Source organism: Streptosporangium sp. NPDC049078, assembly GCF_040648855.1.
Taxonomy (GTDB): Bacteria; Actinomycetota; Actinomycetes; order Streptosporangiales; family Streptosporangiaceae; genus Streptosporangium.
In genome coordinates this window covers 51,474-162,708 of record NZ_JBEZEL010000020.1, presented here as the reverse complement: position 1 = coordinate 162,708, position 111,235 = coordinate 51,474, and the positions used below count along the sequence as shown (strand labels likewise).

General features: G+C 69.4%; 133 protein-coding genes, 2 tRNA genes and 2 pseudogenes (2 of these 137 only partly in view). 103 read left to right on the top strand and 34 right to left on the bottom strand.

All coding sequences use genetic code 11. The features are described from left to right. Nucleotides 1-214: the end of an inositol-3-phosphate synthase gene (locus tag AB0B90_RS31040; protein ID WP_350941841.1), read on the top strand. The gene continues 866 nt to the left of window position 1, outside the view; the window shows 214 of its 1,080 coding nt (coding positions 867-1,080); its start codon lies off the left edge, out of view; its stop codon occupies nt 212-214. A gap of 147 nt (nt 215-361) precedes the next feature. On the opposite strand, the gene idi is transcribed toward AB0B90_RS31040, so the two are convergent. Continuing rightward, nucleotides 362-943, bottom strand: coding sequence for an isopentenyl-diphosphate Delta-isomerase (gene idi, locus AB0B90_RS31035; RefSeq protein ID WP_362926053.1), 582 nt, complete (start codon nt 941-943; stop codon nt 362-364). Between the two features lie 135 nt (nt 944-1,078). On the opposite strand from idi, the gene AB0B90_RS31030 reads away from it, so the two are divergent. Further along, the gene (locus tag AB0B90_RS31030; RefSeq protein ID WP_362926052.1) at nt 1,079-2,380 is read left to right on the top strand and encodes an MFS transporter; all 1,302 of its coding nucleotides are present in this window, start codon (nt 1,079-1,081) and stop codon (nt 2,378-2,380) included. 104 nt (nt 2,381-2,484) lie between these two features. On the opposite strand, the gene AB0B90_RS31025 is transcribed toward AB0B90_RS31030, so the two are convergent. Beyond that, on the bottom strand, nt 2,485-3,699 hold the full coding sequence (locus AB0B90_RS31025) for an adenosylmethionine--8-amino-7-oxononanoate transaminase (protein WP_362926066.1): 1,215 nt from the start codon (nt 3,697-3,699) through the stop codon (nt 2,485-2,487). Nucleotides 3,700-3,805: 106 nt separating this feature from the next. Further along, nucleotides 3,806-5,242 carry a CCA tRNA nucleotidyltransferase gene (locus AB0B90_RS31020; RefSeq protein WP_362926051.1) on the bottom strand — a complete coding sequence of 479 codons (1,437 nt, stop codon included), beginning with the start codon at nt 5,240-5,242 and terminating at the stop codon, nt 3,806-3,808. Between the two features lie 156 nt (nt 5,243-5,398). Between AB0B90_RS31020 and AB0B90_RS31015 the strand changes: the two genes are divergently transcribed. From AB0B90_RS31015 to trxA, 8 genes are all read left to right on the top strand, one after another. Then, nucleotides 5,399-5,920 carry a YbaK/EbsC family protein gene (locus tag AB0B90_RS31015; protein WP_350941846.1) on the top strand — a complete coding sequence of 174 codons (522 nt, stop codon included), beginning with the start codon at nt 5,399-5,401 and terminating at the stop codon, nt 5,918-5,920. Between the two features lie 57 nt (nt 5,921-5,977). Further along, nucleotides 5,978-8,104, top strand: a complete 2,127-nt coding sequence (locus tag AB0B90_RS31010; RefSeq protein ID WP_362926050.1) for a DUF6049 family protein — start codon at nt 5,978-5,980, stop codon at nt 8,102-8,104. 37 nt (nt 8,105-8,141) lie between these two features. Further along, nucleotides 8,142-9,746 carry a murein biosynthesis integral membrane protein MurJ gene (gene murJ, locus AB0B90_RS31005; protein WP_362926049.1) on the top strand — a complete coding sequence of 535 codons (1,605 nt, stop codon included), beginning with the start codon at nt 8,142-8,144 and terminating at the stop codon, nt 9,744-9,746. Nucleotides 9,747-9,941: 195 nt separating this feature from the next. Continuing rightward, the gene (locus tag AB0B90_RS31000) at nt 9,942-11,471 is read left to right on the top strand and encodes a protein kinase family protein (protein WP_350941849.1); all 1,530 of its coding nucleotides are present in this window, start codon (nt 9,942-9,944) and stop codon (nt 11,469-11,471) included. Nucleotides 11,472-11,585: 114 nt separating this feature from the next. Continuing rightward, nucleotides 11,586-12,233: an RNA polymerase sigma factor SigM gene (sigM, locus tag AB0B90_RS30995; RefSeq protein ID WP_350941851.1), complete on the top strand. Its 648-nt coding sequence runs from the start codon at nt 11,586-11,588 to the stop codon at nt 12,231-12,233. Beyond that, complete coding sequence (locus AB0B90_RS30990; RefSeq protein WP_350941852.1) at nt 12,223-13,143, top strand: zf-HC2 domain-containing protein; 921 nt, start codon at nt 12,223-12,225, stop codon at nt 13,141-13,143. The genes sigM and AB0B90_RS30990 overlap by 11 nt, the downstream gene beginning before the upstream one ends. A gap of 258 nt (nt 13,144-13,401) precedes the next feature. Next, nucleotides 13,402-14,337 (top strand): thioredoxin-disulfide reductase, encoded by a 936-nt coding sequence (trxB, locus tag AB0B90_RS30985; protein WP_350943527.1) that lies wholly within the window; start codon nt 13,402-13,404, stop codon nt 14,335-14,337. 385 nt (nt 14,338-14,722) lie between these two features. Continuing rightward, nucleotides 14,723-15,046: a thioredoxin gene (gene trxA, locus AB0B90_RS30980; protein ID WP_350941853.1), complete on the top strand. Its 324-nt coding sequence runs from the start codon at nt 14,723-14,725 to the stop codon at nt 15,044-15,046. 308 nt (nt 15,047-15,354) lie between these two features. Here trxA and AB0B90_RS30975 read toward each other — a convergent pair whose 3' ends face one another. After that, nucleotides 15,355-15,975 carry a hypothetical protein gene (locus AB0B90_RS30975; RefSeq protein WP_030919650.1) on the bottom strand — a complete coding sequence of 207 codons (621 nt, stop codon included), beginning with the start codon at nt 15,973-15,975 and terminating at the stop codon, nt 15,355-15,357. A 301-nt stretch (nt 15,976-16,276) separates the two neighbouring features. Between AB0B90_RS30975 and AB0B90_RS30970 the strand changes: the two genes are divergently transcribed. The 3 genes from AB0B90_RS30970 (at nt 16,277) to AB0B90_RS30960 (ending at nt 20,029) form a co-directional block, all read left to right on the top strand. Next, complete coding sequence (locus AB0B90_RS30970; RefSeq protein WP_350943528.1) at nt 16,277-17,509, top strand: PLP-dependent aminotransferase family protein; 1,233 nt, start codon at nt 16,277-16,279, stop codon at nt 17,507-17,509. A 185-nt stretch (nt 17,510-17,694) separates the two neighbouring features. Further along, complete coding sequence (locus tag AB0B90_RS30965) at nt 17,695-18,648, top strand: D-alanine--D-alanine ligase (protein ID WP_350941854.1); 954 nt, start codon at nt 17,695-17,697, stop codon at nt 18,646-18,648. A gap of 310 nt (nt 18,649-18,958) precedes the next feature. Then, the gene (locus AB0B90_RS30960) at nt 18,959-20,029 is read left to right on the top strand and encodes a beta-eliminating lyase-related protein (protein ID WP_350941855.1); all 1,071 of its coding nucleotides are present in this window, start codon (nt 18,959-18,961) and stop codon (nt 20,027-20,029) included. Nucleotides 20,030-20,685: 656 nt separating this feature from the next. Here the strand turns inward: AB0B90_RS30960 and AB0B90_RS30955 are convergent. The 8 genes from AB0B90_RS30955 to rpmH all read right to left on the bottom strand — a co-directional run bounded on the left by AB0B90_RS30955 (nt 20,686) and on the right by rpmH (nt 26,254). After that, entirely contained in the window at nt 20,686-21,660 is a 975-nt protein-coding gene (locus AB0B90_RS30955) for a ParB/RepB/Spo0J family partition protein (RefSeq protein ID WP_350941857.1), read from the bottom strand. A gap of 72 nt (nt 21,661-21,732) precedes the next feature. Further along, nucleotides 21,733-22,659, bottom strand: coding sequence for a ParA family protein (locus AB0B90_RS30950; protein ID WP_350941859.1), 927 nt, complete (start codon nt 22,657-22,659; stop codon nt 21,733-21,735). Between the two features lie 196 nt (nt 22,660-22,855). Beyond that, complete coding sequence (gene rsmG, locus AB0B90_RS30945; RefSeq protein WP_362926048.1) at nt 22,856-23,551, bottom strand: 16S rRNA (guanine(527)-N(7))-methyltransferase RsmG; 696 nt, start codon at nt 23,549-23,551, stop codon at nt 22,856-22,858. A gap of 313 nt (nt 23,552-23,864) precedes the next feature. Further along, nucleotides 23,865-24,368, bottom strand: a complete 504-nt coding sequence (locus AB0B90_RS30940) for a R3H domain-containing nucleic acid-binding protein (protein WP_350941863.1) — start codon at nt 24,366-24,368, stop codon at nt 23,865-23,867. Between the two features lie 35 nt (nt 24,369-24,403). Further along, nucleotides 24,404-25,351: a membrane protein insertase YidC gene (yidC, locus tag AB0B90_RS30935; RefSeq protein WP_350941864.1), complete on the bottom strand. Its 948-nt coding sequence runs from the start codon at nt 25,349-25,351 to the stop codon at nt 24,404-24,406. A gap of 4 nt (nt 25,352-25,355) precedes the next feature. After that, on the bottom strand, nt 25,356-25,634 hold the full coding sequence (gene yidD / locus AB0B90_RS30930) for a membrane protein insertion efficiency factor YidD (protein WP_326646938.1): 279 nt from the start codon (nt 25,632-25,634) through the stop codon (nt 25,356-25,358). Beyond that, nucleotides 25,634-26,008: a ribonuclease P protein component gene (gene rnpA / locus AB0B90_RS30925; RefSeq protein ID WP_350941866.1), complete on the bottom strand. Its 375-nt coding sequence runs from the start codon at nt 26,006-26,008 to the stop codon at nt 25,634-25,636. The genes yidD and rnpA overlap by 1 nt, the downstream gene beginning before the upstream one ends. 108 nt (nt 26,009-26,116) lie before the next feature. Beyond that, a complete protein-coding gene (gene rpmH, locus AB0B90_RS30920; protein WP_329088117.1) occupies nt 26,117-26,254 on the bottom strand; it encodes a 50S ribosomal protein L34 in 138 nt (45 codons plus the stop codon). Between the two features lie 533 nt (nt 26,255-26,787). Between rpmH and dnaA the strand changes: the two genes are divergently transcribed. From dnaA to AB0B90_RS30870, 10 genes are all read left to right on the top strand, one after another. After that, on the top strand, nt 26,788-28,530 hold the full coding sequence (gene dnaA / locus AB0B90_RS30915) for a chromosomal replication initiator protein DnaA (RefSeq protein ID WP_350941867.1): 1,743 nt from the start codon (nt 26,788-26,790) through the stop codon (nt 28,528-28,530). A gap of 575 nt (nt 28,531-29,105) precedes the next feature. After that, nucleotides 29,106-30,245: a DNA polymerase III subunit beta gene (gene dnaN, locus AB0B90_RS30910; protein ID WP_350941869.1), complete on the top strand. Its 1,140-nt coding sequence runs from the start codon at nt 29,106-29,108 to the stop codon at nt 30,243-30,245. A gap of 136 nt (nt 30,246-30,381) precedes the next feature. Further along, the gene (locus tag AB0B90_RS30905) at nt 30,382-31,167 is read left to right on the top strand and encodes a 3-keto-5-aminohexanoate cleavage protein (protein ID WP_362926047.1); all 786 of its coding nucleotides are present in this window, start codon (nt 30,382-30,384) and stop codon (nt 31,165-31,167) included. 31 nt (nt 31,168-31,198) lie between these two features. After that, nucleotides 31,199-32,143, top strand: coding sequence for a phosphogluconate dehydrogenase (NAD(+)-dependent, decarboxylating) (gene gnd, locus AB0B90_RS30900; RefSeq protein WP_350941872.1), 945 nt, complete (start codon nt 31,199-31,201; stop codon nt 32,141-32,143). Between the two features lie 167 nt (nt 32,144-32,310). After that, nucleotides 32,311-33,486, top strand: a complete 1,176-nt coding sequence (gene recF, locus AB0B90_RS30895; RefSeq protein WP_362926046.1) for a DNA replication/repair protein RecF — start codon at nt 32,311-32,313, stop codon at nt 33,484-33,486. Next, nucleotides 33,476-34,222 carry a DciA family protein gene (locus tag AB0B90_RS30890; RefSeq protein ID WP_362926045.1) on the top strand — a complete coding sequence of 249 codons (747 nt, stop codon included), beginning with the start codon at nt 33,476-33,478 and terminating at the stop codon, nt 34,220-34,222. Before recF ends, AB0B90_RS30890 begins: the two co-directional genes overlap by 11 nt. Nucleotides 34,223-34,521: 299 nt before the next feature. Beyond that, nucleotides 34,522-36,474, top strand: coding sequence for a DNA topoisomerase (ATP-hydrolyzing) subunit B (gene gyrB / locus AB0B90_RS30885; protein ID WP_350941877.1), 1,953 nt, complete (start codon nt 34,522-34,524; stop codon nt 36,472-36,474). Nucleotides 36,475-36,505: 31 nt separating this feature from the next. Beyond that, nucleotides 36,506-39,055, top strand: coding sequence for a DNA gyrase subunit A (gyrA, locus tag AB0B90_RS30880; protein WP_350941879.1), 2,550 nt, complete (start codon nt 36,506-36,508; stop codon nt 39,053-39,055). Nucleotides 39,056-39,237: 182 nt separating this feature from the next. Then, nucleotides 39,238-39,972 (top strand): DUF3566 domain-containing protein, encoded by a 735-nt coding sequence (locus tag AB0B90_RS30875; RefSeq protein ID WP_350941881.1) that lies wholly within the window; start codon nt 39,238-39,240, stop codon nt 39,970-39,972. 151 nt (nt 39,973-40,123) lie between these two features. Beyond that, nucleotides 40,124-40,197 (top strand) — tRNA-Ile (locus AB0B90_RS30870). A 66-nt stretch (nt 40,198-40,263) separates the two neighbouring features. Here AB0B90_RS30870 and AB0B90_RS30865 read toward each other — a convergent pair. Next, a complete protein-coding gene (locus AB0B90_RS30865; RefSeq protein ID WP_362926044.1) occupies nt 40,264-40,608 on the bottom strand; it encodes a tyrosine-type recombinase/integrase in 345 nt (114 codons plus the stop codon). Between the two features lie 239 nt (nt 40,609-40,847). Between AB0B90_RS30865 and AB0B90_RS30860 the strand changes: the two genes are divergently transcribed. The 6 genes from AB0B90_RS30860 (at nt 40,848) to AB0B90_RS30835 (ending at nt 49,724) form a co-directional block, all read left to right on the top strand. After that, entirely contained in the window at nt 40,848-41,588 is a 741-nt protein-coding gene (locus AB0B90_RS30860) for an ankyrin repeat domain-containing protein (RefSeq protein ID WP_362926043.1), read from the top strand. 800 nt (nt 41,589-42,388) lie between these two features. Beyond that, nucleotides 42,389-42,895, top strand: coding sequence for a hypothetical protein (locus AB0B90_RS30855; protein WP_362926042.1), 507 nt, complete (start codon nt 42,389-42,391; stop codon nt 42,893-42,895). Between the two features lie 5 nt (nt 42,896-42,900). Then, the gene (locus tag AB0B90_RS30850; protein ID WP_350941903.1) at nt 42,901-43,827 is read left to right on the top strand and encodes a hypothetical protein; all 927 of its coding nucleotides are present in this window, start codon (nt 42,901-42,903) and stop codon (nt 43,825-43,827) included. 39 nt (nt 43,828-43,866) lie between these two features. Continuing rightward, nucleotides 43,867-45,201 carry a hypothetical protein gene (locus tag AB0B90_RS30845; protein ID WP_362926041.1) on the top strand — a complete coding sequence of 445 codons (1,335 nt, stop codon included), beginning with the start codon at nt 43,867-43,869 and terminating at the stop codon, nt 45,199-45,201. Between the two features lie 563 nt (nt 45,202-45,764). Beyond that, a complete protein-coding gene (locus AB0B90_RS30840) occupies nt 45,765-48,044 on the top strand; it encodes a catalase (protein ID WP_362926040.1) in 2,280 nt (759 codons plus the stop codon). 282 nt (nt 48,045-48,326) lie between these two features. Further along, nucleotides 48,327-49,724, top strand: a complete 1,398-nt coding sequence (locus AB0B90_RS30835; protein ID WP_350941907.1) for an SDR family oxidoreductase — start codon at nt 48,327-48,329, stop codon at nt 49,722-49,724. Between the two features lie 11 nt (nt 49,725-49,735). Here AB0B90_RS30835 and AB0B90_RS30830 read toward each other — a convergent pair whose 3' ends face one another. The 5 genes from AB0B90_RS30830 to AB0B90_RS30810 all read right to left on the bottom strand — a co-directional run bounded on the left by AB0B90_RS30830 (nt 49,736) and on the right by AB0B90_RS30810 (nt 57,972). After that, entirely contained in the window at nt 49,736-51,520 is a 1,785-nt protein-coding gene (locus AB0B90_RS30830; RefSeq protein ID WP_350941908.1) for a glycoside hydrolase family 15 protein, read from the bottom strand. Between the two features lie 129 nt (nt 51,521-51,649). After that, nucleotides 51,650-54,544: an FAD-binding and (Fe-S)-binding domain-containing protein gene (locus AB0B90_RS30825; protein ID WP_362926039.1), complete on the bottom strand. Its 2,895-nt coding sequence runs from the start codon at nt 54,542-54,544 to the stop codon at nt 51,650-51,652. Between the two features lie 150 nt (nt 54,545-54,694). Beyond that, nucleotides 54,695-55,798, bottom strand: a complete 1,104-nt coding sequence (locus AB0B90_RS30820) for an enolase C-terminal domain-like protein (RefSeq protein ID WP_350941911.1) — start codon at nt 55,796-55,798, stop codon at nt 54,695-54,697. A 7-nt stretch (nt 55,799-55,805) separates the two neighbouring features. After that, the gene (locus AB0B90_RS30815; protein WP_350941913.1) at nt 55,806-57,605 is read right to left on the bottom strand and encodes a thiamine pyrophosphate-requiring protein; all 1,800 of its coding nucleotides are present in this window, start codon (nt 57,603-57,605) and stop codon (nt 55,806-55,808) included. 148 nt (nt 57,606-57,753) lie between these two features. Next, nucleotides 57,754-57,972, bottom strand: a complete 219-nt coding sequence (locus AB0B90_RS30810; RefSeq protein WP_362926038.1) for a hypothetical protein — start codon at nt 57,970-57,972, stop codon at nt 57,754-57,756. Between the two features lie 304 nt (nt 57,973-58,276). On the opposite strand from AB0B90_RS30810, the gene AB0B90_RS30805 reads away from it, so the two are divergent. The 3 genes and pseudogenes from AB0B90_RS30805 to AB0B90_RS30795 form a co-directional block, all read left to right on the top strand. After that, nucleotides 58,277-58,597: a plasmid stabilization protein gene (locus AB0B90_RS30805; RefSeq protein WP_350941915.1), complete on the top strand. Its 321-nt coding sequence runs from the start codon at nt 58,277-58,279 to the stop codon at nt 58,595-58,597. Nucleotides 58,598-59,300: 703 nt separating this feature from the next. Then, the gene (locus AB0B90_RS30800) at nt 59,301-61,079 is read left to right on the top strand and encodes a protein kinase (RefSeq protein ID WP_362926037.1); all 1,779 of its coding nucleotides are present in this window, start codon (nt 59,301-59,303) and stop codon (nt 61,077-61,079) included. Between the two features lie 53 nt (nt 61,080-61,132). After that, nucleotides 61,133-61,327, top strand: a pseudogene (locus AB0B90_RS30795) (hypothetical protein); the annotation flags it as partial. Here the strand turns inward: AB0B90_RS30795 and AB0B90_RS30790 are convergent. The 5 genes from AB0B90_RS30790 to AB0B90_RS30770 form a co-directional block, all read right to left on the bottom strand. Further along, nucleotides 61,291-62,520 carry a glycosyltransferase family 2 protein gene (locus AB0B90_RS30790; protein WP_362926036.1) on the bottom strand — a complete coding sequence of 410 codons (1,230 nt, stop codon included), beginning with the start codon at nt 62,518-62,520 and terminating at the stop codon, nt 61,291-61,293. The pseudogene AB0B90_RS30795 and the gene AB0B90_RS30790 sit on opposite strands and share 37 nt — an antisense overlap. 29 nt (nt 62,521-62,549) lie before the next feature. After that, entirely contained in the window at nt 62,550-63,554 is a 1,005-nt protein-coding gene (locus tag AB0B90_RS30785; protein ID WP_350941920.1) for an iron-containing redox enzyme family protein, read from the bottom strand. A 358-nt stretch (nt 63,555-63,912) separates the two neighbouring features. Continuing rightward, nucleotides 63,913-64,077, bottom strand: coding sequence for a hypothetical protein (locus tag AB0B90_RS30780; protein WP_350941922.1), 165 nt, complete (start codon nt 64,075-64,077; stop codon nt 63,913-63,915). A 210-nt stretch (nt 64,078-64,287) separates the two neighbouring features. Then, nucleotides 64,288-64,854 carry a hemerythrin domain-containing protein gene (locus AB0B90_RS30775; RefSeq protein WP_350941924.1) on the bottom strand — a complete coding sequence of 189 codons (567 nt, stop codon included), beginning with the start codon at nt 64,852-64,854 and terminating at the stop codon, nt 64,288-64,290. 114 nt (nt 64,855-64,968) lie between these two features. Further along, nucleotides 64,969-65,310 (bottom strand): putative quinol monooxygenase, encoded by a 342-nt coding sequence (locus AB0B90_RS30770; protein ID WP_350941926.1) that lies wholly within the window; start codon nt 65,308-65,310, stop codon nt 64,969-64,971. A gap of 161 nt (nt 65,311-65,471) precedes the next feature. Between AB0B90_RS30770 and AB0B90_RS30765 the strand changes: the two genes are divergently transcribed. After that, nucleotides 65,472-66,188 carry a DUF2071 domain-containing protein gene (locus tag AB0B90_RS30765; RefSeq protein WP_350941928.1) on the top strand — a complete coding sequence of 239 codons (717 nt, stop codon included), beginning with the start codon at nt 65,472-65,474 and terminating at the stop codon, nt 66,186-66,188. Nucleotides 66,189-66,337: 149 nt separating this feature from the next. On the opposite strand, the gene AB0B90_RS30760 is transcribed toward AB0B90_RS30765, so the two are convergent. From AB0B90_RS30760 to AB0B90_RS30740, 5 genes are all read right to left on the bottom strand, one after another. Continuing rightward, nucleotides 66,338-67,558, bottom strand: a complete 1,221-nt coding sequence (locus tag AB0B90_RS30760) for a cytochrome P450 (RefSeq protein WP_350941929.1) — start codon at nt 67,556-67,558, stop codon at nt 66,338-66,340. 171 nt (nt 67,559-67,729) lie between these two features. Next, the gene (locus tag AB0B90_RS30755; RefSeq protein ID WP_362926035.1) at nt 67,730-69,121 is read right to left on the bottom strand and encodes an FAD/NAD(P)-binding oxidoreductase; all 1,392 of its coding nucleotides are present in this window, start codon (nt 69,119-69,121) and stop codon (nt 67,730-67,732) included. Then, entirely contained in the window at nt 69,118-69,372 is a 255-nt protein-coding gene (locus AB0B90_RS30750; protein WP_362926034.1) for a ferredoxin, read from the bottom strand. The genes AB0B90_RS30755 and AB0B90_RS30750 overlap by 4 nt, the downstream gene beginning before the upstream one ends. A 558-nt stretch (nt 69,373-69,930) precedes the next feature. After that, nucleotides 69,931-70,563, bottom strand: a complete 633-nt coding sequence (locus AB0B90_RS30745; RefSeq protein ID WP_362926033.1) for an ATP-binding protein — start codon at nt 70,561-70,563, stop codon at nt 69,931-69,933. A gap of 194 nt (nt 70,564-70,757) precedes the next feature. After that, complete coding sequence (locus AB0B90_RS30740; protein WP_350941935.1) at nt 70,758-71,129, bottom strand: STAS domain-containing protein; 372 nt, start codon at nt 71,127-71,129, stop codon at nt 70,758-70,760. Nucleotides 71,130-71,631: 502 nt separating this feature from the next. Here AB0B90_RS30740 and AB0B90_RS30735 point away from each other — a divergent pair. The 3 genes from AB0B90_RS30735 to AB0B90_RS30725 all read left to right on the top strand — a co-directional run bounded on the left by AB0B90_RS30735 (nt 71,632) and on the right by AB0B90_RS30725 (nt 73,211). After that, entirely contained in the window at nt 71,632-71,916 is a 285-nt protein-coding gene (locus AB0B90_RS30735; RefSeq protein WP_350941937.1) for a GNAT family N-acetyltransferase, read from the top strand. Between the two features lie 411 nt (nt 71,917-72,327). Beyond that, the gene (locus tag AB0B90_RS30730; protein WP_211264163.1) at nt 72,328-72,447 is read left to right on the top strand and encodes a DLW-39 family protein; all 120 of its coding nucleotides are present in this window, start codon (nt 72,328-72,330) and stop codon (nt 72,445-72,447) included. Nucleotides 72,448-72,476: 29 nt separating this feature from the next. Beyond that, nucleotides 72,477-73,211 (top strand): HAD-IA family hydrolase, encoded by a 735-nt coding sequence (locus AB0B90_RS30725; protein WP_350941939.1) that lies wholly within the window; start codon nt 72,477-72,479, stop codon nt 73,209-73,211. Between the two features lie 312 nt (nt 73,212-73,523). Here the strand turns inward: AB0B90_RS30725 and AB0B90_RS30720 are convergent, their stop codons facing one another. Further along, nucleotides 73,524-73,781: a GntR family transcriptional regulator gene (locus AB0B90_RS30720; protein WP_350941940.1), complete on the bottom strand. Its 258-nt coding sequence runs from the start codon at nt 73,779-73,781 to the stop codon at nt 73,524-73,526. Between the two features lie 797 nt (nt 73,782-74,578). On the opposite strand from AB0B90_RS30720, the gene AB0B90_RS30715 reads away from it, so the two are divergent. From AB0B90_RS30715 to AB0B90_RS30705, 3 genes are all read left to right on the top strand, one after another. After that, the gene (locus AB0B90_RS30715) at nt 74,579-74,872 is read left to right on the top strand and encodes a hypothetical protein (protein ID WP_362926032.1); all 294 of its coding nucleotides are present in this window, start codon (nt 74,579-74,581) and stop codon (nt 74,870-74,872) included. Then, nucleotides 74,869-75,186 (top strand): hypothetical protein, encoded by a 318-nt coding sequence (locus AB0B90_RS30710; RefSeq protein WP_350941942.1) that lies wholly within the window; start codon nt 74,869-74,871, stop codon nt 75,184-75,186. The genes AB0B90_RS30715 and AB0B90_RS30710 overlap by 4 nt, the downstream gene beginning before the upstream one ends. Nucleotides 75,187-75,461: 275 nt before the next feature. Continuing rightward, a tRNA-Ala gene (locus tag AB0B90_RS30705) sits at nt 75,462-75,534 on the top strand. A gap of 24 nt (nt 75,535-75,558) precedes the next feature. On the opposite strand, the gene AB0B90_RS30700 is transcribed toward AB0B90_RS30705, so the two are convergent. From AB0B90_RS30700 to AB0B90_RS30685, 4 genes are all read right to left on the bottom strand, one after another. Next, complete coding sequence (locus AB0B90_RS30700; RefSeq protein ID WP_362926031.1) at nt 75,559-76,953, bottom strand: site-specific integrase; 1,395 nt, start codon at nt 76,951-76,953, stop codon at nt 75,559-75,561. A gap of 45 nt (nt 76,954-76,998) precedes the next feature. Beyond that, nucleotides 76,999-77,523, bottom strand: coding sequence for a hypothetical protein (locus tag AB0B90_RS30695; protein WP_362926030.1), 525 nt, complete (start codon nt 77,521-77,523; stop codon nt 76,999-77,001). Further along, nucleotides 77,520-77,876, bottom strand: coding sequence for a hypothetical protein (locus AB0B90_RS30690; RefSeq protein ID WP_362926029.1), 357 nt, complete (start codon nt 77,874-77,876; stop codon nt 77,520-77,522). Before AB0B90_RS30690 ends, AB0B90_RS30695 begins: the two co-directional genes overlap by 4 nt. Before the next feature lie 173 nt (nt 77,877-78,049). After that, complete coding sequence (locus tag AB0B90_RS30685; protein ID WP_362926028.1) at nt 78,050-78,550, bottom strand: hypothetical protein; 501 nt, start codon at nt 78,548-78,550, stop codon at nt 78,050-78,052. Between the two features lie 160 nt (nt 78,551-78,710). Between AB0B90_RS30685 and AB0B90_RS30680 the strand changes: the two genes are divergently transcribed. The 41 genes and pseudogenes from AB0B90_RS30680 (at nt 78,711) to AB0B90_RS30480 (ending at nt 97,755) form a co-directional block, all read left to right on the top strand. After that, on the top strand, nt 78,711-78,956 hold the full coding sequence (locus AB0B90_RS30680) for a helix-turn-helix transcriptional regulator (protein ID WP_362926027.1): 246 nt from the start codon (nt 78,711-78,713) through the stop codon (nt 78,954-78,956). After that, nucleotides 78,953-79,093 carry a hypothetical protein gene (locus tag AB0B90_RS30675; protein ID WP_362926026.1) on the top strand — a complete coding sequence of 47 codons (141 nt, stop codon included), beginning with the start codon at nt 78,953-78,955 and terminating at the stop codon, nt 79,091-79,093. Before AB0B90_RS30680 ends, AB0B90_RS30675 begins: the two co-directional genes overlap by 4 nt. Beyond that, a complete protein-coding gene (locus AB0B90_RS30670; protein WP_362926025.1) occupies nt 79,090-79,419 on the top strand; it encodes a hypothetical protein in 330 nt (109 codons plus the stop codon). Before AB0B90_RS30675 ends, AB0B90_RS30670 begins: the two co-directional genes overlap by 4 nt. 79 nt (nt 79,420-79,498) lie before the next feature. Beyond that, nucleotides 79,499-79,825, top strand: coding sequence for a hypothetical protein (locus AB0B90_RS30665; RefSeq protein WP_362926024.1), 327 nt, complete (start codon nt 79,499-79,501; stop codon nt 79,823-79,825). After that, nucleotides 79,818-80,144: a hypothetical protein gene (locus AB0B90_RS30660; RefSeq protein WP_362926023.1), complete on the top strand. Its 327-nt coding sequence runs from the start codon at nt 79,818-79,820 to the stop codon at nt 80,142-80,144. Before AB0B90_RS30665 ends, AB0B90_RS30660 begins: the two co-directional genes overlap by 8 nt. Continuing rightward, nucleotides 80,141-80,371 carry a hypothetical protein gene (locus AB0B90_RS30655; RefSeq protein WP_362926022.1) on the top strand — a complete coding sequence of 77 codons (231 nt, stop codon included), beginning with the start codon at nt 80,141-80,143 and terminating at the stop codon, nt 80,369-80,371. The genes AB0B90_RS30660 and AB0B90_RS30655 overlap by 4 nt, the downstream gene beginning before the upstream one ends. 25 nt (nt 80,372-80,396) lie before the next feature. Further along, on the top strand, nt 80,397-80,777 hold the full coding sequence (locus AB0B90_RS30650; protein ID WP_362926021.1) for a hypothetical protein: 381 nt from the start codon (nt 80,397-80,399) through the stop codon (nt 80,775-80,777). Next, entirely contained in the window at nt 80,774-81,052 is a 279-nt protein-coding gene (locus AB0B90_RS30645) for a hypothetical protein (protein ID WP_362926020.1), read from the top strand. The genes AB0B90_RS30650 and AB0B90_RS30645 overlap by 4 nt, the downstream gene beginning before the upstream one ends. Continuing rightward, nucleotides 81,049-81,210: a hypothetical protein gene (locus AB0B90_RS30640; RefSeq protein WP_362926019.1), complete on the top strand. Its 162-nt coding sequence runs from the start codon at nt 81,049-81,051 to the stop codon at nt 81,208-81,210. Before AB0B90_RS30645 ends, AB0B90_RS30640 begins: the two co-directional genes overlap by 4 nt. 112 nt (nt 81,211-81,322) lie before the next feature. Beyond that, nucleotides 81,323-81,817, top strand: a complete 495-nt coding sequence (locus AB0B90_RS30635) for a hypothetical protein (protein WP_362926018.1) — start codon at nt 81,323-81,325, stop codon at nt 81,815-81,817. After that, nucleotides 81,814-82,689 (top strand): PD-(D/E)XK nuclease-like domain-containing protein, encoded by an 876-nt coding sequence (locus tag AB0B90_RS30630; RefSeq protein WP_362926017.1) that lies wholly within the window; start codon nt 81,814-81,816, stop codon nt 82,687-82,689. Before AB0B90_RS30635 ends, AB0B90_RS30630 begins: the two co-directional genes overlap by 4 nt. Then, entirely contained in the window at nt 82,686-83,765 is a 1,080-nt protein-coding gene (locus tag AB0B90_RS30625) for a hypothetical protein (protein WP_362926016.1), read from the top strand. The genes AB0B90_RS30630 and AB0B90_RS30625 overlap by 4 nt, the downstream gene beginning before the upstream one ends. Continuing rightward, nucleotides 83,765-84,154: a hypothetical protein gene (locus AB0B90_RS30620; protein ID WP_362926015.1), complete on the top strand. Its 390-nt coding sequence runs from the start codon at nt 83,765-83,767 to the stop codon at nt 84,152-84,154. The genes AB0B90_RS30625 and AB0B90_RS30620 overlap by 1 nt, the downstream gene beginning before the upstream one ends. Next, the gene (locus AB0B90_RS30615; RefSeq protein WP_362926014.1) at nt 84,151-84,672 is read left to right on the top strand and encodes a hypothetical protein; all 522 of its coding nucleotides are present in this window, start codon (nt 84,151-84,153) and stop codon (nt 84,670-84,672) included. The genes AB0B90_RS30620 and AB0B90_RS30615 overlap by 4 nt, the downstream gene beginning before the upstream one ends. Then, entirely contained in the window at nt 84,672-85,151 is a 480-nt protein-coding gene (locus AB0B90_RS30610) for a hypothetical protein (protein ID WP_362926013.1), read from the top strand. Before AB0B90_RS30615 ends, AB0B90_RS30610 begins: the two co-directional genes overlap by 1 nt. After that, nucleotides 85,151-85,972 (top strand): exonuclease domain-containing protein, encoded by an 822-nt coding sequence (locus AB0B90_RS30605; protein WP_362926012.1) that lies wholly within the window; start codon nt 85,151-85,153, stop codon nt 85,970-85,972. Before AB0B90_RS30610 ends, AB0B90_RS30605 begins: the two co-directional genes overlap by 1 nt. A 62-nt stretch (nt 85,973-86,034) precedes the next feature. Then, a complete protein-coding gene (locus AB0B90_RS30600) occupies nt 86,035-86,364 on the top strand; it encodes a hypothetical protein (protein WP_362926011.1) in 330 nt (109 codons plus the stop codon). After that, nucleotides 86,361-86,879 (top strand): hypothetical protein, encoded by a 519-nt coding sequence (locus AB0B90_RS30595; RefSeq protein WP_362926010.1) that lies wholly within the window; start codon nt 86,361-86,363, stop codon nt 86,877-86,879. Before AB0B90_RS30600 ends, AB0B90_RS30595 begins: the two co-directional genes overlap by 4 nt. Next, nucleotides 86,876-87,031: a hypothetical protein gene (locus AB0B90_RS30590; RefSeq protein WP_362926009.1), complete on the top strand. Its 156-nt coding sequence runs from the start codon at nt 86,876-86,878 to the stop codon at nt 87,029-87,031. Before AB0B90_RS30595 ends, AB0B90_RS30590 begins: the two co-directional genes overlap by 4 nt. Beyond that, nucleotides 87,028-87,228, top strand: a complete 201-nt coding sequence (locus AB0B90_RS30585) for a hypothetical protein (RefSeq protein WP_362926008.1) — start codon at nt 87,028-87,030, stop codon at nt 87,226-87,228. Before AB0B90_RS30590 ends, AB0B90_RS30585 begins: the two co-directional genes overlap by 4 nt. Further along, nucleotides 87,225-87,839 carry a hypothetical protein gene (locus tag AB0B90_RS30580; protein ID WP_362926007.1) on the top strand — a complete coding sequence of 205 codons (615 nt, stop codon included), beginning with the start codon at nt 87,225-87,227 and terminating at the stop codon, nt 87,837-87,839. The genes AB0B90_RS30585 and AB0B90_RS30580 overlap by 4 nt, the downstream gene beginning before the upstream one ends. Then, a complete protein-coding gene (locus AB0B90_RS30575; RefSeq protein ID WP_362926005.1) occupies nt 87,839-88,198 on the top strand; it encodes a hypothetical protein in 360 nt (119 codons plus the stop codon). The genes AB0B90_RS30580 and AB0B90_RS30575 overlap by 1 nt, the downstream gene beginning before the upstream one ends. Then, nucleotides 88,182-88,553 (top strand): VVA0879 family protein, encoded by a 372-nt coding sequence (locus tag AB0B90_RS30570; RefSeq protein ID WP_362926004.1) that lies wholly within the window; start codon nt 88,182-88,184, stop codon nt 88,551-88,553. The genes AB0B90_RS30575 and AB0B90_RS30570 overlap by 17 nt, the downstream gene beginning before the upstream one ends. A 62-nt stretch (nt 88,554-88,615) precedes the next feature. After that, nucleotides 88,616-89,590, top strand: coding sequence for a hypothetical protein (locus AB0B90_RS30565; protein WP_362926003.1), 975 nt, complete (start codon nt 88,616-88,618; stop codon nt 89,588-89,590). Continuing rightward, on the top strand, nt 89,583-89,744 hold the full coding sequence (locus AB0B90_RS30560) for a hypothetical protein (protein WP_362926002.1): 162 nt from the start codon (nt 89,583-89,585) through the stop codon (nt 89,742-89,744). Before AB0B90_RS30565 ends, AB0B90_RS30560 begins: the two co-directional genes overlap by 8 nt. Further along, nucleotides 89,744-89,959 carry a hypothetical protein gene (locus AB0B90_RS30555; protein ID WP_362926001.1) on the top strand — a complete coding sequence of 72 codons (216 nt, stop codon included), beginning with the start codon at nt 89,744-89,746 and terminating at the stop codon, nt 89,957-89,959. The genes AB0B90_RS30560 and AB0B90_RS30555 overlap by 1 nt, the downstream gene beginning before the upstream one ends. Next, nucleotides 89,956-90,156 (top strand): hypothetical protein, encoded by a 201-nt coding sequence (locus tag AB0B90_RS30550; protein ID WP_362925999.1) that lies wholly within the window; start codon nt 89,956-89,958, stop codon nt 90,154-90,156. Before AB0B90_RS30555 ends, AB0B90_RS30550 begins: the two co-directional genes overlap by 4 nt. Continuing rightward, nucleotides 90,153-90,764 carry a hypothetical protein gene (locus AB0B90_RS30545; RefSeq protein WP_362925998.1) on the top strand — a complete coding sequence of 204 codons (612 nt, stop codon included), beginning with the start codon at nt 90,153-90,155 and terminating at the stop codon, nt 90,762-90,764. The genes AB0B90_RS30550 and AB0B90_RS30545 overlap by 4 nt, the downstream gene beginning before the upstream one ends. Further along, complete coding sequence (locus AB0B90_RS30540) at nt 90,758-91,198, top strand: helix-turn-helix transcriptional regulator (protein WP_362925997.1); 441 nt, start codon at nt 90,758-90,760, stop codon at nt 91,196-91,198. The genes AB0B90_RS30545 and AB0B90_RS30540 overlap by 7 nt, the downstream gene beginning before the upstream one ends. Further along, the gene (locus AB0B90_RS30535; protein ID WP_362925996.1) at nt 91,195-92,040 is read left to right on the top strand and encodes a hypothetical protein; all 846 of its coding nucleotides are present in this window, start codon (nt 91,195-91,197) and stop codon (nt 92,038-92,040) included. Before AB0B90_RS30540 ends, AB0B90_RS30535 begins: the two co-directional genes overlap by 4 nt. Beyond that, entirely contained in the window at nt 92,037-92,321 is a 285-nt protein-coding gene (locus tag AB0B90_RS30530) for a hypothetical protein (protein ID WP_362925995.1), read from the top strand. Before AB0B90_RS30535 ends, AB0B90_RS30530 begins: the two co-directional genes overlap by 4 nt. Next, complete coding sequence (locus AB0B90_RS30525; RefSeq protein WP_362925994.1) at nt 92,318-92,683, top strand: hypothetical protein; 366 nt, start codon at nt 92,318-92,320, stop codon at nt 92,681-92,683. Before AB0B90_RS30530 ends, AB0B90_RS30525 begins: the two co-directional genes overlap by 4 nt. Continuing rightward, complete coding sequence (gene dnaN, locus AB0B90_RS30520) at nt 92,680-93,777, top strand: DNA polymerase III subunit beta (protein ID WP_362925993.1); 1,098 nt, start codon at nt 92,680-92,682, stop codon at nt 93,775-93,777. Before AB0B90_RS30525 ends, dnaN (AB0B90_RS30520) begins: the two co-directional genes overlap by 4 nt. 796 nt (nt 93,778-94,573) lie before the next feature. Continuing rightward, nucleotides 94,574-94,849: pseudogene (locus AB0B90_RS30515) on the top strand (DNA translocase FtsK); the annotation flags it as partial. Continuing rightward, a complete protein-coding gene (locus AB0B90_RS30510) occupies nt 94,849-95,394 on the top strand; it encodes a hypothetical protein (protein WP_362925992.1) in 546 nt (181 codons plus the stop codon). The pseudogene AB0B90_RS30515 and the gene AB0B90_RS30510, both read left to right, overlap by 1 nt. Beyond that, on the top strand, nt 95,387-95,671 hold the full coding sequence (locus AB0B90_RS30505; RefSeq protein ID WP_362925991.1) for a hypothetical protein: 285 nt from the start codon (nt 95,387-95,389) through the stop codon (nt 95,669-95,671). Before AB0B90_RS30510 ends, AB0B90_RS30505 begins: the two co-directional genes overlap by 8 nt. Next, on the top strand, nt 95,668-95,967 hold the full coding sequence (locus tag AB0B90_RS30500) for a hypothetical protein (RefSeq protein WP_362925990.1): 300 nt from the start codon (nt 95,668-95,670) through the stop codon (nt 95,965-95,967). Before AB0B90_RS30505 ends, AB0B90_RS30500 begins: the two co-directional genes overlap by 4 nt. Beyond that, the gene (locus tag AB0B90_RS30495; protein WP_362925989.1) at nt 95,960-96,532 is read left to right on the top strand and encodes a hypothetical protein; all 573 of its coding nucleotides are present in this window, start codon (nt 95,960-95,962) and stop codon (nt 96,530-96,532) included. The genes AB0B90_RS30500 and AB0B90_RS30495 overlap by 8 nt, the downstream gene beginning before the upstream one ends. Next, complete coding sequence (locus tag AB0B90_RS30490) at nt 96,525-96,737, top strand: hypothetical protein (RefSeq protein WP_362925988.1); 213 nt, start codon at nt 96,525-96,527, stop codon at nt 96,735-96,737. The genes AB0B90_RS30495 and AB0B90_RS30490 overlap by 8 nt, the downstream gene beginning before the upstream one ends. Then, nucleotides 96,730-97,515, top strand: coding sequence for an SLOG family protein (locus AB0B90_RS30485; RefSeq protein ID WP_362925987.1), 786 nt, complete (start codon nt 96,730-96,732; stop codon nt 97,513-97,515). Before AB0B90_RS30490 ends, AB0B90_RS30485 begins: the two co-directional genes overlap by 8 nt. Before the next feature lie 45 nt (nt 97,516-97,560). Continuing rightward, nucleotides 97,561-97,755 (top strand): hypothetical protein, encoded by a 195-nt coding sequence (locus AB0B90_RS30480; protein WP_362925986.1) that lies wholly within the window; start codon nt 97,561-97,563, stop codon nt 97,753-97,755. An 8-nt stretch (nt 97,756-97,763) separates the two neighbouring features. Here the strand turns inward: AB0B90_RS30480 and AB0B90_RS30475 are convergent, their stop codons facing one another. After that, nucleotides 97,764-98,252 carry a hypothetical protein gene (locus AB0B90_RS30475; protein WP_362925985.1) on the bottom strand — a complete coding sequence of 163 codons (489 nt, stop codon included), beginning with the start codon at nt 98,250-98,252 and terminating at the stop codon, nt 97,764-97,766. 213 nt (nt 98,253-98,465) lie between these two features. Between AB0B90_RS30475 and AB0B90_RS30470 the strand changes: the two genes are divergently transcribed. The 23 genes from AB0B90_RS30470 to AB0B90_RS30360 all read left to right on the top strand — a co-directional run. Then, nucleotides 98,466-99,959, top strand: coding sequence for an AAA family ATPase (locus AB0B90_RS30470; protein WP_362925984.1), 1,494 nt, complete (start codon nt 98,466-98,468; stop codon nt 99,957-99,959). Nucleotides 99,960-100,195: 236 nt separating this feature from the next. After that, nucleotides 100,196-100,870, top strand: coding sequence for a hypothetical protein (locus tag AB0B90_RS30465; RefSeq protein ID WP_362925983.1), 675 nt, complete (start codon nt 100,196-100,198; stop codon nt 100,868-100,870). Further along, nucleotides 100,867-101,094 carry a hypothetical protein gene (locus tag AB0B90_RS30460; protein ID WP_362925982.1) on the top strand — a complete coding sequence of 76 codons (228 nt, stop codon included), beginning with the start codon at nt 100,867-100,869 and terminating at the stop codon, nt 101,092-101,094. Before AB0B90_RS30465 ends, AB0B90_RS30460 begins: the two co-directional genes overlap by 4 nt. Beyond that, nucleotides 101,091-101,642, top strand: a complete 552-nt coding sequence (locus AB0B90_RS30455) for a hypothetical protein (protein ID WP_362925981.1) — start codon at nt 101,091-101,093, stop codon at nt 101,640-101,642. The genes AB0B90_RS30460 and AB0B90_RS30455 overlap by 4 nt, the downstream gene beginning before the upstream one ends. Next, the gene (locus AB0B90_RS30450; RefSeq protein WP_362925980.1) at nt 101,639-102,160 is read left to right on the top strand and encodes a hypothetical protein; all 522 of its coding nucleotides are present in this window, start codon (nt 101,639-101,641) and stop codon (nt 102,158-102,160) included. The genes AB0B90_RS30455 and AB0B90_RS30450 overlap by 4 nt, the downstream gene beginning before the upstream one ends. After that, nucleotides 102,157-103,662 (top strand): site-specific DNA-methyltransferase, encoded by a 1,506-nt coding sequence (locus AB0B90_RS30445; protein ID WP_362925979.1) that lies wholly within the window; start codon nt 102,157-102,159, stop codon nt 103,660-103,662. Before AB0B90_RS30450 ends, AB0B90_RS30445 begins: the two co-directional genes overlap by 4 nt. A gap of 4 nt (nt 103,663-103,666) precedes the next feature. Next, nucleotides 103,667-104,206, top strand: a complete 540-nt coding sequence (locus AB0B90_RS30440) for a hypothetical protein (RefSeq protein ID WP_362925978.1) — start codon at nt 103,667-103,669, stop codon at nt 104,204-104,206. Then, nucleotides 104,203-104,766: a hypothetical protein gene (locus AB0B90_RS30435; RefSeq protein WP_362925977.1), complete on the top strand. Its 564-nt coding sequence runs from the start codon at nt 104,203-104,205 to the stop codon at nt 104,764-104,766. Before AB0B90_RS30440 ends, AB0B90_RS30435 begins: the two co-directional genes overlap by 4 nt. Next, nucleotides 104,759-105,043 (top strand): hypothetical protein, encoded by a 285-nt coding sequence (locus AB0B90_RS30430; RefSeq protein WP_362925976.1) that lies wholly within the window; start codon nt 104,759-104,761, stop codon nt 105,041-105,043. The genes AB0B90_RS30435 and AB0B90_RS30430 overlap by 8 nt, the downstream gene beginning before the upstream one ends. Beyond that, nucleotides 105,036-105,344 carry a hypothetical protein gene (locus AB0B90_RS30425; protein WP_362925975.1) on the top strand — a complete coding sequence of 103 codons (309 nt, stop codon included), beginning with the start codon at nt 105,036-105,038 and terminating at the stop codon, nt 105,342-105,344. The genes AB0B90_RS30430 and AB0B90_RS30425 overlap by 8 nt, the downstream gene beginning before the upstream one ends. Further along, nucleotides 105,341-105,625: a hypothetical protein gene (locus AB0B90_RS30420; RefSeq protein ID WP_362925974.1), complete on the top strand. Its 285-nt coding sequence runs from the start codon at nt 105,341-105,343 to the stop codon at nt 105,623-105,625. Before AB0B90_RS30425 ends, AB0B90_RS30420 begins: the two co-directional genes overlap by 4 nt. Then, complete coding sequence (locus tag AB0B90_RS30415; protein WP_362925973.1) at nt 105,625-105,819, top strand: hypothetical protein; 195 nt, start codon at nt 105,625-105,627, stop codon at nt 105,817-105,819. Before AB0B90_RS30420 ends, AB0B90_RS30415 begins: the two co-directional genes overlap by 1 nt. A 28-nt stretch (nt 105,820-105,847) precedes the next feature. Beyond that, nucleotides 105,848-106,027 (top strand): hypothetical protein, encoded by a 180-nt coding sequence (locus AB0B90_RS30410; protein WP_362925972.1) that lies wholly within the window; start codon nt 105,848-105,850, stop codon nt 106,025-106,027. A 471-nt stretch (nt 106,028-106,498) separates the two neighbouring features. Continuing rightward, nucleotides 106,499-107,146 (top strand): hypothetical protein, encoded by a 648-nt coding sequence (locus AB0B90_RS30405; protein WP_362925971.1) that lies wholly within the window; start codon nt 106,499-106,501, stop codon nt 107,144-107,146. Next, the gene (locus AB0B90_RS30400; protein ID WP_362925970.1) at nt 107,143-107,454 is read left to right on the top strand and encodes a hypothetical protein; all 312 of its coding nucleotides are present in this window, start codon (nt 107,143-107,145) and stop codon (nt 107,452-107,454) included. The genes AB0B90_RS30405 and AB0B90_RS30400 overlap by 4 nt, the downstream gene beginning before the upstream one ends. 2 nt (nt 107,455-107,456) lie before the next feature. Continuing rightward, nucleotides 107,457-107,924 (top strand): hypothetical protein, encoded by a 468-nt coding sequence (locus AB0B90_RS30395; protein WP_362925969.1) that lies wholly within the window; start codon nt 107,457-107,459, stop codon nt 107,922-107,924. Beyond that, entirely contained in the window at nt 107,897-108,910 is a 1,014-nt protein-coding gene (locus AB0B90_RS30390; RefSeq protein WP_362925968.1) for a hypothetical protein, read from the top strand. Before AB0B90_RS30395 ends, AB0B90_RS30390 begins: the two co-directional genes overlap by 28 nt. After that, on the top strand, nt 108,907-109,212 hold the full coding sequence (locus AB0B90_RS30385; protein ID WP_362925967.1) for a hypothetical protein: 306 nt from the start codon (nt 108,907-108,909) through the stop codon (nt 109,210-109,212). The genes AB0B90_RS30390 and AB0B90_RS30385 overlap by 4 nt, the downstream gene beginning before the upstream one ends. A 40-nt stretch (nt 109,213-109,252) precedes the next feature. Next, a complete protein-coding gene (locus AB0B90_RS30380; protein WP_362925966.1) occupies nt 109,253-110,035 on the top strand; it encodes a hypothetical protein in 783 nt (260 codons plus the stop codon). A gap of 238 nt (nt 110,036-110,273) precedes the next feature. Next, complete coding sequence (locus tag AB0B90_RS30375; RefSeq protein WP_362925965.1) at nt 110,274-110,447, top strand: hypothetical protein; 174 nt, start codon at nt 110,274-110,276, stop codon at nt 110,445-110,447. Further along, nucleotides 110,444-110,695, top strand: a complete 252-nt coding sequence (locus AB0B90_RS30370) for a hypothetical protein (protein WP_362925964.1) — start codon at nt 110,444-110,446, stop codon at nt 110,693-110,695. Before AB0B90_RS30375 ends, AB0B90_RS30370 begins: the two co-directional genes overlap by 4 nt. Continuing rightward, nucleotides 110,682-111,197 (top strand): DUF6372 family protein, encoded by a 516-nt coding sequence (locus AB0B90_RS30365; protein ID WP_362925963.1) that lies wholly within the window; start codon nt 110,682-110,684, stop codon nt 111,195-111,197. Before AB0B90_RS30370 ends, AB0B90_RS30365 begins: the two co-directional genes overlap by 14 nt. Further along, nucleotides 111,190-111,235, top strand: partial view of a DUF6221 family protein gene (locus AB0B90_RS30360; RefSeq protein ID WP_362925961.1) — the 5' portion only. Its footprint extends 350 nt past the window's final position; the window shows 46 of its 396 coding nt (coding positions 1-46); its start codon is at nt 111,190-111,192; its stop codon lies beyond the right edge, outside the window. The genes AB0B90_RS30365 and AB0B90_RS30360 overlap by 8 nt, the downstream gene beginning before the upstream one ends.

The following is a 111,235-nucleotide window of genomic DNA, read 5'->3' as shown; positions in this document are numbered from 1 at the left end:
CCTGGAGTACAAGCTGGAGGTATGGGACTCCCCCAACTCCGCCGGCATCATCATCGACGCGGTACGCGCCGCCAAGATCGCTCTTGACCGGGGCATCGCCGGGCCGATCCTGTCCGCCTCCTCCTACTTCATGAAGTCGCCGCCGGAGCAGTACTCCGACGACGAGGCGCGCGAGTACGTGGAGAAGTTCATCCGCGGTGAGGTCGAGCGCTGACCTTCCCGAGCCTTCCGGCATCGAACGGCGAGAGCCCTCGGCCCATATGGGCCGAGGGCTCTCGCCGTTGGACGACCGCCGGTGTGAGAGGCACCCACACCGCCGGAACGGAAGGTCTCGGTGGGAGGCGGGTTGGAGGCCGGCGCGTCAGCGGGCGGCGGGCGGGAGGTCGGCGGGGTCCGCGGCCCCCCAGGCGAGCGGGTCGGCGCCGAGCTCGACCAGCTGGGGAACCTGTTCGCGGCACCAGGGGGAGATCGCCAGGCGGTCGCCGAGCACCCCGTCGGTGAACTCCTTCCACGGCATCCAGCGGACGTCGTCGACCTCGTCGGGGTTCGGCGCGGCCTCCGCGGTCACGAGCACCCGGTAGACCGGGCACAGCTCCCGTTCGACGATGCCGTTGTCCATGACCGCCCGGTAGGAGAAGCGCGGCAGGAGGAGGTCGACCCGGTCGGCCGCGAGGCCGAGCTCGTGGGAGAGCCTGCGGGTCACCGCCTCGGCGAGCGGCTCCCCGGGGAGGGGGTGGCCGCAGCAGCTGTTGGTCCACACCCCCGGCCAGGTCGTCTTGTGCAGGGCGCGGCGGGAGAGCAGGACCCGCCCCTGCTCGTCGAACACGTAACTGGAGAAGGCCAGATGGAGGGGAGTGTCGAGACCGTGCACCGTGGCCTTCGCCGCCGTGCCGATCGCGTTTCCCTCTGTGTCGACGAGCACAACGTGTTCATCAGGTGTCACTCGAACGAGGGTACGTGATCATGTTGGTTTACCGCGCCCCCTAAGTGATACGTAGGCAAAGGTGGTAAATGCCCGCTAACACAATCAGGGAGGTTCCCGATGCCCGTCCAGGCCGCCCACGCATAGGCTGAGCGCGTGTCATTTGCATCCGATCTACGCGTGGTCCTGGAAGGTCGGGACTTCCGGAGGCTGTACGCGACCCGCCTGGTCTCGCAGTTCTCCGACGGGATCTTCCAGTTCGCCGTGGCCGGATTCGCGTTCTTCAGCCCGGAGAAGAGCACGAGCGCGGTGGAGATCGCCGCGGGGCTCGCCGTGCTGCTGCTGCCGTACTCGATCCTGGGACCCTTCGTCGGGGTGTTCATCGACCGCTGGTCGCGGCGGCAGATCCTCGTCATCGCGCCGATGGTCCGCGGGGCGCTGCTGCTCGTGGCGGCGGCACTCGTCGCCGCGAACGCCCCGGACGGCATCTTCTACGTCGCCGCGCTCGGCGTCCTCGGGGTGAACCGCTTCTTCCTCGCCGCGCTGGGGGCCTCACTCCCGCACGTCGTGCCCGCCGACCGGCTGATGGTGGCCAACGCGGTCACCCCGACCTCGGGCACCGTGCTCACCTTCGTGGGCATAGGCGCCGGATACCTGCTCCGGGCGGTCTTCGGCTCCGACCACCCGGGTACGGCCGTGCTGCTCGTCGTCTCCGGTCTCGTCTTCGGGCTCAGCGCGCTCATCGCCATGACCATGGGGAGGCGTCTGCTCGGTCCCGCCGACGACCCCGACCGGCCGCAGGCCCGCGAGGCCGTACGCCACGTGCTGACCGGCCTGGCCGACGGCGCGAGGCACCTCGTCCGGCACCGGGCCGCCGCGGCGGCGATGGGCGCGATGGCCACCCACCGGTTCATGTACGGCATGTGCACCGCGATGCTCGTGCTGCTGTCGCGCTACTACTTCGCGGAGAACGCCGAGGACGCGCTGAACGCGGTCTCCGTCGTGGTCGCCACCTCGGGGGTCGGCTACTTCCTGGCCATCCTGGTCACGCCGTGGGCCACCGAGCGCTTCACCATCGAACGATGGGTCCCGGCCATGCTGATCACCTCCGGGGTGCTGACGCTCGCGTTCTGCGCGGCGTTCCAGCAGTGGGGGTTCGCGGCCGCGGGCTTCGTCCTCGGCATCGCCGGGCAGAGCATCAAGATCTGCGCCGACACCGCCGTCCAGCGGGATCTCCAGGACGCCTACCTCGGCCGGGCCTTCTCCATCTACGACATGCTCTTCAACGGCAGCTACGTGCTGGCCGCGGCACTGGCGGCGGCACTGCTGCCGCCGGACGGCAGGTCGCTGCTCGTGCTGGTGCTCATCGCCACCGGATACGTCGCGGGCGCGGTGACCTACCGGGTCGTCACACCGGCCCGGGTGGCCGAACCGCTGCCGTCGCAGCCCTCGCAGTGAACGGGCGTCGTCGCCCCCGTACCCTTCACGACGACCGCACCACCGCCACCGTCGCCGTCGGGCCCCTCACGACGACCGGGCGGCCGCCGTCGCCCTCACACCGGTCACAGTGAGCGGGCCGCCGCCGTCATCGCCGTCGTGACCCTCTCCAGGTCGTCGTCGCCGATCGAGTAGGGCGGCATGGCGTAGATCAGCCGCCCGAACGGGCGGAGCCAGACGCCGTGCCGCATGACGAGGTCCTGGACGGCGGGGACGTCGACGGGCTCACGGGCCTCGATCACCCCGATCGCGCCGAGGACCCGCACGTCCCTCACCCCGGCCGCCCCCGAGGCCCCCTTCAGGCCCGCGAGGAGACCGGTCTCGATCCGGCCGACCTCCTCGCGCCACGGGCGCTCCCGCAGGAGCTCCAGGGAGGCGCTCGCGACGGCCGCGGCCAGCGGGTTGCCCATGAAGGTCGGCCCGTGCATCAGCACCCCGACGCCCCTCGCCACCCGTTCGGTGCACAGCGTCGCGGCCAGCGACATGTAGCCGCCGGTCAGGGCCTTGCCCAGGCACATGATGTCGGGCCTGATCCCGGCGTGGTCGCAGCCGAACAGCTCCCCGGTCCTGCCGAACCCGGTGGCGATCTCGTCGGCGATCAGCAGGACGCCGTGCTCGTCGGCGAGCTCGCGGAGCAGCCGCAGGTAGGCCGGGTGGTAGAAGTGCATGCCGCCCGCCCCCTGGACGACCGGCTCCACGATGATCGCGGCCAGCTCGTGGGCGTGCCGGGCGACCAGGTCCGACAGTCGTGCCGCGTAACCCTCGTCGTACTCGCGCGGCGGCCGGTCGGCGAACACGTGCTCGGGCAGCACACCGGAGAACAGGTGGTGCATGCCGTTGACCGGGTCGCAGACCGACATCGCCCCGAAGGTGTCGCCGTGGTAGCCGCCCCTCACCGTGAGCAGCCGTCCCCTGCCGGTGAACTGGAACGCCATCTTGATCGCGACCTCGACGGCGACCGATCCGGAATCGGCGAGGAACACCCTCGGCAGCCCGGTCATGGAGGCGAGTGTGGCGGCCAGCCGTACGGCGGGCTCGTGGGTGAGCCCGCCGAACATGACGTGCGCCATGTCCTCCAGCTGGTCCTTCAGCGCCCGGTTGAGCCGGGGGTGGTTGTAGCCGTGGATCGCCGCCCACCAGGACGACATGCCGTCGACCAGCTCGCGCCCGTCGGCGAGGGTGATCCGCACCCCGTCCGCGCGGGAGACCACGTGCGGCGCCACCGGCTGGGGCGCGGCCGCGTAGGGGTGCCACACGTGCTCCCGGTCGAGCAGGGCGATCCCGGCCCCGTCGAGACCGTCGAGGCCGCCGCGATCGGCCCGCGGACCGGAAGCGTCAAGGGCGTCACCACCGGGACGGGAGCCGGGGGTGACGTGATCGTCCGGCTCAGAGGCGCCGTTCAGAGCCCACCTCGCTCATCCCTCCCGCGTCACCGGCCTCGTCGGCCCTCGCCCACTCCCGGAGGGCGTCCGCGGCGGCCTCCTTGCCGATGACACCCCTGTCGAGGCGCATCTCCAGCAGGAACCTGTAGGCGCGGCCCACGACAGGACCCGGCGGAACGCCGAGGAGCTCCTGGATCTCGTTGCCGTCGAGCTCGGGGCGGATCTTGCCGAGCTCCTCCTCCTCGGCCAGCCGGGCGATGCGCTCCTCCAGCTGGTCGTAGGTCTGCGACAGGGCCAGCGCCTTGCGCCGGTTGCGGGTGGTGCAGTCGGCGCGGGTCAGCCTGTGCAGGCGCTCCAGCAGGTGTCCGGCGTCGCGGACGTAGCGGCGCACGGCCGAGTCGGTCCACTCGCCCGTGCCGTACCCGTGGAAACGCAGGTGCAGCTCCACCAGGCGGGAGACGTCGGCCACCACGTCCTTGGGGAACTTCAGCTCCGTCATGCGCTTTCTGGCGAGCTGGGCCCCGACCACCTCGTGGTGGTGGAAGGAGACCCTGCCGCCGGGCTCGTGGCGGCGGGTCTTCGGCTTGCCCACGTCGTGCAGGAGCGCGGCCCAGCGCAGGATCTGGTCGGGGCCGTTCTCCTCAAGGTCGATCGCCTGCTCCAGCACGATCAGCGAGTGCTCGTAGACGTCCTTGTGCCGATGGTGCTCGTCGATCTCCAGGCGGAGCTTCGGCAGCTCGGGCAGCACGTGGGCGGCGAGCCCCGACTCGACGAGGAGCCGCAGGCCCTCGCGGGGGTGGTCACCGCCGATGAGCTTGTCCAGCTCGTCGCGGATGCGCTCGGCGGAGACGATGTCGATCCTGTCGGCCATCGCGCCCATCGCGGCGAGCGCCGCCGGATCGACGGAGAAGCCGAGCTGGCTGGCGAACCTCGCGGCGCGGAGCATCCGCAGCGGGTCGTCGCCGAAGGAGCGCTCGGGAGGGCCCGGGGTGCGCAGCACCTTGGCGTGCAGATCGTCGAGGCCGCCGTGCGGGTCGACGAACTCGCGGGACGGCAGGCGCAGCGCCATCGCGTTGACCGCGAAGTCGCGCCGGGCCAGGTCGCCCTCCAGCGTGTCGCCGTAGGCCACGTCGGGCTTGCGCGACTTGGGGTCGTACGACTCGCTGCGATAGGTCGTGATCTCCAGCAGCCACCCGCCCTTGCGGACGCCGACGGTGCCGAAGTCGATGCCGATCGTCCAGATGGAGTCGGCCCAGTCCCGGACGAGCTCCAGGACGGTCTCCGGCCTCGCGTCCGTGGTCAGGTCGAGGTCGTTGCCGATCCTCGCGAGGAAGACATCGCGGACGGAGCCGCCGACGAGGGCGATCTGGTAGCCCCTGGCCGCGAAAAGCTCGCCGAGCTCGTCCGCCACGGGTGCGATCTTCCGGAACAGCTCGCTCATGCCGTGGCGCTGGCTCTGGGTCAGATTTGAAAGGGACAAGCCGGGTAGGTCCTTCGGTTACGGAACATGTTCCCTGCGGGGATACACCTGAAGCGATCACCAGGTTACGGTCGGTCAGGAAACCTCGGGGACTGTGCGTCGAGGCAAGGAGCACACATGAAGGATGCGCTCGCGATCCACCGCTGGCTCCTCGCACACCAGGTCCATCATGAGATCGTACGCCTTCCGCGCGCGATGACATGTTCGGACGAACTCCCCGAGGTGCTGTCGGTGAGCCCTGAGATATGCGTGGGGGTCGCGGTTTTCGAGGTCACGACACGACTCGGCCGCGATCCCGTGGCGGTCGTCACCTCCGTCGGCTCCCCGCCGCGCCCCGGCGTGGTCGGCGGCATCCTGGGGGCGAGAAGGGTGCGGGTGGCTCCGGCCTTCACCGTCAACTCCGCCACCGACTACGCCTCGGGACTGGTGTGCCCGCTGCTGTTGCCCGACACGCTCACCGTGCTGGTGGACGAGCGACTCACCCACGGCGCCACACTCGTTTACGTGCCCACCGGAGAGCGCAGGACGGCACTCCAGATCCGGGCGGACCACCTGCTCACACTGGTGTCAGGAAAGATCGTCGATCTGACCCGGCAGGGCTCTCGCGGGGAGCCGGCGATCTTTCCGCTCGCCGGTTAGGCGCCGGTTAGGCCATAGCATTACCGGCGTGCGCCGTACTCGACCCCTGGCCGGCACGTGATCCGCAAAGCCGCGCTGCTCGCCCTGTTCGTCACCACGCTGCTCGTTCCCGCGGCCGTGGTCGTTCCGGGTATGGCGAGCGCCCGGACGACCTCGGCGAGCCGGGCGGGCCTTCAGGTCGTGATGGAGGCGATCGGTCCCGACGCCCCCCGTGACCCGACCACCGAGATCAAACTGTCGGGCTCCCTGGTCAACTCGGGCGCCGAACCCATGAGCGGGCTGCGCATCCGGATGCACTTCTCGCCGCAGCCGTTCGCCAGGCGCGCCGACATGGAGGCGTACCTGGCCGGGCAGACCCTCCCGAGCTCGTGGTGCTGCGAGAGTTTCGTCCAGGCGTCGATCGCGCCTTCGGGCAAGCTGCCGTGGCAGTTCGCCTTCACGCCGCAGGAGCTGAAGTTCTCCGGCTTCGGCGTCTATCCGATCATGGTCGAGGTGCGCGACGCCTTCGGGCAGCAGGTCTCCACCCTGCGGACCATGGTGACCTACATGCCCAGGGAGACCAGGGTGCCCCGCACCCGGCTCGCCATGGTGCTGCCCATCGTCGACCAGCCGCGCCGGTCGGAGGACTCCGTCTTCGCCGACGGGAACCTGCCCGCGGCGATGGCCCCCGGCAAGCGCCTGGGCGACCTTCTCAAGATCGCCCAGGACACCTCGTCCGCCAAGGGCCTCACCTGGATCGTCGACCCCGCCCTGCTCGACGACGCGCGGGCGATGGGCGAGCCGCACACGGTCAGGGTCAAGGACCGCGGCCAGCGGCGCCCCGCGGCCCCCGAGGCCGCCCGGTGGCTGAGCGACTTCCGTGAGGCCGTCGCCGACCAGCCGGTGGTCGCCACCCCCTACGCCGACCCCGACGTCGTGGCGCTCGCCCACAACGGTTTCGACGACGCCACCCGGACCGGGATCTCGGCGGCCGGGATCGTCGCCAGGGAGACCCTCGGCCGCGACGTGATCACCAACGTGAACTGGCCGGTGGGCGGCCTGATCGACTACGACGGGCTTGACCTGCTCGCCACCGGCGGCGTCGACACCGTGCTGCTGAACGTGCTGAACCTGCCGCCGACGACGCCCCCGGTCACCACCCCCGACGCCTCGGCGACCCTGGAGAGCGTGAACGGCCCGCTCACCGCCCTCGTCGCCGACGCGACGCTGAGCGAGACCGTCGGCGCCGACACCTCCACCCCCGGCGCGGCGCTGACGAACCGCCAGCGGTTCATCGCGGAGACGGCGATGATCAGCTCGGAGGCCGTCACCACCGCCAGAACGGTGATCGCCGTCCCGCACCGCCGCTGGGACCCCGATCCCGCCTATGTCACCGACCTGGTCGAGACGGCCGCCACCCTGCCCTGGCTGGCACCCGTCACGCTCGACACGATCAAGCGCGGCAAGGGCGCTCCGGTCCCCAGGTCCGGCCTGACCTACACCGACGCCGACCGCAAGCTGGAGCTTCCCAAGCAGTACATGACGGGCGTCAGGAAGGTCGGCGCCCGCGCCGACCTGACCTCCGCGATCACCACCGCCCAGGACCTCGACGTCTTCGACCTGGCGCTGCTGCGCCTGACCTCCTCGGCGTGGCGGGGCAGGACGGGCAACGCGACCCCGTACGTCCAGCAGGTCACGGGGGCGATCGACGGCCGGATCGCCATGGTCAACATCACCGGCAGCGAGCAGTCTCGGCTGCGCACCCTGGCCGGCAGCAACGGCGACGTGCCGATCAGCGTGCGCAACGATCTGAGCGGCGAGGCCAGCCGGATCGCGGTCCGGCTCAGGGTGACCTCCGACCAGCCGGATCTGCTCAAGATCGAGCCGTACGAGGACAAACTGGAGATCCTCGGCGGCCAGAACCAGACCATCCGGATCCCGATGACCTCGACCTCCACGGCCAGCGGCCAGACGACCGTGACGGTCCAGCTCACCACCGACGACGGCCGCAAGTACGGCAAGCCGGTCGAGCTGACCGTGCGGACCACCGGCTACACCGGGGTCGCCCTGGTGATCGTCGGAGCCGCCCTCGTGGTGATGCTTGCCGCCGTCGTCCTGCGCGTCCTGCGCCGCAGGGGAGGCCGCCGCCCCGCGGCCGCTCCCCCGCCCGAGCGCCTGCACGAGCCCGCCGGCACCGAGTCCTGAGCGCCTGGCGCTCCCAGCACGTAGCGGAGGAAAGCGCATGAGCAGGGTTCTGCGCGCGAGCGCGATCATGGCGGCGGGGACGATGGTCTCCCGCGTCACCGGCTTCGTCCGGACGGCGGTGCTCGCGGCGGCCATCGGCACCTTCGCGCTGGGCGACGCCTACAACGTCGCCTACACGATTCCCCTCATCCTGTTCGACCTGCTCATCGGCGGGATCCTGAGCAGCGTCGTGGTTCCGATGATCATCAGGCGGCAGAAGTCCGACCCCGACGGCGGCCGGGCCTACGAGCAGCGTCTGATGACGCTCGGGGTGATCACGCTCACCCTGCTGGCGTTGGTCGCGGTGATCCTCGCCGGACCGCTGATCAGCCTCTACAGCACCGACTGGGGGCCCAGGCAGACCGAGGTCGCGGTCAGGCTGGCGCAGTTCATCCTGCCGCAGATCGCCTTCTTCGGGATCGGCGCGATCGCCGGCGCGATCCTCAACACCCGCGACAGATTCGCCGCGCCGATGTGGGCACCGGTGCTGAACAACATCGTGATGATCGGCGTCGCGATCGTCTACTACGTGAAGCTGGGCGGGGCGGGCACCGACGTCGACACGATCGCCGACGCCGACCTGGCGCTGCTCGGGCTCGGCACCACGGCCGGCATCGTGGCGCAGTGCGCGGTGCTGGTCATCGCGCTGCACCGGGTGGGATTCCGCTTCCGGCCCAGGTTCGACCTGCGCAACGCCGGGCTCGGCGAGATGAGCAGGACCGCGGTCTGGACCTTCGCCTACGTGGGGATCAGCCAGCTGGGCTTCCTGATCACCACCAAGCTGGCGACCGGCGCGGGACAGCGTGCCCCCGGTGCGGGAAACGCCGCCTACTCCTACGCCTACCAGTTCTTCCAGCTCCCCTACGGGATCATCGCGGTCTCGGTGATCACCGCGATGCTGCCCAGGATGAGCCGGGGGGTGGCCGACGGCCAGCTCGACACGGTCCGCGAGGAGTTCGCATCCGGGGTGCGGCTGGTGTCGGTGCTGCTGGTGCCCGCCGGGCTGCTGCTGATGGTGCTCGGCCCCGCGGTGACCGTGCTGATCTTCTCGTGGGGCAACATGACCGTCGGCTCGGCGGTCTACATCGGCAACGTGCTGCAGGTCTTCGGGCTCGCGCTGGTGCCGTTCTCGATCTTCCAGCTCCTGCTGCGCGTCTTCTACTCCTTCGGCGACACCCGCACCCCGGCGTTCCTCGCCCTCGGCAACGTGGCGGTGAACGCCACGCTCAGCCTCGTGGCCTACTACACCCTGCCCGCCAGGTACATCGTGATGGGCCTCGCGCTCGCGTTCACCGTCGCCTACGTGGCCGGTGCCGCGGTCGCCTGGACGATGGCCTCGCGCCGCGTGGGGGGCCTGGCGGGACGCACGGTGGCCGCCGGACTGTCCCGGATGTATCTCGCCGCCCTCCCGGCGGCCGCGTTCGCGCTCGGCGTGCTGTGGCTCACGCAGGAACTCACCGCGTTGGACGCGCTGAGTGCGGCCGTCATGCTGGCGGCGGGCGGCGGACTCGGTATGGTTCTTTACTTGGCGATCGCCCACCGGATGCGCATCCCCGAGGTGAGTTCGATCGTTGGAATGGTCGCAGGACGGGTAGGCCGGTAAGCCAAAGACTTGTCTTAAACGTCTGACAAGACGAACACGGGCGGAACCGGTGCGGGACTACCATGGTGCGACGCGTGTGGTGACATGCGGCTAATGGAAGCAGGAGGGCGTGGGCGGATCCACCCAGCATCATGTGATGTGTCTTGATGTGCTGACCGGGCATGGTGTTGTCGTGTTCTCAGGTACGGGGTCCTCGTGAGTTCCCCCGCCGTAGAGCCCGGCACCAAGCTGGCCGAGCGTTTCCGGCTCGAAGACCGCGTCCACGAGTCGGGCGGGGCCACCCTGTGGAAGGCCATCGACGAGGTGCTCGCCAGGCCCGTCGCCGTCCACACCTTCGATCCCGACTTCCCCCGCCTGAACGAGGTCGTCACGGCCGCCAGGGTGGCGAGCCGGCTCACCGACCCCCGTCTCACCCAGGTCTTCGACGCGACCGAGGACGACGGCCACTCCTATGTCGTCAGCGAGTGGGTGAGCGGCGAGTCCTTCGGCGACATGATCGCGGGCGGGCCCCTCGACCCCGAGCGGGCCGCCGCGATGGTCGCCGAGGCCGCGGAGGCCCTGGCGCACGCGCACGAGGCGAACCTCGCCCATCTCTGCCTCACCCCCGAGCACCTGGTCTGGACGGCGGGCAGCACGGTCAAACTGCTCGGCCTGGGAGTCGACGCCGTCCTGGACGACGTGATGAGCGACGACCCCGCCCGCGAGGACGCCGAGGGACTCGGCCGCCTGCTGTACGCCGGGCTGACCGGCCACTGGCCGGGCGACGAGCGAAGCAGCGGCGGCCTGCCCGTCGCGCCCGTGACCGACGGGCACTTCTGCACACCGCGCCAGGTCACCGCGGGCGTTCCCGGCTACCTGGACGCCATCGTCTGCCGGGCGATACTGCCGGAGACCAGGCGCGGGCTCGAACCGCTGACCACGCCCGCCGAGGTCGCCGAGGCCCTGGCCTCGGTGTCGCGGCCCAGTCCCCTGCCGATGCCGACGCCGATGCCCATGACGGCGCTGCCGGTGGCGGCCTCGCGCTCCGAGGGGGTCGACACCGCGGCTCCCCAGCGCCACACACCGCCCTCGCAGCATCAGACCCAGCACCAGCACCAGCACCGCCCGATGCCCCGGCAGGGGGGCGGCATGGTCAACAAGGTCGCCATGACCGTCGTCGTGCTGCTGGTGATGGTCGCCGTCGGTCTGGGCGCCTGGACCCTCGGCCGCAGCATCGGCAACGCCGGCACCCCGGTGCCCGGCGAGGAGAGCACCACGCCCACGCCGACCGCGGCCGTCGAGATCCGCGAGGTGAAGCCCTCCTCGGTCACCGGCTTCGACCCGCTGGGCGACAGGGAGGAGCGCGGCGAACTCGCCGGCTTCGCGATCGACGGTAAGGATTCCACCGACTGGCACTCCGAGTCGTACGACTCCGCCGACTTCGGCCGGCTCAAGACGGGTGTGGGCCTCCTGCTGGACATGGGCGAGAGCGTCCCGGTGAAGCAGGTGACGGTCGATTTCGGCGGCACCTCGGGAGGCACCGCCGAACTCAGGGTTGGCGACTCCCCGCAACTGGAGTCCCTCTCGGTCCTCCAGAAGGTCAACGGAGTCTCCGGTAAGAAGACGTTCACCGCGGAGGCCCCGAAGAAGGGCCGCTACGTGCTCGTCTGGTTCACCAAAATGCCCACCTACCAGGGGAAGTTCCGCGGGCAGGTGCAGGAGATCAAGGTCTTCGCGACCAAGTGACACTGCTCCGATTTGATCTGTTTTGCATGGCTTCTTGCAGATCATCGGAGAATTCGTGGCACCATCTATCCCGTAGAGGTGTTCTCCCCGGATCGGTATAGCAGGACTCTCCTTGTGAATTCCCCACCCGAGACCCCGCCAGCGGCGGACGAGCAGACGGCGAAGGCCCACGTGTCCGACGCCGACCTGCTCACCCGGCACATCGCCGGGGATCCGCACGCCTTCAGTGAAATAGTCAAGCGACATCGAGACCGCATGTGGGCGGTCGCCCTGCGCACGCTGGGCGACCCCGACGAGGCGGCCGACGCCGTTCAGGACGCCTTCGTCTCGGCCTATCGCAAGGCCGGGAGCTTTCGCGGCGAGGCGGCCGTGACCACGTGGCTGCACCGCATCGTGGTCAACGCCTGCCTCGACCGCATGCGCAGGAAATCGGTGCGCCCGGTGGCCGACGACGAGCTCGTCGAGGCCGCGGAGCGTGATACCCCGGTGCTCGACCAGACGGCCGAGCGCGAAGTGTCCATGGAGGTTTCCGCGGCACTGAAGCTGCTGCCCTCCGACCAGCGCGCCGCGCTGGTGCTCGTGGACATGATGGGCTACTCGATCGAAGACGCGGCCCAGGTGCTGGAGGTGCCGAGCGGCACGGTGAAGAGCCGGTGCGCGCGCGGAAGGGCGAAACTCGCCCCGATTCTTTCCCATTTACGGAACCGATCAGACCTGTCTCGCGTCTCATCCGCGAAGGGAGCAGAACTTCGTGACGGGTGATACGCACTACGACCTGGAGATCTTGGCCGAACTGGCCGAGGGACTCCTCGACGCCGCCACCGCCATGCGGGTACGCGAGCATCTCGCGATCTGCGACCCCTGTGGCGAAAGCCTCGCCGATCTCGCAGCGGTCCGTGAGGTCCTGGCGGCGACCCCCACACCGGCGATGCCGATGGGAGTCGCGCTGAGGATCGACCGCGCGCTGGCCGCCGAGGCGGAAAGCTTCCGTGGAGGTGGAGTGGGCCTGGTGGAAGCACCGGCCTGGGACGACATAATGCGCGACGCGCCGTGGGAGACGTCCTCTCCCGCACAACCGGCGCCATGGGAGACGACCCCTCACCGGGACCCGATCCCCGAAAAGGAGCCAGAGCTCGAACCGGCCGTGCGGCTGGGGGTCGTCGACGACGACGGCACCGTGGTCCCGGTGGTCCCCACCAGACGTCGCGGCGCGAACCGACGGCGCCGGTGGGCGATGCCCGCCACCGCCGCGGCGGGCGTGGCGGCGGCGGTGATCGGCGCGACCGCGCTGGCGACCGGGACGCTGTCGGCGTCCGGCCCGGACCGCGTTCCGCTGATCGCCAAATCCGCACCGACGGCGGACACGATCCAGTACACGCTGACCGACAGCAACTACAACTACACCGACGCCGAGCTCCGCGGCTCGCTGCTCGACTACATCGGCCCCGGGACCATCGTCGGAACGACCGACAACTCCGGGATCGACAAGTGCGTCCGGCAGATCTCGGCGCGGGTCGGCACGTCGCCCTTCGCCGTGGACCAGGGGTTCTACAACGGGCAGGAGGCCAACATCCTGCTCTTCTGGCAGAACAAGGCCAAGAACACGGTGCGCGTCCACGTCGTGGGGCCGCAGTGTGACGACGTGCGCAAGCCGGGTCTCGCGAGCTGGTGACCTGGAGGAGGCGGCCCCGGGGGACCTCGGCAGGCCGCGCGGAACGATCGGTGGGGAGACACACGGGGTGATCGGCGGCGGGTAATCCGCTCCCAGAACCCTCGCACCTTCTCCGTACCCTTCGTCTGCGCCCGGCATGGATTCGTCCGTGCCGGGCTTTCCCGTTCCACCGGCGGATCCGTCACCGCGCCCGGTGGGAATCAGCGGCGCCTAGGATCTGTTGACGCCGGTGGCAACGACAGAGGAGAGGCGCGAGCACTGATGGACGTCCGGAATGTGATCATCATCGGGTCGGGTCCCGCCGGTTACACGGCCGCCGTGTACTCCGCGCGTGCCGACCTCAACCCGCTGGTCTTCGAGGGCTCGGTCACCGCCGGTGGCGCCCTGATGAACACCACCGAGGTGGAGAACTTCCCCGGCTTCCCCGGTGGCATCATGGGCCCGGACCTGATGGACGGGATGCGCAAGCAGGCCGAGCGGTTCGGCGCCGAGCTGGTCGCCGACGACGTGATCGAGGTCGACCTGACCGTCACCCCGAAGGTCGTCAAGACCGCCACCGACACCTACTACGCCAAGTCCGTCATCCTCACGACGGGCTCGGGCTACCGCGAGCTGGGCGTACCCAACGAGAAGCGCCTCTCCGGCCACGGCGTGTCGTGGTGTGCCACCTGTGACGGGTTCTTCTTCCGCGGCCAGGACATCGTGGTCGTCGGCGGCGGCGACACCGCGATGGAGGAGGCGATCTTCCTGACCCGGTTCGCCGCCTCGGTGACGGTGGTGCACCGTCGCGACGAGCTCCGCGCCAGCAAGATCATGCAGGACCGGGCGTTCGCGAACGAGAAGATCCGCTTCCTGTGGGACAGCGAGGTCGTCGACGTGCTGGGCGAGTCCAAGGTGAGCGGGGTGCGGGTGCGCAACCTCAAGACCGGCGCGGAGGCGGAGATCGCCGCCACCGGCCTGTTCGTCGCGATCGGGCACGACCCGCGCGTCGAGCTGGTCAAGGGCCAGGTGGACCTGGACGACGAGGGTTACATCAAGGTCGACTCGCCCTCGACCCGCACCAACCTGGACGGTGTGTTCGCCGCGGGCGACGTGGTCGACCACATCTACCGGCAGGCGATCACCGCCGCCGGCACCGGCGCCGCCGCCTCGCTCGACTCCGAGCGCTGGCTGACCGAGCACGAGAACGCGTAACCCCGGGCGGAAGAGAGCGACGGGCGGTGCCCGCACCGCCCGTCACCCCGTCCGTCAGGGCGGGCCTCAGGCGCCGTGAGCATCGTCACGGGTCGGCCGGGCTCTCGCCCGCCGGGCACACGTCGCGCACCGTCGAACGGCGCGTCGGGCGTGCGCCGGTCGCCATGCCGGTGATCCCATCGGTATCGTCCTCGCCGCCGGGTCGGCGGAGAGGTGGAACGCGTGTCGGGCCGGTGCGAGACCCCCGGGGAGGGTTCTCCTCGGCGGGTGACCGGCGACGAAGCGGGAACACCCTCGCGGGCGACCGTGGGAACCCCCTTGTGCGCGAGGGGGGAAAGTCAACAGCAGCAGTCCTCAGGCAAGAGCAAGAGGGAGAGCAGGAACCTTGGGCACCATCAAGCACGTGACCGACGCCAGCTTCGAGACCGACGTTCTCAAGAGCGACAAGCCCGTGATCGTCGATTTCTGGGCCGAGTGGTGCGGCCCGTGCCGCCAGGTCGCGCCCATTCTGGAGGAGATCGCCGGCGAGAACGCCGAGAAGCTGACCGTCGTCAAGCTGAACGTCGACGAAAATCCGGCAACGGCGACAAACTACGGCGTACTCCAGATTCCTACCCTGAACGTCTATAAGAACGGAGAGGTTGTGAAGCAGATCATCGGCGCCAAGCCGAAGGCCATGCTGCTTCGCGAGCTTGAGGGCATCATCTAGGCCCCCTGCGGTCGGCCGTCCCCCACGGCGTCCGGCCGTATCACCCGCTTCCGAGCGGCACACCCACCCACTGAAGGCCCCCCGTCTCACCACGGGGGGCCTTCACATGAGCGGGCCCATGCGCGGGGCCTTCCCACCGCGGGACGGGCCGACGGATCCGGGGACGGGTTCGGCCGGGGAGAAGAGGGGTTCGACCGACGCGTTCGACCTCGGATGTCCGGCCCCCGCGGGAAGGGCCGGTGCGGCTCCGGAGGGTCTCGGAAGGGTGCGTTCGGCCCCAGAGCGTGCCGTACGGGCTCCAGAAGGTCTCAGACGGGCCGTAGCGCCCTCTCGGGACTCATCGACCCGAGGAGCCTCTCCAGTGCCACCTCGACGTCCTCACGCCACGAGACGGCGTTCTTGAGCTCCAGGCGGAGGCGGGGGAAGCGCAGATGCGGGCGCACCGTCTTGAACCCCACGGAGAGCAGGTAGTCGGCGGGCATCAGGCACGCACCCGGCTGCTCCCACTTCAGATCGCCGAACGCCTCGATCGCACGCACCCCGCGCCGGGTCAGATCCTTGGCCACGCCCTGGACCAGCATCCGGCCCAGGCCGCCCCCGGAGAACTCCGGGATGATGTGCGCGGTCATCAGCAACACCGCGTCCGCGCTCACCGGCGAGGTCGGGAAGGCCACCGAGCGCGGCACGTAGTGCGGCGGCGCGTAGAGGACGAATCCGGCGGCCACCCCGTCCACGTAGACGATCTTTCCGCAGCTTCCCCACTCCAGCAGGGTCGAGGAGATCCAGGCCTCTTTCTCCAGTCCCGGGTCGCCGGCCTTCATCGCCCGGTCCGCGTTGACGGGATCGAGCTCCCAGAAGACGCACCGGCGACAGCGGCGCGGCAGGTCGTCGAGATTGTCGAGGGTGACGTTTGCCAGCCGACGCGACACCTGTTGGCCCCAATCCTGGCGAGACGAGTGCAAGCCATGGCGAAAAACGCGCGAAAACGGCGTCTCCAGCTGGCATCGTAGCCCAGTGCGGGTCCTGCTTTCAGGAGGTCCTCTCCCTACACGCAGACGAACTGCGACCCCTGACGTACGCTGGTTTCTCTGGTATGAGCGCTTTGTGTGCTCCACACAACCTAGGAGGTGGACCGTGCCCCAGAACCGTGATCACGGTCAGGCCGTCACCCCGGCCCAAGGTTCGCGCATCGACGCCTACGTCGACCGTTACGCGGCACGGGCAACCGGGATGGTCGCCTCCGAGGTACGAGCTCTCTTCTCCGTCGCGTCGAGGCCCGAGGTGGTCTCGCTCGCCGGCGGCATGCCGTACGTCACCGCCCTCCCGCTGGACGTGGTGGGGGAGCTGGTCGCCGACCTGATCGCCAAGCGCGGCCCCGTCGCGCTCCAGTACGGCTCGGGGCAGGGCGACCCGCACCTGCGCGAGCAGATCTGTGACGTCATGCGGCTGGAGGGGATCGAGGCCAACTCCAACGACGTCGTCGTGACCGTCGGCTCCCAGCAGGCCCTCGACCTCATCACCCGGATCTTCATCGACCCGGGTGACGTCGTGCTCGCCGAGGGACCCTCCTACGTCGGAGCCCTGGGCACGTTCTCCGCCTACCAGGCCAATGTCATCCACATCGCGATGGACAACGAGGGGATCATCCCCGAGTCGCTCGCCCAGACCGTCTACGCCCTGAAGAGCGCGGGCAATCGGATCAAGTTCCTCTACACGATCCCCACCTTCCAGAACCCGGCGGGCGTGACGCTCAGCGCCGAGCGCAGGCAGCGGGTCCTGGAGATCTGCCAGCGGGCCGACGTGCTGATCGTCGAGGACAACCCGTACGGCCTGCTCCGCTTCGACGGCGACCCCGTCCGGACGCTACGCGCCGACAACCCCGAGGGCGTCGTCTACCTCGGCTCGTTCTCCAAGACCCTCGCCCCCGGTTTCCGGGTCGGCTGGGCCCTCGCCCCGCACGCCATCCGCGAGAAGCTGGTGCTGGCGATGGAGTCCGCGGTCCTGTCGCACTCCTCCTTCACCCAGCTCGCCGTCGGCCAGTATCTGGCCACCCAGCCCTGGCGCGAGCAGATCAAGACGTTCGGGGAGCTCTACCGCGAGCGCCGCGACACCATGCTCTCCTCGCTGGAGGCCCTGATGCCCGACGGCGTCACCTGGACCCGCCCCGACGGCGGGTTCTTCGTCTGGGCCACCCTTCCCCAGGGACTCGACTCCAAGGCGCTCCTGCCCCGCGCGGTCGCGGAGCGGGTGGCCTTCGTGCCGGGCACCGGCTTCTTCGCCGACGGCGGTGGCGCGCGGCACATGCGGCTCTCCTACTGCTATCCCGAGCCCGACCGCATCCGCGAGGGCGTCCGCCGCCTGGCAGGGGTGATCGGGCAGGAGCTCCGTCTCCGCGACACCTTCGGGACCGGCTCGCCCACCGAACGCGTCGGCATCGACACCCCGGGACCCGACCTCGCGTAACCTCGCCCCCGTAAGGTGCCCCGTGCCACGGGGCACCTCCGGCATGAGTTCCTCCCCCTCGGTGCCGTACGGTGACTTCCTGCGCCGGTGCGCGGTGATCGATCCCGATCCGTCGGGACGACCGCGCACGCGGGACGAGAGCGACAGGACAGGCTCGGAGCGGGCCATGACGAGAGGTATGTCGGATGAGTGACCTGGGCCATGTGCTCGTCCTGGCGGGCGGGCTCTCCTACGAGCGGGAGGTCTCGCTGCGATCGGGCCGGCGGGTGAGCGAGGTGCTGCGGGGAGCGGGCGTCTCCGTGGAGACCCGCGACACCGACGCGTCCCTGGTTCCCGCCGTGCTCGCGGACCCGCCGGACGCGGTCTTCGTCACCCTGCACGGCGGAGCGGGCGAGGACGGAGCCATCCGCTCGGTCCTCGAACTCCTCTCCGTCCCGTACGTCGGCGCCGGCCCCGACGCCTGCCGGGTCGCCTACGACAAGCCCACCGCCAAGACCGTCGTCCGCTCCGTCGGACTGCGCACCCCCGACTCGGTGACGCTGCCCAAGGAGACCTTCCACGACCTCGGCGCCTCCGCGGTGCTGGCCCGCATCGTGGACCATCTCGGCCTTCCCCTGTTCGTCAAGCCGTCCCGCGGCGGTTCGGCGCTCGGCGCGTCGATCGTCCGCAGCGCGGAGGATTTCCCCGCCGCCATGGTCGGCTGCTTCGCCTACGGCGACACCGCGCTGATCGAGCGCTGCATCGAGGGGGTCGAGGTCGCCGTCTCCGTGGTCGACCTCGGGGACGGGCCCGTGGCACTGCCCCCCGTGGAGATCGTCGCCGACGAGGGCGTGTACGACTACGCGGCCCGCTACACCGCCGGGCACACCGAGTTCTTCGCCCCGGCACGCCTCACGCCCGAGGTGTCGGCCGCATGTGCCGAGATGGCCGTGACCGCGCACACCGCCCTCGGTCTCCGGGACATCTCACGCACCGACCTGATCGTCGACGCGAACGGCCTGCCCTACTTCCTTGAGGTGAACGTCGCCCCGGGGATGACCGAGACGTCGCTCCTCCCCATGGCCGCCGAGGCCGCGGGGGAAGATCTCGGCACCCTCTGCCGGACCCTCCTGGAACAGGCCGTCATCCGCGGAGCCTGACCCTCCCTGCCTCCTTGCCCTGCCTCCTTGACGGGAGGCAGCCGGGGAAGGGCCTCTCTGTCTCGGAGTGAACGTCGCCCCGGGGGTGACCAAGACGTCGCTCCTCCCCATGGCCGCCGAGGCCGCGGGGGAAGATCTCGGCACCCTCTGCCGAACCCTCCCGTAACAGGCGCCGTCACTCGCGGAGTTCCCTCCCGCGAAGGTCCTGCGGTGAGGGCCGCACGGTGAAATCAGGATTTCCCAGACGAAAGTCGAGCCGACGAGCGGGGCGAGCCCGGTAACGGACCGGGTTTGCCCATACGCTGACCGTGTGCTGACCTCCACCCCATTCCCCAAGAGATTCCCCAAGAGCTTCGCGAGCGACAACCACGCGGGCGTGCACCCTGCGGTTCTCACCGCCATCCTCAAAGCGAACACCGGAGACGCCCTCCCCTATGGGGGGGACGTCTGGACCACCGCTATGGAGGACGCCTTCCGCGCCGAGTTCGGCGCCCGCGCGACCGCATATCCCATGTTCAACGGCACCGGCGCCAACGTCGTAGGGCTCGGACTCGTACTCCGGGCGTACGACGCGGTGCTCTGCCCCACCACCGCCCACATCAACACCAACGAGTGCGGCGCCGCCGAACGCATGCTGGGTGCCAAGCTGGTCACCCTCCCCACGGACGACGGCAAGCTCTCCGTGAACGACATCCGTGGCCAACTGTCCGTGCTCGGGAACGAGCACCACTCCCAGCCCAGGGTCGTCTCCATCTCCCAGGTGACCGAGTGCGGCACCTGTTACACCGTCGACGAGATCGCGGAGCTCGCGGAGTTCGTCCACGAGCACGACCTCTTCCTGCACATGGACGGCGCCCGGCTCGCCAACGCGGCGGCCGAGCTCGGCTGCTCGCTCCGTTCCCTCACCACGGACGCGGGCGTGGACCTGCTCAGCTTCGGGGGTACCAAGAACGGGGCGATGGGGGCCGAGGCACTCGTGGTCCTCCGCCCGGAGCTGGACCCCGCCGCACTGTTCCTTCGCAAACAGGGGATGCAGCTCGCTTCCAAGATGCGCTTCGTCTCCGCCCAACTGACCGCCCTCCTCACCGAGGAGCTCTGGCGCGAGAACGCCGCCCACGCCAACGCGATGGCCCGCCGCCTCGCCAACGGCATCGCCGACCTTCCGGAGGTCTCGCTCCGCTACCCCGTGCAGTCCAACGCCGTCTTCCCCGTACTCCCCGAGAAGGCCATCGCGGAACTGCAGCAGCGCTATCTCTTCCATGTCTGGGACGCGGCGGAGAACGTGGTCCGCTGGGTCACGGCCTTCGACACCGCTCCCGAGCACGTCGACACCTTCGTCGCCGACATCCGTCTCGCCGTCCAAGAAGCCGTTGGCTTCTGAGGGGCGTTTGTTTCACGTGAAACAGCCTTCTCCCGGAAGGGGCGGCTGTTTCACGTGAAACACCGGTCGCCGTCCTGGTGGGCCGTCGTCCACACGCCACGGGTAAGGGCGTCTCGAACCTGGTCTCGTGCGCGATGCGCGTCCTGGCGAGCCGTCCACACGCCGCGGGTAAACCCCGCCATTGACGACGAGAGTTCGGCTCTCGGTGACAAGCCCGGCCTCCGGAGGACGAGAGTCCGGCTCTCGCTCCTCGTCGCCACTCCCGCCCTTCGGCCCTTCTCGGCGAGGCCCGTCGTCCCGCCCCCGAGCTCGGTTCGCATGGTCGCCCCTCTGTGTTTCACGTGAAACGGTGCCGCCTCATCACAGCGGCGGCTGGTACCGCTCCGGTCGGGCTGTCGCGGCGAGTCGGCCTTCGCAGGCCGCTCTCACCTCCCGGGGAAGCACCCCGAGAAAATCGAGGCTGTCGGGGGCATCCAGACTCCGGAATGGTGTCGGGGTGGATTCACTGAGTCGCCGAGTGCACCGCGGGACCGCTTCCCCACCTTCGCGGTGGGCGTACCTTCCCGGACTCACCGCAACCGGTTCGCCCTCTCCGGCTCACCGTCCCGGAGCCACTGCCATCGGTTCGCTTTCCCGGATCTCCGGGATCGGAGAGATCACCCTTCCATCGCCTGCAGCGACCCCGGAGCCATCGTGCCGATGATGCGCTCCAGATCGTCGATGGTCGCGAACTCCACCACGATGCGTCCCTTGCGGCGGCCGAAATCGACCTTCACGCGGGTCTCGAAGCGGTCGGAGAGACGGTCGGCCAGGTGCCGGAGGGCCGGCTCCTCGTCGGGCTTCGCCCGAGGAGCTCGCGGAGCGGGTGCCGGGGCCGCCTTGGCATCGCCCACGGCGACGATCTCCTCGACCGCGCGGACCGACAGCAGTTCGGCCGAGATCCGGTTGGCGAGATGTTCCTGGGCGGCGGGATCGTCCAGGCGGAGCAGGGCTCGGGCGTGGCCCGCGCTGATCGTTCCGGCCGCCACCTTGCGCTGCACCCCGGGCGGGAGCTTCAGCAGGCGCACCGTGTTGGTCACGTGCGAGCGGGAACGGCCGATGCGGGCGGCGAGCTGCTCGTGGGTGGCGCCGAAGTCGTCGAGCAGCTGCTGGTAGGCCGCCGCCTCCTCCAGGGCGTTGAGCTGCTCGCGCTGGAGGTTCTCGATGAGCGCGTCGAGCAGGAGCTTGTCCTCCTGGGTCTCCCGCACGATCGCAGGGATCTCGGAGAGCCCGGCGAGCTTGGAAGCGCGCCAGCGGCGCTCACCCATGATCAGCTCGTAGTGTCCCTCGCCCGTGGCGCGCACCACGATCGGCTGGAGCAGGCCGACCTCGCCGATCGAAGTCGCCAGATCCTTCAGGGCGTCCTCGTCGAAGATGTCTCGCGGCTGACGTGGGTTGGGCGCGATGTCGTCGACGGGGATCTCAAGGAAGTAGGCGCCCTCGACCGGGGCGGGCCCCGGCCGCTCCGGTGTCACCGGCTCCGGGGCGACCATGGTCGCGGTCATCGACGCGGGTGGCTCCGCGACGACGGCCGGGCCCGTCGGGATGAGCGCCCCCAGCCCTCTGCCCAGCCCTCTCGGCTGCTTGCTCACTTGCCCCTCCCGAGACTCAAGGTGTCGCACTCACTGACAGGCCCGTGACCGCGGCCACGAGATTCCCGGCGCTCATACGGCCGCACCGCGATAAGCGATCTCGCGGGCGGCGTCCATGTAGGCCATCGCACCGCTGGAGCCCGGGTCGTACGTCATGACCGACTGACCGTAACTCGGCGCCTCGGAGACGCGCACGCTTCGGGGGATGAGGGTACTCAACACCGTCGCGCCGAAGTGGGAGCGAACCTCCTCGGCGACCTGGGAGGCGAGGCGGGTGCGTCCGTCGTACATCGTCATGAGGATGGTGGAGAGGTCGAGTGTGGGGTTCAGGTGCGCGCGGACCAGATCCACGTTTCTCAGCAACTGGCCAAGGCCTTCCAGCGCGTAGTACTCGCACTGGATGGGGATCAGCAGTTCGTTCGCGGCCATCAGCGCGTTGACCGTGAGCAGGCCGAGCGAGGGAGGGCAGTCAATGAGGATGTAGTCGAACTCGACGGCGTCGTACGCGGTCAGCGCGCGCTGCAGGCGGGCCTCACGGGCGACCATGGAGACCAGCTCGATCTCGGCTCCGGCGAGGTCGATGGTGGCGGGAGCGCAGTAGAGGCCCGGCATGTCCGGAACCGCCTTCACGACCTCCGCGAGCGGCAGATCCTCCACGAGCACCTTGTACATGTCCGGTACGTCGCCACGGTGCTCGACCGCGAGAGCCGTCGAGGCGTTGCCCTGGGGGTCGAGGTCGACCACGAGCACCCGCTGGCCGTGCATGGACAGCGCCGCCGCCAGATTGACCGACGTGGTGGTCTTGCCGACGCCGCCCTTCTGGTTCGCGACGGTGAAAATCCGGGTTTTGGCAGGGCGCGGCCAGTCCCCATCCCGGACCCCGGTGGAGCCTCCGGGAGCGGTGGCGGTCTTCTGGGCCGATGTTTCACGTGAAACCACTGAGCTGAGTGCCTCTCGTACCAGCGGCGAGTCGCCGGGATTAAGGGGGGTCTGGGTCACGGTCGTCTTCCTTTCAACCGGCCTGACTACGGCACCGGGAGCCGGTGCCGGCCAGCCCAGACCGGAAAGCCGTCCATGGGGCAAAACGGCAGGAACCTCGGGCCAGCCGAGACCGCTCCTCGCGCTGGCGATCGCACTCGAATGGTCTTCCACTGGCCTCGTACTCGCTTTGCTCGGTCTATCTGGGGGCCTCGCGCTACCTGCCGCGCGAGGCACGATCCTTCCGGCGAGAGGTCTTCCGCGCTCCCTCGGGAGCTCGACCGGCGACCACTCGGATGAGAGTTGCGGGCGGCTCGACCTTACCGCGCCCAACCGATGCGAGCTCGGCGGTTTGCACCCCACTCGACCGTAATTGCGCCTCTGCGTCCGCCAACTCCTCAGCGGCACGCTCGCCCTTCATGGCCAGTAGCTCACCGCCCTCGCGCAGGAGGGGCAGTGACCATTTCAGCAGGCGGTCGAGCGGCGCCACCGCGCGGGCGGCGGCGACGTCGAACTCCCGCCTGCCCGCGAACTCCTCGGCCCGGCCGCGCAACACCTCGACGTTGCCGAGTTTCAGCGACTCCACGCACTCCTCCAGGAAGACCGTCCGGCGAAGGAGCGGCTCCAGGAGGGTGACGGTGATGTCGGGCCGCACGATCGCGAGGACCAGACCCGGCAGACCGGCACCGGAACCGATGTCGACCAGGCGTACGTCGGCGGGCACGACCTCGGCGATCACCGCACAGTTGAGCAGGTGGCGGTCCCAGATGCGCGGTACCTCCCGTGGGCCGAGCAGCCCGCGCACCACCCCGGGACCGGCCAACAGCTCCGCGAAGGCCTCCGCTCTCGCCCAGGCGTCGCCGGTGAACACCTCGCGCGCGACCTCGGGCGGTTCGGGGATCTGGTCACTCACTCGACGCTCACTCTTCCCTCGGAAAAATCGGGCTCAGGCCGGTCTCAAGGCTAATGGCCCGCCTCGGCATCGGGTGACGTCGCCACCGTGGGTTGGGGTGTGACGTCACCAGAACAGGCGTCGGCACCGCGATGGATCGAGACGTGAGGTTACGAGAACGGATGACGTCGTTACCGTAGGTCAGGGTGTGACGTCACCAGAACAAGTGACTTCGCCACCTGGCGCAGGATGTGGAGTCACGAGAAAGGCCGCTGCCCCCGGCGAAGCGGGGACAGCGGCCTTTTGTCAGCGCGTACCTTCGCGCCAAAGGATGCTAGGCGGGAAGGACCACCACGAAACGACGGGGCTCCTCGCCCTCGGACTCGCTGCGCAGGCCCGCCGCGGCGACGGCGTCATGCACGATCTTCCGCTCGAACGGGGTCATCGGCTGCAGCGACTTGGGCTCGCCGTTCCGCTTGACGTCCGCTGCGATCTTGGTGCCGAGCTCGCTCAGCTCGCTCCTGCGGCGGTCGCGGTAGCCGCCGATGTCGAGCATCAGGCGTGAGCGCTCACCCGTCTGGCGGTGGACCGCGAGGCGGGTCAGCTCCTGGATGGCCTCCAGCACCTCACCGTTGGGGCCGACCAGGTCGCCGCCCTTGATGTCGACGACCGACACCACGGCGCGATCGCCTTCGACATCCATGTCGATGTCACCGTCGATGTCGGCGATGTCGAGCAGACCCTCGACATAGTCCGCCGCGATCTCGCCTTCCTGCTCCAGGGCGGCGAGATCGGGAACCGCCTTCGCGGGCTCCTTCTCGGCCTCGGCCTCGGTCACGTCCGGCCACTCCTTCGTGCTGTCGGGATGAGACGTCAGGACTTCTTGCTGCCGGTCCGCTTACTGCGGGGCTGGCGGGTGGGCTGCTGCCGGATCACCTTGGTCTCCGGTACCGCAGGCGCCTCGGGCTCGGGAGCGGTCTTCTTGACCTTGCTCAGCAGGCTCGGCTTGGGCTCGGGAGTGGTGACGTTGCCCTTGGCGTCGACCACCGGGGAGGGGTTGCGGCTGTAGAACCAGTGCTGCTGGCCGAGGGTCCAGACGTTGGTGGTGACCCAGTAGAGGATCAGGCCGAGGGGGAAGTTCAGCGAGAAGATCGCGAACAGCGGCGAGACGTACATCAGGATCTTCTGCTGCTGCGCCATCGGGTTGTCCGGCATCTGGGCGATCGAGCGGGTCACGCTCTGCCGGACGGTGAGGAAGGTCGTCAGCGAGCTGACCGCCACGAAGATCGCGAGCACGACCTTGGTGATGATCGGGTCGGCGTCCAGCTGGACGATGTCGGCAGAGCTCGTGAAGAACGTCGCGGGGATGGGGGCGCCGAAGATGTGCGCGGCCCGGGCGCTGTCGACGAGGGTCTGCGTCATGCCGAACTTGGCGTGCCCGCCGGCCATGGCCTGCAGCACGGTGAACATCGAGATGAAGATCGGGAACTGCGCCAGGATCGGCAGACAGCCACCCAGCGGGTTGGCGCCCTGCCCCTGGTACAGCGCCATGACCTCCTGGTTCATGCGCTGCTTGTCGTTCTTGTACCGCTTGCGGATCTCCTGGACCTTGGGGGCCAGCTCCTGCATCTTCTTCGAGGAGCGCATCTGCTTGAGGAAGAGCGGGAAGATCAACAGTCGCATCAGCACGGTGAGCGTGATGATGGTCAGCGCCCAGTTGAGCCCGCTGTTCCTCGGAATGAAGGTGCTGTAGCCCTCGTGAATCCAGGTGATTACTTGGGCGACGGCTGTGTACAGCCAGTTCAGCCAGGACAGCTCCACCGAGCTAGCTCCCTTGCGTTTCGTCGGACCGGCCCGGGCGCGGGGGCACCGGGTCAAAGCCTCCGGGATGGAATGGGTGGCAACGCCCGATTCTCCGGATCGTCAACCATGTGCCGCGCAGCGCGCCGTGAACGGCCACGGCTTCGAGGCCGTAGGCACTGCACGAGGGGTGGAAGCGGCAACGGGGACCCAGCAGAGGGCTCACGAAGGCCCGGTAGAACCGGATCGGAGCCATCAGGATCCTGGCAGCCGGAGAAATTCCAGCGGTCTGCTGCGCCGTCATCATCGCCCATCCATGCGAGCCCCTGAGGGCTCCAGCCGCCTGAGTAAACGATCCAGCGCGACATCGAGTTCGGCGGCGATGCGCTCGCTTCGCGCGGACGCGGCCGGTGGATTGGCGCGTACCACCAGCAGGCTACCTCTCGGAAGCCGGTCGAGACGGTCTCGCATGAGGTGTCTCAACTGACGTTTGACGCGATTCCTGATGACCGCGCCTCCCACGGCACGGCTCACCACGAATCCCACCAGGGGGGGAGCATCCCTGTCAGAGCGCATGCCGAGGTGCGCGACCAGGGTGGGGCGGCCTACTCGGCTTCCCCTTCTGATCGCGCCGGCGAACTCGTCGCCCCGGCGCATGCGGGACCCTGACGGCAGCACGAGAGATCTTGTTCACCCTGGGCAGGTACGCCTGTCGCCCACCGGCAGCGATGCCGGTGGGCGACAGGCGCTACTGCCTCGGCCCGGCGAACGGGCGCAACGGATGCGTCAGGCGGAGATCTCGGCGCGGCCCTTGCGACGGCGAGCGGCAAGGATGGCGCGGCCGGCGCGGGTGCGCATGCGGAGCCGGAAGCCGTGGGTCTTCGCACGACGGCGGTTGTTCGGCTGGAAAGTACGCTTGCTCACGAGTGGGCTCCAGGCTCAAGACGCATCCCCAGCACATGGGGACGCTCGACAATGGCTGACCTGCCGGATGCGGGGCATGCGAAATAGCCGCCGCGTGACAAGCCGACCGTCGTACGTTACGGGTCAGGCGTGTCCCAGGTCAAACCAGAGGCTGTTTCCGAAGCACGCCCACACAGGTTATCCACGTTTCCACAGGCACGTTATCCACCGGCGCCTCGCCGTCCACAGGATGTGCGCTCCGTCCCCCTCGTACGCCACTAGGCTGTGGACAACGTCTTGTACACAGCTGTGGACAGGGCTACTGTCGGCCCTTCCAGACCCTCTCTCCGCTGCGAGGACGCGTCGGACCGCAGGTAACGGGCTGTGCACAGCCTGTGGATTCGATGTGGATTTCGTATGGCGCCCACGAAGGGGCCACGGGACTCCCGGCATGTGGACAACGACGAGATCCGGTGCGCCCGGCGGCCACCGTTGTGGATAAACAGATCGCGGTAGGCCAGCGGGGGCCGCGTCGGGAGGAGGGGAGCCGGACCATGGACGAAACGGACCTCAGCGCTGTCTGGGCGAGGGCTCTTGAGAACTCCCTGAACGAGAACGTCCCGTCCCAGCAGCGGGTCTGGCTCAACATGACCCGGCCCTTCGGCCTCATGAACGACACCGTGGTCCTCGCCGCCCCCACGGATTTCGCCAGAGATGTCCTGGAAAACAAACTTCGTCCGCTCATCAGCCAGGCGCTCTCCCAGGAGTTCGGCCGCCCGATGCGGGTGGCGGTCATGGTCGACCCCAGCGCGGCGGGCCCCGAGTCAGGGCTCACCCCCCGCCAGGACACTTATCCCCAGGCCCAGCCGCAGGGTTATACACAGCTTGGCGGGGCCCAGCAAGGTTATGCACAACCCTCTCAGGGCCAGCACCACGGGGGTTCCGGGCCGCAGCACCCCTATCCGGGGGGCAACCAGGCCTCGCAGTCGTCCACCGACTATCCACAGGCACAGGCGTTCTCCTATCCGTACCAGCAGGGCGAGGAGCCGCCCCAGCCGTACCTCCCCGCGGAGCCCTCGCAGAGCTCCTCGCAGGGGGAGCAGAGCCCCGGATACGGCCGTGGTTACAACCCCCAGCCGTCCCCGCCCCGACCCGAGCCCGACTCCTTCGACCGCGGCGCGCCACCCGTGCCCGGCGCGGGCGGCGCCGGAGGGGTTCAGAACAGATGGGACGGGCGCGGGAGCAGGACGCAGGGCGAGCCGGCCCGGCTGAACCCGAAGTACACCTTCGAGACCTTCGTGATCGGCTCCAGCAACCGGTTCGCGCACGCGGCGGCGGTCGCGGTGGCCGAGGCGCCGGCCAAGGCGTACAACCCGCTGTTCATCTACGGTGACTCGGGCCTGGGCAAGACCCACCTGCTGCACGCGATCGGCCACTACGCCCAGAGCCTGTACGACGGCGCGCGGGTGAGGTACGTGAGCTCGGAGGAGTTCACCAACGACTTCATCAACTCCATCCGCGACCACAAGGCCGACAACTTCCGGGGCCGCTACCGGGCGGTGGACATCCTGCTGGTGGACGACATCCAGTTCCTGGAGGGCAAGGAGCAGACGCAGGAGGAGTTCTTCCACACCTTCAACACCCTGCACAACTCCAACAAGCAGATCGTCATCTCCAGCGACCGGGCGCCGAAACAGCTGGTCACGCTGGAAGACCGGCTGCGCAACCGGTTCGAGTGGGGTCTGATCACCGACGTCCAGCCGCCCGAGTTGGAGACCCGGATCGCGATCCTGCGCAAGAAGGCGATCCAGGAAGGGCTGGCCGCGCCGCCCGAGGTGCTGGAGTACATCGCGAGCCGCATCTCCACCAACATCCGCGAGCTGGAGGGCGCCCTGATCAGGGTGACCGCGTTCGCGAGCCTGAACCGGCAGTCGGTGGACCTGCAGCTCACCGAGGTCGTGCTCAAGGACCTGATCACCGAGGACGCGGGCTCCGAGATAACGGTCGCCACGATCATGGCCTCCACCGCCGCCTACTTCGGCCTGTCGATCGACGACCTGTGCGGCGGGTCGCGCTCGCGGGTCCTGGTCACCGCCCGCCAGATCGCCATGTATCTGTGCAGGGAGCTCACCGACATGTCGCTGCCGAAGATCGGCCAGCAGTTCGGCGGCCGCGACCACACCACGGTCATGCACGCCGACCGGAAGATCCGCTCCCTGATGGCCGAGCGACGCTCGATCTACAACCAGGTCAACGAGCTGACGACCCGGATCAAGCAGCAGTCCCGCAATGGATGATGAGGTTTTTCACCCCGTGATGCACAGGCTGTGGAAAACCTTGTGGATCAACGGTTCGCGCGGGCCCCGGGAGCTCGGAGGCGCCGAACCATGATCATCCGGAAACCCGCTGGTCCGAACGCTGTTCGGCGTCTGTGGACAACTCTGGGGAGAACCTGGGGACAACCTGGGGACAACTCGTGGATAACCTGGGGACGCCCTGTGGGGAGAGTTTTCCACAAGGACAAAACGACCTCCTACCCCGTGGATAACCTGGGGAAACCTCGTGGAAAACTTGGGGACAGAGGGCACCGAATCTGGGGACGGCCTGTGTGTACTCCGGAGTTCTCCCCAGCCCCAAGAGTTGTCCACAGCGGCCACCCACAACCCCGGTGGATGAAAAAACAGCACTTGACCTGCGGAAACAACGGCTTTCCACAGTATCCACAGCCCCTAATACGAAGGCCACTTGTATCTCTAACTAGGAAACCCAAGAGCCATAAGAGGGGTTCCGAGGGAGCGCGGGTGCGCGAGAGTGAACACTTCAACCCCAGGCACCGAGCGGATGGCGCTCGACACACAGGAGGCGGATCCACGTGATGTTCCGGGTCGACCGAGACGTGCTCGCTGAGGCGGTCGCATGGACGGCGCGCAGCCTGCCCGCGCGTCCCTCCGTGCCGGTGCTGGCCGGCATGCGTCTTGAGGTCACGGAGGACGGGCAGCTCAAGCTCTCGGGCTTCGACTACGAGGTCTCCGCGGAGGTGACCCTCGAACTGCAGACAGGCGAGGCGGGCGTGGTGCTCGTCTCGGGCAGGCTCCTGGCCGAGATCACCAGGGCGCTTCCCGCACAGCCTGTGGATCTCGTGGTGGAGGGCGCGAAGGCCGTCGTCACCTGTGGCAGCGCCCGCTTCACCCTGCTCACCATGCCTGTGGAGGACTATCCCTCCCTGCCCACCATGCCCCCCGCCGCGGGACGGATCGGCAGCGACGTGTTCGCCTCGGCCGTCGGCCAGGTCGCCGTGGCCGCGGGCAAGGACGACACCCTGCCGATGCTCACCGGCGTACGCGTGGAGATCGAGGGTGACACGGTCACCCTCGCGGCGACCGACCGCTACCGCCTCGCCGTACGCGAGCTGAAGTGGCAGCCGGGCCAGCCCGACTTCTCGGCCATCGCGATGATCCCCGGCAGGACCCTCGCCGACACGGCCAAGGCCCTGGGCGGCACCGGGGCCGAGGTCGAGATCGCGCTGAGCTCGGCCGGCGGCACCGGCGAGGGCATGATCGGCTTCTCCAGCGCGGGACGCCGCACCACCACCCGGCTGCTCGACCCCGAGTTCCCCAAGTACCGCTCACTGCTGCCGACGGAGTTCTCCGCCCGCGCCGAGCTGCCGACGGCCGCCTTCGTCGAGGCCGTCAAGCGCGTGGCCCTGGTCGCCGAGCGCAACACGCCCGTACGGCTGGCCTTCCGCGGCGACGAGGTCGTCCTGGAGGCGGGCAGCGGCGACGAGGCACAGGCGGTCGAGGTGCTCCCCGTCGACTTCGAGGGCGACGACATCAACATCGCCTTCAACCACCAGTTCCTGCTCGAAGGGCTCGGCGCGATCGACTCCGACGTGGCCCGCCTGCAGATGACCACGTCCACCAAGCCCGCCATCCTCACCGGGGGCAAACCCACGGACGACGGGAGTGCTCCCGACTACCGCTACCTGATCATGCCCATCCGCCTGTCCAGCTGATGCCCGCCCACCCGACGGGGGCCCGCGAAGGCCGGGCGCGGCGGATCCCTCCACAGGCCATGGGACGGACCGGGAAAAGGATCTCGCGGCGGCACCGGAGACCGGCGGGGAACGCGACCCAGTGGTGGACACGGCGGTGGACACGGTGACGGGTGGAGACTCGGGACCGTCCGGCGGGGCCGGAGGGGGAGCGACGTGGCTCAAGGCGTGCCTGAACGGCGCCAGGAGGCCCGGCGAGCACCCGGCCCTCCCCCTGAGCCCTCTGGAGCTCGCTGAGGCGGCCCGTGAGGCTCGTGGGGCGGGTGCGGACGCCGTTCACATACATCCGCGCGACGAGGCGGGCAGCGAGTCGCTCAGCGCCGCGCACATCGGGGCGGCCGTGCGCGCCGTACGCGAGGCGTGCCCCGGTCTCCCCGTCGGGGTGAGCACAGGGCTGTGGATAACCGGCTGGGATGTGGACGCGCGGCGCGAGGCCGTGCGCGGCTGGGCCGGGCTCGCCCCGGGCGAGCTGCCGGACTTCGCGTCGGCGAACCTCTCCGAGCCCGGATTCGAGGCCCTGTGGCACGACCTGCGGCGGCTCGGCGTCGACGTGGAGGCGGGGGTCTGGTCGGTGGAGGACGCCGACGCCCTCGCCGCGACCGGCCTGGAGTGCGCGCGGGTGCTCGTCGAGATCATCGGCGGTTCCGCGGACACCGCCGTCCCACGGGCGCGTGCCATCCTGGTTCGTCTCGCCGAACTCGGCGTCCCAGGCCCGAGGCTGCTCCACGGGGAGGGGGACCCGACCTGGATTCTCCTGGACGAGGCGGGGCAGGCTGGACTCGCCACGCGTATCGGCCTGGAGGACGTTCTCCACAGCCCTGTGGGTGGCCCTGTCGGCGGGAACGCCGAGCTGGTAAGACTTGCGCGGGCGCGCTTGGCGTAGGTGAACACGAAACCCTGAAGGGGGTGCTCGTATGCAGATCGGCATGGTCGGGCTGGGCAAGATGGGCGGCAACATGGCTGAGCGCCTGCGCCGAGGAGGTCACGACGTCGTCGGATACGACCGTGATCCCGAGGTCAGCGACGTCGCCGATCTGGAGGAGCTCGTGGAGCGGCTCCAGGCGCCGCGCACCGTGTGGGTCATGGTGCCCTCCGGTGAGCCGACCAGGGCGACGGTCAGGGCACTCGGCGACCTGCTGTCACCCGGCGACACCCTCGTCGACGGCGGCAACTCGCACTACGTCGACGACCAGAAGCACGGCGCCGAGCTCTCTGCCAAGGGCATCGGTTTCGTCGACTGCGGCGTGAGCGGCGGCGTCTGGGGATTGCAGAACGGCTACGCGCTCATGGTCGGCGGCGACAAGGCCGAGGTGGAGCGGGTCATGCCGATCTTCGAGACCCTCAAGCCCGAGGGCGACGACGGTTTCGTCCACGCGGGCACGGTCGGCGCCGGCCACTTCGCCAAGATGGTCCACAACGGCATCGAGTACGGCATGATGCAGGCGTTCGCCGAGGGCTGGGAGCTGCTTCAGGCCTCCGACATCGTGACCGACGCGGCCGGCTCGTTCAAGAGCTGGCGGCAGGGCACCGTCATCCGCTCCTGGCTGCTGGACCTGATGGTCCGCGCGCTGGAGGAGGACCCGACCCTGGCCGAGCTGGAGGGCTACGCGCAGGACTCGGGCGAGGGCCGCTGGGCGGTGCAGGCCGCCGTGGAGCTGGCGGTCCCGCTGCCGGTCATCACCGCCGCCCTGTACGCCAGGTTCGCCTCCCGCCAGGACGACTCGCCGGCGATGAAGGTCGTCGCGGCCCTGCGCAACCAGTTCGGCGGCCACGCGGTCACCTCCAAGGCGGGCGCGACCGAGAAGGGCGCGGACTCCCCCGGCGCCGACGTCACGCCCCCCGTCGAGACGGCCGGATAGCCAGGCCGGCCCGGCATCGGCCCACCGCCGGTCCACTGCGGGCCCTCCGCAGGACCATCCTCGGTCCACCGTCTCCGGCGGCTCGCGCCACGACCTTTTTCACAGGGTGCGAGCCGTACGGGTACGGGAGGCCGCGGTGACGGACGAGGCCGACTAATCTTCCTGGGGTGCATGTCGCCCATCTCTCCCTCACCGACTTCCGGTCCTACGAGAACGTCGACCTCGGCATGGAGCCGGGGGTCACGGCCTTCGTCGGACCCAACGGCATGGGGAAGACCAACCTCGTCGAGGCGCTGGGTTACGTGGCGACGCAGGCCAGCCACCGCGTCGCCAACGACGGGCCGCTGGTCAGGCAGGGCGCGGCGCGGGCGGTCGTCCGCTCGTCGGTGGTACGCGACGACCGGCGCGCGCTGATCGAGCTGGAGATCAACCCGGGCAGGGCCAACCGGGCCAGGCTGAACCGTTCCCCGGTCCCCCGTCCCCGCGAGGTCGTCGGCCTGTTGCGCACGGTCCTGTTCGCCCCCGAGGACCTCGCCATGGTCAAGGGCGACCCCTCGGAGCGGCGCCGGTTCCTCGACGACCTCCTGGTGGCCAGGACGCCCAGGTTCGCGGGGGTGCGCGCCGACTACGACCGGGTGCTCAAGCAGCGCGGTGCCCTGCTGCGCACCGCCGCGCAGGCCAGGAGGGGCCGGGGCAGGAGCACGCGGCGGGCGGAGAGCGACGCGGCGTTCACCGAGGCGGGGGCGGGAGACCCGCTGAGCACCCTGGAGGTCTGGGACGCCCACCTGGCCACGCACGGCGCCGAGCTGCTCGCGGCCAGGCTGGAGCTGGTCGAGACGCTGCGCCCGCTCGTCGCCGCCTCGTACGCCTCCCTCGCGCCGGACTCCGCGGCCGCCGCGCTGGAATACCGGGGCACCCTGGCCGCGGACGCCGGGACCGATCGCACCGAGCTGGCCAAACGGCTGCGCGCCGGCCTGCTGGAGGTCCGGGCCTCGGAGCTGGAACGCGGTGTCACCCTCGTCGGCCCGCACCGCGACGACCTGTTCCTCGGCCTGGGTGAGCTGCCCGCGCGCGGTTACGCCAGCCACGGCGAGTCGTGGTCGTTCGCGCTGGCGCTCAGACTGGCCGCCTACGACCTGCTCAGGGCCGACGGCGGCGATCCGGTCCTCATCCTCGACGACGTCTTCGCCGAGCTGGACAGCAGGCGCAGGCGCCGCCTGGCCGAGATGGTCGCCCCCGCCGAGCAGGTTCTGATCACCGCGGCGGTGTCCGACGACGTGCCCGCCGAGCTGGCCGGAGGCCGTTTCGACGTGACCGAGGGAGGCGTGGCCCGTGTCCGATGACGCAGGGGAGCGCGCGAGCGGCCCGGTGCCCGTGCCGCGGGCCCCGGAGCCGAGGGGGCGCGCGGCGGCGGGGGAAGGCCGGGAGCGGGGAGGCGGGAGCCGGGCGGCCGGGCCCGCCCCGGGTTCGCGAGGCCCGGCGGACCCGGTCGGTAAGGGCCCGGCGGGCTCGGCCGGTAAAGGCTCGGCGGACCTGGTCGGCAAAAGCTCGGCGGGCACGGGTGCGGACGGGGCGGCCGCCGGTTCCGCGAGGAGCGCGGCGGCCAAGGGGGCCGCGCTGGCGAGGGAGAAGCTCGCCCAGGCCAAGTCGGACGCCGCCAGACGGGGGCAGCTGCCCCGCCGAGAGCCGCGGCGCAGGGCGTCGGGGGCGCGCAGGGACGCCGGCGACCCCCAGCTCCTCGGCAGGGCGATCGCGGACCTGCTGTCGGACCGAGGCTGGGAGCAGCCCGCCGCGATCGGCGGCGTCTTCGGCCGCTGGTCCGAGATCGTCGGCGCCGACATGGCGGCCCACACCAAGCCGGAGACCTTCGCCGACGGCGAGGTCGTGGTGGTCGCCGACTCCACCGCATGGGCCACCCAGGTCCGTCTCCTGGCGAGGACCCTCGTCCGGAGGTTGAACGAGGAACTCGGGGACGGAACGGTACAAAAGGTAAAGGTTCGCGGCCCGCAGAACGGCCCCCGCTCCAGTGGCGGTCTGCGTGTCACCGGGAGCCGCGGTCCGGGCGACACGTACGGCTGACACGGGCCTGAAAAACGGATCAGCGGCTCTTCTGGCGCGACGAACCCCCTCCGCGTAGGGGGATGTCCAAGACGATGATCGTCGCGCGACAGGCCATTCCAGAGGCTGTCAATGCCACATGATGTGTTCTGAGCCGCTAGAATGAAATCGAATTCCGGACACGTCCGTTTGCGTGCCACCCCCCGGCGAGCATGTCGGCTCCCCTGGGTGAGCGCATCGGGGCATTCACGACGGTGACGGGCACGGCGGGGCTACATCTTGTCTCCCTGCCGCGTGTCCGCGGCAGGAGGATTTCGCACTTGTCCTACGACGCTAGCTCAATCACCGTTCTCGAAGGGCTTGAGGCGGTCCGTAAGCGCCCCGGTATGTACATCGGCTCGACCGGTGAGCGCGGTCTGCACCACCTCGTCTACGAGGTCGTCGACAACTCCGTCGACGAGGCCCTGGCCGGGCACGCCGACCGGATCGAGGTCACCCTGCTCGCCGACAACGGCGTTCGGGTCGTCGACAACGGCCGTGGCATCCCCGTCGGCATCGTCCCCGGTGAGAACCGTCCCGCGGTCGAGGTCGTCCTCACCGTGCTGCACGCGGGGGGCAAGTTCGACGACAAGTCGTACGCGGTCTCCGGCGGACTGCACGGCGTGGGTGTCTCCGTCGTCAACGCCCTGTCCAGCAAGCTCGACGTGGAGATCCGCACCGACGGGCACTACTGGCGGCAGAGTTATGTCGAGAGCAGGCCCACCGCGCCCCTGGCGAAGGGGGAGAAGACCGACTCGACCGGCACCTCGATCACCTTCTGGGCCGACGGGAGCATCTTCGAGACCACGACCTGGCACTTCGAGACCCTCGCGCGTCGCTTCCAGGAGATGGCCTTCCTCAACAAGGGCCTGACGATCTCGATCAGGGACGAGCGCCCCGATTTCGTCGACGGAGAGGAGGGGGAGCCCCGGGAGGTCACCTACCACTACGAGGGCGGCCTGTCCGACTTCGTCAAGCACCTCAACTCCAAGAAGGAGCCGGCCCACCTCTCGGTGATCGACTTCGAGGCGCAGGGCGAGGGCATCGCCGTCGAGATCGCGATGCAGTGGAACAACTCCTACAGCGAGTCGGTCTACACCTTCGCCAACACGATCAACACCGCCGAGGGCGGCACCCACGAGGAGGGCTTCCGCGCGGCGCTGACGTCCATCGTCAACCGCTACGCGCGCGAGCAGAAGTTCCTCAAGGAGGGCAAGGACGACAACCTCGCGGGAGAGGACATCCGCGAGGGGCTCACCGCGATCATCTCGGTGAAGCTGACAGACCCCCAGTTCGAGGGACAGACCAAGACGAAGCTGGGCAACACCGAGGCGAAGTCGTTCGTCCAGAAGGCCTGCAACGACCACCTGCGCGACTGGTTCGAGCGCAACCCCGGCGAGGCCAAGGACATCATCACGAAGTCCCTGCAGGCCTCCCGCGCCCGCCTCGCGGCCCGTCAGGCCCGCGACCTGACCCGGCGCAAGTCGCTGCTGGAGTCGGGCTCGGGGCTGCCGGGCAAGCTGGCCGACTGCCAGTGGAGCGATCCGGAGAAGTGCGAGCTGTACATCGTCGAGGGTGACTCGGCGGGCGGCTCGGCCAAGGGCGGCCGCGACTCCAAGTTCCAGGCGATCCTCCCGATCCGCGGCAAGATCCTCAACGTCGAGAAGGCCCGGATCGACAAGGTCCTGCAGAACAACGAGGTCCAGGCGCTGATCACCGCCATGGGCACGGGCGTGCACGACGAGTTCGACATCACCAAGCTCCGCTACCACAAGCTCATCCTGATGGCGGACGCCGACGTCGACGGCCAGCACATCACGACGCTGCTGCTCACCCTGCTGTTCCGCTTCATGCGGCCCCTGATCGAGGCCGGGCACGTCTACCTCTCCCAGCCGCCCCTCTACAAGATCAAGTGGGACAGGAAGGGCGAGGACGCCTCCTACGCCTACTCCGACCGCGAGCGTGACGCGGTCATCCAGGCCGGTATCGACGCGGGCAAGCCCGACCCCCGGCCGCGCGACAACGTGCAGCGCTTCAAGGGACTGGGCGAGATGAACGCGGGCCAGCTCTGGGAGACGACCATGAACCCCGACACCCGCCTTCTCCTCCAGGTCACCCTCGACGACGCGGCCCAGGCCGACGAGCTGTTCAGCGTGCTCATGGGTGAGGACGTCGAAGCCCGCCGTTCCTTCATCATTAGGAACGCCCGGGATGTCCGTTTCCTCGACGTGTAGCGGTAGCCGTACCAGAAAAGGATCCTGACCTGTGACGGAAGTCAACACTCCGCCCGGCCCTCCGACCGACCGCGTCGAGCCGGTCGACATCCAGTCCGAGATGCAGCGCAGCTACATGGACTACGCGATGTCGGTCATCGTCTCGCGCGCGCTGCCGGACGTCCGCGACGGCCTCAAGCCGGTGCACCGCCGCGTGCTGTACGCCATGTACGACGGCGGTTACCGGCCCGACCGCGGCTACTTCAAGTGCTCCCGCGTCGTCGGTGACGTCATGGGCTCCTACCACCCGCACGGCGACACGTCGATCTACGCGACCGTGGTGCGGATGGCGCAGCCCTGGTCGCTGCGCTACACGCTGGTCGACGGGCAGGGTAACTTCGGTTCCCCGGGCAACGACCCGCCGGCGGCGATGCGCTACACCGAGTGCAAGCTCGCGCCCATCGCGATGGAGATGCTGCGCGACATCGACAAGGACACCGTCGACGTCGTCCCCAACTACGACGGGCGCTCCCAGGAGCCCCTCGTCCTGCCCTCGCGCTTCCCCAACCTGCTGGTCAACGGCGCGGCGGGCATCGCGGTCGGCATGGCCACCAACATCCCGCCGCACAACCTGCGGGAGGTGGCGAGCGGTGTCGTCTGGTGCCTGCAGAATCCCGACGCCGACGACGAGGAGCTCCTCGAAGCACTGATCGCCCGCGTCAAGGGGCCCGACTTCCCCACCGGCGCGCTGATCGTGGGCAGGCGCGGCATCGACGACGCGTACCGCACCGGTCGCGGCTCGATCACCATGCGGGCGATCGTCGAGGTCGAGGAGGACGCCAAGGGCCGTCAGTGCCTCGTCGTCACCGAGCTTCCGTACCAGGTCAACCCGGACAACCTCGCGCTGACCATCGCCGAGGCGGTGAAGGACGGCAGGATCAGCGGCATCGCCGACGTCCGCGACGAGAGCTCCTCGCGGGTGGGCCAGCGTCTGGTGATCGTGCTCAAGCGCGACGCGGTCGCCAAGGTCGTGCTGAACAACCTCTTCAAGCACACCCAGCTGCAGACCACCTTCGGCGCCAACATGCTGGCCCTGGTCGACGGCGTGCCGCGCACGCTCAGGCTCGACCAGTTCGTCCGCCACTACGTGGCGCACCAGATCGACGTCGTGGTCCGCAGGACCCGATACCTTCTGCGCAAGGCCGAGGAGCGGGCCCACATCCTGCGCGCGCTGCTCAAGGCCCTGGAGCGGATGGACGAGGTCATCGCCCTGATCCGCCGGTCGCCCTCGGCGTCCGCGGCGCAGGGGGGCCTGATGGCGCTGCTGGAGATCGACGAGATCCAGGCGCAGGCCATCCTCGACATGCAGCTGCGCAAGCTGGCCGCCCTGGAGCGCCAGCAGATCACCGACGAGTACGACGCGCTGATGGCGCAGATCACCGAGTATCAGGCGATCCTCGCCTCGCCCGAGCGGCAGCGCTCGATCGTCCAGGAGGAGCTCACCGAGCTCACCGGGCGGTACGGCGACGACCGCAAGACCGAGATCATCGCCTACGAGGGCGACATGTCGATCGAGGACCTCCTCGCCGAGGAGGACATGGTCGTCACGATCACCCGCGGCGGCTACGCCAAGCGAACCAACACGGACCTTTACCGGGCGCAGAAGCGCGGCGGCAAGGGCGTGCGGGGCGCGCAGCTGCGCCAGGACGACATCGTCGACCACTTCTTCGTCACCACGACGCACCACTGGCTGCTGTTCTTCACCAACAAGGGCCGTGTTTACCGGGTCAAGGCGTACGAACTGCCCGACTCCGGCCGTGACGCGCGCGGGCAGCACCTGGCGAACCTGCTGGCCATGCAGCCGGACGAGGTCGTGATGGAGGTCCTCGACCTGCGCGACTACGAGGTCGCCCCGTACCTCGTGCTCGCCACCCGCAGCGGCCTGGTGAAGAAGACACGCCTTTCCGAGTACGACTCGCCGCGCACGGGTGGTCTCATCGCGATCAATTTGCGCGAAGATGACGAAGTGATCGCTGCCAGATTGGTGTCGGAGGACGACGATCTCCTTCTCGTCTCGCGCGGCGCCCAGTCCATCCGCTTCACGGCGTCCGACGAGGCCATGCGCCCGATGGGCAGGGCGACGAGCGGCGTGATCGGCATGCGATTCCTCGACGGGGACGAGCTCCTCGCGATGAACCGGATCGCCGACGGCGACAACGTTCTGGTCGCGACCGAGGGCGGATACGCCAAGCGCACCCCTGTGGATCAGTACCCTCTTCAGGGAAGGGGCGGAAAGGGAGTCCTGACCGCCAAGATCGTAAGCGCCCGTGGCAAGCTGGTTGGCGCGGTCATGGTCAGACCCGAGGACGAGGTTTTCGCCATCACGTCCGCCGGAGGGGTTATCCGGACGAGTGCCGGGGAGATCAAGCAGTCTGGCCGCCAGACGATGGGGGTTCGGCTGATGAATCTGGCGGAGGGGGACAGCGTCGTGGCGCTGGCCCGCAATGCGGAGGCGCTGGAGACCGGGGAGAACCCGGTGACCGGGGAAAGCGCCGAGACGCAGGTGGAGACCGGTGAGAACGGGGAAGGGGAGAATCCGTGAATGCTCAGGGCAAGCCGGGATCGCGCCCCGCCTCCTCGTCGACACGCGATCAGGCGACGGAGAAGATGGACAAGATCGCTGGAACGAAGGACGTCGAGGCGGCCTCGTCACCGGTTAACGGTAGCGCGCCCGCGCCGGAGACCGATGGATCGGTATCCGACAATCGCAAGGGCAGGCCAAAAGTGACCACGACAGAGGACGGCAAGCAGGCCGACACCACGGTGCGGATCCGTCCAAGCGGATCTCCACCACCATCCGCGCCACCACAGTCCTCACATCCGCAGGGAGGGCAGCAGGGGCGTTCCTCCTCCGCGCCCTCGCCCGGGGGACAGCAGGGCCGTCCCCCGTCGGCCCCGCCGACGTCCCCAACCGGCGGGCAGCAAGGGCGTTCTCCGTCCGCCCCGTCATCGGGACAGCAGAGCCGGCCATCGACGGGCCAGCAGAACAACCGGGCCTCGTGGTCGCCCGGCAGCCTGTCGTCGCCCCAGGCCCCGGCCGACGCGGCCGACAGGAAGGCCGCGGACGTCGGCGGCCCGAGGTCGCCCCGCAAGGCGCACCTGGTGCTGCGCAGGGTCGAGCCGTGGTCGGCGATGAAGTTCAGCTTCGTCGTGTCGCTGGTCTGCTTCGTGGTGCTGTTCATCGCGGTCGCGGCCCTGTACATGGTGCTGTCCAGCCTCGGGGTGTTCGAGAACATCATCCAGACGGTCACCCAGCTCACGACGGCCGACGGCAACTCGACCAACGGCGTCGACATCGCCTCCTGGTTCGAGCCGGTCCGCATCCTGGGCTACACCGCCCTGATCGGCGCGGTGAACGTCGTGCTGATCACCGCTCTCGCCACCCTCGGCGCCGTGATCTACAACATCGCCTCCGACCTGGTCGGTGGCGTGGAGGTCACCTTCAGCGAGGCTGAGTAGTCGTAGTAGCGGTCCCGCCGAGTGTCCCCGCCCTCTTTCCGGGGCGGGGACATGGCGCGAGCAGGTGCCGAAACAGGGTAAGCTTTTCCCTGTTCGAGCGAACGGGTTCGTCTCCGCCAAACGGATACGGGACCGTTCGTCTGTGTGATGAGGGGCTATAGCTCAGACGGTTAGAGCGCTTCCCTGATAAGGAAGAGGTCCCAGGTTCAAGTCCTGGTAGCCCCACCTCGATAAACGCCCCGAAGCGATCATGATCCGGGGCTTTTTGCTGCAACGGATACTGCAACGGCCTCATTCGAACAGTCCGTTGACCTTCTTGATGGCGTCCTGGCGGCTCTCGCCGTCCCCGTGGGTGTAGATCTCCATCGTGACCGAGATTCGGCTGTGCCCGAGGATCTCCATCGCGTCACGTGGCGCGACCCCCAGCTTCTTGAGCAGCGACGCGGCGGTGTGCCGCAGGTCGTGAACCCGGATCGGCCGCAGCTTGTTCGCCGCCACGATCCGGGCGAAGGACCGGGCGAGGTTGCGCGGCTCGATCGGCCGCCCCGACTTGGTGGTGAACACGAGCCCGGTGTCCACCCAGTCCTCGCCCGCTTCCTCCCTGCGGATCTTCTGCCCGTCCCGCTGGATCTCCAAGGCTTCACGGACGACACCAAGGCGGCGGCGCGCCGCGCCGCCGCAACCGGCCCTCCGCCGCCCGCCGGCCGGGCGTGCGGCGTGGGCGTCGGTCCCGGACGGCGGCGGCCCGGGCCTCCACCGACCCGCGCACCCGCCGTACGCAAGGCACCCGCCGACCACCGGCACGCCGCCGCCTCCTGACACCCGGGAGAGCGGACGGTACGGTCGGCAGAAACGTCCCCTCGAAAGGGCGCCTCATGCTGGTCATAAGTACCGAGGAACCGCTGGCACTTGCCGTAGTAGACACGATCCACACCGGCGACCAAGCCGCGTTGCGTCGACTGCTCAGCGAGAATCCCGGTCTCGCGACGGCCCGACTCGGCGATAGCCCGGATACAGAAGGCGGTATGTCGCGCTCGCTCCTGCACGTAGTCACCGACTGGCCCGGCCATTTCCCCAACGGCGCCGCGACCGTCGCCACTCTTGTCAGCGCAGGAGCCGACGTCAACGCGAGATTCACCGGCCCGCACACCGAGACCCCGTTGCATTGGGCCGCGAGCAGCGACGACGTCAAGGTCCTGGACGCCCTGCTGGACGCGGGCGCCGACATCGAGGCCCCGGGAGCAGTCATCGCCGACGGCACGCCGTTGACCGATGCTGTCGCCTTTGCTCAATGGAACGCGGCGCATCGCCTCGTCGAAAGAGGAGCCAAGACCTTGCTTGGTGACGCGGCGGCTCTGGGCATCCTCGATCTCGTCACGGACTTCGTCGCGGGAGACCCGCCTATCCAAGAGGAGATCAGCCATGCGTTCTGGCTGGCCTGTCACGGAGGGCAGCGCCGCACCGCAGAGTTCCTCCTGTCCCAGGGCGCCGACCTGAACTGGCTCCCAACCTGGGAGTCCCTGACGCCCCTGGACGCCGCAATCCGCAGCAATGGGACCGAAGTGATCGACTGGCTCCGCTCACAAGGAGCTCTCAAGGCCGAGCAGATGAGCTGACAGCCCGGATCAATCGCGAACGGCTTACAGCCCGACGACGGAACGCGACGCCCCCGAACCACCGGCGCTCGGGCTACCCAACACCTTGATGCCTCCGGTGGGGGCCTCGGCTCCGGGATGATCGCCGGGAGCCGGCGCGCGGTCCCAGGTGGCTGAGGTGGTGGCCTGATCGTCCCGCTGCCACGTCCCAGACAAGCCCAGCAGGCCCGCTCCTACAGGTCAAGCCCGTCTGTGACCGTTGGCATCCCATGACCGTGGAACGGCGGCCCGTCGAGGTACACGCGAAGACGGGCTTGACCCTTCGTCGCCGGCCTGCTGCCACTTCGCGGTGGGACGAGGCAGACGGGACGATCAGGCGGACCAGGTATGCGCGCCCGCGTCGGGTACGGGCAGACCAAGGGGACGGGGCGGGTACTGCAACGTGTACTGCAACGGCCCCACACAACCGCTTACGGCCACGGCCATCGGTCACCGTCGCCGGACAGGCCGAGGCCCCGCGATCTCGCGGTGAATGGTCCTGATAAGGAAGAGGTCCCAGGTTCAAGTCCTGGTAGCCCCACGCAGCTCAGAGGCCATTTTCCGGCAGGGAAGTGGCCTTTTGGGATCTTCCGGGTGATCGGGTGAAGTGATCGACGTGCGGTCGACCGGCGGCTGGGGCGGCATGCGGGCCGTGGGTGGCGCCATCGAATCGGGGACACGCCAGGCACGGAGATCTTGCTCTGTGTGTTCTGATCGCTACTTTGTGTGTGCGTCTTGTTGATGAGCGAAACCTGACTCACTCGCCCCGTCGGAAGAGGACCATGCATCCCATCCGCATCTCCGGCTTCTTCGTCATGCTCACCTCGGCATTGGCGATCGCCTGTGCTCCTGTCCCCGCGGCCATGGCCGCCACCTTTCACCCCACACTCCACGCCGATCCTCCCGAAGAGGAGACCTGTCCCAACGGGCAGCCGAAACCGTGCGGCGCCCAGGAGGAACGCGGCGGCGTCGACGCCGACCGAGAAGAGACCAAGAAGGACACGGCCAAGGCGAAGGAAGACATCGCCGAAGCGAAAAAGAAGGTGGAGGAATGCCCTCCAACCTCGAAGCAGTGCATGGAAAACCTCATCGGCGACGGTGGCCAGCAGCGTAAGGACCTCGACGACACCCGGCAGGCACTGGCCAATTTCCGGCCCGCCCCCTCGGACAACGCTGCATCTGTCATCGCGGAAACATGTGACGAGTTCGCCGCGGGCCTGCCCGCCGTACTGCGCGACTCCCCTGACTTCTCCCAGCTGACCGGTGTCTGCGAGCTGATGAACCCATGATCGCCGTGAAATCTTCTCTTCGTCGGACACCGTTGGTCTTCACCGCCGTCCTGGTCACGCTCGTTCCAGCGACCGCCTTCGCCACCTCCGCACCCGGTGTGCCCGACGTTCCCGTCGCCCAGGCCTTCGACGGCGACAAGCCGTTGCCATCGGTGGACGAGGCGGTCAGGCGGTGCGCGGAAAATCCCGGTGCCTGCCGCTTCCGCATCGATTCACAGGCCTCTGGCGAGTACTACAGCGCCGTCAAGTCCCTGGGCAACGCGGTCATCAATTGCACCAAGGACCCGATCACCGTGGAACGCCAGGTCACCTTGCGTACCGGCAGCACGGACAACCTCGGCGGTGAGATAACCGGCAACATCTCGGTCGAGGGGCAGGTCAACGCCTCCGGAGAGGTCTCCGCGGGGGTGTCGGGAGAAGGCAGCGGAACCTTCACCACACCCAACACCCAGCAAGGTCCATACGCCGCGTTCAGCGCCAAAGGAGGGGCGAACGGCAACGGCAAGCTGGCGGGCTCGCTCGGCGCCAAGGGCGCGTTCGAGGGCGCCTTCAAGCTCCACTATCAGCGCAGCTGGACCACCGAGAACACCGAGGCGACCCAGTACACCACCACCGTACGCTCGGGCGACGCCCTGGTTTTCGGGGCCAGCTCCGCCATGCAGCGGGTCGCGGGAAAGATCACCATCGGCGGCCTGCAGGTGCGCAACGTCACGGTCGACGGCCCTTCGACCGTGAACACCAGCACCTTCGTCGCCGACACCTTCACCGTGCCGGGCGACACCTGTGACCGGTTGCGGCCCGCGAGCAAGACCGCCGTGGAAGACACCGTCAATCGCGGATTCCGCAGGGCTGATCGCTCAACGATCCTTCCCGCGCTGCCGGAAGGCGCGCGGCTGAGGCAACGCACGGTGCTCGCCGCCGAACGTTCCTGACCGCCCCGCCCAAGTGCCCCTTTTTCCGTGGAGATCATCATGACATCACCGCACGCTCCCGTCAGGGCCGCCGTCGCCGGTGCACTGTTGCTCGCCCTGGGGCTGGCAGCACAGCCCGCCGCCCCTGCCACAGCGTCCGCGCAGATCACAGGACCCGATACCAAGCCGGTCGCCGTCATCAACGGCGACTTCGCCCTGCCGGCCTTCACCGGCACCGGCCCGAACTGGACGGCTGTTCAGGGCTGGTCCGTCGGCTCGACCAACGGATCCGGCACATCCTCCGGCGTCGCCCGCTACGCGGGCACCGTCTCAGGCCACCCCGACGGCAAGACGGCCGTCATGCTTCGCCTCCCGAACGCCACCACTCACTCCTTCAAGCAGCGGCTGCGCGGTGTGCGCGCGGGCGCCCAGGTCACCGTCACCTTCGACGACAGCCCCAGCGTGGCCGCCGTCTGCACCCCGGCGGCCCTCAGCCAGGGTCAGGCCTACATCGTCGAGGGCGACGGCGGTCAGGCCGACGCTCGGACCACTGCTCCGGACCCGGACAAGAAACCCGGTGTCCTCGGCACCGGTGTCTGGCGCACCGGTCAGAGCTACACCTTCACCGCCGGTGAGCACGAGCCACTGCTCACCTTCACCTCCCAGGTGCCCGTCGCCGACAACGCCAGAGGCGACTGTGGACCTCTGATCGCCGATGTGCGGGCGACCCAGATCCCGCCGCCGGTGGACAAGACCATTCCGAAGACCGCGCTGCCGGCCTCCCAGGCCTTCTACGGCAACGATCGCAGGCCGGTCGCCGACGCCGTCAACCACTGCGCGAGCGCGCCCGGCACCTGCTCCTTCACGCCGCAGGAGGCCTACTCCTACACCTACTACGAGCCCGCGAAGGTCAACGGCGACACCTACATCAACTGCACCCGCAACGCCCTGACCCGCGACCGTCCCGTCACCGTCGCGGGGCGCTCCTACGGCGACCTGCCCGTCAAGGCCGGACTGCCGGGCGGCGCGGGCGCGGCCAGCTCCATGGCCCAGCAGTTCGCCACCGGTGCCGGAACGGCTCCCAGCTGGGTCACCTCCATCACCCACAACGTCACCGAGGTCGCCCAGCCCGCCGAGGCCTCATGGGTGGAGACCCAGGCGGGGCGTCGCCGTACGGAGGGTTGGTTCATCACCAGCCCGGCTCCCGCCGACCCCCACACCGAGTGGCGCCTGTACACCGTTCTTGACTATCCCGCCACCGAGCTGTCCGACCGTCTCTACCAGCGCACCGGCCCGATGACCGGATCCGAGAAGCAACGCTGCCAGTCCAACCGACCCGCCGCCGCCACTCCGGTCGGTGCCGACGCCCCCGCGGGCTTCGACCGCGCTTCCTGAAACGCGGACGGAGGTCGGAGCCGAGGTGTCCGTGCCCGGTGCGTACGAGACCGGGACGGACACTCCGAGTCGGCGCTCCTGCGGCCGAGACGTCCCGAGGTTGTCGGCCGACGTCCGCTGGGGCGACTGGAAAGAGGTAAAGGCGCTGTCGGCGTACGACACGCGACGCCTCCGGATCGGGCACTTCCTCATCGCGGGGTGGTGCGTGGCTTTTCGCAGGTAGGGGATGGCGAGGGCGAGTGGCGGTTGGACGTTTGCCCACGAGGGAGCGGGTAAAGACCTGGCCTCACGTGGAAAGAAGCGCCGCTCATGGAGTGTGGAGTCGCCGGGTAGGGCACACGTCCGAACGAACGATGTCCGCACCCCGTGTCGCGGAGCCGGTCAAGAACGGGGATTCCGGGGCGTGAGCAGCGGGATCCCATAACCGTGATCAGGTCATGTGCCGAAGCCGGGGCATCGCGTAACGCCGCCGGCTCTCGGCGGTCCGACCGCGCCCTGGGCGCGTCGGACCCCGAGGACCGAACGTGATCTCACACGGTGCCGTCACACCTTGAGGGGGAACGATGGAGAAGTCTCATCCGATGAAGGAAACGGTCGACAAGGTGGTCGACGCCGTGTCGGGCGATGGATCTTCGGGTGTGGTCCCCGGCCGGCCGAGCAGCGGGACACCGTCGCCGGATGAGCCGACCGAGCCCCGGGCGCCTCTGCCGCCCAAGCCCGACCAGAGCGGCCCCGATCCCTTCACCCCGACCGGGCAACCCACCGATGTGCCGCCGGCGGCGCGGGCGCAGGGGGGCGAGTATCTGACGACGGCGCAGGGCCTGCGGGTGGCGGACACCGACCACTCGCTCAAGGCCGGCCCCCGCGGGCCGGTGCTGCTGCAGGACCATCACCTGCGCGAGAAGATCATGCATTTCGATCACGAGCGCATTCCCGAGCGCGTCGTGCACGCCCGCGGCGCCGCCGCGCACGGCGTCTTCCGCGCCTACGGCAACGCCTCGACGGTGACGAAGGCGGCGTTTCTCGCCGAGGGCGTCGAGACCCCGGTCTTCGTGCGTTTCTCGACCGTTCTCGGGTCACGGGGGTCGGCGGACACGGTGCGTGACACGCGGGGATTCGCCACGAAGTTCTACACCGGTGAGGGTGTCTTCGACCTGGTGGGCAACAACATCCCGGTGTTCTTCATCCAGGACGCGATCAAGTTTCCCGACGTCATCCACGCGGCCAAGCCGCACCCCGACCGGGAGATCCCCCAGGCCCAGAGCGCGCACGACACGTTCTGGGACTTCGTGTCCCTGCACACCGAGGCCACCCACCACACCATCTGGAACATGTCCGACCGGGCCATTCCCCGCTCCTACCGGACGATGGAGGGTTTCGGTGTCCACACCTTCCGGCTCGTCAACGCCGAAGGGGAGACGACGCTGGTGAAGTTCCACTGGAAGCCCAAGGCCGGGGTGCACTCGCTGGTGTGGGAGGAGGCCCAGATCATCAACGGCATGGACCCGGACTTCCACCGGCGCGACCTGGCCGACGCGATCGAGGCGGGCGCCCACCCGCAGTGGGAGCTGGGTATCCAGGCGTTCCCCGACACTCCCGAGCAGACCTTCGAGGGCATCGACCTGCTGGATCCGACGAAGATCGTTCCCGAGGAGCTGGCGCCGGTTCAGCCGATCGGCCTGCTCACCCTCAACGCCAACCCGACCAACTACTTCGCCGAGACCGAGCAGGTCGCCTTCCACCCGGGTCACCTGGTACCCGGTATCGACATCACCGACGACCCGCTGCTCGCGGGGCGCCTGTTCTCGTACCTGGACACCCAGATCAGCCGGTTGGGCGGCCCCAACTTCGCGCAGATCCCGATCAACCGCCCGCACGCCCCGGTGAACGACATGCTGCGTGACGGCCTGCACCAGACGGCGGTGCACGCGGGCGTCGCCCCCTACAAGCCCAACTCCCTCGACGGCGGCTGCCCCTTCTTCGCGGGGCAGCAGCAGGGGGGTTACGTGGAGAGGCCGGTGCAGGTCGCGGGCCGGAAGGTGCGCGAGGCTCCGGCGTCGTTCGCCGACCACTTCAGCCAGCCCCGCCAGTTCTGGCTGAGCCTCACCCCGGTCGAGCGCGAGCACGTCATCTCCGCGTACACCTTCGAGCTCGGCAAGGTCTACGAGCAGCCGATCAAGGAGCGCACCCTGCGGGTGCTCGCCGAGATCGACTCGTACCTGTGCGCGCAGGTGGCCGCGGGACTGGGTCTCCCCGTGCCGGAGCCGACGGGGCCGTCGGCTCCGGTCGAGCCCAGCCCCGCGCTCTCCCAGCTCGGTCGGACCTGGCCCACCACCGGCCGGATCGTCGGCATCGTCGTCGGTGAGAACAGCGGCCTGGAGACGGTGCGCGCCGTTCGCCAGGCGATCCTGGACGGCGGCATGGTGCCGCTGGTCGTCGCCCCGGCGGGTGGAGTGCTCGGAGCGGACGGAGGCGATCCCGTCACCGTGCAGCGCACCTTCGCCACCGCCCGGTCGGTGGAGTTCGACGCCCTGCTGCTGGCCGGTGCGCCCGCACCGGGCAAGGACGCCTACGGCGCCCGGGACGCCAAGGCGGGCACCGGCACGCTCGCCGCGGGAATCGACCCGCGGGTGCTGCTGATGCTCGGCGAGGCGTTCCGCCATGCCAAGCCGCTCGGTGGCTGGGGAGACGCCGAGCGGGCGCTCACCGCCGCGGGGATCGACACCGCGGCACCCGGCGTGCTCGTCGGCGAGAGCGGCGACGGCGTGCTCGGGGAGGTCGTGCGGCTGCTGGGGCAGCACCGGGTCTGGGAACGCTTCCCCACCGCGATCGACATCACCTGACGGGAACGCTCGGGGCGAGGCGGTGGCCTCGTGGGCCGATGAGCGCGTACTCCGGCTCGTCGGCCCACGGACGGCCATCGGCCTCTCCCCGCACGCCGGTGACACCGGCCAACCTCGACGTCGACGCGCGCGATCACGGCGGCCTCTCCCCGTGCGCCGGTGACGCCGTATCTCCGGGCGCGCCACCTCAGGGGGCGCGTCGACCACGAGAACATTAACCCTTTTGGCGTGTTATGTCGTTTTTGTCAGGGTAAATCGACTCTGCACGATGGGAGTCGAGCCATGACAACACGAGATGGACGACGCGTCGTAGTGATCACCGGAGCCAGCGCGGGTATCGGCAGGGCCACCGCCCGCCGTTTCGCCGCCCGGGGCGATGCGGTGGCGCTGATCGCCCGAGGTGCCGACGGCCTGGAGGGGGCCGCGCGTGAGGTGCGTGAGGCGGGCGGAAAGGCGCTGGTCATCGAGGCCGACACCGCCGATCACGATCAGATCGACGCCGCCGCGGAGCGGACAGAGGACGAACTCGGTCCCATCGACGTGTGGGTGAACGTCGCCTTCGCGTCGGTGTTCGCCCCCTTCACGCAGATCACACCCGAGGAGTTCCGCCGCGCGACCGAGGTCACCTATCTCGGCTTCGTCAACGGCACGCGCGCCGCGTTGAAGCGGATGCTTCCCCGCGATCACGGTGTGGTCGTCCAGGTCGGCTCGGCACTGGCGTACCGCGGGATTCCGCTGCAGAGCGTGTACTGCGGAGCCAAGCACGCCATCCAGGGATTCAACGAGTCGCTGCGCTGCGAGTTGCTGCACGACAAAAGCGGTGTACGGGTCACCATGGTGCAGATGCCGGCGGTCAACACGCCGCAGTTCGACTGGGTGCTGTCGCGCCTGCCCGGCCATCCCCAGCCCGTTCCCCCGATCTACGAGCCCGAGATCCCGGCCGACGCCATCCTGTACGCGGCGGAGCACCCGCGGCGGCGCGAATACTGGGTGGGAGTCTCGACCGCGGCGACGCTCCTCGCCAACGCGGTGATCCCCGGCCTCCTGGACCGATACCTGGCCTGGACGGGCTACGCCTCCCAGCAGACCACCGAGGTGACCCACCGGACCTCTCCCAACCTGTGGCGTCCGGCCGACGAGGAACCCGGTACCGACGAGGGGGCGCACGGCTCCTTCGACCACAGGGCGATAACGCGCAGCCCTCAGCTCTGGGCCTCCCAGCATCACGGACTGCTCGCGGGGGCCTCGGCCCTGACGGCGGGGCTGGGCGCCCTGGCATGGGCGCACGGGCGTACGGCGAAGGGAACGAGGTGGCGCGGGCCGTTCGAGGAGCGGTCGATGCCACCGGTGCGGGCGATCGAGGTCACGCGCGCGGCATGGGGGCTGGCACTGCTGCTGGCGCCCTCGCAGGTGCTCCGCGTCCTCGGGGGGAGAAGGAGTCGCGGGGCGAAGGTCGTCGCCCGTCTGCTGGGGGCCAGGCAGCTGGGCCAGGCGGCCTGGTCGGGCCTTCGCCCCAGCCGGTCGGTGCTCGCCGGTGGCGCCGTGATCGACCTGGTGCACGCGGGCACCGCCGTGGCGCTCGGGGTGGTCGACGACCGCTGGCGCCATGTCGCGCTCTCCGACGCGGGGGTCGCCCTCGCCTGGAGCCTGGCCGGACTGCGCGACAGCGGCAGGTCGTGACGCCGGCCGCGTCACGGGAGGGTACGCGCACCGCTTAGCCCGGTTCCCCGCGCCGAGAGTGTCACCGCCGACTCCAGCAGCAGTGCGTGCACGAACGCCTGGGGCAGATTGCCGCGCGACTGCCGCTGCCCGATGTCGTACTCCTCGGTGTACAGGCCCGGTGAGCCGCACGCGGCACGGTTGCGCTCGAACCAGCGGACCGCCTCGACCTCGTCTCCGCTCTGGTAGGCGGCGAGCGCGGCCATCAGCCCGCACATCACGAAGGCACCCTCCGCCTCGCCGAGAGGCCGCTCGTCCTGCCGGAAGCGGTAGAGGTAACCGTCACGTTCGAGGTCGGTGTGTACGGCCGCACGCGTGGCGACGGTCCGCGGATCATCCGGCGCGAGGGCGCCGCGGACGGCCGGGATGAGCAGGGCCGCGTCCACTCGTCGATCGTCGAAAGCGCGCTGCCAGCGGCCGGACGGGTGGAGTCCGTGCCGTGCGGTGTGGGCCAGGACGGTATCGGCGAGGGTGCTCCAGCGAGCGGCCTGCCTGGCCGGGGCGACGTCGGCCGCCGCCTTCAGCCCGGCGACGCAGATCAGCTTGGAGTGCACCCACTGCCGCGGGGGCAACTCCCAGATTCCCGAGTCCGGCTCCCGCCACCGTCGTGCGATGGTGTCGAGCGCGCTCTCCAGGGCGTTCCAGGAGTCGATGTCCAGCCGATCCCGGCGCGCGGCGGTGGCGAGGAGCAGCAGCGCCTCGCCGAACGCGTCCAGCTGGAACTGCCCGGTCACCCGGTTGCCCACCCTGACCGACGACCCCGGGTAGCCGGGCAGGAACGGCAGCGGGCGCTCCTCGGGCACCCGGTCGCCGCCGGTGGTGTAGGCGGGGGCCAGATGAGGGCCGTCGGCGAGCAGCCGTGCGGTGACGAACGCGACCGCCGCGTCCAGCAGATCGTCGAGACCGGCGACCGCCGCCGCGCGGCCCGCGTAACACTGATCGCGGATCCAGGTGTAGCGGTAGTCGTAGTCGCGGCCTGCCTCGGCGCGCTCGGGCAACGAGGTGGTGGCCGCGGCGACCATGCCGCCGCCCGGTGTCGTCATGCCCCGCAGCACCGTGTGGGCGTGTACGGCGTCGCGGTGGGCGACGTACCCCCGCAGGGAGGGGTCGGTGACGAGCCACGACTGTTCGGTGGTGCGCCATGCCGTCACCGGATCGACGGGCGCCACGTCGAACGGCCGGCAGGCCAGCTCCAGCACGAGGTCGTGATGCCCTCCCTCGGGCACCCGCAGGTCGGCGCGTAGCTCTCCCCCCGCTCCTCGGCCGGCGTGTTCGGCACCCGTCCAGCGCAGATGGAGGTCGCCGGTGCGCCCGGTCCAGACTCCCGACTCGCGGTGCGGTTCGCGCAGGGACCGCCTGCCGAAACCCGCCCGCGGATCGAGGATCACCGTCACCCGGGCGGGGCCGTCCACGGCCCGTATCCGGCGCAGCAGCACGGCACGTTCCGGATCGGCGGGGAAGGCGAGGGCCTCGCGGCACTCGACGATGCCGTGCGAGGTCACCCACCGGCTGTGCCAGATCAGCGAGCCGTCCTCGTAGAACCCGCCCCACACGAACCGCGCGTCGACGGGTGTGACGGCGTACACGCCGCGGCCGCCGAGCAGGTTCGTGAACACGGCGTCGGAATCCCATCGCGGCACGCACAGCCAGCAGATGTCCCCGCGCGGACCGATGAGGGCACCGCGGTACCCGTCGGCGAGAAAGGCGTACTGCCGAAGCACCTGCGGAGCGAAACCCACGGTGTCCTCGCTCGTCATGGAGTCGGCCTCCCTTCTCGGCGTGTCAGGGCCGCATGGAATCGGACTCCCCTGTCTGGGGGCAGGGCGCTCACGGCCCGCTTTCCCTCCGTCGGATACGCGACGGGAGGCCGGGGTCGGCGAGACGGTTCAGCGGGCGCCCGAGCGCACCCGTTCCTGCTGCCGGTGCGCGGGGGCCGGTGGCGACCGCAACAGCACCTCGGCGAGGAGTTCGGCCAGATGAACCGGTTTCGCGTGGGTGCCGGACTCGATCTGGGTACGGCAGGAGAAGCCGTCGGCGAGAATCCTGGTTCCCTCGTCCGCCGCCCGCACGGCGGGCCACAGTCCCAGCTCGGCCACGCCGGTCGAGATCTCGTGGTGGCCGCGCTCGAAGCCGAAGTTGCCCGCGAGCCCGCAGCAGCCCACGTCCAGCACCTCGACCTGGATCCCGACGCGCTCCAGCAGCCTGGTGTCGGCCTCGAAGCCCCAGATGGCGTGCTGGTGGCAGTGCGGCTGGGCGAGCGCGCGCACTCCGGTACCCGGCGGCGGGGCGACCTGTGCCCGGTCGAGCAGCATCTCCGACAGCGACCTGATCCGGCGGCCGAGCAGTTCCACGTCCGGGTCGCCGGGCAGCAGTTCGGGCGCGTCGGAGCGCAGGACGGCGGCGCAACTCGGCTCCAGCCCGACGACCCGCATCCCCCGCCGCAGCCGGGGGGCGAGCGCCGCCGCGGTCCGGCGCAGCACGCGCCTGGCGGTGCCGAGCTGGCCGGTGGAGATCCAGGTGAGCCCGCAGCACAGCGGCACCGGCGGCACCTCGACCCGGTAGCCGTGCGCCTCCAGCAGGCGCGTCGCCGCCACGGCCGCGCCGGGACGGAAGTTGTCGGTGAAGGTGTCCGGCCACAGTACGACCGGCTCGCCCCCGTCGAGATCTCGTGGCGGCCGGTCGCGGAACCAGTCGGTGAAGCGCTCGGCGGCGAAGCGCGGCAGTTCGCGACGCCGGTCGACACCTCCGGCGAGCCGGACCAGCCCGCTCAGGCCGGGCGTGTGGGTGAGCGCGTTGACCGCTCCGGGCGCGAGGGCGGCGATCCTGGCCCACAGGGGCAGCCAGCCCATCGAGTAGTGCGCGACCGGCCGTGGCCGTCCCCGGTAGTGATGGGAGAGGAACTCGGCCTTGTAGGTGGCCATGTCCACGTGCACCGGGCACTCACCTCGGCAGCCCTTGCAGGACAGACACAGGTCGAGCGCGTCGTGCACCGCCCTGGAGCGCCAGCCGCCGGTGACCGTCTCGCCGCGCATCATCTCCATCAGGATGCGGGCCCGGCCCCGGGTGCTGTGCCGCTCCTCCCGGGTGACCCGGTAGCTGGGGCACATCACCCCGCCGGAGTCGGAGCGGCACTTGCCGACGCCGACGCAGCGGGCGGCGGCGTGGGTGAACCGGTGGTGGTCGTCCGGGTAGTCGAAGTACGTCTTCGGCTCGGCGGGGTGATAGTCCAGGTGGTCGAGGTTCTCGTCCAGCCGGTACGGATCGACGATCTTGCCGGGGTTCATCCGCCCTTCCGGGTCCCAGATCCGCTTGAAGACACCGAACAGTCCGACGACCTCGGGGCCGAACATGATCGGCAGCAGCTCGCCCCGTGACTGCCCGTCGCCGTGCTCGCCGGACAGCGATCCGCCGTAGGAGGCGACGAGGCGCGCGGCGTCCTGCGCGAATCCGCGATACTTCGCCACTCCCTCGGGGTCGTCCAGGTCGAACGGTATCCGGGTGTGCACACACCCCTGCCCGAAATGCCCGTAGAGAGAGGAGTTGTGGTAGCCGAAGCGGTTCAGCAGCGCCTGGAAGTCGCGCAGGTAGTCGCCGAGCCGCTCCGGCGGGACGGCCGCGTCCTCCCAGCCCTCGTGGGTGTCGGGATTGTCGGGTGGGTAGGCGGTCACGCCCAGCCCGGCCTCGCGGATCCTCCACACCCGCTCCTCTTCCGCGGGGTCGTCCAGATAGGTGGTGTGCGCGCCCGCGGCCTCGCCGAGCAGCCTCCTGGCCCGCTCGTCGGCCTCCTCGCGGGTGTCGCCGCCGAACCGCACCATCAGCCACCCCGACCCTTCTGGCAGCCTGTCCAGTACCTCCAGCCCGGCGACGTGTTCGACCCTGGCCAGGTCCATCAGTTCGTGGTCGAGCCCCTCCAGCGCCAGCGGCCGGTGCTTCACGATCTTCGGCACCGCGTCGCCCGCCGTGGCGATGTCGGGGTAGCCCAGCACCGCCAGCGACTGGAACCGGGGCACCGGGAAGAGTCCGATCTCCGCGTGCAGCACCGTGATCAGCGTCGACTCGCTGCCCACCAGCGCGCGGGCCACGTTGAAGCCGTTCTCCGGCAGCAGCGAGTCCAGGTTGTAGCCCGAGACGCGGCGCGGGATCTTCGGGTAGCGGGTCCGGATCAGCGCGAGGTTCTCGTCGCGCAACCTTCGCATCGCCCGGTAGATCTCCGCCCGGCGCCCGCCCAGCGTGAGGATGCGCTCGTACTCCTCCTCGGAGGTCTCCCCCACCCACATCCGCAGGCCGTCGTAGGTGAGCACCTCCAGCCGGATCACCGAGTCGGCCATCTTCCCGTACGCCTGTGCCGAGGCGCCGCACGAGTTGTTGCCGATCATCCCGCCGATGGTGCAGGTGTCGTGGGTGGAGGGCTTGGGGCCGACCATCAGGTGCCGGTCGGCGAGTTCGGCGTTGAGGTCGTCCAGGCAGACGCCGGGCTCGACCAGGGCCCGCTCGCCGTCCACCGACAGCAGTCGCGTGCAGTACTTCGACCAGTCGATCACCACGCCCTCGTTGCAGCACTGCCCGGCCAGGCTGGTTCCCCCGCCCCGGGAGTGCACCGGCGTCCGGTGCTCGTGGCAGACGCGCACGGCCTCGGCCCCGGCCTCCACGGTGCGGGGCACCACGACCACGGACGGGGTCTGGCGGTAGTTCGAGGAATCGTGGGCGTAGGCGGCGAGCGACCCCTCGTCGCATCGCACCTCCCCGTCCACCCGGGTTCTGAGGTTGCGATAAAGGGACACAAATCGCTACATACCCGACCTAATTCACATTAGGGTGAAAAAAGGTAATTTTCCGGCGTGGAGTTTTTTCGTTTCCGCCGGGATCGGGGTGTGCCCTCGGACCTTACCGCCGCTGAAAGCCATACCTGGTCGGACACCGGGCGGACGCCGTCAGCCGACCCGGTACGGTTCGGCGTCGGCGTCGCGCAGGCTCAGCCCGTGTCCCGGCGCGTCCCGGCGAAGCCGCAACAGCCCGTCGTCCGGGTCGAGGGTCCCGTCGAAGAACATCGTCTCGATCCGCGCGTGGTCGTGGAACCACTCCAGGTGGCGCAGGTTGGGAACGGCCGCGGCGGCGTGCGCGTGCAGGTGCGGCGCGCAGTGTCCGGACAGCTGCAGGCCGTACGAGGCGGCGACGGCGGCGACCCGCAGCCACTCGCTGATCCCGCCGCAGCGCGACACGTCGGCCTGCAGGCAGTCCACCGCCCTCGCCTGGCACATCCGCCGGAAATAGGTGAGGTCACCGCCGTACTCCCCGGCGGTGACCTCGGGCGACACGGCGGCGCGGACCTCGCGCAGCCCGTCGAGGTCGTCGGAGGAGACGGGCTCCTCCAGCCAGCGCACATCCAGCCCGGCCGCCTCCCCCATCACCCGGACGGCCTGCTTGACGGTGTAGCCGCCGTTGGCGTCCACGAACAGCTCGACGTCCGCACCCACGATCTTCCTGGACAGGCGCATCCGCTCCAGGTCGCGACCCGGGTTCGCGCCCCAGGACTCCCCGATCTTGATCTTCACGCGGGGGATCCGCCGTTCCTGGGTCCAGTGGGCGAGCTGGCGGGTGAGCGCGCCGTCGTCGTAGGTGGTGAAGCCGCCGCTGCCGTAGACCGGGACCTCCTCGCGGGCCGCGCCGATGAGCCGGTGCAACGGCAGGTCCAGCAGGCGGGCCTTGAGGTCCCACAGTGCCACGTCCACGGCGGAGAGCGCGTACCCGGCCACCCCCTGCCTGCCGTCGTTGCGCACCGCGCGGACCATGGCCTGCCAGGCGCCGGTGATGTCCAGCGCCGCGCGGCCCCGCACCGCCGGGGCGAGCCGGTCGCCGATCACGGCGGCGCAGGCGGCCGGCCCGTACGTCCAGCCAAGTCCGGTGCCGCCACCGGCCCGCACCCGCGCCAGCACGATCGTGGTCGAGTCCCAGGCCAGCGTCCCGTCGGCCTCGGGCGCGTCCGTCGGGACGGTGTAGGCGCTCGCCTCGACCGCATCGACGAGCGGGCCGGTCACGGGCCGCTCACCCGCCGCCGTCGCGGTGCGGCAGGAACTCCTGCATCTTGGTCCTGATCCCCTCCCGCAGGACGCCCCAACGGTTCTCGTCACCCCGAAGAAGCGCCTCGGCGGAGTCCTTCATCTGCTCGAAGGTCGCGTGCGGCGGGATCGGAGGCACGTCAGGATCGACGTACACGTCCAGGAGGACGGGCCGGTCGGCACCCAGCGCACGTTCCCAGGCCGGCGCGACCTGTTCGGGGCTGTCGACGGTGAACGCCCCCATGCCCAGGCTCGCGGCGAAGGCGGCGTAGTCCACGTCCGGCAGGGTCTGCGACTGGGGGAACTTGGGCGAACCCTGCATGGCGCGCATCTCCCAGGTGACCTGGTTGAGGTCGTTGTTGTGCAGCACCGCGACGATCAGCCGCGGGTCGGACCAGTCGCGCCAGTAGTGCTTGACGGTGATCAGCTCGGCCAGGCCGTTCATCTGCATCGCCCCGTCACCGGCGAACACGATCACCGGGCGGTCCGGGTGGGCGAACTTGGCGCCGATCCCGTACGGCACGCCCGGCCCCATGGTGGCCAGCGTGCCCGACAGCGAACCACGCACGCCGTCACGGAAGCGCAGGTTGCGGGCGTACCAGTTGGCGGCCGAGCCGGAGTCGGCGGTGACGATCGCGTCGGCGGGCAGCAGCGGGGACAGTTCGTGGAACAGGCGCATCGGATTGACCGGCTTGGCCTCGACCATCGCCTCCATCCGCATGGTCTCCCACCATCGCTCGACGCCGGCCTCGATGCTCTCGCGCCAGGAGCGGTCCTGCTTGGGTTTCAGCAGCGGGATGAGGGCCCGCAGGGTGGTCGCGGCGTCGCCGACCAGGTTCACCTCGTACGGGTAGCGCATGCCGATCAGCTTGGGGTCGATGTCGATCTGCACCGCCCGCGCCTGGTCCAGGTCCGGCAGGAACTGGGTGTAGGGGAAGCTGGAGCCGACGGTGAGCAGCGTGTCGCAGCCCTTCATCATCTCGTAGCTCGGCCGGGTGCCCAGCAGCCCGATGGAGCCGGTCACGTACGGCAGCTCGTCCGAGAGCACGTCCTTGCCCAGCAGTGCCTTGGCCACGCCCGCCCCCAGCAGTTCGGCGACCTCCATGAGCTCCGCACGGGCACTTCGAGCGCCGGAACCGGCCAGGATCGCGACTCTCTCACCGGCGTTGAGCAGGTCGGCGGCGTAGTGGAGCGCCGCGTCGTCAGGAAAGATCTTCGGCCAGTCGATGCCCAGGCTGGAGGGCACCATCTTGAACTCGTGGCCCGGCGGGGTGTACTCGAGTTCCTGTACGTCGGCGGGCAGGATGATCGCGGTCGGGGCCCGCTCGGCAAGTGCCACGCGGATCGCCCGGTCCAGCACGTTCGGCAGTTGCTCGGGCACGGTGACCATCTGCACGTACTCGCCGGCCACGTCCTTGTAGAGCGAGAGGAGGTCGACCTCCTGCTGGTAGGAGCCGCCCATCGCGCTGCGGTTGGTCTGGCCGACGATCGCGAGCACCGGGACGTGGTCGAGCTTGGCGTCGTAGAGACCGTTGAGCAGGTGGATCGCGCCCGGTCCCGAGGTCGCCGCGCAGACCCCGAGGCGCCTGCCGAACTTGGCATAGCCGACCGCCTCGAACGCGCTCATCTCCTCGTGCCGCGCCTGGACGAACACCGGCCGGTCCCCGGCCCGTCCCCACGCGGCGAGCAGGCCGTTGATGCCGTCGCCCGGATAGCCGAAAATCCTCTGGACCCCCCACTCGCGCAGGCGTTCCAGCACATAGTCGGCAACGGTCGTCGAAGTCATCGGTCATCCCCCCTTGGTCGGGATACAGGCGGCCGACCGCTCTCACCCCGTCTCTCGCCCACCTCGCCGGTCTGCTCCGGGCCGGCCGGTCGTCCCGGGGTTCCCGTGGGATCCGGGTGTCCTCCCGTCGGCCGCCGGTCGTCGGAGCTCAGTGGCGCCGGGGTCCGGACCTGGTGGGACCGCCCCTGCGCAGGGTCGCCAGCCACTCCCCGGTGACCAGCGCGTAGGCGGCGGCCAGCGCGGTCAGCGCGATGCCCGCCAGGAAGAGCGGCCACCTCTGGGAGATCCCGGCCCCGAGAGTGAGCGCCAGCAGGATGACGAAAGCGATGCAGGAGACGATCAGCCGGGCGTTCGGCGGTTTCCTCATGACCCTCCTCCCGGCCGGTGGTGCCGTCGGTCATCTTTCCTGCTGCTCCCCTACCCCGACCAGCGTCAAACCACCACAAAAGCTGACATATAACTCAATTGGCTTGTTTGTCGACACCCGCTTCGTGATCCGGGGGTCCGGCGGCGGGTGCGCCGATCAGCGGACGCAGTCCGGCTCCTCGTGCCCGGAAGGTCCAGCGGTGGTGGCGAGCCGAATTCGGCCGGTGCCCGCATGTCCGGAAGGCGTTGGGGCACGGACCGGACAAGGGCACGAACGACGAAAGGATCAAGGAAAGGGGATCGTCATGCCTCGGGGATCGAGTCCCAAGCGGGAACGACAGTACAAGCACATCAAGGAGAGCGCACGCGAGCGCGGCGAGAGCGAGAAGCGGGCGACCGAGATCGCGGCCCGCACGGTGAACAAGGAGCGGGCGAGGGCCGGTGAGTCGCGGACCGCGAGCCGTACCTCGACCCAGGACATCTCCTCCTCCCGGCGCGGCGGGCTGCGTTCGCACTCGGGTGCGGGTGGCCGGACGCGGGACCAGCTGTACGCCGAGGCCAAGCGCCGCAACGTCAAGGGGCGTTCGAAGATGACGAAGGCCCAGTTGGAGAAGGCGGTCGGCTAGTGATCGGCCGTTAGGGCCCGGTCGGCGTCGGGCGCGACGGCGAGGCGGTCGTCCTGAAGACCGGTGCCACGCGGACCGCGGTTTCGACGGTGCTCGTCGAGAACACCGTTGACATCGTCCGGGGGCCGTTGGCGCCGGTCAGGGATGCCCTGGGAGATCCTGGGATGTCCCGGGATCTTGGTATGCCGTGGGGTGCCGGGGGATGCCCGGGATATCGGGAACGCGGCCGTCGGGTGCGAGGTGAAGGCCCGTGCGCCGGGCGAATGCGGGCCACGGTGTCCGAGCTCGGGCGTGCGGTTTGGTGAATCTCCGCCGGATGGAAGGAAGCGGTGCGGCCATGCCGTTCCCCATGGGATGTCATTCTCTGTTCGGGGAATTCCGCACGAGTGTCACGGTCGCATGGCCGGGGGATTTATATGAGATGCAATCTCAGTGGTGCGGCGATATGTTGAAAATTGTTGTACGTGCATAATGTCGATCCTATGATGACTTGAGTTATGGATCCGTGCGGGGACATTGAGGCCGAAACTCGGGATTCGGCCATGTTTCCTGACGTGCCGGACGATCTCGCATCGACCTCGATCCGTGCGAGCCCGGCCGTGGACGTGCCCGCCCCTGCCACCGTCTTCGGGGTGTGGTCCGGCCGGCGGCTCGCCGACCGGTGGACATTCGCGTCGAACAGTTCATATCCGGGGGAGGGTGCATGACGGACGATCAACCCATGCAGTCCGGGGAGCCTTCACGAATCAGCGCCTATCGCATTGTCCGGAGGATCGGGGAGGGCGGGCAGGGCGTCGTCTATCTGGGTGAGGCGGATTCCGGCACTCCTGTTGCCGTAAAGCTCTTCCATATCCGGCTCGGCAGGGACAGCGCCGTCCGTGATGACTTCGAACGTGAGCTGAAAGTCGCGAAACGGGTCGCCCGTTTTTGTACGGCACAGGTGCTGGATTTCGGCATCTGGGGAAACCACCCGTACATCGTGAGCGAGTACGTCCCTGGCCGTTCGCTCCAGGAGGTGGTGACCGAGGAGGGGCCGCGCTCGGGCAGCGCCCTGGAGCGCCTGGCCATCGGTACGGCCACCGCACTGGTCGCCCTGCACGACGCCGGAATCGTCCATCGGGATTTCAAGCCGCAGAACGTGCTGATCGGCCCGGACGGGCCCCGGGTCATCGACTTCGGCATCGCCCGGGACCTCGCGGTGACCGGTGCGGTGACCAGCAGGGTCGTGGGAACGCCCGCCTACATGGCACCCGAGCAACTGAGCGCCGGTCGGCCCGGTCTCGCCCTGGACGTGTTCGCCTGGGCCTCCACCATCGCCTTCGCGGCGACGGGCCGTCCGCCGTTCGGCGACGACGCCATCCCCGTGATCATCAACAGGATCGTGAACCTCGATCCCGACCTCGACGGGATCGAGACACCGCTGCGGGACCTGCTCGCCGCGTGCCTCGCCAAGGACCCCGGCCGAAGGCCCACGGCGCAGCAGATCCTCGATCGGCTGGTGCGCGGAAACGGGGCCGCTCCCGTCGACTCACGGGAGACCTCCGCCGTCGACCGACCGGACGCCCCCACGGGAGACGGCGCTTCGCGATCACCGGTCCGAGATGGGACGCCCGGTTCGCCGGGCGGGAACGGCGGAGGTGGCTCGCCGGTCAGGGATAGGGAGTCGAGTCTCCCGAGCGGGGGCGGAGCGGTGGGTTCGCCGAGCGGAGCGGTGGATTTGCCGGGCGGAGTGGCGGGTTCGCCGGGCGGAGCGGATGCTTCCGGCGTCATGGGCGCCGCCACGGACCCGGACACGCTCAAAAGGCGCGGGAAGAGGCGTACGACGGTCCTCGCGGTAGCCGCCGCCGTGGTCGTCGTGGGAGTCGCCGGGGCCTTCGTCGCTCTGGTGCCCGTCGGGGACTCGACCGTGCCGGTGGCCGGCGGGCCGCGGACCTCGTCGGCGCCGACCGGTGGGACAGGAACGATCGACGAGTCGGAAACGAGCGGTGGGACAGGAACGATCGGGGAGGCAGAAACGAGCGGTGGGACAGGAACGCCGAGGGACGTCGCGGGCCCCATCTGGGCCTCCATCGGTGTGGGGACCGTCTCTCCGGAGGCGGTTCCCACATCATCGGTGTCCGACCCCGTCGCGAGCAGCCGCCCCGCGACGAAACCGGCGGTGCCCCAGCCCTCCCGCGAACCCTCCGTCGGCACCGAACCTTCGAGCGGAGACTCGCGCCCCGTACGCTCGTCGCCCGAACCGACGCGGCTCGTCGAGCTCGGTCCCGGCCATTTCACCGAATACTGCAGGACGATCGGCTGGGAGTGGGTGGAATACCGGAAAACTCCCACGCCGGGGGCGTACTGCGTCATGCGGAAGGGAGACCGGACCATGTATCTGACCCAGGCCAAACGTGACGCCGGCTGCCGGTGGCGGTTCGACGAGCCGAAGGCCGTCCACCGTTTCAAGAACAGTTCGAACTACTGCTACGTCCCCCGCTGACGAGGCCGCGAGCGGTATGTGTACGGTCTGCTGAGCAATGGGCGGGTAAATCGATGGAACGGGGGCGGGTCCGTCAGGGCGCGGAACCGGCGTTTTCTCCGGGGCGCGGTGGGCACAGGGGCGATATGCGCTCAAAAATGGATGATTCGGTCACGGTGACCTCCTGTGAGGACGGGCCGCTGCTGATCCGAGGGCCGTTCACCCTGCTCACTCAGGACGGGGCCGTCATCGATCCCGGCCGGACGACGGTGGCGCTGTGCCGTTGTGGCCTGTCCGCTTCCAAGCCGTTCTGCGACGGCTCGCACAAGCGGGCCGGTTTCCGGGCCGCGAGCGAGCCGGACGCGGCGGCCTGAGCAGACCTCTGAGTCTGAGCACACGTCTGAGTCTGGGTAGACGTCTGAGCAGGTGTCCGAGCGCGCCTCTGAGCACGCGTCCGAGCGCGCCTTCTGAGCAGGCGGGGCGGGTGGGCGGCGGCCGGTATCCGGCGTCCGGCGTAGAAGACGCCGCCGCGCAGAAATCGGGTCGCGAGGGCGAGCCAGCTGCAGACGGCCCGTTCCAGCAGCCATACCGGGGCGAACAGCGCGGCGGTGAAGGGAAAGACCTGTGGCCCGCCCGCGCGGCGACGACCGATCTCGGCCAGGCCCACCGCCAGCCCGGCCCCGGCCAGGGCCGGTCCGGGGCGCCGTCGTAGCAGCGCGACGGCGAGAGCGGGTGCGATGGCGAGAAAGAACGCCATCCTGGCCGGCTGCGCGAGGTCGTCATAGGCCTGGCGAACCCGCTGGGACCAGAAATGGCGCGGATCGGGCGGCAGGCGGCGAACGTAGAGATCGAGCGGGCGATCCTCCCGGCCTCCGTGGGCGCGGACGGTGCGGATCAGCTCAAGGTTTTCGAACAGGACGTCCCCGTCGTAGCCGCCCATCGCGAGGAAGGTCGAGCGGCGCACCCCGAACGTGCCGGGATAGTCGGCGCCGAAACCGCGGTTGAGCAGGGTGCGGGCGGTGTCCCAGCGGGCGTGCCAGGGCATCGGATCGAAGTGGTTCTGCGGGCGTACCAGGTCGGCGTTCCTCAGCAGGGCGTCGATCCTGGCCAGTTCGCCCTCGCCGTAGCGGACGTCGTCGTCGGCGATGACCACGTGCTCCGCGCGGGCCAGGCGCAACCCGGTGATCACCCCGTTGACCTTGCCGTTGGCGAAGTCGAGGTCACCGTCGGGCCGTACGTGCAGCGCGAGGCCCTCCCAGCGGGCGGCGTGCCGGGCGAACAGCGCGGCGGGTGAGCCGTCGACGACGATGACGCGGACGAGCGGGCGCAGCCGGCGCAGGTAGGCGGTGAACTCCTCAAGACCGGCGTCGTCACTCCAGCGCAGCGGCAGCACGTAGTCCACGCCGGGGTCCACGCCGGGGTCCACGCCGGGGTTCATATCGAGGGCCACATCGGGGTCCATGTCGGGGTCCGTCTCCGTGTCGGGGTTCGTCAGCGGCTCTCCGCCATCACGTTCGTCTCGCGCAGTGAGGAGGCACCGCACCGCCAGTGATCCATGACGTGCTCGGCGAAGAGCCGATCGAGGGTGAGGGCGCAGGCCGCTCCGTACAGGACGTCGCCGGCCCGCGAGGGGTGCTCGCGGACGAAGCCGCCGCACATGTCGTGCGCGGCGATCTGCTCGTGGACGGCGTCCGCCTGTACGTGCTCGTCGTAGAAGCGCCTCGCGGCCTCGTCGCCGCCCAGCCTGCGCAGTCCGGTGGAGTAGCGGCGGTTGGGGGCCGAGGAGGTCATCTCGAACGCCGCCAGGTGGCCGAGCAGCGCCCCGAGGTGGCGTCGGTGAAGACCGAAGAGCGACATGGTGTTGGAGATCGCCAGTGTGATCGCCGGGACCCGGTCGAGGTAGGCGCCGTAGGAGTCGTCCAGGCCCAGCCCGCGCATGGTGGCCCGAAACAGCTCGGAATGCATCTTCTCGACGCGCCCGCCGCCGTACTCGTCCGCCTGGATCTCCACCAGTGCGGCCTTGGGGCGGCCGTCCAGCCGGGGGATCGCCCAGGTGTGCGGATCGGCCTCCTTGAGGTGGTAGATCGACCGGTGCGTGACGAACTCGCGGAACTGCTCCAGATCGGCTCGCCGGGCGAGGAAGGCCGACAGGGAGGGGCCGTCGTCGGCGGTCACCAGTTCGGCCAGGGCACGTCGCACGGGCACGTCCGGTGGGCACGGCGGGCGGGGTACGGCTCGCGCGAGACCGTTCTCCAACCGTCGCTCCAGCACCTTCCTCATCGCCAGCAGCGACGGTTCCCATTCCCACTCCTCGTCCACCTCCTCGAAGCCCCGGTAGTGCAGCTCGTAGCAGGTGAAGAGCGCCAGCTGGAGATCCTCGTCGGCGATGGCGGGAGTTTCGGCCGGTGCCGGCGGTGGGTCGAAGGGGTGGGGCGGACGCCTCAGCCGTTCGAAGAGCGCGGCGGTAAGGGGACCCCGAGGCGTGGGAAGCTGCATCACGATCTCCCGTGTCGGCGAAAGGCTGCGGGTGGAAGGGGGGGTGATGGACCGGTGGAGCTTCAGGTTCCCGAGGGGTCTCTCCCCGCGAGGCCGCGCGGCGGGCTCTCCGGCCTGGTGGATGAATGGGTCCCGATGTGCATGCCGCCGTCTGTAGATATGTGGCCGTATATCGACTTATCGAACACCCGTACCATATGTCCCTGATGCCCTCATCTTTACCGAGCTAACCTCCCGGCGGTGCAAGCCGTGAGGAGAGTCGCGGCCGAAGGGAGGAGCGATCAGGGTGAACACCGTCATCCCAGGTGACAGCGGTCGGCGGGCGCCGGAGCCGGTGCGGGGTGCGTCGAGCCGAGGGTCATCCCGGGCAGCGTTCGGCGGGAAGGAGTTCGGCGCGCATGTTGCGCTCCATCATCCGCAGTGACGCGTCGGCGAGGTCGGGATGGATGTGGGCCACGCAGTCGGAGGCCACCCGGACGGAGAAGTCGCGCACGTAGGCGTCCAAGGAGATCGGGCTGATCAAGGAGGAGCACGTCACTACGAGTCGCTGGTGGACCCGGGCGAGACGCCGTCCTGCGCGTCGACCGGTGTAGTCCCGGGTGCCGGGTGCCGGGTGCCGGGTGCCGGAGCCGGGGAGGGGGCTCCGGCATCCGGCACCCAGGGGTGAGATCTCGCTCCACGCGTGCGGCCCGCGCTCCCCGATCGGGGAACGCGGGCCGGGGCGACGACCCGTTCAGCCCTGTTTGCCCATGGCCTGGCGGATCACGTCACGGGCCCGGTCCATCATCGCGACCGGTGTGCCCACCAGCAGGTTCTTGGTCGCCGACTCCACCCCGGGATGCGGGTGGGTCGGAGCCATCGCCTCGGCCGCCTTCACCCCCACCGCCATGGCCCGGCGCTCGGCGGCGTTGGTCTCGGCGCGCAGCCGGGTGAACTCGTAGCGCTCCTCGCTGCGGGCGTGGGCCGTCACCGCCGCCCGTAGCACCGCCAGGTTCTCCGCGAACCGCGGATCGTCGGCGCCGGCCTTGTCCATCTCCATGAGCAGTTGCTTGGCCTCGTTCTCCTCGGCCAGCCGGTCGTCCACCACCGCGTCACCGTCCTCGATCTTGTGGCGCGCGTACGGGTGGACGATCTCCTCCTCGGCGGTCTCGTGCACCGCCAGCAGCCGCACCAGGCGCTGGAACGCCTCCGGCCGCTCGCTCGGCGAGGCCTTCTTCACCTCGTCGAACAGGTCGCGGATCAACGCGTGCTGGGCCAGCAGCAGATCCACCACGTCGTTCTCACCCATCAGTTCGGGCACTGTCTGATGATCACCCATGTTCTCTCTCCCCTCGTGTCCGGCCTGCCCTACCCTTTTGGCGCGACAAATCCATCCGAGGGGCGTGGGAGAGCGGAAGGCGAACCAATAATTTCCCTACGGATGGTCCTGGCTCGCCCGGGGCGTCACCTCCGCCATCCGCGACCAGCCCTCGCCGGGCACCTCGACATTGATGATCTCCGGTGTCGTCGCCACCACATCGGGCATCCAGGTCATGGCGGTCTTGAAGTGCTCCGATCCCACGTGCGCCGCACCGGCGGCGGACGAGGCGAACGCCTCCAGGAGAACGAACTGGTCGGGTGTGTCGACGCTCCTGGACCATTCGAAGAAGATGTTTCCCGGCTCGTCACGGGTGGCCCGGGTGAAGTCGTCGACGAGTGCGAGCCACTCGTCGGCTCGCTCGGGACGGACGGTGAACTTGACGGCGATGAAGATCACGAATTGGCCCCTTCGGCTCTGTTCGGGAATCTGTTTCGTTGGAAGTCTGGCCTTGTTTACGTCGAGACGGATGTCGCCGGGGACGACACCCGGCGTCATGGCCAAGATAAGTGGCGGACATCCTCGCCCGGGCACCGCCACCACCAGAGAAGGAGCGGATCATGCAGGCTCCGCCGTCCCCTCACCTGTCCCACCCGGTCATGTACCACCGCTGGTCCGAGATGACCTTCATGCACTGGCGGTACCCACCCGCCGTGATCCAACGGCTGCTGCCTCCCGGACTCACGGCCGAGACCTTCGACGGCACGGCCTGGGTCGGCCTCACCACCTTTCTGATGGAGGACGTGCGGGCACCGGGCGTGCCCGCCCTGCCGTGGCTGTCGCGGTTTCCCGAGACGAACGTGCGTACCTACGTACGGGACGAGCAGGGGCGTGACGGCATCTGGTTCCTCTCGCTGGACGCCGGGCGCCTGCTCGCGGTGCTCGGCGCGCGAGTCGGGTACGGATTGCCGTACTTCTGGTCCCGGATGGCGGTGAGTGCCGTCGGCGAGCGGCGCGGCTACCGTTGCCGGAGACGCCTGCCGGGGCCGGTGGGGGCGCGGTGCGACGCGATCGTGGAGCACGGCCCGCCGTTCACCGAGCCCGAGCGTGACGAACTGGCGCACTTCCTGACCGCCCGCTATCGGCTTTTCACCACGATCGCCGGTAAAACGGTCACCGCCCAGGTCGAGCACCCCGACTGGCCGTTGCGCCACGCCCGACTGGTCCATCTGGACCAGGACCTGCTCCAGGCGGGCGGTCTCGACGCACCCGATCACGCTCCCGTACTGCACGCCTCCCCCGGGGTGCCGGTGCGGATCGGGATGTGGACCCGGTGACGCGCGGGCTCTCCCCTCGGCGGACCCGGTGACGCGGGCCCTCCCGCCCGGACCCGGGGGCGTGGCGTGACCCGGGCCGCGGTGACCTCTGCTTGAGGTGACTCCTGCTTGAGGTGACCTCTGTCGGAGAGGGACGACCGTACCGTCCGTCATCCCTGCCTGACGAGGAGGTGGCGCGGGCCGCGCAGGACCGCGCTCTGCCGGTACGGGGGCGGATCGGCGGCGAGCCGAGGGTTCTCCAGGTTGCGCACGAGTTCGGTCAGCGCGATCTGCGTCTCCAGCCGGGCCAGTGGAGCGCCGAAGCACAGGTGGACGCCCCCGCCGAAGCCGAGGTGCTGGTTGTCCCGCCGGTCGGGATCGAACCGGTCGGGGTCACGGAAGCAGGAGGGATCGCGGTTGCCGGAGGCGAGCACGAGCGTGATCTGCGAGCCCTTCGGGATGACGGTGTCCGCGACGGTGAGGTCGCTGTAGGCGGCCCGCCAGGGGATGAGATGCACCGGAGGTTCGTAGCGCAGCAGTTCCTCGACCGTCCGAATGATCATTTCGGGCTCGCGGCGCAGGCGTTCCAGCACGTCGGGGTGGCGCAGCAGCGTCAGCACGCCGTTGGTGATCAGGTTGACGGTCGTCTCGTGGCCCGCGATGAGCAGCAGGTTCGCGGTGCTGACGATCTCCTCGTCCGTCATGCGCCCGTCGGGTCCCTCGTCGTTGGCCAGCCGGGAGAGCAGGTCGTCGCCCGGAGGCCGGCCACGACGGCTCTCCAGGAGTTCGGCGAGGTAGGCCCTGAGGTCCTTGCGGGCCTGGATGCCCTCCCGCACGCGTTCCTCGGGGTCCGTCGCGGGGTTGAAGTCGAGCACCGCGACGATCGCCTCGACCCACCCGTGGAACCGCGGCTCGTCCTCGCGGGGTACGCCGAGCAGGTGGCAGATCACGGTGACGGGGAAGGGGTAGGCGAAGTCGTCGACGATGTCGATCTCGTCCTTGGTCACCAGGTTGTCGATCAGGTTCGTGACGATCGCCTTCAGGTCGGGACGCATGTCGTCCACCAGCCTGGGCGAGTGCGGGGGGCCGAAGTACCGCATCGCCATGCGGCGCAGCCGGTCGTGGCGCGGCGGGTCGAGGCCGATGAACGCCGGTGGGTCCTCGCGGCCGGCGGCGGCGGGCCCGGGGTTGTCGAGATTGTCGGTGTCGGAGCTGAGATGCGGGTTGTGCAGCAGTGCGGTGATCTCCCGGTAGGTGCTGACGATGTAACCACCGTCCTCCTGCCGGGCCACCGGGGTTTTGCGCAGCTCGGCGTAGAGCGGGTACGGATCGGCCCGGCTGGAGTGGTCGAGGATGCGCTGGAAGACGCTGGACGGATGGGTGACTGTCATGACCGCTTCTCCTAGGGTGTCGCCGGTTCCCGCCGCCCCGGCCGGATCGGTTCGAACGGGTCCGTCATCCGGCCGGGCGGGTCGACGGGGGCGGCCTTCCGACCGGGCGGGTCGGCCGGTTCGAACGGGTGAGCCGTCCGGCAGGACAGGTCGACGGCCCGGTTCAACGGATCAACCGCCCGGTCGCGCGAACGCCACGCGCCGCTCACTCGGCTCGTAGCCGGTGACCACCACCGTCGCCCCGTGGGTGATGATCTCCCGGTCGGGGAAGTGGGCGGGCACGGGCTTCATGTCGGCGGGCTGGTCGGGGGTGGGACAGGAGGGCGGGAACGGGGCCGCCGTCTCGATCAGGTGCCGGTAGTGGTCGAGCCACTTGGCGTTGTCGAAGCTGACCGCCGCGGTGACCCGGCCGCGGTAACCGTACGCGGCGACGAAACGGTGCTCCTCCACCGATCCCTGCGTCACGACGACCTCGTCCGACAGGACGGGGACACCGACGGACTTGATGTTGACGCCGAACTGCGTCGACCAGAACGCCGGCATGGACAGGTGCGGCCAGCGGTCGGTCGGTGAACTCACCATGTTGTGGGCCGCGACCTGGGCCTGTTCCACCGCGTTGACCCAGTGTTCCAGCGACAGGAATCGATACTCGTAAACCGGGTGCGGGCAGCGTGCCACGTCCCCGGCGACGAAGACGTCGTCGGTGACGAGGCCGTTGACGTCGAACGCACGGCAGCCCGAGTCGCAGGCCACGCCCCAGACACCGGCGGCCAGCCCGGAGTCCCGCAGCCACTCGGTGTTGCGCACGCCGCCGAGGGCGACCACCACCACGTCGGCGTCGACCGTGTCGCCGTCGGAGAAGTGGGCGCGGCGCACCCGTCCCCGTTCGTCCCCCTCCAGCCGCGTGACCTTGACGCCGCAGCGCAGGTCGACGCCGTGGGCACGCTGGAGGTTCGCGGCGATCGAGCCGACCATGCCTCCCAGGGCTCCCACCAGCGGGGCCTCGGCGCTCTCGGCGACGGTCACCGGTATGTCGAGCCCACGGCACACCGAGGCGATCTCGGAACCGGCGAAACCGGCCCCGACGACGAGCACCCGGCCGGGCCCGGCGGCGAGCCGCTCCCACAGGCGGCCCGAGTCTTCGCGCGTGCGTACCACGAACACGCCGTCCAGAGCCGCCTCGGACTCGTCGGCCCAGGGCCTGGCGCGCACGCCGGTGGCGATCAGCAACCTGTCGAAGGGGACCTCACGTCCGTCCGCGAGGTCCACCCGCTTGCCCGCGAGGTCCAGCCCGGAGGCGGGCACGCCGAGCAGCCAGTTCGCGTCGATCTCACGGCGCCGCGGTAGCGCGGTGCCGTTCGCGGGCACCCAGCCCGTCAGGACCTGCTTGGACAGCGGAGGCCGGTCGTAGGGTTCGCACACCTCGTCGCCGACGAGGGTGAGCGAGCCGGTGAAGCCCTCGTCGCGGAGCGCTTCGGCGGCCCGCAGTCCCGCGAGGGAGGCGCCGACGATGACGATGCGGCCGTCGTGCGGGAACGTCTCCCCGCTCCGCCCGCCGGTCACACCGTTCTCGTTCCGCTCGTCGCGGCCGTCGCCGCGGTCACGGGCGGGATCGCGACGGTGTCCAGCAGGTCGACGAGGATCGCCTGGACCGGGCAGGCGGCCGCCGCGCGCAGGACCGCTTCCCGCTGCGTCTCGTCCGGGCTGGAGTGGAACATGAGCGCCTCCTCGCCCTGCATCCGGAACGTGTCCGGGGCCAGGAAGGCACACTGCGCGTATCCCTGGCACCGCGCCAGATCGACGACAACCCTCATATCGACCATCCCTTCCGAACCTGCGTACGGCTGAGTGAGACGGAGAGAACCGGGAGAACGGGGGCGACTTCTGAGGTGGCGGTCTCGGCATCGTTCCGGCGGGTGTTGACCGGGGCGGGTGGCTTCGCGCGCCGCCGGAGGCGCGGTGAACTCCGGAAGGCCGCTCCTGAAGGCCGCTCCTGAAGGCCGCTCCGGAAGGCCCAGGAGGGGCCGGGACGACGTGGGAGTGGTGTCGGTTTCCTGGTTTCGCTTTCCAGGGGGAGGCCGGTGTTCCGGAAAAGCCCTGCGGGCATCGCGGATGTTTTCTCCGCGAGGTCACCTATTAAGGCGCTGACCTGGCCAAATAATCATATCGCGGGCATTTGTCCGGTACGTCGATCTCCCGCCAGATGACGGTCAAGGATTGCGTACGAAGAAGGGGCGGGCCGGGGGCGGCGCGACAGGTGATCCCTTCGCCGCGGCCGCCGGACCGCGAAGACCGCCCCTGAACGGCGTTTCGGAAATTCTCCGAGTTCTTTTGGCACGGGACCGGAACTCTTGGAACGAGACCCGGAGCCCCTAGAGCGAGACCTGGAGTTCGTCCTGGCCTGGATCGTCCCGTACGGGATCGGAGACACCCCGGCCGGGATCGGCGGCGCTGGAGATGGGGCCGGTCCGTACGTGGTCCATGGTGCTGGGGGTGGAAGTGAACCGCGCGGAGTCGGTGGCGCCGGAGATGGGAGTGGACCGCCCGGAGTCGGTGGCGCCGGAGGTGACGGGGGACCGCGCGGAGTCGGCCGGATCACCGGCCCCGTTCCCCTCCGCCGGAGGGACGAGGCGCATGCGCAGGCGGACGCGTGACCCCTGCTCCGTCTGGTCGATGGCGAACTCGTCGCACAGCTGGTTCATCAGCCACAGGCCGAACCCGCGGACCGTCCCCGTGGGACGTTCGCTGGGAACGAACCGGGTGGTCAGGAGCCCCAGGGTGTCGGTGACGTCGACGGTCAGGTGGGTCTCGTTCTGCCAGATGGCCAGCGTGCCCTTGCCGCCGCCGTGCTCCAGGATGTTGATGACCGCCTCGTTGGTGACGAGGAGGAGGTCGTCCAACCGTTCGCCCCGCATGCCTGCCTGAACGGCGTGATATTGGAGACGCTCCCGCAGACCGCTGAGGTCCTCGTCGATCGGCCAGTGCTGGCCGTGGTCGCCGGTCACGACACCCCCTTGAGATCGCCTTATCTGGCAGTCACCGGGGGGCGCGCCGACTTGCTCCAGAATCAGGGCGTTGCTGACGAGTTACACGATGCTAGACACCTGCCCGCTCATTGCCAACTTACGACCGTCGGGACCAACAGATGTTCGCTCGGTCGTGCTCTCGGCGAGCGGCGGCCGGGCGGGGCCGGGATCGGTTACGACGGCTGACTCGGTCGCAGGGCCTTGAGCGCGTCGGCCACGGTGGGCTGGATGCCGAAGGCCTGGGCGAGGCCGGTCAGGTGGAAGAGCCTCTCCAGGCGGGGATGCAGGTTGGTCAGGACGATGTTGCCGCCGCGGTCCTGGACGGTCTGACGGGTCTTCAGGAAACTCTGGATCCCCGTGGAGTCGCAGAAGGTCAGCTCGGTCAGGTCGATGACGAGGTCGCCCCTGCTCTCACCGATGGCGTCCTGCAGGTCGTGGTGGAAGCGCTCGGCGTTGCTGTAGTCCAGTTCGCCGGCCAGCGCGAGGAGAAGCGTCTCCTGCGCGGCGGGGTCGGACACGTCGGTCACGCGGACGGTAGCGCTCACGGATATACCTCTGCAGACGGTTGGTGGGAGGAGAGCACGGCCGAGAGACGGCAGCCGGGCGTGATGCCCGTATCGGAATGGGAGAGCATGATCGCCCCGAGAGCCGGGGCAAGGGCCGATTCGGTCACTCTCAGCGTACGATCCTCCGAATTCCTCTAGAGAACCCTTACGGTACAACTGAGGAGCAACCAGGCGTTATCCCACTGTGGTTACGGTGCCAGGACCCGCGGTCGGCACCGCCGTCCGGTCGCACGGTTCGACGATCCGGAGCGCGTGGGGTGGGGACCGTCGCCGACGAACCCCGGCTCGCGAGATCAATGATCTGCGGTGTCCGTTCGACTGCTTTCCACGACAGATCTCCCTTATGCGGAAATTCGGCTTTTCAAGATGAATGTCCTGTTCTGGCGAGGGTAAGTCGGGGCCGGGAATGAACGCCACGCGGGAACGGCTGACCAAGAGACCGCCGTACGACCGTATGGCGGCCCGGCGAAGGAGGACCCCCATGCAGGCGGACGTCAAGCTCTCTCCCGGCGGCGATTCCTTCGTGGCCGAGGTGGACGGCAGGCCGGCCGGACGGCTGGACCTCATCCGGCGCGATGGTGTCATCGTCTATCCCCACACCAAGGTCCAGCCGGAGTACGAGGGCCAGGGGATCGGCGCCGCACTCGTCCAAACGGCACTGGACGCGGCCCGTGCGGAGAACGCGAAGGTCGTCCCCCTCTGCTGGTTCGTACGGGAGTGGATCGACCGCCACCCCGACTACGCCGATCTCGTCGAAAACACCTGAACCTCCCCGGGCGTGTCGTCGCCTGTAACGCCCCATGCCGAGCGGGTTTGTGTCATTCGCGCTCCGGGTAATCGGTCCGGAGCGGGTGAACGCGCTGGTCGTTCCCGTGGCGGGCGCTACCATTCCCGGGCGGCCGAGGACCGGAACCTCCGGGCGGGTAAAGTGGCCGCTTCACCGGGGTTATCGTGAGAACCAGGACGGTTTCGCGACAAGACTCACGGTAGATCGTGATCGTCGGAACGCGTTCCGTACGGCATGATGCTGAAAATCACCCGGTTGGTGTAGATCGGCCCTGGGCCTGTCGTACGGACCGGATCACCGCCCGATCCCTTGCTAGGCTGCAGGGAACCGTTCGAACCGGGCGTTGTCTCACCCCGGCAGGTGAGACTTCTCAAGAAGTGGGGTCACACCGTGAAGAAGTTGCTCGTTCTGGCGCTCGTCGCCCTCGGGGGGCTGCTGGTCTGGCGCAAGGTGCAGGCCGACCGCGCCGAGCTCGACCTGTGGACCGAAGCCACCGGCAGCGAAAACTGACATACGCGGCTACCGATTCGGGTGCTTTCATGGTCCTTGCCCAAGATGGAATAACACCCATCAGGCTTGTCTGCCTGGATCTGGCAGGCACCACGATCGGTGATGTCGCCATGGTCGAGCGGGCGTTCGCCGAGGCGATCGCCACTCAGGGCATCGTGCCCGGGACCGGTGCGTACGCTCGTGCCATGGTGCACGTGCACCGGTCCCGGGGATGTCCCACCATCGACGTCTTCCGAGGCATCTTCCCGGACAACGAAGCCCAGGCCCAGGCGGCCAACCTGACCTTCGAGCGCTCCTACGAGGGCGCCATCGCACGCGCGGGCCTGGCCCCGCTCCCCGGGATCGTCGGGGCACTCGACAGGCTCCGCGACGCCGACGTCAAGATCTGCCTCACCACCGGCTTCAGCCGCGTCACCCTCAGCCGCGTGCTGAGCGTCCTGAGCTGGTCCGACAGGCTCGACCTCGCCCTGTGCCCGGAAGACGCCGGACGAGGACGCCCCATGCCCGACATGATCCTCAACGCGGTCATGCGCCTCGGCATCGAGGACGTACGCCAGGTCGCCGTCGTCGGTGACTCCGAGAGCGAGATGCTCAGCGGCCGCCGGGCCGGCGCGACGATGGTCGTCGGCATCATGACCGGAGTCCACAGCAGGGAACGCCTCCTCAACGGCGGAGCCACCCACATCCTCGACTCCATCACATGCCTGCCCGGCCTCCTTGGCGGCGTTCCCGCCGAAGCACCCTTGGCCGCCGCGTCCCGCTGACGGGAAAGTAGTCCGGCTCGACGGCGGAGAAAACAGGGCCGAACAGGGATCAGCCTTTGACCGCTCCTCCCACGGGCGAATGTGCATCTCCGTGCACTGGCCGTCGCAGTTCATGGCCCAAGCGGTGATGCCGAACCGCAGGCTCTTCGTCGTGCTGTTCAGTGTGCTGGGGATTTGGCGAAAAAACTATACGTACAGCAGTTGCTTTGCTGCACAGTGTGACTGCATGATGCTTCTGTGGTCCGGGGCGGAGAGTGATGGCTTGGTGACAAAATCGAACAAATGGCTGCTTGTGTCTATGCGCCGAAGACCTCAATCTTCGGCTGGCTCCCAATCGTCGGGAGATCGCGCAAACGTTCCCAAACCTCGGACGGCGTAGACGACGCCTTCCCCGCGAAGGCGCACCAGCACCTTGCGAGCCGTCGGCCGGGATACGCCGAACTCCTGGACGATCAGGTGTTCGCTGGCGACGGGTTCGTCGACTACGTAGGTGCCGTTACGAATGCGATCCTTGATCACATTGGCGATCTGTACCCATTTCGGCTGGTTTGCGCGCCACGCTATCGTCACTTGATCACCGTAGACATCTCTTATTGCCCCGAGATACCCACCATGAATAGCTGTAAAGAACTGACGACAACAGATGTTCATACTTCATAGTTGTTAAGGGTAGTGAAGTAAGATCAAAAACGAGCCCGTCCAGCGCTGCAACGACTGAACGGGCCCTTGATCAGGAAGGTAGTCCTGACCCGATGCCTAACCCTAGTGCCCCGGTTCTCGACCGGGCCATGATGAGTGGCTGCGGCTGCTTCGCCGAGGTGCCGCCGATGCCGATGGGGTGTGCGACCTGTGGGCATGCCCCCTACGCGCACGGCTGCCCTGATCGGCCCGCCGATCACGAGTACGTCCAGCCTTCCGGCGACCTGACGGATATCCGGCTGCGGGTTCGTCGTACCGGAGACCGTTCCCTGCCGTGCTTCGAGCCCGCCCCTGTGGCCCCGGCCGCCGTGATCCCCGCTCAGCGATCCATCGAGGGAATGCCGCCGATCCCCGAGCAGCGTCGTCCTGAGCGGAGTGCGTCCGCCGAACGGCTCGTACCGGTGTCGTCGCTTCGGCGGAGGCTCTGTAGCCCGCGTCCGGCGTCGCCGTCAGGGACCGCTCCTACCAGGCCGTCTGGGCTGGGCTCCCGGCATCGCCTCGTGTCCCGTCCGAGGCGAAGAACCACCTGCGCACCGAACCGCTCAGCGGTCACCCCATCTTCGTGCCGGTCACCTGGCCGGTACGGCGAACCCCTCCATTTCATGAGGCAGGCCCGCCCCACGCTGCGAACGACCGGGCGGGCCTTTGATCGGATCGAGGTCCAATCAGTGACAGATGGTAGTTCCACCCACCCAGAGCCCACCAGTAGTCCCACGACGATTCCCGGCTGGCGGCTGATCCTCAGCGACGCCGGACGGCTGTGGGCCAGCCGCGAACGGCCCTTTTCCGAGGTGGCCACCCATGTCGGGGCCGAGCGGACCGTCGACGCCGACGACCTGGAGGCGTTGCGGACCGAGACCGACCGCCAGGAGACCTTCGCCCGCGAGGTGGAGGAGGCAGCACACGAACAGGTGGCACGGAAGGTACCGGAGCGGGAGCAGGCCGGGCAGGTGATCTCATGATCCGCCGCTGCCTGTCCGCTGCCCGGGGCCGTCACCGCGACGGCCAGGCCGTCATCGCGGTCCCGCGCTACACCTGGGATCACGAGGCCCGCGCCGAGGCCGCGATGCTGCAGGCCACCCGCCCAGGCTGGTCGGTGCTCTACGGCACCGGAAGCCGCCTCTTCCACGCCATCGCCACCTGGCCCACCCCCGAACCCCTCATCATCTGCGACCGCACCCTGGAGGGGTTGAAAACCCAGATGCACGAGGCCGAAACGACCGTCCTCCACCGCTGGGCACTCACCTCCAGCTCGGTCACCATCGGCCACTTCTGACGAACGGGCACGGCGACCCCATCCTTTCCCCGGTCCCAGGGGTCGCCGTGCCGTCCACGACGTACCCGACGCACTGCCTCGCTCCGGCTCAAGCCCATACCGCCCGACGGGTTCATGGCCGAGGCCGGTCCCGTGCCCTGGGACCCCACGACTTCCGGTTGTTTCGCTCGGTACGACATGCCGGCGTCCTGCCAATCCAATTGGCGTCGGAGCGGCTCCTGTTGCTACCGTGTACGACTGAAGCAGGTCCCCTCTCAGGTACCCGCTTGGATCTCGGGGCCTTAGCTCAGTTGGCAGAGCGCCTGCTTTGCAAGCAGGATGTCAGGAGTTCGAATCTCCTAGGCTCCACCCAAATCCAGCCCTCTGACCAGGCTAAACGGCCAGGCCCCGCCCGATGGAAATGATCTTCGCTCCCCGAGTGGGAGGAATTTGGGAGATCAACTTCCACGGGCGAAGCTGGGGCTCCAGAAGAGCCTGCAATTCGGGCACCCGCGAAGGCCCGAATCGGGCCCGCCACTCCAACGACTTCTCCCACCGCGCCTGAAGCGCGTCCAGGATCTGCTGACGAAACACCGGATCCACGTGTGAGTAGACGCCGCGGATCCCGCCCATCCGATGGCCGAGCCGCTCGAACTGAGCCACCTCCGGAATCCCGTCACCGATCATCCACGTCTTGTGTCCGTGCTTGGCGTCATGGAATGTCAGCCCCTCCACGACCGGGCACCACGTTGCCACCGCCCGCGTCGCCGTCCGCTCCAACGTCTCACCGCGCCGCCGCGGCACATACCGGCCCGCCTCGTCCACCATGACCCGCGACCGCTGCCGCCCTCCCTTCGCCACCAGTCGTCCGTCGGCGGCTGGCCTGAACCACTGATTCGCGAATCCGGTCCGGCTGTGATGCTCCAGCTTGCCCTGCGGCCGGAACAGGTAGTCGCCCTGGTGGTCCTTGCACTCGCACCTGCTCGACGCGGTGCGGCGCAGCTGATCCGACATCAGGTCAGCAAGGAACGGCGGCAATGGGATCGTCCGCCGGCCGTTGTGCTTCGGCGGCGCCTGCAGGAACACGCCGTTGACCTCGCGCAGCTGCCACTCCACCCGGACCGCGCCGAGCCACGCGTACTGCCGCTCGAGACCGCGGACCTCACCGAACCGCATCCCGGTGTAGGCGGCCAGCAGGAACATCAGCGCCTCATCCCACCGGCCCGCCAGCAGCGCAATCCGCTCGGCGATGGTCAGCGCCTGGTTCGGGGTGCACCACAGCGACTCCTCCGACGACGTCGCGTGGATGTCCTGCCGGCCGCGGCGCCGCCGCGTGTGCGCAGGGTTCGTCGTGATCAGCTTGGCGGTCACCGCATCGTCGAGGATCGTCGACAGCAGCGACCGCGCCTTCTTCGCCGAGCTCGCCGCGTACTTGCGTTTACGGATGTCGCGCTGCCACGCCTCGATCTCGAGCGTGTCCAGGGAGGACAACGAACGCTTGCCGAAGGCGGGCAGGATGTGGGTGCGCAGGTGGTAGGCGTAGTTTTCCTCCGTGGTCTCGGCCAGGTCCTGGCTGTTGTTCCACTGCGCCACCCAGTCCTGCAAGAGCAGGTCGCCCTTGCGGGGGTCGTTCCACTTCTTCGCGCGGATCTCCGCCTCCTGGAGGAGACCCCAGTCCTTGGCGGCTTGCTCCGTCGCGAACCCCGAGCGGGACCTTTCACCGCTCGGGGTCATGTACTTCACGCGCCACGGGGTCGGCCCGTCGCCGCGCTTTTCTGGGTAGGCCATACGTTGCTTCGTTCCATTTCGTGTCGTGCCGGTGGGCCGGTTCCGTCACGAGGCGGGGCTGATGACCATGATCTGTGACGGTTCGGCCACTGGCGTGGGCGTCGGGGTGGGGTGTGCCCGCGAAGTGACCGTTGGCCGGGTCGGCGGGCGAATTGGCCGGGGGCGGGCGGTGCTCCTTTCGGTCGCGGCGCGGGCTCGCGCCGGGACAGGCCGGGGGCGGACGACGCGCACCAGAGGGCGGCGGTCGTCGACGTAGACGTGCGCGGGAGGCAACGGCGGGGCGGGCGGGGCCGGCACCGGGGTCATGGTGAGGCTGCCGAAGGTGGCGGCGGCGACTACCGCCATCATCATGGGCTCTGCCGGGGTTCGCCGCAGGGGTTCCAGCAGATGCAGCAGTCCTGGTAGCCACGCCAAACTTTGCAGCCGGATTGTGCGGATTGCTCGGATTGCGTTTCCGCGGGGCTGGTTTGCGTTGACGACGACGAGCGGGTGTTCGCCGGTGGGTTCTTCGTCCACGATTGCGGCGATCGCGGGGTCGAATGGGTGGCGCTGAAATCCGTTGATCTTCACGCTGCCTCCGTGCGCGCGAAGTCAACGATTTGTCTCCATACCTCCCGTTCTCGGTCTGGTGCCGCTTTCCCGATGGGATTGATCACGACTCGTCTCCTTTTGCCGTGCACACTTAATCTGATCAGCTGTTGTGTCCCCACGGGTGCGCGCATTGCCGCGACGAGGGCGGCCGGCGTGGTGTTTCGGATTTCAGATATGTCATTTTGGGTTGCGTCGTATTCCTTCCCAGCCGTGCGCGCGTACGCGGCTACCGCACGGTTTCCGCAGCGTGCGATGGCGGCGAGCGCTCTTTCTTTGAGCTGTTCGATCAGTTCGGCGTCGGTGTCGTCGGTGGCGCTGGTGTGGGACGTCACGTCCACCTCCAAATTGCTCGGTGGTTGTTCTTTCCCTCGCGATGGTGTTTGTCCACCTCACGCCTAGTTTCGGCCGGGGTCTATACCAGGGCACTGTTTGTAACAGTCCTGTTACCGGAAGCGACCTGTCAGTATGTAAATGACAGATTGAAAAGAAACGCCGCCATGCGACCCTAAGCGCCGCGATTCTCCCGAAGTGCCCGAATTTCAGCGGCCATCTCCGCCAGCGCCGCCTTCTGCTCCTCGTCACGCCGCTGAGCCTCGTCACGAGCTTCCCGCAGCTCCGCCCGCAACGCGGCCAAGATCGCATCCACCTGAGCCACCCCAACCGCCTCCACCCGTTCCGGCGTTGAAGCCTGCGCCGGGGCCGGGGCGGGGATGCCCGCGCGCGCAATAACGGTCTCGGGGGCCGCGACCGCATCTCGTCGGGTCGGAGTCGGCTCACCGCCTGACAGGACCATGTCAATGCTGCCCGGCTCCCACTGGAGTGCAGCCTCGATGCCGCGCTTGGTGAGCGTGCTCGGCGAGTTGTCGCCATGCCTGATGGCTCGCAGCGTCTCGGTTGTGATGCCGGCGCTTTCCGCGACCTTCACCCACGTCATGTGGAGTTCTTCGCGTCGCGCGCTCATCGCGGAGGCGAGGCGCTTGTGATTGTCCGCCGGGTCTGGGGTCACGCCAGCAATCATGATGCACAGATCTGCACAGGTCCACACAGTCAAGCCGCAGGTAAGGCGGCCGTAGCGGAGTTGCCAGCACAGAAATCTGCGCAGATCATCACAGATCTACAGCGGAACGCTCTAGTCGTCTGTGCAGATCTGTATTAATCTGTGGTCTATGCAAGTCACCAAAGCCGACGGAAGAAAAATCCGTGAACGACGCGAGGCCGCCGACCTCACGGTTGACGAGCTGGTCGACGCCCTCATCGAACGCGAAGGCCTCAAGAGGCACCCCGACACCATCCGCAACATCGAACTCGGCCACGCCAAAGCCGGATTCAAGCTGGTCAACGCCATGGCCCGCGTCTTCGAATGCGACCGCACCGACCTGCTGGCCGACGAAGACGCCCGGGTGAGCGCATGAAGGCGCGCCTCGGCATCCACCTCCGCATCCAGCTGGACCTCCCCAACCCGCCGAAGCCCCCCATGTGGACCTGCGGGTGCAACACCAAGAACGAGGACTTCCGCAACACCTGCCGCAACTGCGGAACCGCGCGATGAGCAAGCCGATCCCCGACAAGTACCTCACCCCCGAGGAACTCGCCGCCCGCTATGGCCTCGACTCGGTGCACGGCATCCACCGCAACGCCGCGTCCGGCGCGTGGCCCAGCCGCAAAGTGCTCGGCAAGCTGCGCTTCTCTCCCGAAGACGTCGCCGAGATCGACGAGCTGATCACCCACCCCGCCACCCGGCGCCGCCGCGAAGCAGCTCCCCCGCCGCCTCCGCCGAGGCAGCGCCGCCCCCGGCAGACGTCCGCGTCGCCGCTGCGGGGGGCCGGGTTCGCGGACCTGACGCCTCGCCCGATCCGCGACCGCCGCGGCTCCTGACATGCCACGAGGCCCGACCGCCCACCGGCCGAGCCTCGCTGATCGCCTCATCCGAAACGTTGAAAGGACAAGGGTCTCGATGACCATCGTCTCACCCCCGCCGCTGGTGGTGCGCTCCGAAGAGGAGCTGCGCGCCTACGTGGCGAAGCACTGGAACCCGCCGAAGCCCGCCCCCGCCCCGCTGCGCATCATCCACGTCGCCGCTGACCTGGAGGTGGGGGATTACCTGCGCCGGCCGGGCGGTCAGACGGACGTGCTGATCACCCACCTGAACCCGCCCACCCGCGAGGAGACGCTCGTGGAGGGGCGCCGCGAGGTGTGGTCGTACAGCTCCTGCTGGGTGTTCGACGCCGACGAGCCGGTGCAGGCGTACACCCGCGACGACGCGGCGGTGACCCATGGCTGAGCCGACCTTCCCCGCCGCCGATGTCCGGGCCCTGCTGTCCGCGATCCGCGAGGTCATCGCTCTGCCGGGTGGTGCGACGTATGAGGACGAGTTGGTGCGTCGCCGGATTCTGGACCGGCGGGCGGTGGTCCTCGACGCAGTCTTGGAGCGGGTGCTCGAAGACGGGGTCGGGTCGTCGCTGACCTTGGCGTGGCGGGCGGAGCAGCTCCGCAGGCAGGTGTCTAAGTATCCGGCGGCCGGTTACGCCGAGGCGGTCGCCCTGCTCGACGACGCGGTGGAGTTGGCGGCTGCGGCTGCCGAGCAGGGCGGTGCCTCATGACCGCCTACGAGGCGCAGCGACCGATCTTCCGGGTGCGGTGCGACGGCGACGGATGCGCCGCCGAGTTCGAGCCGAACAGCGACTGGATCAGCCGGTTCGCGGACAACACCAGCAGGGCCGCAGGCCACGCCGGGTGGGACGTGCCGCCGCCGCGCGGTAAGGGCTCCCGGCGCGGAACCCACTTCTGCCCGCAGTGCCGCACCGAGCGGTCGGGCGGTGCCTCATGACCCGCCGTCGTTCCCCGTCGCTGCCGTGGCTGCCGCCGTCGACCCCGTCGACGTGGGTGTGCCCGTCCGGCCACATCAACTTTCTGACCACCACCACCTGCGGAGACTGCCGATGAACGGCCCCGACCACTACCGCGAGGGTGAGCGCCTCGCCGAGCAGGCCGAGCGCCTGTTCGAGGAGTTCGTCGCCGCTCACGACGAGGACGGCGACACGCCAGGTGTGCACCTCATCCGGCGCCAGGCCAAGCACTGCCAGGAGATGGGCGTCCTGCACGCGACGCTCGCCCTGGCCGCCGCGACGGCGCTGAACGACGCCATCAACGACTCCGGAGACGGAGGCCTGCCCAGGGAGGACTGGGTGGCGTGGAAGGCCGCCGCCGGGACGCCGAAGGACGGTGCGTCGTGACCGCCCCGTTCACCGTGCCCGACGACGTCAATCAGCTCATCCGAGAGCACCTCGTCTGCCCCGCCCAGATCGCCGACCGCGCCGGAGTCAACCACCCGGCAGTCAGCAACTGGCTGGACCGGCACCGCTCACTCGCCGAACTCGCGGTCACACACGTGGCGGGCCGCCCCTTGTTCTGGTGGCCGCAGTTCGAGGCGGCCCTGGCGGAGCTGGGGTTGCCGGACCCGCAGGCCGTCGAGGTGCAGCGCCGTCGCGCGGAGCGGAGGGCCGCGTGATGGCCCTGTTCCGCCGCCAGCCGCGGGTGTCCCGCGCCGAACTCGCCGCGTGGGAGGAGACCCGCATCCCCGAGGACGACGAGACCACGTGGACCGCCGCGATCCGCCCCGTCGAACACGCCGGACCCCAGCCCTACGACACCGGGAGGGCGACGTGACCGGGCCCGACGAGCCGGAGCTCACCCCGGCAGAGGAGCGCGAGTTCCGCGACTCCCAGGCCGACTACGACAGCCACCTGCACGACACCGACGACGACCACGAGGAGGAGCTGTGACGGTCAACCCCGGCGACCTCATCAACATCACCATCAAAGGCGTCCGCGTCGTCAACCGCTCGTCGGTCCACCTTCAGATCGCGGACGAGCACGGCGACGTGTTCGACATGCCGCCCCAGGCCGCGATCGAACACGCCTCCACCGGCGGTGAGGACCCCGTCGAGCAGGACGACCGCATCGTCAAGGTGCTCGCCGTCCTCGACAACATGGAAGCCGAGGGCTACATCCAGCCGTACGTCGCCGCCCGCGCCCGCGAGGTGGCCGGCCTGCCGCCCCGGCACTGGCCGCCGCAGCCCGGCGACGTGTGGACGGAAGAGAACCCGTTCAGCCCACTCTGGTTCGCGCAGCTCAGCTGCGGCGACGGGAACACCGACCTCGTGATGGCGCCGCTGGAGGGCGGGCCGAAAGGCCTCGCCGTACGGACGCCGGACGAGCTCCTGACGTCCTCATGCCAGCTCGCCCTCGCCTACCGCAAGGACGGCAGCCGGTGACCGCCACCACCGAAACGTCTGCCGCCATCACCGGCCCCGGCGTCTACGACATCCCCGAGCACGAATACCACGCCGACCCCGTCCCCGGCCGATCCCTGTCCAGCACCGGCGCCCGCCGACTCCTCCCCCCCAACTGCCCCGCGATCTTCCGCCACGAACAGCTCAACCCGCCCGCCCCCAAAAAGTGCTGGGACATCGGCACCGCCGCTCACAAACTGGTGCTCGGCTCCGGCCCCGAGCTGCGGCTCGTCGACTACGAGCGATGGGACACCAAGGAGGCGAAGGGCAAGGTCGCCGAGGCCCGCGAGGCTGGAGCAGTCCCGCTCAAGCGCGCCGAATACGAGCAGGTGCACGCCATGGCCGACGCCATCCGCCAGCACCGGGTCGCCGGCCACCTGTTCGACGGCGCCTACGGCCACCCCGAACAAACCCTCATCTGGCAGGACGACGACACCGGCGTCTGGTGCCGGGCCCGCCTCGACTGGTTGCCCACCCCCACCGGGCGGCGTCTGATCATCCCCGACTACAAAACCTGCCAGTCCGCATCACCCGCCAACATCCAGCGCGCCGTCTTCGACCACGGCTACCACCAGCAAGACGCCTGGTACCGGGCCGGAGCCCGCGCGCTCGGCCTCGCCGACGACGCCGCGGCGTTCGTGTTCGTCTTCCAGCAGAAAACCGCGCCGTACCTGGTCACCGTCGTCCAGCTCGACGAGCGCACCCGCCGCATCGCCGAAGAGCGCAACCGGCGCGCCCTGGAGATCTACCGCGACTGCGTCGACGCCGACTACTGGCCCGGCTACAGCGACGAGATCACGCTCATCAGCCCGCCTGCGTGGGCCGAGTACCGCCACACCGAGGAGCTTTCATGACGATCGCCACCCAGAACAGCCACCCGGAGAACCTGCCCGCCCGCATGCCCGCGGCGATGGCGCCGGTCGACGCGCAGGACAGCGAGCTGATGGTGTTCGCCCGCGAGCTTCAGGAGGCGGCGAACATCGCCGCGAGCCTGGCCCGGACCGCGTTCGTTCCGGCCACCTTGCGCGGCAAGGTCGAGGACCTCACCGCGGCGATCCTCGCCGGGCAGGAGCTCGGCCTGCCGGTGATGGCGACGCTCCGCTCGATCGACGTCATCCAGGGCACCCCCGGTTTGCGGGCGCACGCGATGCGCGGCCTGGTCCAGTCCCACGGGCATTCGGTGCAGCTGGTGAAGTCCACCCCGGAGCTGTGCGTCATGCGCGGCCGACGGGCCGGGGAGCCGGAGTGGCAGGAGGTCACCTGGACCATCGCCCGCGCGGAGCAGATGGCGCTGACCGGCAAGGCGGAGTGGAAGAAGCAGCCGCAGACGATGCTCGTGGCCCGCGCCACCGGCGAGATCTGCCGGCTGATCGCCTCCGACGTGCTGTACGCGATGCCGTACGCCGCCGAGGAGCTCGACGGTATGAGCTCGGCGCCGCTGGTCGAGGAGTCGTCGCAGGTGACGGTGGAGGAGATCCTGTCGTCGCGTGGGGCGCCGATGGCGGAGGACGCAGGTTCGACGGCGTCGACGGCGGAAGTCGGGCAGCCCTCCGGCGGCCCGACCCCGGAGGACTTCCTGGTGCGGGCGCGGGCGGCGACCACCTTCGCCGAGTTCAAGGTCATCTGGGATGAGGCGGGCGCGTCCGGGGTTTCGGCGTCGGACGCGCAGGCAGCTGAGATGAAGGCGATCGGCGCCCGCCTGAAGAACGCCTCGGCAACCGCTGCCGGGCAGACCCCGCCCGCCGGGGTTTCGGCGGAGCCTCCGTCGGAGGCGGATGTGCTGTGGCAGCAGATCGAAGCCGTCTGGCCCGGCACCACCACCGAGTTGAACACGGCGTTCGCTCAGGTGATGGGGGGCGTCTTGCCGGGGGATGCGTCGGAGGCGCAGCTCGACGAGTTCCTGAAGAAGCTGAAGGCGGGTGAGCTGTGATGCGCGGCCCGGACCACTACCGCGAGGGCGAGCGGCTGCTCAGCGACGCGTCGTTCGTCCGCAGCCCCGACGGCCCGACCCCGATCACCCGGGGCGGCGAAGAGATGCACCCGGCCGTGCACGCCGCGCTCATCAGCCGCGCCCAGGCCCACTTCGCCGCCGCGCACGCCGCGGCGGTCGCCCTCCAGGCGGTGCTGCCGCTGGTGGGTGATGACCAGCAGGTCACCGACTGGGCGAAGGCGATCGGCGTGTCGAACAACACCGCGCAGGTCAGCCGAAGCCGGGTCGACAACGCCATCGGCCTGGTCGACGAGTGGCAGCGCAAGGGCATCGTCACCCCCGGCGACGCGGCCGAGATGTACAAGGCGCTCGGCGAGGTGACTCCGTGAGCGACACCGACCCGATGCGTGAGTCGCTGGCCTGGTTCAAATACCTGGACCAGGGCGAAACCTGGGTGCCCAACGGCAAGCCCGCCCTGCCGATCACCGACATGGACATCACCTGGCGGCACAACGCCTCCCAGTGGCTGCTCAGGCAGGCGAAGCCGCTGGCGTGGCGCTACGGGATGGGTGAGCTCGCGTTCATCTACGGCACCACGGCACCCACCCTGATCCCTGACGAGACCGGACACCCGGTGCCGGGCCCCGACGTCGCCGTGTTCGCGCCGATGGGTGAAATGGCGCAGGAAGCGCTCGAGCGGGAGCTGGACGACGCCCAGGAGGAGCGGGACGCCGACCCGGAGGCGTGGCTGAAGTCGACGCCGCTCTACCTGGCGCTCGTCGACGGCCTGCCGGAGAACGCGGCCGAGCTGGCGAAGCACTGGTCGGCCTGCGATCTGCGCACCGGCCAGGGCGCGACCTGCTCCTGCACCCGCAGTGACATCTCGTCCGCTGGGACGGACACCTGATGCCGGCCCCGCGCACCCTCAAGGTCGGCGAGCGGTACGAGCGCCTCGCCGTGATCCAGCAGCGGAACCCCGGCGAGAAGTACATCCAGTGCCGCTGCGACTGCGGGACCGAGAAGCCCATCCGCATGAGTAAGTGGGGGCGCACCCGGTCCTGTGGCTGCCTGAAGAAGGGGGCGGGAAACGGGCGCTACCGGCACGGCATGGCGGAGACGCCCGAGTACTGGGTGTGGAGCCAGATCGTCCAGCGCACCACGAACCCCAACGCGCCGCGCTATGCCGACTACGGCGGCCGTGGCATCACTGTGGCCGAGGCCTGGCTCGACTTCGCGAACTTCTACGCCGACATGGGCAGTCGGCCCGCCGTCCGGATGACCATCGAGCGGATCGACAACGACGGCCCCTACTCGCCGGAGAACTGCAAGTGGGCCACCTACACCGAACAGCGGCACAACCGTCGCGACACGAAGGCGGTGGCCTGATGGCTTGGCATCTCGGACGACTTGCTCCATTCGATCTTGAGAGTACTTCGGCGAATCCGCAGGAGGCGCGGATCGTCGAAGCGTACGTCGGCTACGTCGGCGGCGGCCTGGAGCCCATCGACCGGGAGCCGCTGCTCATCGACCCGGGCGTCGAGGTGCCGGCCGAGGCTACGAAGATTCACGGCTTCACTACCGAGCATCTGCGCGAGCACGGCACCCCGGCCGACGCCGGGGTGTGGATTGTCGCGAACGCGGTGGCCGACGCCGTCAACGAGGGCGTCCCGCTCGTCGGGCAGAACATCAGCTACGACCTCACGGTTCTCAGCCGGGAGTTGGCCCGGTATGAGCTGCCGTCGCTGGCGGAGATGACGGCGCGGTCCGGCAGCCGCCTGCTGGCGATCGACACGTACGTGATCTCCAAATTCCTGGATCGGTGGAGGAGGCGGGTGTCGCCCGAACAGGGCGCACACCAGCTGAAGACGACCGCCGCGGTGTTCGGTGTCGCCTGGGTGGATGAGGAGGCGCACGGCGCCCGATATGACGCGTTGATCGCGGCGCGGGTGGCGTGGCGGATGGGTCAGATCGCGCACATGCCGTGCGAGGCCCGGCCACGGATCCAGTCGGGGCGTCGGGATGAGCGGTACCTGTTCGACGCCCTCGCGGTGGACCTGCCGACGCTGTTCGCCTCCCAGCAGCGGTGGGCGCGTGAGCAGGCGGCCTCCTACCAGGAGTACCTGCGGAGTCCGAAGGCGGGCGAGAAGCAGGACGTGAACGCGGTGATTTCTGGCGACTGGCCGATCCAGGCCCCGCCGACCCCCTGAAAACGATGCTGCCCCGGGCTGGTGGTGTCCGGCCCGGGGCGGCCCTCCCCGAGGAGATCGAAGTGCAAGCACAGACTACCGGCCGGGTTCTCAGCCCGGCTTCGCAGACCAGATTCCAGCAGCTCGCCGTCGAGCGCCTCGCCGAGGTGCTGGCCCGCGGCGCCGAGCAGGGTCTGCCGGCCGTGCCGTGGACCGTGACAGCGGCCGGGTGCGGGCTCCGGGCGGACATCAGCCCGGCGATCGCGGACCCGCGCGGCACCCACCTGCTGTGGGTGCGGGCGCTGGGGTTGACGCCGCAGCGGACGGTGCCGGGCCGGCTGACCGCGACGGCTCGCATGGACGGCGTGCAGGTGACGGTCACCACCCTCACGGTGAAGGAGCAGAGCGCATGAGCGAGCGGGAGACGACGACAGCTCACCTGCTGGGGTGGCCGCGCACCGGTGAGCTGACCGTCCGGGATGGGCGGCCGCAGATCGCCATCGACTACGGGTCGGGTCTGCGGGATTGGGCGGATGACGCGGCGTATGCGCGGGCGGTTGCGTCGGCGTGGTCGACGGCGGCTCGGGTGCTGGAGACGGAGGCTGACCGGCGGATCGTGGATGGTTTGGGGCCGGAGCCGGTGGAGCGTCCGGCGGCGCCGGGGGAGACGACGACGTTCCCCGTCCTGGGCGAGGAGCCCGATCCGGCTCCGGAGCTGGTGCCTGCGACCCCGGCCACCAACCTTCCCCAGGGGGTGGCTCCTTTCGGGGTGCCGTGCCCGAAGGGGTGCAGGCATCTGGTGTACCCGGGCCAGAACGGGCCGGTGCACCTGGTGCAGGGCGGCACCGCCGCCGCCTGCCCGCCGCCGTCGGACGACGATCCGGCGCCGACCCGGGTGTTCGACGCCCCGATCTTGGACGCGTCGTGACCGAGACCCCACCCAGCGGCTGCCACTGGTGCGGCATCGACCAGCGCACCCACTTCCAGCGCTGGCACGACACCGCACGCTGGCACCGCTACGTCGCCCCCGCCCAGCATCTGATCAAGGCTCGGATGCTCGCCCGCCGGGAGGCCCGGTGACCGCGCACCTGCTGCACGCAGCCGTCTGGCTGCTGGTGCTGGCCGCCCAGTGGCTGCGATTCCGGCCCGCTGTTCGCCGCCGTGCCGCCGCCTGCCTGTCCCGCCGGTGGCTGTCGACCTGCCGCACTCTCGCCGCGCTGCGCCGCGCGGCTTTCTTCCACCCGTACCAGCCCCACCACGAGAGGACCACCCGATGAGCAGCCCCCGCGACACCAGCAAAACCGACCCCCTCCTGCTCCTGGCCGACGCCATGGGCCCCGGCGGACCGTCTGCCGCGATCGAGCGGCAGGAGAAGCAGGGACAGCTGGAGCTGGTCAGCTCCGCCGTCATCCCGGCCGACCTCAACGGCGGCTCCGAGGACGATCTGAGGGCGCTCGGCTTCACCCTCGGCGACCCGGTCCCCGGCGACAAGCTGTTCCGCTACGCCGACCTGCCCGCCCGATGGAAGAAGGAGGGCTCCGACCACGCCATGTGGTCGTACATCGTCGACGAGCAGGGCCGTCAGCGCTGCTCCATCTTCTACAAGGCCGCGTTCTACGACCGGTCGGCGCACATCAGCGTCACCAGCGTGTACGGCTACGTCAACGAATGCCTGTACGGCGGAACCACGCCGGTCCTCGATGAGTCGTGGGCGACTCGTGAGGCCGTCCTCAAGGCGCTGGAGGAGGTCCGCCAGAGCGAGCAGGAGTCGGTGGAGGTGTGGGCTGGCCGATCTGACTCGTACGCCGCCGAGTACGAGGCGCAGAGTCGCGCGAAGGTCGCCAAGATCGACGCTCTCGCCGCCTCCCTGAACGGTGGTGCCGCCTGATGGCCGCGATCACCGCTGAGCAGCTTGACGAGCTGGTCGACACCGACCCGATCCGGCTGAAGGACGAAGCGATCCGCCTCCTCGCCGAGGTGAAGCAACTTCGCGGCTACCGCGCCGAGCTGATCAGCCTGCACGAGCGGGAAGAGCTGATCTTCGGCGGGTTCATCTGCCTGCACTGCACGCCAGACGACGCCGATGACCCGGACGACAACGTGTACTGGCCGTGCCCGTCGCTGCGCGCCGTCGGCGTCACCGACGAGGAAGCCATCGCGCTGATCACCGCGCACCGGGCCGCCATCGAGGAGAAGGCGCGCCGGGACGCCGAGGCTGCGAAGGACGGCGGTGAGCACCGTGGCTGAGCACCGCAAGCTGACCCAGGCCGAACTCGTCGCCGAGCTGTGCGACCGCTTCGGCGACGACTGGAGGAAGTGGGCGTTCCGATGCCCCCGCTGCTCCGACATCGCCACCGGCCTCGACATCTCCATCGCGCTCACCAACTACCCCCGCAAGGGCCACGACGGCCAGGAGGTGCTGGCCTCCACTGTCCTCGGCCAGGAGTGCATCGGTCGCATCCTCCGGCCGCAGGGCGAGGAGCGCGGCTGCGACTGGGCCGCCTACGGCCTGCTGCGCGGCCCGTGGGAGCTGGTCCTGCCCACCGGCCAGAGCGTGTGGTGCTTCCCGATCGCACCTGCTGCCGCGCACCCCGCCCCTTGAACGCCGTGAAGCCCCGCCCGCAGCTATCGGGCGGGGCTCACCCCGAACCCTACGGAGAACCCATGAACAACCCCAACCCGCCGCTCACCGCCGAACGGCGCGCCGAGATCCACGCCCGACACCAGGCACTCGTCAAGCACAGCGCCGCTGGCGACTGGCGCTACGACGGCAGCGACGCGGTCCACGTCTTCCCCGCCGACGGCCGCGAGGCCGAGCTTGTCGCCACGGTCTGGGGTGAGGACGGATCCGACGACGAGGAGAAAGCGCTCGGCGAGTGGATCGCACACTCCCGCCGCGACGTGCCGGACCTGCTCGCCCAGGTCGCCGACTACGAGAACCGCATCACCTGGCACACCACCTGCCAAGGCTGCGCCGGGCACCTCGACCGGGAGTACGCCGCCGACCACCGCGCCGCCCAGGCCACCAAGCAGCTGGCCGCCGCCCGGGTGGACGCCGCGAAGTGGGAGGCCGTCGAGTCCATCATCCGCCGCGCCGCAGACCACGGCAGCCCCAGCGTCGACGTCGACGACCTCCTCGAAGCCGCGCAAAACGCCGTCCAGCAGCACGTCGAGAACCTCGCCGACCAGACCGGGCTGCGCAGCCTCACCACCGGACCCGGCGGCCACGCCGTCGACATGGAGCCGCCGCACGAGCTGGTCGTCGCCATGGTCGAGCAGGCGAAGCAGATCCTGGGCGACGCCCCGAACTACACGGAGACGCCGATCACGCTCACCGTGAAGGCTGCGGGCGAGGTCGAGCGGTACGCGTTCACCGTGCAGCGGGTGGGCGGGCTGACGCCGCATGAGGCGCGCGAGAAGGCCGAAGCCGAACGCGACCGCCTCCGCCACGCCCTGGAGCGGGCCACCCTGTCGGTCGAGCACGACCCCGACTCCTCCGCCTGCCGGGAACGCCCCGGCCACCAGGAGCAGCTCAGCCCCTGCCAGCAGCGGCCCGCCGAGCACGCCGAGGACTGCCCGGCCTGCGAGGTACTCGCCGTGCTCCAGCCCGAGCCCGCAGGGGAGGCCGACCGTGGCTGACGTCCTGGACCTCATCCTCCGCATCATCGGCGCCCTCACCCTCACCACCATCGCAGCCGTCCTCGTCGCCCTGCTCGTCATCGACCTCCGCCACCACCGGCGCGGCCTCCAACGCCCCGCACCCGCACCCAAGAGCGAAAGGCCGTGGGACTGATGAACGACCTCATCATCGCCACCCTGCTGCTCGCCGGGGTCGGCCTCGACATCGCCCGGCAGGTCCTCGTCGCCATCGGCGAACTTGAGCCCGACCCGGCCGTCGAGGCTGCTCTCCGCACCCGCCTGCGCTCCGCCGACCGAATCCCCGTCGCCGACGCACTCGAGCGAATCCGCCACCGCACCGCCAGGCGCTCGAGGAGGCGGACACCGTGATCCCACTCCTCACAGCCATCAGCTTCGGCGCCGTCGTCGCCGCCATCGCAGCCGCAGCCCTCGGCCACCCGCCCTACATCCCCGCCCTCGCCGCAGGAGTAGCGCTCGCCGCCGGAGTCGCCGCCGCAGGCCTCACCCTCACCACACCCGCCGAGCCCGTGAGGGCTCCCACCGCCGTCACGGAGACCCACACATGACCGCCATCCACGCCGTCGCCGTAGCCCCACAGGGCCCGGCGGAGGGCACCCCGCCCCGCATCGTCGGCATCGACGTCAGCCTCGCCTCCACTGGCGCCGCCGGCCCCGGCTGGATCCAACGCATCACCAGCAAAGGCAAGCGCGACGACAACCTCTCCACGAGATGGGTGCGGCTTCGGCAGATCGCCAACACCGTCGAAGACCTCGTCGCCGCCTCCGAAGTCCTCGACGTCGAACAAGCCGACCTCGTCGTCATCGAACAACCCGCCTACAACACGCCCGGCGGATCCACCCACGACCGGTCCGGCCTGTGGTGGCTCGTCGTCGACCGGCTCCGCTATCTCGGCATCCCCGTCGCCGAAGTGTCCCCGACCGCCCGCGCCAAGTACGCCACCGGCAAAGGCAACGCGGGCAAGGACGCTGTGCTCGCCGCCGTCGTCCGCCGCTACGGGCACCTGGCCGACATCGACGGCAACGACGTCGCCGACGCGTTCGTGCTGCACGCGATGGGCATGGACGCGGCCGGCCACCCGCTCGTCGCCGTGCCCGCCCTGAATCGGGAGGCGCTCGCCAAGGTGGCCTGGCCGCAGGCGGTGGCGTCGTGCTGACCCTCACCATCCCCCAACGACTCCGCCAGTTCCGCGAGGACCGCGACCTTTTCCAAGAGCACATCGCCGCCGAACTCGGCGTCTGCGTCAACACGCTCAGCAGGTGGGAGAGAGGAGTGGGCAGCCCACGCGTCCACCACATCGCCGCCTACGCTCGCCTGGTCGACAAACGCCTCGTCATACGACGAGGACAGGTCGTCATCTGCGACGCGCTTGATGCCCTCCCGCATCTGGGTGAGCTTCGCCGCCGCGCTGGCGTGTCCCTGGCTGTGGTCCGTGAGCGGATCCACTGCACGCCCAGCACCCTGGAGAGCCGTGAGCGCCAGATGCGGCGAGGAGGGGTGAGGCTGACGACGCTGCAGCCGTACCTGGCAGCGCTCGGCTACACCCTCGACCTCATCCCCGCCGCCCCCGCCGAGCAGGTGGCGGCATGAGCAGCTCCACGACCGCGGCTCGCCGCCAAGCCGACCGCGCCTACGCCAACCGCCGCAACAAGCTCATCGCCTACGGCCAATGGCACCCCTACACCGACGCAGAACCCGCCCGCACCCACGTCCGCACGCTCATGGCCTACCGCATCGGCACCTACCGCATCGCAGAACTCGCCGACGTCCCCCGCAGCGTCATCTGCCGCCTCCTCTACGGCGAACCCCACAACAACCGGCCACCACTCCAGCGCATCCGCCCTGACGTGGAACGCAAACTCCTCGCCGTCCAAGCCGTGCCCGCCAACCTCGCCCCCACCCGCACCATCAACGCAACCGGCACCCGCCGACGCCTCCAAGCCCTCGTCGCCATCGGCTGGTCACTACGGACCATCGCCGACCGGCTCGGCATGAGCCACGTCAACGTCGCGAAAATCGCCAGAGCCGGCATCACAGCGGTTTACCCGGCCACCGCAGACGCGGTCACCGCCCTGTGCGAAGAACTGTGGAAGCAGCAGCCGCCAACCACCACCACCGCTGAGCGGATCTCCGTAGCCAAGGCGCTCAAGCATGCCGCCGCGCACGGCTGGGTGGTGTTGGCCTGCTGGGACGACGACACCATCGACGACCCCGACGCCACCCCCAGCTTCGGCGAGGCGCGCGGGCGGGGCCGTCCGCCTGCGGGAGACGACCTCTACAAGCGGTGCCCGGACTGCGGGCAGACCAAGCCGCTCGCCGAGTACGCGATCAACCGGGGCCGCCCGGGCGGCCGGCACGGGTTGTGCACGTACTGCCAGCAAGACCGCAGAGGTAGTGCCCTCCGAGCCAAGGACGGGAGCGCCGCCGCATGAGCCACTCCGACTCCCTGCGCTACCACGACTCCGAATGGATGCTCCAACGCGAGATGCGCTTCAACGACGCCCTCGTCCAAGCAGCCCGCCGCCGCCCCCGCAAAACCCGGGACCGCGGCAACCAAGCCGGCATGGCCGTGCAGCCCCTCACCGCCGCCGAACAGCAGGCCGCCGCAGAACAGGTCCGGGCCGTCGCCGCCCGCCGCCGCTTCACCCCGGACACCGTCGCTGAACTGCTGGACATGCTCGGCCTCACCACCCGCCAGGAGGCGAACCGATGACCATGACCGACTGGATCCGCCCATGGTGGCCCGGCACGACCGGCGACCACGTGCGCGCCAACTGCCCCACCCTCGCCGCCGAAACTTCCAACCCGGTCGAAGGCGCAGGATGGCTCAACCCCGGCAGCGGAGACGGCCTATGCGAGAGCTGCTTCTCCTGGAACGTCACCTGCCACTGCGGCGCCTCCCTCACCCAGGAAGACGGGGCCGGGCCGCACGACAAGGCGAGCGCGCAGGCGTGGATGAAAGACCACTTCTGCCTGCCCTCGTTCCGCTACCTCCCCACACCCCGCACCGCGGCCGCCGTTGTGCCGGCCGAGGGGCAGCTCGCCCTCTTCGACCTGAAGGACGCCGCCGCATGAAGCTCACCATTCCCCACGACGTCCTCGCCGAGGGTGTCGCCTGGGCCGCCCACGCCCTCACCAACCGGCCCGCCGTCCCCGTCCTCACCGGACTCCTCCTCGAAGCCGACGGCGGCGAGCTCACCATCAGCGCCTTCGACTACGACACCAGCCGCCGCGTCAGCATCAGCGCCGACGTCGCCGAACCCGGCAAGGTACTGCTGCCCGGCCGCGTGCTCGCCGAGGTCGTCAAGTCGCTGCCCAAGCAGCCCGTCACCCTCACCCTGTCCGGCGCCGAGATCACCATCACCTGCGGGTCTGCTGAGTTCGTGCTGCTCACCATGCCCGCCGACGACTACCCCACCCTCCCCGACGTGCCCGAAACCGTCGGCGCCGTCGACGGCCACGCGTTCGCCGCCGCCGTCGCCCAAGTCGCCCCCGCCACCGCGCACGACGACAAGCTGCCCATGCTCGACTGCATCCGCGTCGACCTCACCAACCAGCAGATCACCCTCGCCGCCACCGACCGCTACCGCATCGCCGCCACCCCCCTCGCCTGGGAATCCCACACCTTCGTCGACACCGGCGTGATGATCCCCGGCCGCACCCTCGCCGACATCGCCAAAAGCCTGCCCGCCGGACCGGTCAGCGTCGGCCTCACCGACGGGCTCGCCGCCTTCACCGGCAGCGGACGCACCACCACGGTTCGGCTCATCGACGAGAAGTTCATCGACTACAACGCCCGCCTCCAGCTCAGCGACTTCACCATCTGGGCTGGCGTCGACGCCCAGGCGCTCGCCGCCGCCGTCAAACGCGTCTTCCTGGTGGCCGAACGCCACACCGCCGTCCGCCTCTCCTGGACCGACGGCGAAGTCCTCGTCCAGGCCGGCGGAGGCGACACCGGCCGCGGCGCGGAGACGGTGGCCGCCGAACTCGACGGCGCGCCGATGGAGATCGCCTTCCAACCCCGGTTCCTGCTCGACGGCCTCAACGGGGTCGTCGGCCGGGCCCGCATCGGCATGACCACCGGCGCCCGCCCCGCCCTCATCGTCCCCGCCGACGGAGGCGACACCCCCGCCTACCGCTACCTCGTCATGGCCCTCCGCCTCTCCTGACCCTGCCGCCCCGCGGGCCCGGCCACGCGCCGGGCCCCTTCCCCTTTCGGAGTAGCCGATGAGCCGCATCGACCTCACAACCCGCGACCTGCACGAACTGTTGAATCCGGTCTTGCCGCACGCCGGCACCGACCCGGAGACGCCAGAGCTGAACGTCGTCCTCCTCGAAGTCCGCAGTGACGTCCTGTACGCGGTCGCCACCGACCGGTACACCCTCGCCGCCGCCCGACACGAACTCGACGAGGCCGCCGACGACGCCGCGGTGGCCATCAGCCGAGACGACGCCGTCGCCATGTTGAAGCTGTTCAAGCACACGAAGAAGCTGGACCCACAGCTCCAGCTGCTCATCGACAAGGTCCCCGTGCCGGCCAGCCCGCGCGGCGACACCGTGCAGTCTCTCGGCCTCACCGTTACGTCGGAGGACGGCACCCGGCTCGTGTTGCACGGGCGCGGCCACGGCCCCCTCAGAGGCTGGCGCAGACTCATCCGCCCCGTCGTCGAACGCGCACCCGCCCCCGCGGCGCCGCTCCTCGCCCTCACCCCCACTTACCTCGCCCGGTGGGCCAAGGCCACCGGCCCCGGCGAAGTCCTCACCGTCCACGTCGGCCCCGAACCCGTCGACCCGATCCTCATCCAGGTGGAGCACCGGGTCATCGGGGTGCTCATGCCCGTCGGACACCTCGACGCCGGCGAAGCCGTCGCGGGCAGCCCGTGGCCGGACGAACTCGCCGACGACGGAGACGCTGAGGCGGAGGAGGTGCTGTTCCGCAGCCCCGCCGCGCCGGAGCCCGCCGCGGGGGACGACGTCGAACTCCTCGCCCAGGCCGCCGAACTCGTCGTGTCCACCCAGTTCGGCTCCACCTCCATGCTGCAACGCAAGACCCGCGTCGGCTTCGCCACCGCAGGCCGGCTCATGGACCAGCTGGAGCAGCGCGGCATCGTCGGACCCGCCGAAGGGTCGAAGGCGCGCGAGGTGCTCGCCAGCCCCGACCAACTGCACCAGGTGCTCGCCGACATCCGCGGCGCCAGCACCCAGACGCTCGACGACGCGTACGCGGCGGTGAACGCCTGATGAGCCGCAACCTCACCGTCTACCGCACCACCAACCCCGACATCCTCGCCACCCTGCACACGACACTCGCCGCGATCGAAGAGTGGCAGCCCAAGGTCGAAGCCCTCATGGAAACCCTCGGCGTCGGCGGCCGGAAAATCTGGTATGACGCCGTCACCGGCCAAGTCCTCGGCGTTTCCCGCGACGGCGACATCCCCGAGCACTGGCGCTACGACCAGCGCACGGGCTACCTCATGCCCCGCCGCTCCACCAAGCAGGGCAAGGCGATCGGCGCCCGCCTGGACGCCATGCGGCGCCCTGACCCGCGCGCCCTCAAGGGCATGCCCAGCCAGACCTTCGCCGCCGCCGAACCGGCGCTGCTGACGTGCAGAGTCGACGAGATGGGCGGTGCCCTGTACGTCACCTGGAGCGCGCCCATCCACGAGCGCGAGGTCGACCTGAGCCTCTGGCAGCGGGTGAAGCTCAGCGAGTACTACGCCGTCCTCGAAGCGCAGGAAGCCGCCCAGGCCGCCCAGGAGTCCGCAGGGGAGGCTCCCGGTGCTTGACCCCGCCATCGAATGGCTCGAAGACCAAGCCCGCGCCTACGACGAAGCCCACCAGGACCCCGCGCTCCGCAGCACCCTGCCGCCCGTCCCCGCCTACCTCACGCAACCCGGGGTGGAGCAGGAGCCACCCCTCACCCTCACCACCACCGTCCTCGACAACGGCACCACCGCCCACATCGCCGTAGAAGGCGCCATCCCCGACGGACTCATCACCGCCCTCAACGACCTCGCCCAGGCGTTCCAAGGCGACCACAGCGGGGCGGAGGCCGCCCCGTGACCCGCCGCCTCCGCGCCCTGCAGCGCTTCATCGCCGACGTCCGCGCCTGGCGGCAAGCCCGCCGCGACTACCAAGCCCTCTGCGACGAAGGCCGCGCCCCACGCCTGGAATTCAGCGTCGGCATCCACCCCGACGACTACGAGTGGACCGGCATCAACGGGGTCACCGCCCTCAAGACCACCGTGCCGCTCACCCCCCGCGGCAAGCAGTACATGGCCGGAGTCATCCACGACATCGAACGCACCTGCATCCGCGCCGTCCTCGACACCAACCAGCGGGAGGCCGGCCGTGGCTGACGCCCTCTTCGACCTCGGCGAGGTCACGCCACCCGCCGAGCCCGCTGACCCGAAAGGCATGCGCGAGCTCCTCTTCGGAGGCCTCGTTGCCGAACTCGAAGCAGCGGTCGCCGACGAAACCCCGGACTTCGCCGAAGACGAGTACCTCCGCGACCCCGACGGCACCCCGCGCTCCGGCTCCCCCTACTGGCAGGCACACCAGCGCGCCGGAGGCCTCCGCGCAGCCCTCGGCATGGTCCGCAGCAAGCTCGCCACCCACGAGGAATACCTGCGCTTCGAGCGGGAGAACACCCGCCGCACCTGGACAAACATCGAGCTCACCTGCGAACGCCACCGCGACACCTGCCCCCGCTGCACACAGGCCACCCAGGAGAAGTGGCGCACCCAGCGCACCGAGGCCCGCCTCGAGAAAGTCCGCGCCACCTACGTCGTCGGCCTCCACGACATCCTCAACGCCCTCGACAGCCCGACGACGACCATCACCCTGCCGCAGGTCCGCGCCGCCCTCCAACAACTCCAGAACGCCGCACACCGCACCTGGACCAAGGCGGAACCCCATGAGTAACCGCTACGGCCCCGCACCCGCCGGCCAAGGCTGGACCGACATCCGCCTCATCGGCGACCCCGACGACATCGAAGCCTGGGCCACCCTCCTCCACCACGGCACCGACGTCTGGGAGGACTCCGAATCCAAACCCGTCCGCAACCAGCCCGGCATCGTCCGCCGCTACATCCGCGCCCGCCTCAACCAGGAGGCGGCCGATGCCTGACCCCACCCCCACCACCAGCCCGGCCGCCACCCGCGGCCGGGCCTGCCGCCATTGGATCAGCGACGAACACCGCCACTGCGACTCCACCACCAACATCCGCCTCTACATCGCAGGCAACCGCTGCCCCCACCACACCCCCGCAGCCCTCGCCGGCCAACCCGAACCCGGCGCCACCGCCTACTGCCCACCCGCACGCTGCCTCTGCGGATCGTGCCCCTCCTGGCGGCCCTACAACGCCTACAACACCACCGCCGACTCCTGGGTCACCGACGCCCGCAACATCGCCACCGGCAAGAAACGCGCCTCACCGACGATCCAGGAAGCGGCAAAACGAACAGTGCAGGCGCAGAAAGACCGCGAACAGCGACTCCGGAAAGGAAAAGGCTCGGCCCACCGCCTCCTCGAAACCGGATCCCGCAACCACACCGGCAAAACCCTGATCTGGGACACCCTCGACAAGCGCCTGGCCGCACACCCGGACATGATCGTCGTCCACGGCGCCTGCTACCCCGACGAAGACGAACACGGCAACCGGCCGGATGTCTCCGCCGACTGGCTCACCCACCTGTGGTGCCTCGCCCGCCAAGTCCCCGACGAACCACACCCCGCCGACTGGCCCACCTACCGTCGCGCCGCCGGCCCCATCCGCAACGGCGAAATGGTCGCCGCCGGCGCCGACGAATGCGTCGCCTTCCCCGAAGGCGCCAGCACCGGCACCCGCGACTGCATGCGGCAAGCCGCCGCAGCCGGGATCGACGTCGTGGAGGTAACCGCGTGAACGCCGGAACGATCCGGAACACCCCGGAACACCACGGAGACGCCGATGGGCTGGGTCAGCAGCTGCTCCACCTGCCGACGCCCCGCCACCCTCATCATCACCGGGCGCAGACCACGCCTGACTTTGTACAGCGCCCTGTCGTGCGACCGCTGCGCGCCACGACACCGGGCCAACGCGGCGAAAGCCGGACCCGTCGTGGAAGAACCGCACGGGGAGACGATGCAGGACGGGCTGTTCTGAACCAGGGCTCAACGCGCAGGCGGGGCGAACTCACCCGGAAGCTTCGGAACCCACAGCTTCACTCCACCAGCCGCCTGAACCTTCTCCGCCAACTTCCTGACCTGCGTCCTGGTCGTCCTCAGACTCGCCTGCAAGAAGGTGGCCAGCCCCTCGTCCGGAACATCCCCAGCGACGAGAAAAAGGAGCTGCAGCTCCGTCGGAGTCAACCCCTCCGCCTCGTCGAAAGTACGGACCGGCGGATCAGGCGAATGGGCGAGCGTGTTCCGCGCGTCCTTCAGGATTCTTCTCTGCTGCAGCCCCTCGTCGGAACGCTCGAAAGCGACATCCCCAGGGCGGGCCGGCAGAGTCGCGCCGCGCTCGCGCACAAACCAGCGAATGAAGTCACGGATCACCTGGGAGCGGTTCCGGGCGCCGACCAGCCGGCCGAACTCCGCCCACAGATCCTCCTCGACCCGGATCGCGTGCCGGGGCGTGTGGGTATCGGTCGAGTCGCTCACGTCGCACATCGTAGCCGGGCGTGTATGCACACCAGCCCGCACGGAGTAGCCCTGTGTCTGCACACTGACTATGATCGTGTGCAGACACAGAATCGGCAACCAGCCGACAAGACACCACAACACAGCTCGCCAAGAGCTCTACTCCGCACGCCCGGAGGTGGTCTCCGAAGACCGGCCCCGCCCCGACCCTGACCACCAACCAGCACAAGCACCATGGGGGACCGGTTGACCACCGAGCCAGAAACGATCTGGGACCTCGAAGCCGAGCAAGCGGTCCTCGGCACCTGCATGACCGTGCCCTACATCGTCGGGCACATCCGCGCCGCACTCCCCGAACCGCGTGCCTTCTGGCGCCCCCAACACCAGATCGTCTACGCCGCGATCCTCGACCTCTTCGACCAGGACGCCCCCACCGACACCGTCGCCGTCAAGGACTACCTGCACCGCGCCAAAACACTCGGCCAAGCCGGAGGACACAAATACCTCCTCACCCTCGACCGCGCCGCGCTCACCGCCGGAGACCCCGCCTACCACGCGCGCATCATCGTGCGGCACTGGCGCAACCGCGAAAGCATCTACCAGGCCGACCGCACCATCCAGGAACTGCAAACCCTCGACCCCGACGACGGGCCCGACCGGCTACGTGCCCTCGGCGAACGCCTCCTCAAGGCCGCCGACGACCTCGCCCCCAACCGGCCCACCGCGGATGAGGACCGCTTCCCCCGCATCGACTGGAAAGACGCGTTCGCCACCGACTTCTCCGAAATCGACTGGCTACCCGGCCGGTTCATGGAACGCGGCCAGCAGGCTGCCCTCGTCGGCGACGGCAAGGTCGGCAAAAGCATCTTCACCCTGCACTGGATCTGGTGCGCCATCACCGGCCGCCCCTGCCTCGGCGACATCCGCCGCGAACCGATCAACGTCCTGTACTTCGACCGCGAAAACAGCCTCCGCGACATCGTCACCCGGCTCACCGCGTTCGGCGCCACCCCCGACGACCTCGACGTGCTGCACGAGCGGTTCGACTACCGGCTGTTCCCCCGCTTCTCCGGCGCCCTCAACACCTCCGAGTCCGCCGCCGCCGAACTGCTCGCGATCGTCGCCGAGCGGCCACGCGACGTCGTCATCTTCGACACCGTCAGCCGCTACATCTCCGGCAAGGAAAACGACTCCGACACCTGGCTGGACCTGTACAGCCGCATCCACGCCCCGCTGAAGGGGCAGGGCATCGCCAGCGTCCGCCTGGACCACTTCGGCAAGGACACCGAGAAGGGCAGCCGCGGGTCGTCGGCGAAAACCCAGGACGTCGACCACGTGTGGGAGCTCACCGCCTACGACGAAGCGCGCGGCTACTCCGAAAGCGTCGAGACGGTCACCACCCGGTTGAAGATGCTGCGCACCCACACGCGGACCGGCCTCGGCGAAGAGGTCTTCCACGTGACCCGGCGGGGTGAGAAGGAGCGGGGCGGGGCGTGGCTGCCTGGCCGTACCCGGCATGAGCTGACGGATTCGTCGACGGCTGACGCGCACCGGTTGAAGATCCAAACCTACGTTGACGATCTTGTGATGCGAGGGGTTCCCGGCGGCATGGGCCGCGAAGCGCTGAAGAAATGGGCGCGCGAAAACCGGGTGTCGCTGCCCGGAAAAACCGAGGCGATTTCGGAGATCGTCGCGGCGTTGAAGGCGGCCCAGAAGGTGGCCTCATGAGCGTTCGAATTGTGTCCGGAATGACTCGAATTGTCTGTCCCCGTCACTATCCCGTTTTTACCTGTCCCCTTGACTGTCCCCACCTGTCCCCTGACAACACAAAACCCCAGGTCAGACCTGCACCCCTACCTGTCCCCACCTGTCCCCGGCCAGTACCTGTCCCCTGTCCCCTCCCTATAGAGGAGGGGACAGGGGGACAGGCGTGGGGACATGCGACCCCCGAACGGACCCAAAACATGATCATTAAAGCCATTCCCACCCGCTACGCCGGCTGCTGGTTTCGGTCCCGCTTGGAAGCCCGCCACGCCGTCCTCTTCGACAACCTTGGCATCCGCTGGCAGTACGAACCCGAGGGCTACCTCATCGGCCCCGACCACGACCGACGCCCCTACCTGCCCGACTTCTACCTCGAAGACCTCGACGTATGGGTCGAAGTCAAAGGCGACCGCGCCGCCACCGACCTCCGCCTCCTCGCCTACGCCGCATCCGCCACCTACGGCCTGCCCAAAGCCGTCGGCGCATGGAGGCTCCTCCTACTCGGCAACCTGCCCCGCGTCGACCGCGGCTGGGAGGTGTGGCACCACGCCATCGTCAGCCACCCCAACAAGTACGGCTGGGAAGGCGCCAAGCCCGGCATGCTCACCCAGCACCCCGTCTGGTTCAACGGCGACATCATCGAAGCCGGCTACCAGGGTGTGAAAACCCGCCCCGGAACCAGCGAGATCAGCGGGTGGGTTGCACCTGGCCTCATCGTCGGAACCGAAGACGACGACTTCGCCTCGATGAACGACCACCCCGACTTCTGGCGCTTCGACGCACACGTCCGCCGCGAGCACAGCCTGTGGCCCGCCGAATGGGCCGCCTACGCCAAGGCCCGCTCTGCCCGTTTCGAGCACGGCGAGAAGCCATGACCCCCAACCCGGCCGTCGCCGACCGAGCCCGCCTCCTCGCCGACGCAGCTCCTGGCGGCAGTCTCGCCCGCCGTACCGCGGGCTGTGTGGTGGTCGCCTACTCGACGACCCGGACGGATGCGCACGCGCGGAAGGTGCTCGCCGAACTGCCCGAAGACCTGCGGGCCGAATGCGACGCCCTCGCCGATGAGATCACCAGCAAGCTTCAGGAAGAAGAATCATGACCACGCCGAAGCCCCCCACCATCTGGGTGCAATCCGACCCACTCCCCAACGGCACCTACGCCGCCGCCATCCACTACAACGACGACACCGCCCGCATCCTCGACCGGCCTGCAGGCCTCGCCTACGCCGCCGAGGTCGTCGCGGCCGCCACCTACGCCGAGCACGACGCCGCCGTCCTCCGGCAACTCGTCGCCGCCGGCGTCGACCTCCACGCCGCCGGCCACACCATCTCCGCTCTCCGAGTCGACCGGCCGCCCCTCAACGACGGGGCGACCGCGCCGCTGCGCCTGATCCCTGGCATCGCCACCAGCGGCCGTGGCTTCCTGCGCGTCGACATCGCTGGCGAGCAGGTCGGCCAGTGGAGCCCCGCTGATGCCCGCGACCATGCCTCCAACGTGCTGACCGTGCTCGCCGCCACCACCCTCGACGCGGCTTACCGCCGCCACCTGATCGGCCCGCTCGGCTTGGATGAGGCCCGCGCCCGGATCGTCGTCGGCGACCTCGGCGACCACATCCGTGCCCTCACTTCGCCCGGCGGCCCGTCGTGACCCGCACCCCGGTCCTGCCGGAGCAGGACGCCCTCTGGGCACTCCCTGAGCCCGCCGTCCCCGCCCAGGCCGCCCCACCGCCGCTCCGGAAGCCGAACCGCTTCCACACCCTCGACCTGCCCGCCCCGTTGCGCGGCGTCTGCAACCCCCGCTGCCTCGTCTGCGGCCGGGACGAAGACGACGGCCTCTGCTCGCCGTGCTCGGTCGTCTGCATGCCCGGCGGCGGCCCCGTCGAGGTGTGCCTCATCACCCGCTCGGCCACCGCGCGCCCCGCCGGCGACCGGCTCGTCGCAGTCACCTGCCCCTGGTGTGATCGCGTCCACTGGCACAGCGCCCTATCCGTCGAGCCGGTGCGCAGCGGGCAGTGCGGGCGACCGTACGTGCTCCGCACCCCTCAGGCGGGCCTCAGATCAACGCAGAGCGACGCACACGCCTCCCTGGAATCCCAGGGGACCCCCGCTGTTCCGCGAGCCTCACGGGCAACTACAGGCCCTCACATCCACGGAGACGCATCATGACCAGCCGCCACGACACAGAACGAGCCACGACACACAACACCCCCGAAACCACCTACCACCGCACCGCCGACATCCCCCTCGACGCACTCACCCCGTTTCCCGGAAACGCGAAACGCGGAGACGTCAACGCCATCCTGGCCAGCCTCCGCCGTAACACTCAGTACCGATCCCTCGTCGTGCGGGAGATCGAAAACGGCCCGCTGATCGTGCTGGCAGGCAACCACACCATGCAGGCATTCACCGCCCATGGCCCTGGTGACTGCGGTCAAACCGCCAAGATCGGCGACGTCGAACAGCCCTGCGGCGTCTGCCGCAACCAGGCGGCATGGGAGCTAACCGCGCGCTGCGAGATCGTCCGATGCGACGACGACACCGCTCGCCGCATCAACCTCGCTGACAATCGCACCCCCGAACTCGGGGCGTACGACAACGCTGCTCTCGCGGACCTTCTCGACGCCCTCGGCGGCGATCTCGACGGCACCGGTTACACCCGCGTCGACCTCGACGAACTCGAGGAGTCGCTGCGCCAGGCCGTTGGTGGTCTCGGAGGCAACCCCGCGGATGAGGATCGCGACGAGGTGCCTGAGCCGCCCGCGCAGGTGGTGACGAAGCCGGGCGACGTCTGGCTGCTCGGCCCGCATCGCATCATCTGCGGCGACTGCCGCGACCCGAAGGTCCTCGACCGGCTTCTCGCTGGCGCGAGCATCAACATGGCGTTCACATCGCCGCCATACGCCTCCCAGCGCACCTACGACGAGTCCTCCGGGTTCAAGCCGATCCCGCCGGACGAGTACGCCGACTGGTTCGACGCTGTGCAGGCCGGCGTCCGCGCGCACCTCGCGGTGGACGGCTCCTGGTTCGTCAACATCAAGGAGCACTGCGAGGACGGACAGCGGCACCTGTACGTCAAGGACCTGACGATCGCACACGTACGTCAATGGGGCTGGCTATTCGTCGACGAATTGTGCTGGGTCGACACGAAGAACGGCGTCCCTGGTGGCTGGCAAAACCGGTTCAAAGACGCATGGGAACCGATTTTCCACTTCACGCTTTCCAGGAAGGTCAAGTTCAACGCCATGGCTAATGCTGTGCCGAGCAGCGAGGCTTTCGAATATGCGGCCGATAACCCGAAGTCAACGACAGGCTCAGGCTTCCTTGGGACTTCGGCTGGGAGAGAGTTCTCGGAAGGGCTCGCGCGCCCTTCGAACGTCATGCAAATCGCTGCGTCTGCCGACAGAGGGTTAGGCCACAGCGCTATGTTCCCTGTTCCGCTGCCGGCGTGGTTCATCCGCGCCTACAGCGATGAAGGCGACGTCGTGTTCGACCCGTTCATGGGATCCGGCACCACCCTCGTCGCCGCCCACACCGAGAACCGCGTCGCGTACGGCACCGAGATCAGCCCCGGCTACGTCGATGTCATCTGCCGCCGTTTCCAACTGCTCACCGGCACCCAGCCCATCAACGAAGCCACCGGCCAACCCGTCGACTTCACCCAGGAGTAGCGCTGTGGCCAACCGGAAATTCGTTCCCACCGACGACACCATTCAACGGGAACGGAAGGTGCTCGAGCTGCGCCGTGCCGGCGTCACGTTCGACGCGATCGCCGAACAACTCAACTACGCCGACCGTGGCGCCGCACACAAGGCGTTCAAGCGGGCGCTGATCCGCACCTTGCAGGAGCCGGCCGCGGAGCTGCGGGATCTGGAGTTGGACCGGCTCGACCGGCTGCAGGTCGCGATGTGGGCGCAGGCGATGCGCGGTGACGTCCAGGCGGTGGACCGGGTGTTGCGGATCATGGAGCGGCGGGCCCGCCTCATAGGACTCGACCACGCTGACGGTGTCGCTGAGCGGCAGGTGCGGCTGCAGGAGCAGCAGGGCGCAATGCTCGCCGATGTCATCCGCGGCGCATTGGATGCGCACCTAGCCCGGGTGCTGGGTGTGCTTGGGGATCAGCCCGAGGCCGACACAATCCGCCGGTCATGGCCGGGCTGGGTGGAGCAGATCGTGCCCGCTCAGATTGAGGCGGTCGCCGGAGGTGAGCGGTGAACCGCGAACCTCGCACCGCCGCGTTCCTCCGCCACGCTGCCAGCGCCGACCAGGCCGCCCACAACGTGCCGGCCCGCGGCGTGCCCCTGCTCGCCACGATCGCTGACACGTGCCGGGCCGCGGCCGACGTGTACGCCTCCGATCCGACGTTGGACGGGTGCCCGGCTGGCCGGGAGCGTGACCTGGACCTGGTTGAGGAGTTGTGCCGGCAGATCCGCTCCCTCATCCGGTCCGCCGTCTCCGGCCGTGGGGCTGCCCGGTGGCCGGTGGAAGACCGCTGGGCGGAGGCGGAGGCGTTGACGGCCCGTCTGCCGGTCATCCTGGGCCGGGCGCGGGCGGCGGCCCGGACCGACCACGACACCGTCGACGGGTGCCGGGACATTTCCCGCCTCTGGCTGACCGCCGCGTCCGGCGGGATTCGCGCGGCGGGTGAGCAGTTGCGGGCCGCGATCGGGCGGGCTGGCGGGCTGCCGTATCCGGCGCCGGAGGTGGCTGAGCTGGCGGTTCTGGCTGAGCAGGTCATCGGGCACGCCGACAAGCTGGAGGCGGGCCGTGGCTGACATGGAGAACCCCATCGCGCCGTCGTGGGAGCAGGAGTTCATCGCCCGTGTCACCCAGGCGTTGACGGCGGAGCACTACGAGCACGGATTCCGGCCTGCCGCGGTGGACGTGTCGGGCAGTGATGGCGCCCGGTGGAGTGAGCACACCTGGGAGGACGCCGTCAGTGTGCGCGGGGTGTGCCCGTGCGGGGTTGAGGTGAACGCCTACGAGTCGGGGCCGGAGGACGTGGCCGAACTCCTGCGGAAGATCACCAGCGGGGGTGAACGGCATGGCTGATATCCCCGACGCCGCTGTGAAAGCCGCCGCTGAGGCGATGCTCGACGCCCACGACTGCGAGCACCTCCGCACCGACCCGTACATGGAGCGTTGCTTCCCCTGCGACGCCCGCATCGCGTTGGAGGCTGCGCTCCCGCACCTCGGCCTACCGGTCCGCCGCCCGCGCACGATCTGCCCGGCCTGCTCCCGCGAGGTCGTACGACGAGATGACGACAACCCCGTCAGCCACCCCACCCGCGACCGAGCCACGGCATGCGAGCACGGTCATTGCCGGGGCGGATGCCGAGGGTGCCGGGCATGAGCATCCCCGAAGACGCCGTGCGTGCCGCCGCTGACGCGCTTTCCCGCCGCTTGTGGTCTGGCCAGCCCGAGTTCGGGACGTGGATGGAGAACGACGAGGACCTCGCGCGGGCTGCTGTGGAGGCTGCGGCGCCGTTGATCGCCGCAGACTTGGCCCGCATCCTCCGCGCCGAAGCTGCGCGCGGAGAGTACGCGGCTCCCGCCCGCCAGCAGCTCACCTACCGGGGCGGGCTGGAACGCGCCGCCCACATCGCCCTCGCCACCTACCCGAAGGAGACCTGATGGCTGACCTTGAAGCCGTGCTGAGGAAGCTGGCCGCCCTGGCAGATTCCGACCCGCACGAACGCGTCTACGTGTGGCGGCAGATCCTCGACGGGGTGCGCCGCGAAGGCTTCGAAGCGGGCTACACCGCGGGCCGCCGGGACATGGAGCTGTCCGAGCAGATCGCCCAGCAGGAGGCGAAGAGCGATGGGTGACGACCTCCGCTCCCGCATGCGCGTAGCCGTGCCCTTAACCGTGGCTGGGCTCGTCGCGAACCTCGCCTGGCTGCTGATCGATGTCGCTACCCGGTTCGCACTCATCCAGCAGTGGGCCGAAGTCGCCGCTTACATGCTGCTCGGGACGGTCTTCTGGTACGTGGCCATCTGCAGAGCGCTGTCGCAGGAGGCTGGCCGTGACGCCTGAGCAGCGGACCCGCGCAGTCGTCCACAACGCCGCTTCCCGGGCCTTGTCGGCGTCCGGTCACTGGATCCCGCTCACCGGCCGGATCGCCATCACGGAGGCGGTGCTGGCCGCGCTCGCCGAGCACGGCATGGTCGTCGCCCCGCGGTGTGGTTGCGGCCAGCCGGTCGGCCAGTGCGAACTGTGCGACGGGCCGCGCTGTTGGCGGTGTAACCCGTGGTTCGATCCGCCTCGGGTGCCGTGCGGCGGCTGCCCGGTGTGCGCGGGCCGGATCGTGGGCGGCGACGGCGAATGCTGGTCCGCGTCCTGGCGGTGCGACCCCGCCCGGCACACGCCACGCGCCGCTGTGAGCGTTTCTCCGCCTACCCCTGACCCTAGACACCCGCAACACCCTGTACGGCCCGCCACGGGCGCCACAGGGGTGCGCAACCACATCAGCGACCCCGCCACCCCTGCCGGAAACGAGGTACCCCGATGAACCGCCCCGACCTGATCCCGCTTCTCGGTAAAACCGTCGAAGTCGTCGGCACCATCAACGGCGGCTCCTGGACGGGCACTCTCGTGGGCCTCCACGAACACCCCACCATGATCATCGACCAGGCCGACGGGCTCCGCCGCATCCTGCCCCAACACTTCACCGTCACCGAACGGATCACCGCCGACAGAACGAAGGGCACGGGCACGCCCAAGCGGACCCTTGTGATCGCCCACAGCTCGTCGGCTGCCCGCACCCTCGCCGCCGAACTGATCGCCGAACACGGCCTCGACCCGGCCGAGACATACCCGCTGGCCGTAGGCGCCGCGCCACGCTCCCGCCCGTACGCCGCCGCGGTCCTCGCCCTGCCGCCGCGCGGCCTCAGCTGGGCTGATGTCGCATGGGTCGAAGATGCCGTCCTGGTGCGGCTCAAGCGTGGCGCTGAACTCGTCGTCCGCCCCAACCCGCGCAAGGACACCCCGGCGCACCGACCGCCGCCGACCGACGCTGGCGAGCCCGCCCTGGTCGAGCGGATCGCGGAGGCGATCGAAGCCCTCTGCCCGCACCCCGACGTCGACCACGCCGGAGGTCACTGCCCGTACCGGGAAGCCGCCGCCACCGCACGGAAGATCGGGGCCGCGTCGTGACCGTCACCCTCACCAAGGTCGTCCAGACCTGCCCGTCCCTGCCCTCCCAGTGGAACGCGTGGGATGCCGTCGGCCGCTACTACTACCTGCGGTTCCGGTCTGGGCGGGGCACCGTCGACACCTACGACACCGCTGATCACGAAACGTGGGCCACCGCGCCGGACGGCGCCGTCGCCTACTTCGAACACGGCGACGACGGCGACAGCCACATCACCCTCACCGACTTCCTCACCGCCGCCGGACTGGAACTGGCGCCCGACGCGGAAGTCGTCCCGATGCCCGAACCCACCGCCACGAAGGAGACCTAACCATGGGCACCTCAACCGACGCGATCCTCGCCTACGGCTACGACCTCGGCTGCGGCGACGAATGGAAGTTCCGCGAGGTCGGCGAATACGGCGAACCCGTACTCGACTGGTACGACGACGAGGCCGACGACACTTTCGCCGACCAGGCCGAGAAGCGCCTGCTTGAGTCCGTCGGATTCGCGGAGGAATGGGCGCCGGACAACGGCTACTGGGACCGCAAGAAGGAAGCCGAAACCCGTCTCGGCATCAAGATCGAGACGTACTGCAAGGACGACTACCCGATGTACGTCCTCGCCGCGAAGGTCATCACCGTCTCCCGGGGCGACGTCGAGATCCTCAACCTGCCCGCCCTGATGGACGAGCCCACCGAGCACGGCTGGGACCACGGACTCCGTACGGCCCTGACCGTGCTGGGGATCACGCCGACGCAGGAGCAGCCCGCATGGGTCCTCTGCTCCTACTGGGGGTGACCATGACCAGCTTCGGCTACACCGGTCCCGCCACCCTCATCATCGGCGGCAACGAACTCCACATCACCGTCCGCATCGGCGTCGAAAGCGAAGCCGTCAACGGCTTCGTCACCCGCCGCTGGTGGGCCGACCTCACCTTCCACCCGTTCACACCACCGAACGAGGACGCCCCGTGCAGGCTGCGGCTCCCCGACGGGCGGGAAGGCTCCGGCCACCTGCCCGCCGGGGCAACCCGCATGGTCGGCGTCAGCTTCCCGCCCAACGCCCTACCGCTGCCCGACCGGGCCGACGACATCGAAGTCCACGCCGTCGACGAGCGCGGCCGCCACATCACCCGCATCATTCCCGGCCAGCCGCCTGCCACGGATCACACGCTCATTCCCACCGCCGAACTGGAGCAGCTGCGCCTCGACGGGCGGAACGCCGAAACCCTCCGCAAGGACAACACGCAGCTCCGCGAAGAGGTCACCCAGCTCCGAATCAACGCCGAGAAAGACGTCTGCTCTGGCTGCATGCAGCGCGAGGAGCAGCGGGACCGGTGGATGGAAACCTGCCGCCAGCTGGGCGTGAAGCTGGGGGAGGTCAGGACTTCCTGCGATGAGATGAACGAGCGGGCGCAGGCGGCCGAGGCCGAGGTCGCCCGGCTCCGCGCCGGCGAATCCCCGAACCCCGCCCCCGAAGGCGTTCAGCTCACCCCCGCGCAGTGGATCCACCGGTGGAACCAGGCCACCGCCGACGAACGCCTCGCCAAGGTCGAGCAGATCTTCAACGACGGCGCCGCCGTGATCCGGTGCCAGCAGCAGGACCACGGCGCCGCACTCCACGAACTCGCCGACGCACAGCAGATCATCAACCGGATCCGGCAACTCGCCGACGTCTACAACCACGGCGCCAACACCAGCCCCGACCCCGCCACCCGGGCCTGGGCCGCGTCCATCGTCGAGGACCTCCGCGCAGCCCTCAACGGGACGGAGGCCCAGCCATGATCCGCTTCCCCGCCTGGCTTCACCGCCACCGGCCAGACCCGCGCTGGCGCCCCGAGTTCGACACCCTCGCCCAGTACAACGCCGAACGGGCACGCGGCATCCAACACACACCGGAGTGGCAGGCCCGCATGGCCGAACTCCAAGCCCAGTTCAACGCCGCTTACCACGGCAGCGCCTCACCGACCGCATCATCCGGCAGCGCCGCCGACCTCTGGGATCACGCAGCTCAGAAATGGGAGGAAGCCGCCGCCGCATGGCAGCGCGTCCTCGACAACCGCAACAACGGCGCGGGGTCGCGGTGACCCGCGCCCGCCTCGACCAGCCCGCCACGACCACAGGGGGATGACCTTGCCGTACCACCCGCACACCTGCATCGGACCGTGCTCGAAGCCCTACAGGGACGCCGTCGACGCCTACGACCAGGCCCTCACTGTCTACGAGGAGGCGCTCGCCGCCCGCCCCGCCCTGCTCGCCGCCTGGCGAATCCCCCTGCTCTATCCGGCCGCGCCCGTCCCGCCGGAGCCCGTCACCATCCGTGCTCACTACGGCGACCCCGTATGGTGCGGCCGCTGTACCCGCATGATCCGGCAAGCGCTCGACGACCTCGACGACCTCGCCTCACTGGCGCAGGCGACGGTGGACGGCCACCGGGACGCCGGCGCCCGCTACGGCAAAACCGGACTCCACCTCAAAACCAGCGCCCCCTCACCCAGCCCCATCACCGACACGTTGGACGAGCTGTACGGCGCCCTCGTCGACGTCGAAGACAACTGGCGGGAATTCCGCAACCACCAGCCCCGCCCCCAACGGGCCCGTAACGGTCACGCCCGCCGCCTCGCCATCTCCTACCTGCGCGACGAGCTCGACGCGATCCTCGCCCACCCCGCCAGTGACGCGTTCGGCTTCGCCACGTTGGCGTGGCAGCGGCGTCTTCGTGCTCTAACGAAGAGCGACGCCGTCTCGCGCCGGTCTCCGGTGCGTTGCCGTCGATGCTCGGAGCGGAAGATGCGGTTGGAGGACGATGGCTATTACAAGTGCGGTACCTGCGGGACGCTGATGTCGCAGGTTGAGCATGACCGGGAGTTCGCCGAGCAGGCCGAGGAGCAGGAGGCTCACGCATCATGACCGACCCGAATGACGAGGTCGTCTACGAATCAGCAGCACTGGGAGGAGGGAAAATCGGACGATTCGGTCTCGGCTTTAAGTCGACCCTCATCGCCGCTGACAGTCCGGCACCCCCTCAGCCTGCGCCCCGTTCCGACACCAAGGCGTCTGAGCCGGTCGCCAAAGAACCCGCCCGCCGGCCGCGGTTGCGAGGCTCAGCAGGATCACCCTCCCGACGGGAGGCAAGGAGGGGCGCGCCGTGACCATCACCCGCACTGTCGCCGCCGTCGCCGAGGATGGCAAGCAGGGCATGACGCTCGACGAGTTGGCCGCGTTCGTGCAGGAAGCGATGCGCGCCGGAGTGCCCGGCGAGTCCCGTATCCGCGCCCGCGTCAACTTCACCGCAGGCATCAAGAGACTGGAGACCCGGTGACGGGTGACGAGCCGCAGTGGGCGAAAGACCTCCGCGCCGCCGCCGAGAAAGCCGCCGAGGCATTCACTCACACCGGCCACATCCTCACCGCGCAGGAAGCCATGGGATGGATTTACCGGGGCGACCTCGCCGCCGCCCAGCGCGCGGTCGCGAAACTGCCCGCCGACAAACTCGCTGAACTATCCGCCGCCGCTGCCGCGCTGGCAGCGCTCGCCGACGAGGAGATGGCACGCCATGCCCACCCCTGACGACACCCTCGCCCACATCGACGACGTCATCACCTGGTACGGCAGCGCCGACGCCATGGTGTGGACCGCTGAGGAGCGGAAGCAGCCCGACCTGGCAGCGATCACCCGCGCCTTCCAGGCCAACCCGGCAGCAGCCCGCGTGCTCGCCGAGCGGATCACCGCGAGCATGCAGGCGTTCACCGAAGCGGTCCGCCCCGTCGCCGAGCAGATGATCCGCACCGTCCAAGCGTTCGCCGAGTCGCCCGGCTGGCGGCAGCTCGTCGACTTCGCCAACAGCCCCGAGGGCCGCGCCTACATCGAGGCCGCCGAGCGCGGCGAGCTGGAGCCGGATCCGCCGTCCTGCCACTGCCTGTGCGTCGCCGCCCACCGCGACCAGGTGAACGTGTGCGAGCACGACGCCGTCGACGAACTCGTCCGCGTCTCACCCACGGTTGGACGGCGGCAGATCCCGGTGTGCGGGCCGTGCCGGGACGCGCAACTCGCCAGAGCCGGACGTGAATGAGCTGGTCGAATTCATCCGCGCCCGCATTGAGGAGGACG

Coding starts and splice junctions, on each gene's coding strand:
- AB0B90_RS30655 (WP_362926022.1), top strand. CDS start 80,141: ATGACCGCCTACGAGGCGCAGCGACCGATCTTCCGGGTGCGGTGCGAC.
- AB0B90_RS30555 (WP_362926001.1), top strand. CDS start 89,744: ATGAACGACCTCATCATCGCCACCCTGCTGCTCGCCGGGGTCGGCCTC.
- AB0B90_RS30750 (WP_362926034.1), bottom strand. CDS start 69,372: ATGAGGGTTGTCGTCGATCTGGCGCGGTGCCAGGGATACGCGCAGTGT.
- AB0B90_RS30525 (WP_362925994.1), top strand. CDS start 92,318: ATGACCATGACCGACTGGATCCGCCCATGGTGGCCCGGCACGACCGGC.
- AB0B90_RS30830 (WP_350941908.1), bottom strand. CDS start 51,520: ATGACGAGCGAGGACACCGTGGGTTTCGCTCCGCAGGTGCTTCGGCAG.
- AB0B90_RS30700 (WP_362926031.1), bottom strand. CDS start 76,953: ATGGCCTACCCAGAAAAGCGCGGCGACGGGCCGACCCCGTGGCGCGTG.
- AB0B90_RS30840 (WP_362926040.1), top strand. CDS start 45,765: ATGGAGAAGTCTCATCCGATGAAGGAAACGGTCGACAAGGTGGTCGAC.
- AB0B90_RS30365 (WP_362925963.1), top strand. CDS start 110,682: ATGCCCACCCCTGACGACACCCTCGCCCACATCGACGACGTCATCACC.
- dnaA (WP_350941867.1), top strand. CDS start 26,788: ATGGACGAAACGGACCTCAGCGCTGTCTGGGCGAGGGCTCTTGAGAAC.
- murJ (WP_362926049.1), top strand. CDS start 8,142: ATGAGCAGGGTTCTGCGCGCGAGCGCGATCATGGCGGCGGGGACGATG.
- AB0B90_RS30390 (WP_362925968.1), top strand. CDS start 107,897: ATGGGTCCTCTGCTCCTACTGGGGGTGACCATGACCAGCTTCGGCTAC.
- AB0B90_RS30445 (WP_362925979.1), top strand. CDS start 102,157: ATGACCAGCCGCCACGACACAGAACGAGCCACGACACACAACACCCCC.
- AB0B90_RS30405 (WP_362925971.1), top strand. CDS start 106,499: ATGAACCGCCCCGACCTGATCCCGCTTCTCGGTAAAACCGTCGAAGTC.
- AB0B90_RS30860 (WP_362926043.1), top strand. CDS start 40,848: ATGCTGGTCATAAGTACCGAGGAACCGCTGGCACTTGCCGTAGTAGAC.
- AB0B90_RS30380 (WP_362925966.1), top strand. CDS start 109,253: ATGACCTTGCCGTACCACCCGCACACCTGCATCGGACCGTGCTCGAAG.
- AB0B90_RS30610 (WP_362926013.1), top strand. CDS start 84,672: ATGCCGGCCCCGCGCACCCTCAAGGTCGGCGAGCGGTACGAGCGCCTC.
- AB0B90_RS30790 (WP_362926036.1), bottom strand. CDS start 62,520: ATGGACCCCGATGTGGCCCTCGATATGAACCCCGGCGTGGACCCCGGC.
- AB0B90_RS30415 (WP_362925973.1), top strand. CDS start 105,625: ATGGCTGACCTTGAAGCCGTGCTGAGGAAGCTGGCCGCCCTGGCAGAT.
- AB0B90_RS30710 (WP_350941942.1), top strand. CDS start 74,869: ATGATCCGCCGCTGCCTGTCCGCTGCCCGGGGCCGTCACCGCGACGGC.
- AB0B90_RS30815 (WP_350941913.1), bottom strand. CDS start 57,605: ATGACTTCGACGACCGTTGCCGACTATGTGCTGGAACGCCTGCGCGAG.
- AB0B90_RS30485 (WP_362925987.1), top strand. CDS start 96,730: ATGCCTGACCCCACCCCCACCACCAGCCCGGCCGCCACCCGCGGCCGG.
- AB0B90_RS30535 (WP_362925996.1), top strand. CDS start 91,195: ATGAGCAGCTCCACGACCGCGGCTCGCCGCCAAGCCGACCGCGCCTAC.
- AB0B90_RS30845 (WP_362926041.1), top strand. CDS start 43,867: ATGACATCACCGCACGCTCCCGTCAGGGCCGCCGTCGCCGGTGCACTG.
- gnd (WP_350941872.1), top strand. CDS start 31,199: ATGCAGATCGGCATGGTCGGGCTGGGCAAGATGGGCGGCAACATGGCT.
- AB0B90_RS30965 (WP_350941854.1), top strand. CDS start 17,695: ATGAGTGACCTGGGCCATGTGCTCGTCCTGGCGGGCGGGCTCTCCTAC.
- AB0B90_RS30855 (WP_362926042.1), top strand. CDS start 42,389: ATGCATCCCATCCGCATCTCCGGCTTCTTCGTCATGCTCACCTCGGCA.
- AB0B90_RS30460 (WP_362925982.1), top strand. CDS start 100,867: ATGACCCCCAACCCGGCCGTCGCCGACCGAGCCCGCCTCCTCGCCGAC.
- AB0B90_RS30575 (WP_362926005.1), top strand. CDS start 87,839: ATGGCCGCGATCACCGCTGAGCAGCTTGACGAGCTGGTCGACACCGAC.
- yidD (WP_326646938.1), bottom strand. CDS start 25,634: ATGACGGCGCAGCAGACCGCTGGAATTTCTCCGGCTGCCAGGATCCTG.
- AB0B90_RS30785 (WP_350941920.1), bottom strand. CDS start 63,554: ATGCAGCTTCCCACGCCTCGGGGTCCCCTTACCGCCGCGCTCTTCGAA.
- AB0B90_RS30470 (WP_362925984.1), top strand. CDS start 98,466: ATGGGGGACCGGTTGACCACCGAGCCAGAAACGATCTGGGACCTCGAA.
- AB0B90_RS30580 (WP_362926007.1), top strand. CDS start 87,225: ATGAGCAGCCCCCGCGACACCAGCAAAACCGACCCCCTCCTGCTCCTG.
- AB0B90_RS30620 (WP_362926015.1), top strand. CDS start 83,765: ATGCGCGGCCCGGACCACTACCGCGAGGGCGAGCGGCTGCTCAGCGAC.
- AB0B90_RS30385 (WP_362925967.1), top strand. CDS start 108,907: ATGATCCGCTTCCCCGCCTGGCTTCACCGCCACCGGCCAGACCCGCGC.
- AB0B90_RS30670 (WP_362926025.1), top strand. CDS start 79,090: ATGAGCAAGCCGATCCCCGACAAGTACCTCACCCCCGAGGAACTCGCC.
- AB0B90_RS30605 (WP_362926012.1), top strand. CDS start 85,151: ATGGCTTGGCATCTCGGACGACTTGCTCCATTCGATCTTGAGAGTACT.
- AB0B90_RS31020 (WP_362926051.1), bottom strand. CDS start 5,242: ATGAGCGAGCTGTTCCGGAAGATCGCACCCGTGGCGGACGAGCTCGGC.
- AB0B90_RS30545 (WP_362925998.1), top strand. CDS start 90,153: ATGACCGCCATCCACGCCGTCGCCGTAGCCCCACAGGGCCCGGCGGAG.
- AB0B90_RS30455 (WP_362925981.1), top strand. CDS start 101,091: ATGACCACGCCGAAGCCCCCCACCATCTGGGTGCAATCCGACCCACTC.
- AB0B90_RS30765 (WP_350941928.1), top strand. CDS start 65,472: ATGCAGGCTCCGCCGTCCCCTCACCTGTCCCACCCGGTCATGTACCAC.
- dnaN (WP_362925993.1), top strand. CDS start 92,680: ATGAAGCTCACCATTCCCCACGACGTCCTCGCCGAGGGTGTCGCCTGG.
- AB0B90_RS30480 (WP_362925986.1), top strand. CDS start 97,561: ATGGGCTGGGTCAGCAGCTGCTCCACCTGCCGACGCCCCGCCACCCTC.
- AB0B90_RS30465 (WP_362925983.1), top strand. CDS start 100,196: ATGATCATTAAAGCCATTCCCACCCGCTACGCCGGCTGCTGGTTTCGG.
- AB0B90_RS30725 (WP_350941939.1), top strand. CDS start 72,477: ATGGTCCTTGCCCAAGATGGAATAACACCCATCAGGCTTGTCTGCCTG.
- AB0B90_RS30800 (WP_362926037.1), top strand. CDS start 59,301: ATGACGGACGATCAACCCATGCAGTCCGGGGAGCCTTCACGAATCAGC.
- AB0B90_RS30735 (WP_350941937.1), top strand. CDS start 71,632: ATGCAGGCGGACGTCAAGCTCTCTCCCGGCGGCGATTCCTTCGTGGCC.
- AB0B90_RS30665 (WP_362926024.1), top strand. CDS start 79,499: ATGACCATCGTCTCACCCCCGCCGCTGGTGGTGCGCTCCGAAGAGGAG.
- AB0B90_RS30420 (WP_362925974.1), top strand. CDS start 105,341: ATGAGCATCCCCGAAGACGCCGTGCGTGCCGCCGCTGACGCGCTTTCC.
- AB0B90_RS30595 (WP_362926010.1), top strand. CDS start 86,361: ATGAGCGAGCGGGAGACGACGACAGCTCACCTGCTGGGGTGGCCGCGC.
- AB0B90_RS30625 (WP_362926016.1), top strand. CDS start 82,686: ATGACGATCGCCACCCAGAACAGCCACCCGGAGAACCTGCCCGCCCGC.
- AB0B90_RS30810 (WP_362926038.1), bottom strand. CDS start 57,972: ATGAGGAAACCGCCGAACGCCCGGCTGATCGTCTCCTGCATCGCTTTC.
- AB0B90_RS30510 (WP_362925992.1), top strand. CDS start 94,849: ATGAGCCGCAACCTCACCGTCTACCGCACCACCAACCCCGACATCCTC.
- AB0B90_RS30395 (WP_362925969.1), top strand. CDS start 107,457: ATGGGCACCTCAACCGACGCGATCCTCGCCTACGGCTACGACCTCGGC.
- AB0B90_RS30680 (WP_362926027.1), top strand. CDS start 78,711: ATGCAAGTCACCAAAGCCGACGGAAGAAAAATCCGTGAACGACGCGAG.
- AB0B90_RS30805 (WP_350941915.1), top strand. CDS start 58,277: ATGCCTCGGGGATCGAGTCCCAAGCGGGAACGACAGTACAAGCACATC.
- AB0B90_RS30675 (WP_362926026.1), top strand. CDS start 78,953: ATGAAGGCGCGCCTCGGCATCCACCTCCGCATCCAGCTGGACCTCCCC.
- AB0B90_RS30760 (WP_350941929.1), bottom strand. CDS start 67,558: ATGACAGTCACCCATCCGTCCAGCGTCTTCCAGCGCATCCTCGACCAC.
- AB0B90_RS30530 (WP_362925995.1), top strand. CDS start 92,037: ATGAGCCACTCCGACTCCCTGCGCTACCACGACTCCGAATGGATGCTC.
- AB0B90_RS30970 (WP_350943528.1), top strand. CDS start 16,277: ATGGTCGCCTCCGAGGTACGAGCTCTCTTCTCCGTCGCGTCGAGGCCC.
- AB0B90_RS30425 (WP_362925975.1), top strand. CDS start 105,036: ATGGCTGATATCCCCGACGCCGCTGTGAAAGCCGCCGCTGAGGCGATG.
- AB0B90_RS31015 (WP_350941846.1), top strand. CDS start 5,399: ATGAAGGATGCGCTCGCGATCCACCGCTGGCTCCTCGCACACCAGGTC.
- AB0B90_RS30660 (WP_362926023.1), top strand. CDS start 79,818: ATGGCTGAGCCGACCTTCCCCGCCGCCGATGTCCGGGCCCTGCTGTCC.
- AB0B90_RS30835 (WP_350941907.1), top strand. CDS start 48,327: ATGACAACACGAGATGGACGACGCGTCGTAGTGATCACCGGAGCCAGC.
- AB0B90_RS30565 (WP_362926003.1), top strand. CDS start 88,616: ATGAACAACCCCAACCCGCCGCTCACCGCCGAACGGCGCGCCGAGATC.
- AB0B90_RS30490 (WP_362925988.1), top strand. CDS start 96,525: ATGAGTAACCGCTACGGCCCCGCACCCGCCGGCCAAGGCTGGACCGAC.